The sequence below is a fragment of the Rhizobium sp. ARZ01 genome (genome assembly GCF_014851675.1).
GTDB lineage: Bacteria > Pseudomonadota > Alphaproteobacteria > Rhizobiales > Rhizobiaceae > Mycoplana.
In genome coordinates this window covers 115089-230431 of record NZ_JACVAE010000003.1, presented here as the reverse complement: position 1 = coordinate 230431, position 115343 = coordinate 115089, and the positions used below count along the sequence as shown (strand labels likewise).

Genomic DNA, 115343 nt, shown 5'->3' with positions numbered 1-115343 from the left:
AACGCCGCTTCGTAACAGCGCGCGTTGAGGCTGAAGGCCGTATCGGTTCCGCCAATCGGGAAGCGGCGTTCTTTCAGCACACGCCCCGCGTCGACGCGCTCGGTCATTTCGTGCCAGGTAACCGCGTGCTCGCCCGCCCCCTCGAGGAGTGCCCAGGCCGGCACATTCGACCCGGCACGGGTCGGCAGGGGTCCGTCATGGAAATTGATCGCCATCCGCCGGGCGCGCGCCAGCGCGGACGCGGGCAAGATGGTCAGATTTGCAATGCTGAAGAGATAGTCAGCCTTCTCGGTTTCGTCGACCGCATCGGCCGTCCGGGCCCATTTGACCCCCTCCGCCTCAGCCCAGGCGACAATCTGCGGGTCGGTCGTCAGGATGCCCGCGATCGACCCGCCGGCCTGCCGAAAAAACTCGGCGCAACGCAGGAGAAGGGTACCGTCACCACAAAATAAGGCGCTCAGATTCATCTTCGCTCAACCACGTCAATAGACTTTAGAGTTTGCCCCAACAACCTTGGCGGTTCTAGCCCGGAAGTATCTGACTACGATAAGACGGAATCCAGCGGATTTGACTGTGAAGAAATGATGAGATTGGCTGCCTTCACAGTCGTAAGTGGAGGGCAAGGCCAGTATGCTCGCCTAAGCACGTAAGCTACTTCTTCAGGCAATGGATGTGCATGATTAGCTAGATGATTGACCTTTACACCATTGCGCTTAACCACCGAGAGCTAGGGTCCCCTAGCCACTGGGATTGGCTGTCCGAAGCCGAACAGCAGCGTGCGCGGCAATTTCACATACCACAGCTCACGCAACGTTATGTTGTGTCCCATGCAGCACTGCGACTCGTCCTTGGCCGGCACACCGGACGGCATCCTTCGGAAATATATTTTCAGACAAACGCCTGGGGACGTCCTGAAATTAACGGCGGCCCCCACTTCAGCCTGACGCATTCAGATAGCATCGCAGTCATCGCCGTCAGTATTTCCGTGCCGATCGGCGTCGACGTTGAGGATATTTCAACGAAAATCGACATCGACATTCTGCGCGGAATCATGTCGACGGAGGAAATTCGTCGCCTTGACAGCAGTGATCCGCAAGGCGATGCACTCCTTCGTCTTTGGACCAGAAAGGAAGCGATACTGAAGGCGTTCGGCAGGGGCCTATCCTACGACGCGCGCCAGCTGACGGTTGGGTTCGATCCGGCAAAATTTAACTTCTGGCGGCACGTCGCCTTACGTGAGGGCAACAAAACTCTGGATTTCATTCTTACTGACGTTTGCATTTCAGAACGAGTAACCGCAGCAGTAGCCCTATCTGGCCGTTCGACGGATGCTGCCGTGACCGTCCGGAGTGTCGAGATCTAGGGTCAGGCCCTCTGGCGTCGAAGCTCAAGCAAGCCCGTCACGCGCGTTCGACCGCCCTGATCCTTTCCACGCCACCGACGATCGGCGCAAACTCCCGCCAAACGGCGTGCGCCCCCTCCTGCCATTCTTCGAAGGCTTCGGCTTTCAGCACCTGTCCGCCACCCGCCAGCGCGAGTTGCGTCGAGGCGCGCTCGTCCTCGACGATCAGTCGGTTGAAAAGGTCTGCACCCTCGGCGGCGGCTTCACCCAGAACAGCCCTCTCTTCTTCGTTCAGGCGGTTCCAGAGGCTTGCCGCAAAATACACGACCCCGGAAGCGCGGATGTGCCCCGTCTCGGTCAGGAAGGGCACGACCTCGTAGAGCTTGAAGCCCGCATAGGCCGACTTCGTCAGGTCCATCGCATCCGCCACGCCCGTCGACAGCGCATTGTAGGTCTCGGTGATCGGAATACCGACCGGTGCAGCGCCATAGGCGCTCCAGAGCGTTGTATGCAGCGGGCTCTGGATGACGCGGATCTTTCTCCCCCTCAGTTGCATCGGCCGGGTGACCGGCTCCTTGGTGAGCAGATGGCGGGCGCCGTAGTCGATGAAGCCGCCGACGACGAAATTCTCCTCCGCCAGCCGTCGCCTGATGTCCTCGCCCACCGGGCCTTCGACGACGCGCCGCACGTGGGCTGCGTCGCGATAGAGAAATGGCAGGTCGAGGATCTGGACCTCCGGGACCCAGCCCGAAAGCGCCGAAACGGTGGCAAGGCTGGCCTGGACCGATCCGAGCCGCGCCCCTTCCGCCACCTCCTTCTCGCCGCCGAGCGCCCCGTTTGTTACGACGTTGAAGCGGAAGCGGCCCGGCAACCTGGCCTCAACCCGCTCTGAGATGTGACGCCAGATTTTCGTCTCAGGCTTGTCCTCGCCCAGCAGCGAGGCGACCGTGATCGTTGTTGTACGCGCCTGGACCGGGCGCACGAGGGCGGGAACGGCGAGAGCGCCGATGGCTGCGAATTTGATGAGAGAACGACGCGTGAGGATTTTCATGGAGGTTCCGATCAGAAGAGCAGGACGAAGGAGATGAGGATGAGGAGCGAAATGAGAAGGGCCGCGAGATAGGGCACGACGGCACGAAACAGCGCCGAAGCGGGCACTCGGGTCACGCCGCCGACGACAAAAACGAGGATGCCGAGCGGCGGCGTCAGGCCGTGGATCATCAGATTGACGACGACGATGACGCCAAACTGGATCGGATCGAGCCCCGCTGAAATCGCCACGGGCAACAGGATCGGCCCCAGCAGCAGGATGGCCGCACCAATGTCCAGTACAAGCCCGGCAGCGAGCAGCACGACGTTCGACAGCAGCAGCACGGCAAACGCGCCGCCGCCGAGCGTGTTGACGACCTGGGAGACGAGGCCGGCAATGTCGTCGACGGCGAGCAGGAAGGCGAAGGGCCCGGCCGTGCCGATCAAGAGGCCGATGGCCGCCGTCTCGGTCGCCGCCTGTCGGAAGGTCGCGTAGAGCGGCACCGTTCCGCGTTTTGCGACGACGGCAAGCATCAACGTGTAGGCCGCAGCGACGGCCGCCGCCTCCGTCGTCGTCACGATGCCAAAGCGGATGCCGGCCACGACGATGACGCCGAGGCCAAGTGCGGGCATCGCCAGGATCGCCGCCTGCCGTCGTTCGCGGGCGGTGGCCGGCGCCCGCGTTGCCGCTTCTGCCGATGTCAGATGGATTGCTGCAGCCAGGCAGAGCGCCATCAGCCCGCCGGCAAAAAAGCCGCCCACCAGCAGCGGGCCGACCGACAGGTTGGTCGCCGCGGCAAGCAGCAGGAAGGCGATCGAAGGGGGGATGACGTTGTCGAGCACCGAGGTCGCGGCGATCAGCGCGCCGGCCCGTTCCGGTGCATAGCCGTTGCGCACCAGTTCGGGAAAGAACGTGGACGCACCGAAGGCGGCATTGGCGACCGAGGAGCCGGACGCGCCGGAAAAGAGCACGCTCGTCAGCAGCGTGGTCTGGGCCAGCCCGGCCCGCCGGTGCCCGACCAGGGTCTCGGCGAGGCGAACCAGCCGGCCGGCGGCGCCGGAGGCGGTGAGGAGCCCGCCGGCCAGCAGGAAGAACGGAATGGCCAGGAGCAGGAACTTCGACATGCCGGTGACGGCAGTCGAAACGATCGCTGGCTCGGGCAGGCTGCCGCCGAAGGCAATCGCGACATAGGCAGCGGCGAGAAAGGCGTGCGGCAGCGGCGCTGCCAATAGCAGGCCGAGCCCGGCGACCAGCGCAAGAAAAAGGCTCGCCGGCAAGGACGTCTCGATCGGCAGAAGCGGCACGGCCGCATAGACGGCGGTGCCGATCCCAAACGACAGCAGCACTGAAAAACCGTGCCCCTGAATGAGCCGATTCAGGAAAAGGACGATAAGCACCAGAAGGCCGCCGGCGCCAAGGAATCCGAACCGGATCCATTCCGGCAGGCCCAGCGCCGGGGAAATGCCGCCGAGCATCGTCATGATCTCGGTGCCGCCGAACAGCAGCACCAGCGCCGCGACCACGCTGAACGCATCCGCGCCGATCGCAGCCGCGCTCCGCCCGCAGCCGCGCAACGATCGCACGAAGACGTCGAGGCGCATCGCAAGCGGCCCCTTCAGGGCGAGTGGCGCACCGACGGCGATCAGGGCCACGTGCATCCATATGGCTAGCTCTTCGCCGCCGACGATGCCGAAATGGAAAAGATAGCGCAGGACCACGGCGACCAGAACGAGGGCCAGCAGCCCGGCCAGCAATGACGCAGCCAGAAAGCCGAGCCCGCCTTCGATCGCCGCAAGGATCCGTTTGGTCACGCCGGCCACCAGCGATGAAAGTGATGCACTGGCCCCCGCCCCTGCCCGATCCGTAGATTTCGCCCGGCCCACAGCGCCTCGTGCAGATAAGTTTTGGCGCGACCGACCGCCTCCTTCAGCGAGTACCCCTTAGCGAGATTGGCGGTAATCGCCGCTGCCAGCGTGCAGCCCGTGCCGTGGTCGTTCTCGGTCTCGATGCGCGGAGCGGGCAGTTCCAGAAGCTCCTCGCCGTCGAAGAACAGGTCGGTGCTGTCGGCGCTCCGGCTGTGCCCGCCCTTGACGAGAACGGCGCCGGCGCCGGCCCGCATGATCGCTTCGGCCTGTCGAACCATCGCCGGCCGATCCGTGGCGATCGGCGATCCTGTCAAGAGCGCCGCCTCGGGCAGGTTGGGCGTCACGATCCGGGCGAGGGGAACGAGTTCGCCGATCAGGGCCTCGATGGCTTCTTCTCGCAGCAGCCGGTCACCGGAGGTGGCGATCATCACCGGGTCCAGGACCGGCCGAATATCAAACTGCCTCAGCCCGTCGGCAATCACTTCGATCGTCTCGACGCGCGAGACCACGCCAATCTTCACGGCATCGACCTTCAGGTCGGTGAAGATCGCCTCCATCTGGGCGGCAATGACAGGCGCGGAGATGTCCTCGACGGCGCTCACCCCTTTCGTGTTCTGCGCCGTGATTGCGGTGATGACGCTCGCGCCGTAAACGCCGAGCGCCGAAAAGGTCTTGATGTCCGCCTGCATGCCGGCGCCGCCGCCGCTATCGGATCCGGCAATGGTTAGCGCGATCGCCGTCATGCCGCCCTCCCGTCGAGCCCCGCATCGACCGACGCCCGCAAGGCGCGGGCCGCTGCCGCGATGTCGGGAGCGCGGAAGATCGCCGAGATCACGGCAACTCCGTCTGCCCCGGCATTGATGACGGACGGAATGCGGTCGAGATCGATGCCGGCGATCGCGCCGACGAGCAATGCCGGGTTCAGGGCGCGAAGCTGCGCGCGCAAGCTGGCAAACCCCTCTATGCCCACCGGCGGATCGGGGTTCACCTTCGACAGTGTCTCGAACACCCCGCCGATGCAGGCATAGTCGACGGGCGCCCGACCGGCCCGCTCCGCGTCCGCTGCGTTCTTCACCGTCAGGCCGATGATCGCGTTCGGTCCCAGCAGCCGCCGCGCGGTCTCGGCATCCATGTCGTCGGCGCCGAGATGCACCCCGTCCGCACCGGCCGCAAGCGCCACGTCCACCCGATCGTTGACGACGAGCGGCACGCCGCTGCCGGCAAGCGCTTCGCAGATGGCCCGCGCCGTCTCGATCATCGTGCGCGTGGATGCTGTCTTGTCGCGATACTGGATCAGCGTCGCGCCATTGCTTGCCGCAAGGTTCGCAAGCTGCGGAAGCGGGCCGACAGCGGTAAGCCCCGCATCGACCAGCGCGTTCAATCGGTAGTCAATCTTGGTCATGTTCGATCCTTGCAAGAGCAACGAGTTCTTTTTCACCGAGCGCGGAGAGCGCATCGAGAAGCGCGACGCCGAACGTGCCCGGTCCGGCGGCATTATTTGCCGCGCATTCGGCGGCAACGCCGGTAACAGTGAGCGCGCAGGCAGCGGCGCTCAGCGGGGCCTCTTCCACCGCCATGAAGGCGGCGATGACACCGCCCGAGAGACAGCCGGTGCCCGTCACCTCCGCCATCCAGCGATGGCCGTTGGCGATGCGCACCGTCACGCTTCCCTGTGCCAGATAATCGACGGGGCCTGTCTGGATCCGCAGGCTTTCCGCGGTCGCGCCAATCAGCTCCATTTCCGACCGGTTGCCGCGCACGATCGTCGGCTTAAGCGCGATCAGGTCGCGGGCGAACGCCAGACGTGACGGCGAGTAGTCGCAATGAACAGGGTCGAGGATCCAGGGCTTTCTGCCGGCATTGGCGACCTCGACGGCGCGCAGGATCACCGTCCGTCGCTCGGCATCTAGCGTGCCGAGGTTGACGGTCAGCGCATCCGCCTTCGCCACGAAGTCGGCGATCTCCTCACGCGAAGAGGTCATGGAGGGAATGCCGCCGACGACGGTGATGCCGTCGGCGGTGAATTTCTGCACCACGGTGTTCATCAGGCAGTGGACGCGCGGGCGCTGTTCCCTGACGCGGGCAAGAAGCCGGGCCGCCATTTGCGGGGATGGAAGGTCGCGCATGCCGATCACCGGATCTCGATCGCGACGTCTTCGATCGCCGGCGCCTCTTCGATCAGGCCGCTCTCTTTCATGAAGGCGCCGAACCGCTCGTACCGGCCCCGGTCGAGCGCGGCCGGCCGCTTGGCAAAGCGCGGCAGCGTGTCGGTGAAGGCCTGGCGGTTCAGTTCGTCGTCGAGGTCGGGATGGGCCTTGATGAAGAGCTGCCAGGCCTCCTGCGGGTGATTGGTGAGATACACGGACGCCTGTTCGACGGCCGCGAGGAAGCGCGGCAGGCGATCGTCGGCGGCAAGGTCCTTGTGCGTCACGAAGATCAATTCGTCGTAAACCGGAACCCCATGCTCCTCCGGGAAGAAGGCGCGGCCCTCGTGGCCTTCGAGCCGCATCTGCGTCAGCTCGAAATTGCGAAAGCCGCCGAGCGTGGCATCCACCTTGCCGCCGATCAGCGACGGCGACAGCGAGAAGTTGACGTTGATGAGCGCGACGTCGTCATTGCTCAACCCATCTGAGGCAAGCATGCGCTTCAGCATCGCATCCTCGAAGCCCGAGACCGAAAACCCGACCTTCTTTCCCTTCAGGTCCTTCAGGCTCCTGATCGGGCCATCGGCGAGCACGGTGACCGTGTTGAGCGGGGTTTCCACCAGCGTGCCGAAGCGCACGAGCGGTAAACCGGCGGCATGGTCGAGATAGAGATTGGGCTGGTAATGTACGCCGATATCGGCCTGTTTCGCCGCAACGAGCCGCGGCACCGCGGATGCATCCGCCGGCGGAACAAGCTCGACGTCCAGCCCGGCCGCGGCGAAAAGACCGCGCTCCTTGGCGATCACCATCGGCGCGTGATCCGGGTTGACGAACCATTCGAGGAGAACGGTGAGCTTGTCGGCCGCCTGCGTCGGGGCGGCCGCTAGAAGCCCCGATAGGGCGACGATCGCGAAGGAAAGGGTGCGTATTTTCATCGTTGAGTTCTCCTGCGTAAGGACGGGAAGGCGGTGGGATCTGTCTCGGCGACCCAGGGGGTGAGGCCGGCGGTGAGGCGGTCGACGGCGATCCGCAAAAGGATGGTCAGCACAGCAAGCATAGCCATGGCGGCAAAGACCGAGTCGGTCTGCATACGGGCATTGGCCTGCACCATGACGAAGCCGAGCCCGGCAGAGGCGCCCACCCATTCGCCGATCACTGCGCCGAGCGGAGCGAGCGGGGCTGCGACGCGAAGGCCCGAGACGAGACCGGGCAGGGCCAGCGGCGCGCGGATGCTGACCAGTGCCTGCCAGTGAGTCGCCGCCGTCAGCGATACCGCGTCTAGGATTGCGCGATCGGTGCGCCGCAGCCCGTCGGCAAAGGCGGACGCCACCGGAAAGAAGATGATGATCGTCGTCATCGCCACCTTCGACGCCATGCCGAAGCCGAGCCAGAGCACCAGGATCGGCGCCAGCACGAAGACGGGAAGGGCCTGCAGGATCAGAACCATGGGCCAGACGAGCTGGCCGACCCGCGGCAGTGCCGCCAGGCCGAACGCCGTGGCGATGCCAAAGACGGTGCCGGACAGAAACCCGGCCAGGATTTCTCCGAGCGTCACCAGACCATGCTCGACGAAAAGGCCGGGACGCTGCGCCAATGCCGCTGCGACCGCCATAGGCGACGGAATCAGGTAGGAGGGGGGATCAAAAAGCCAGACCGCGGCCTGCCACAGAGTGACGAGTGCCGACAGCGCCAGCCCCGCATGTAGGGCCCGCATCTTGTGTCAGACGGCGCGGTCTTGCAGATCAGCTGATAACAGCCGGAGCCTGTTCGAAGTGGTGGGGTAACTAAGCATCATCGATCGATCTCCCGACGTATCATCACGGAGATCCAGGTGAAGCGGAGAATAGAAAGAGACGCCGGCTAAGGCGGTTTTTCCGTTCCTACGCCGGCATGACCCGGATCAGGTTCAAGGGTCCGGCTCACCGCCATCTCAGCATCGTAGGATGCCCCCCTCGGAATGAGGGGAAACTGACCAAGTCCGTTGCGAATGTCAACGGCCGCTGTGGATATCGCGACCGGAAGCCGTTATGCGGCCGCGCGTGTAGCCGGGTCGTGCGCCGGATAGGGCGCCGGCAGCAGGAGAACCAGTCCGACGGCAAGGAAGGCGACAAGCGCCCCCATGCCGAGTGCTGCCGAACCGGTCGCGCTGGTGATCAGGCCGACGGAAAGCGGGGCGGCAAACGAAGTTGCCCGCCCGGTCAGCGCGTAGAGACCGAAATAGCGTCCGGCCTCCTCCGGCGCCACGCTGCGCGCCAGATAGGAGCGGGCGGACGCCTGCACCGGGCCGAAGGCGATGCCGACAAGCAGCCCGTAGACGATGTAGGCCTTCTCCGCCGCCGTGCCGAACAGGCCGCCGGAATCGGCGGAAGAGAGCGGGATGAGCCCGAACAGGGTATGGCCCGGCGCCGTCGAGACGATGCCGAGGGTCGCGATGGTCAGGCATATGAGGCTTGCGACCACCACGCCCTTCGAGCCGAAGTGGCCGTCGAGCCGGCTCGCCCAGAGGCAGCCGCCGATCGCCACCACGTTGAGGATGATGCCGTAGATGCCGAGCTCCATCGTCTGCCAGGCAAACATGCCGGCCGCGAACGTGCCACCCAGCGCCAGCAACCCGTTGACGCCATCCTGATAGATCATGCGGGCAATCAGGAAGCGGACGATGCCGGGACGGCCCTTCAGCTCCGCAAACGTATGGCGCAAGTCCGCAAACCCCGCCGTCACAGCGGGGCCGATCCTCATGCCGCGCCCGCCATCGGGCGTGAACAGGAACATCGGCAGGACGAAAACGAGATACCAGACGGCCGAAAGCGGCCCGGTGATCCGCGCGTCCTCGCCTTTGGCCGCGTCCAGCCCGAACAGCGGCTCGATGCCGAGCGTGGTCCTGCCGGTGTCCGGATTGGCCGCCAGCAGCAGCACTACGCCGATCAGGACGATCATGCCGCCGAGATAGCCGAGACCCCAGGCAAGGTTCGAGATCCGCCCCGCCTCCTCGGGCTTCACCAGTCGCGGCATCATCGAATCGTTGAAGACGATGGAAAACTCGGCGGCGATGGTCGCAAGCACGATCATCGTCAGGGACACGAAAAGACCTGTTCCGGGCGCAGCATACCAGAGCGCCCAGAGAGAAACGATCTGGACAACGGCGAAGAAGCCGATCCAGGGCTTGCGCCGGCCGGTCCTGTCCGCGACCGCGCCGAGCACGGGCGACAGCACTGCGATGATGATGCCGGAGATGGTGAGCGTGTAGCTCCAGGCGGCCTGGCCGGCGACCGGATCCGCCGCCAGCCGCGAGACAAGGTAGGGGCCGAAGATGAAGGTGGTGATGACGGTGAAGAAGGGTTGGGCCGCCCAGTCGAACAGCATCCAGCCCCAGATGCCGAGCCGCCCTGTCCGGCGCCCGCCCGTATCTTGCCTTCCCGTCATTGCCCCTCCGACGCACGCTTGGAGCAGCCGATGCCGGCGATGACGCAAGTCCTGAGGTCAACAGCTCATCATCAGCCGGCTGTCGTTCTATCGGACCGTCTCAAGCGGCAAGAGATGCCGGGCGCCACAGCGCCCGGCGGGACTTTCTCACCTTGCCCGGCCGTGTGCAAGGTCGCTCAGGACGCCCGCGGCGACGGAGATCTTCGCAAGCGTCGCCTCTCCCGCCTCGGTCAACGCACCCAGGCGTCCCGTCACCATGCCCAGCCGCTCGGCGTCGGCCGAGCGCCAGGCCGAAAGCGGGTTCTTGTCGCCCTTGTGCTTGGCGAGCACCGACATGGTGAGTTCGCGCCGCGCATTGGCGATGTCCGAAAGGTTGCGGGCCAGTGCGAGCGACTCGTAAAGGTCCGTCGTCGGAACGCGCCCGGCGGCACCGAGAAGCGCCCCGACGTTGAGCGTTTCGCTGATGCCGGCATAGGTTTGCGCGGTGCGTACGAGATTGTCGGCGGTTTGCGTCGCAATCAGCATGATCTCCGGAACGAAGCTCATGGCGAGCAAATCGGCGATCTCGCCCGCAAGCTGCTCGGGCACGCCCTTGTCCTCGAAGGACAGCGCCTTGCGGCGCAGTTCCTCGCGGGCGGCCTCGGGCATCAGCCCGGCAAGATGCGGCCGTAGCTGCTTGAGGGCCTGCTTCAGCTTGTGCACGGCCGTCTCCATCGGCGCGTTGATGGCGCCGGTGGTCAAGAGAAGGGCCGTGGCATTGGAGAAGATCCGGCCGAGATCCTCGTAGACCTCGTTCTGCGCCGAACCGGCAATCGCATTGTCGAGCGCATCGGCGGCAGCGTATAGCGGAAACAGCTCGTAGCCTTCAAAGGCGAGCATGGCCGCCTTGACGACGTCGGCGCTCGAATAGCCGGTGCCGTCGGTCAACTGGCTGACGAAGGCCGGCCCGCCGCGGTTGATCACGCCGTTTGCCAGGATCGTCGCGATGATCTCGCGACGCAGCCGGTGCGAACGGATGTCCTGCCCATAGGTGCGCTGCATCTTCGCCGGGAAGTATCCGACGAGCGTCGGCTCGAAATAGGGATCGTCCGGCAGGTCGCTGTCGAGGATCTCGTCGAAGAGCACGAGCTTGGCATAGGAGAGAAGCACGCCGATCTCCGGCCGCGTCAGCGGCTTGCCGGCGCGATAGCGCTCGTCCATCACCTGGTCGCTCGGCAGCATCTCGACCTTGCGGTTCAGCTGTCCGGCCGCCTCCAGCCGCGTCATCATCCGCGACAGTCCGGTCCGGTTCGCCTGGCCCTGCCGTTCGCAGAGCGAGATCGCCAGCGACTGCAGGTAGTTGTTGCGCAGCACGAGGTGGGCGACCTCGTCGGTCATCGAGGCCAGCAGCGTGTTGCGCTTCGGCCGGGTCAGCCGCTCCTCGCGCATGGCCGAGGCGAGCGCGATCTTGATGTTCACCTCCACGTCGGAGGAGTTGACGCCGGCGGAGTTGTCGATCGCATCCGAATTGCACCGTCCACCCTTCAAGCCGAAGGCGATGCGGCCGCGCTGGGTGACGCCGAGGTTGGCGCCCTCGCCGATCACCTTGGCCTGCACCTCCTCGCCGGTGACGCGGATGGCGTCGTTGGCGCGGTCGCCCACTTCCGCATCCGTTTCGCTGGCGGCGCGGACATAGGTGCCGATGCCGCCGAACCAGAGGAGGTCGACCGGCGCCTTGAGGATCGCGGTCATGATCTCGAACGGCGTCGCCTTCTGCTTGTCGATGCCGATCGCGGCCATCGCCTCGCTCGTCAACGTCACCGACTTTTCCGTGCGCGGGATGATCATCGCACCCTTGGAAAGGGCGGCGCGGTCATAATCCTGCCAGCTCGAACGCGGCAGCGCGAACATGCGCTTGCGCTCGGCGAAGGAGAGTTCGGTATCCGGGCTCGGATCGATGAAGATGTCGCGGTGGTCGAAGGCGGCGATCAGCCGCGTCTTGCGCGACAGGAGCATGCCGTTGCCGAAGACGTCGCCCGACATGTCGCCGACGCCGACGACCGAGAACGGCGTCTTCTGGATGTCGATATCCATCTCGCGGAAATGCCGCTTCACCGTCTCCCAGGCACCGCGTGCGGTGATGCCCATCTTCTTGTGGTCGTAGCCGGCCGAACCGCCGGAGGCGAACGCGTCGTCCAGCCAGAAGCCGGCCTCCTGCGCAAGCCCATTCGCCGTGTCGGAGAAGGTCGCCGTACCCTTGTCGGCGGCGACGACGAAATAGGGATCGTCACCATCGACCCGCACGGTGTCGCGCGGCGGCACGACGTCCTGCCCCTCGATGTTGTCGGTCACCGAAAGCAGAGTGCGGATGAAGGTCTTGTAGGCTTCCTTGCCGGCGTTGAAGACGGCATCACGGCTGCCGCCGACCGGCAGCTGCTTCGGATAGAAGCCGCCCTTCGCGCCGACCGGCACGATCACGGAGTTCTTGACCTGCTGTGCCTTCACCAGCCCTAGCACCTCGGTGCGGTAGTCCTGGGCGCGGTCGGACCAGCGCAGACCACCACGGGCGACGCGGCCGTAGCGCAAATGCACGCCCTCGACCTCTGCCCCGTAGACGAAGATCTCGCGGAAGGGTTTTGGGTCCGGCAGACCTTCGAGCGCTTGCGGGTCGAGTTTGAAGGCAAGGGTGGCAAGCGGCTGGCCCTCGCCGTCGCGCTGGAAGTAGTTCGTCCGGAGCGTCGACTGGATCGCGTTGATGTAGCGGCGCAGGATCCGGTCCTCATCGAGGCTTGGCACGCCGGCCAGCGCTTCTTCGATCTTGGTGGAGAGTTCGCCCCCGCGCTTGTCGCGCTTGCGCTCGGCAATACCAGGGTCAAATCGCGTCGAAAATAGCTGGAACAGGTCGGCGGCGATGAGTGGGTACTTGTTCAGCGTATCGGCGATATAGTCCTGCGAATAGGCGATCCCGGTCTGTCGCAGGTAGCGCGCATAGGCACGCACCACCATGATCTCGCGCGCATCGAGGCCGGCCGTCATCACCAGTCGATTGAAGGTGTCGTCGTCCGTGCGGCCGTGCCAGGCCGACAGGAAGGCTTCCTTCAGAACGCCTGCCAGCTTCGGCAGGTTGATGTCCAGCCCGTCGCGATGGCGCAGTTCCATGTCGTGCAGCACGACGAGGCGCCGCGAACCGTCCTCCTGCACGACCTCGATGTCATGCGTCTGCTCGCTCACCACGTTGAAGCCGAGATTTTCCAGAAGCGGCACGCGCCGGGAGAGCGACACGGCGTCGCCCGCATGGAAGATCTTCAGCTCGAGCGTCTTCGTGTCGGTGTTGTCGGCCTTGCGGTAGAAGGCGATGTGGATCGGGTCGGCCTCGGTCGCCGCCTCGAAGATGCCAAGGTCGGCGTGGGCTTCCGCCGGGGTGAAGGCCTCCTGATAGGCCTGGGGTGCGATCAGCTTGGTCGCATCGACTCCGGCCAGCGCCTCGAAGCGGTCGCTCCAGCGGGTCGCGATGTCGCGGATCGCCAGTTCGAGCTTCTTCTGCGGGATGCGCGGCGTCTTGCCGCCGGAGCGGCCGATGATGAAGTGGACGCGCGCCAGCCCGCCCTCGGGGAAGGCCGGATAGTAGGCGGAGACGCGCCCGTCATAGACCATCTTGAGGTACGCGCCGATCTTTTCGCGCACGTCCGAATCATACTGTTCGCGCGGCACGTAGACGATGACCGAGACGAAGCGGTCGAAATGATCGATGCGCGGCAGCACGCGGATCCGCGGCCGATCGCCGAGCTCGTTGATCTGTTCGCAGAACGTCGCAAGCAGCCCTGTATCGATTTGGAAGAGGTCGTCGCGCGGATAGGCTTCCAGCGTGTTGATCAGCATCTTGCCGGAATGGCTCTGCGGATCGTAGCCGAAGTGGTCGACGATCGCCTGGACCTTGGAGCGCAGCAGCGGAATCTGCGAGGCGGCGTGGGTGTAGGCCGTGGATGTGAACAGGCCGACGATCCGGAGTTCACCGGTGACGTTGCCGTCCGCATCGAAGCGCTTCACGCCGATGTAGTCCATGTAGGCGCGGCGGTGGACGACCGAGCGCACGTTCGCCTTGGTGACGATCAGGAATTCGGGCCCCTCGAGGAAGGCGAGGATTTCGGGCGTCGTCGTCACGGCGTCCTTGCCGAGCCGCAACACCCGCACATCCGGATCGGAGAGGATGCCGAGCCCCTTGCCCGTGCCGCGCTCGACCAGGGCCTTTTCACCCTTTCCGCTATAAGTGTACTCGCGCATCCCGAGGAAGGTGAAGTTGTTGTCGCGCAGCCAGTCCAGGAAGGCAATGGCCTCATCCTTGTCGGCCTGACGGCGTGTGGACCCGTTCGCCCCCATCTCCGCGACGGCAAGCGCAAGTGTGTCCATCATCGGCTTCCAGTCGCCAACAGCCAGATGCACCTGGGAGAGCACGTGGCGGATACGCTCGATCAGACCTGCCGCCTCGGATGCGCCCAGGGCGGAGAGATGGATCTCGATGTGGCTGACGCGATGGATCGGATCACTGGCCTCGTCCGGAGAGAAGAGTTTTGGCTCCTGGTCCGGTTCGATCACCAGGATCGGGTGGACCGCGAGATGGATGTCGCGGTGCGTGCTCGTCACCTCCCCCATCACCGAGTCGTACAGGAAGGGCTGGTTACGGTCGCTCACCGACAGGATCGAGACCGGCGTTCCTTGCGAGGCGACGGCGATATTGGTGACCGTCACGCGCGGTTCGCAACCATCCCAAGCAAAGATCTCGGAATAGGCGTGAGCGGCGGTCGCTGCCAGCATCTCGGCGCTATAGATGTCGAGATCGTCGTTGCTGGCGCGTCCGAACAGGATCGCGGGATCGATGAACTTCTCTCCTCGCTTCACCGCGGCGACCGTTGCCGCTTCGATCTGTTTCTCTCGCCTGGTATTGCTGCTGCGCGTTGTCATGAAACTCCCCCAAAATGGTTGTCAGGAGCCTATCAGAAGAGAAATTCTCCCCGCGAGGTTTTTGTCGCTATTCGGCTGAATTCAATCGATTTTGTCCAATAAAACCCAAAACTGGCGGCAAATCCCGCAAAAAATCGGGAAAATCTTGAAAAATCCGGTCAAAAAGCGCGGATTTCGCGCATTTCTGCTTTGTCCGAAATCTATCCCAACCCAGTTTTCGGCCCGCCGGAGAGCGCATTTTACCGTCCGCACAACATTTTCTTGCAGACCGTCGATGCATGGTCCAATGGAAATGATCGACAAGTCAGACGCGGGGAAGCATCGAATGATCGAAGGTGAAAAGGGCGCGGTCCTTGTCATATCGAGCCATGTCGTGCGCGGAACGGTAGGAAACCGTGCCGTCGTCTTCGCGCTGGAAACGCTCGGCCATCCTGTCTGGGCCGTTCCCACCGTCATCCTTCCTTGGCATCCCGGACATGGCCGGGCGACGCGCGTTGCAATCGACGCAGCCGATTTCGATGCACTCATCGACGACCTGATACGGGCCCCATGGCGTGGTGAGATCAAGGCCGTACTGACCGGTTATATTGGCGATGCCGCGCAGGCGGCCTCGATTGCCCGCCTCGTGCGCGCCCTCAAGACCGAGAACCCGGACATCCACTATCTCTGCGATCCCGTTTGCGGCGACGAGGGCGGCCTCTATGTGCCGCTCGCCACGGCCGAGGCGATACGGGACGAACTCCTGCCGCTTGCCTCGGTCGCGACCCCGAACCGTTTCGAACTCGCATGGCTTGCCGGAGCGCCGCTTGAGACGAATGCCGCGATCATGGAGGCGGCATTGTCGCTTGGACCATCACGCATGCTCGTCACCTCGGCCGTACCGATGATGGCGGGAAGCACCGGAAATCTCTATCTGTCCGGACGCACGGCGTTGCTTGCCGAGCATCGGCAAGTGCCCAATCCGCCGAACGGTACGGGCGATCTCGTCGCCGCACTCTTCCTGTCGCGGCTGCTCGACGGCCTGCCTGAAGAGCGGGCCTTGCACCTTGCCACCGCCAGCGTTTTCGAAATAGTCGCACGCAGTTCCAAGCGCGGTGCAGACGAGCTGACCCTCGAGCAGGACGCTTCGAGCCTGTCAACGCCGATGGCCATGGTGCAGATGCGCCGCCTCGTCCATCCCGGTGCGAAACGAACACGGTGAGCGGCCGGGAGGCGAACGCCGGTCGTGTCGGCACAAGGGTGCGGACGATGAAAATGTCAGGGTTGCGCTCCCGGGCCATGCCCGATAGAGCATTTTCGCACTTTCTACTCATTCGTCATCGTACGGGAGTATCGACCAGATGCATCGCTTTCCTGACCACCTTCTGACCGGCTACCAGAACTTCATGGAAGGGCGCTTCAGCGAGCAGCAGCAGCGCTACAAGGGGCTTGCCGAGACCGGCCAGAAACCGAAGACGATGGTGATTGCCTGTTGCGATTCGCGCGCAGCCCCGGAAACCATCTTCGATTGCGGCCCCGGCGAACTCTTCGTGGTGCGCAACGTCGCCAATCTGATGCCGCCCTACGAGCCGGACGGTCACTATCATTCGACCTCGGCCGCCCTCGAATTCGCCGTTCAGTCGCTGCGCGTCTCCGACATCGTCGTCATGGGCCATGGCCGCTGCGGGGGCATCAAGGCCGCGCTCGATCTGGATGCCGAGCCGCTGTCACCGGGTGATTTCATCGGCCGCTGGATGAACCTGCTGAAGCCGTCAGCCGAACAGATCCAGAGCAATGACGTGATGACCGCGGCCGAGCGCCAGCGGGCGCTGGAACGCGTCTCGATCCGCAACTCCATCGCCAACCTCAGGACGTTCCCGTGCGTCCAGATTCTCGAACAGCGCGGCAAGCTCAACCTGCACGGCGCCTGGTTCGACATCTCCACCGGCGAACTCTGGATCATGGATGCCAAGACCGGCGACTTCGGCCGGCCCGGAATGTGAAAACGCCCCACGCGTTGCCAGGTCAGACTGCTGACAAACGTTCCTAACCGAAAACAGCCTCTCTTCCGTCGCCCCGGACTTAATCCGGGTCCAGCCGCGCCGCGCCGTGTCCACGGCGCGAAAGCGTCTTTGCGCTCAATACTTTGAGTACGCTGGATGTCGGATCAGGTCCGGCATGACGGATTTATCGAAGCTATTCGAAAAAATTGAGGAGGCAAGAAAGGCATTGGCAAGGCCCCGAGCCCGGTGCTTTGCCGTTTCTCTAGTACTGGCGATCCGTTGGCGTCATTCGCCGTCGATCTCCGCGGCGATGATGGCGATCGCCCGCTGATAGACGTTGGCTGCATTCCAGCCCTGGATTGCGGCGAAGTTTGCCTCACCCGGCTGATAGCCAGCGCCGGCGCTCCAGCCGTGACCGCGCAGGAAATTTGCGGTCGAAGCGAGCGCGTCTGCCTTTGAGCGGACGAGATCGATGTGGCCGTCGCCATCGCCGTCCACACCGTATTTCAGGACGTTGACGGGCAGGAACTGCGTCTGGCCGATCTCGCCATGGGCGGCACCCCGCGCCTGCGTGCTGAGCGTGCCGTTCTGCACGAGGTTCAGCGCCGCGTAGAGCTGATTGGTGAAATACTCGGAACGCCGGCAATCATAGGCGAGCGTGGCCACGGCCGAAAGCGTGTGCTCCTTGCCCAGGAAGCCGCCGAAGCCGGTTTCCATGCCCCAGATTGCGATCAAGGGGCCGGCCGGGACGCCGTACTGGCTCTCGATACGGGCAAACAGAGCGGCATTCTGCTTTCGCAATCCCTTGCCGCGGTTGATGATCGTCTGTCCGCCACGCTTCTGCATGAACTGGTCCAGCGACAGCTTGAAGCTCTTCTGACCACGATCGGCGCGGATGGTCGCCTTGTTGTAGCCGACTTCGGCGAAGACCCTGTCGAGCGTGCGCGGGCTGATGCCATTGCTGGCGGCTTCGCCCTTGAACTCGTCTACCCAGGCAGGAAAACCGGCTGCGTTGTTGCCGCATTGCGCGGCCGCCGCCACCGCAGGGATGGCCGCCGTCAGTGCAACCGCCGCCAACCCCTGAAACATCCTTTTCATCAAGCCCATCAAATCAACTCCAAGATCTCGAATCGCTTTGCTACCGCAACATGCCAATGCCGTCAGACGATTGCCGGGCATCAAACCCGCCCCGATGTCTCGATCAAGGCAAACGTCCCGCACCCGTCTGACGGTGGAGGCGGGACATTTATTTTCGTGTACTTCCGCTATTGCGCTCAGGCTGCCTGCTTCTTCGCCTTGATCAGTCCGCGGTTGACGAGCAACTCGGCGATCTGAATGGTGTTCAGCGCGGCGCCCTTGCGCAGGTTGTCCGAGACGACCCACAGGTTGAGACCGTTCTCGACCGTCGCGTCTTCACGGATCCGCGAGATGTAGGTCGCGTCCTCGCCAGCCGATTCGTAAGGCGTGATGTAGCCGCCGTTCTCGTGCTTGTCGATCACCTGGCAACCCGGCGCCTCGCGCAGGATCTCGCGCGCCTCCTCGGCGGTGATTTCCTTTTCGAACTCGATGTTGACCGACTCCGAATGACCGATGAACACGGGCACGCGCACGGCCGTGCAGGTGACCTTGATCTTCGGGTCGAGCATCTTCTTCGTCTCGGCCAGCACCTTCCACTCTTCCTTCGTGTAGCCGTCTTCCATGAACACGTCGATGTGCGGGATGACGTTGAAGGCGATGCGCTTGGTGAACTTCTTGCTCTCGATCGGGTCGGCGACGAAGACGGCGCGTGTCTGGTTGAACAGCTCGTCCATGCCTTCCTTGCCCGCACCTGACACCGACTGGTAGGTCGAGACGACGACGCGCTTGATCGTGGCGCGGTCGTGCAGCGGCTTCAGCGCGACGACGAGCTGCGCGGTCGAGCAGTTCGGGTTGGCGATGATGTTCTTCTTCGTGAAGCCGGCGATCGCGTCCGGGTTCACTTCCGGCACGATCAGCGGCACCTCGGCGTCGTAGCGCCAGGCCGACGAGTTGTCGATGACGACGCAGCCCTGGGCGCCGATCTTCGGCGAGTACTTCAGCGACACCGCGCCGCCGGCGGACATCAGGCAGATGTCGGTGTCGGAGAAGTCGTAGGTTTCGAGATTGTGCACCTTCAGCGTTTTGTCGCCGTAGGAGACTTCCGTGCCGACCGAGCGGCTGGAGGCGAGCGCCACGACCTCATCGGCCGGGAAGCCACGCTCCACCAGGATGTTCAGCATTTCCCGTCCGACATTGCCGGTAGCGCCGGCGACTGCAATCTTGAAACCCATGTATTTGCTCTCTTTCTCTGCCTCTCCTCGGTTCCTTGAGGGGAAACCCGACAGCCACGGCGCGGGTTTCTGGTCCCCGGCCTTGCCGGGGAGAGAGCGGCGGGCCAGAGACGTCAGACGGTTTTCGTCGTCGTTTTGGCCACAGTTTTGGAAGAAGCGGGCGAACGCCGTTCCTGCCCGGCGTTTTCCGCCAGGAGGCTGCAGTCAGCGAAAATGAAGTCGCGGCAAAGCATGGACGTTGTCCTTTTCCGGGGGCTGCTATTAAGCGATTTTCCCCCGGAGTCAAGGGACGCGGGGGCGAGAACGCTCAACTTGCTGATCACGTTCGCGTCGATCTGACGCATCGGCATTAGACTAAAGTCATAATCCCAAAGCCGAGCAGCGCCTCTGCCGCTTTTCTGCCATCTTGCAAGAATGCGCACCATGTTTGCCCAGCCGAGGAGGATCGGCGGTCAACCGAAAAGGGCGCTCTGGAAAGCCGTTTGAATTGGAGGATTTCACAATGGCCAACACCGCGACTGCTGACGGTGCGAAAGCCCGTCCGATGACGGGAGAGGAGAAGAAAGTCATCTTCGCCTCGTCGCTCGGTACCGTCTTTGAATGGTACGATTTCTATCTCTACGGTTCGCTCGCCGTCTACATCGGCGCGGCCTTCTTCAGCTCTTATCCGGAAGCCACGCGCAACATCTTCGCGCTTTTGGCCTTTGCCGCCGGCTTCCTGGTCCGTCCGTTCGGCGCGCTCGTCTTCGGCCGCCTCGGCGACCTCGTCGGCCGCAAGTACACCTTCCTAGTGACGATCCTGATCATGGGTCTGTCGACCTTCCTCGTCGGCCTCCTGCCCGGTGCCGCCTCGATCGGCATCGCCGCCCCGATCCTGCTGCTCGTCCTGCGCATGCTGCAGGGTCTGGCGCTCGGCGGTGAATATGGCGGTGCCGCCACTTACGTGGCCGAGCACGCGCCGCACGGCCGTCGCGGCTACTTCACCTCCTGGATCCAGACGACCGCGACGCTCGGCTTGTTCCTGTCGCTCGTCGTCATCCTGGGCGTCCAGTTCGCCCTCGGCAAGGAAGCCTTCGCCGCCTGGGGCTGGCGCATTCCGTTCCTGGTCTCCGTCGTTCTTCTCGGCGTGTCCGTCTGGATCCGCATGAAAATGAACGAATCGCCGGCCTTCAAGAAGATGAAGGAAGAGGGCAAGACCTCGAAGGCGCCGCTTTCGGAAGCCTTCGGCCAGTGGAAGAACGCCAAGATCGCGCTTCTCGCACTGTTCGGCGCCGTCGTCGGCCAGGCCGTCGTCTGGTACTCTGGCCAGTTCTACGCACTGTTCTTCCTGACCGGCGTGCTGAAGGTCGAAAGCCAGTCGGCCAACATCATGGTCGCCGCTTCGCTGATTCTCGGCACCGGCTTCTTCGTCTTCTTTGGCTGGCTGTCGGACAAGATCGGCCGCAAGCCGATCATCATGGCCGGCCTGCTGCTCGCCATCCTGACCTACTTCCCGCTGTTCAAGGCACTGACCTGGGCCGGCAACCCGGCGCTCGCACAGGCACAGGCAACGGTCCGCGCGACCGTCACCGCAGCCCCCGGCGACTGCAAGTTCCAGTTCAACCCGACCGGTACGGCGAAGTTCACCACCTCGTGCGACATCGCAACCGCCTTCCTCACCAAGAACTCGGTGCCCTATGACGTCGTGACGACGGCCGCGATCGGCACGCCGGCAACCGTGAAGATCGGCGAGACCGTCATCAGCAGCTTCGACGCCATCGCAGCCGGCGACCAGGCCAAGGCCATGACCGCCGCCTTCGAAAAGCAGACCAACATCGCGCTACATGATGCCGGCTATCCGCTGGTTCGCGCAGCCGCCAAGGTTCCGGATGCAAAGCTCGACGCCTTCGTCGCCGCCAACCCGGAACTCGCCCTCGATGCCGCGGCCATCCGCGCCGGCGAGAAGACGACCATGACGGGTGCGGACCTTGTCGCCGCCAAGCTGCTGACCGCAGACGAGGCAAACGGCGTCAACGACATGGCAGTCTTCACCATTGCCAATGGCGGTGCCTTCGCGATGGTCGCCGATCCGGCCGCCGTCAACTGGACCAAGATCATCGCCGTCCTGACCGTCCTCGTCATCTACGTGACGATGGTCTACGGCCCGATCGCAGCCCTGCTCGTCGAACTGTTCCCGACCCGCATCCGCTACACCGGCATGTCGCTGCCCTATCACATCGGCAACGGCTGGTTCGGCGGCCTGCTGCCGGCCACGGCCTTCGCAATGAGCGCGGCCCAGGGCGATATCTACTACGGCCTGTGGTACCCGATCGTCTTCGCGGCGATCACCCTCGTCATCGGCATCCTGTTCCTGCCGGAAACGAAGGACCGCGACATCAACGCCATGGATTGAGCTCCCCCGAACGAGTGGTTCATGGCAACCGGCGCGTGGCAACACGCGCCGGTTTTCGTTTCTGCAGGTCACACCTGGCGCGTCTCCTCGCCAAGCATCTTCGGTTGCGGCCAGCCGGCGGCATCGAGCCGGAACAGCATGTTCCAGCGCGCAAACAAGAACGCCGTCATCACGGCACACCAGAGCCCAACCAGAAGCCCGGCCGCGACATCGCTCGGATAATGTGCGCCGACGATGACGCGCGAAACGCCGATCAAAAGAGCCCCGGCGAGGAACAGCGGCCGGAATCTCGGTGCCAGCATGGCGAACGCACCGAAGAACGAACCGACGGCTGCCGAATGACCGGAAGGAAAGCTTTGAAACAGGTTGTTGCCCGTCCAGGGCGAGAGGCTATAGGCGCCGAGTTCGGCGAAGAGTTCCGGACGCGCCCGCCCGACCAGCCCCTTGAGTAAATTCACAAGCGCACTGGCGCCGGCAATCGTCACGAAGAAATAAGAAAACAGCCGCCAGGCCGTCCTTGCGCGCGCGGCCGACTCCGCACTGAGGCTTGCGCGATGCACGACCAGGGAAACAATCGCGAGACCACCGGAACCATAGATCATCCAGCGAAACCTCCCGAAGTCGGTGATCCTGCTATTGAAGTGCACGATGCTGGCCGGCAATCGCTGCGCGGCCTGCGACAGGTACGGATCGAGCGGGATCAGCGCCGTGACGAGCGTCACGGTCAGGACAATGATCCAGACACTGAATGTGGTTGGTCGCTTCATGCGTGCTCCCATTTGACTGAGCTAGACGATGTGAGCGGAGCAGCTGGAATTTCAAGTCGACACATACAAAAACGCCTCCGGAACGGTCCGGAGGCGACGGGGTTCGAAAGTCTATCGCCGGTCAGGCGGAAAGCGCCTTGAACTCGGCAAGGATCGCATCGCCCATCTCGGTCGTGCCGACCCGCGTAGCGCCCTCGGCCATGATGTCGCCGGTGCGGATGCCGCGGTCGAGAACGTTGGCGATCGCCTTTTCCAGGTCGTCCGCTTCCTTCACCATGTTGAAGGAGTAGCGCAGGCACATGGCGAACGAGGCGATCATGGCGATCGGGTTGGCGATGCCCTTGCCGGCAATGTCGGGGGCGGAGCCGTGCACAGGCTCGTAGAGCGCCTTGCGCTTGCCGGTCTTCGGATCCGGCGCACCGAGCGAGGCCGACGGCAGCATGCCGAGCGAGCCGGTCAGCATGGCGGCAACGTCAGACAGCATGTCGCCGAACAGGTTGTCGGTGACGATCACGTCGAACTGTTTTGGCGCACGAACCAGTTGCATGCCGCCGGCGTCGGCGAGCATGTGCTCGAGCTGCACGTCGGAATAGGCGCGCTTGTGCGTCTCGGTCACGACCTGGTTCCACAACACGCCGGACTTCATGACGTTGCGCTTTTCCATCGAGCAGACGCGATTGTTGCGGGTGCGGGCCAGCTCGAAGGCGACGCCGGCGATGCGCTCGATCTCGTAGGTATCGTAGACCTGCGTGTCGATGCCGCGCTTCTGGCCATTGCCGAGGTCGATGATCTCCTTCGGCTCGCCGAAATAGACGCCGCCGGTCAGCTCGCGCACGATCAGGATGTCGAGGCCCTCGACCAGCTCGGCCTTAAGCGAAGAGGCGTTGGCAAGCGCCGGGTAGCAGATCGCCGGGCGCAGGTTGGCAAACAGCTTAAGGTCCTTGCGCAGGCGCAGCAGGCCGGCTTCGGGGCGCACTTCGTAAGGAACAGCGTCCCACTTCGGGCCGCCGACGGCACCAAACAGCACCGCATCGGCGTCAAGCGCCTTCTGCATGTCGCCTTCCGAGATCGCGGCACCATGGGCGTCATAAGCCGAACCGCCGACGAGGCCTTCGTCGGTGACGAAGCCGGCACCCTTCTCGGCGTTCATGTAGGCGATGATCTTGCGGACTTCCGCCATGGCTTCCGGGCCGATGCCGTCGCCGGGCAGAAGGAGGAGGTTGCGCACAGTCATGGGATTGTCCTTGTCGAAATGCCCGAGGATAGGCGGGTTCGCGGATAGGCGGGTTCGCGGGGTTCTTAGCGCAACTTCCATGCAAGGAAAATCGCCGCGGCGAAAGATTTTTGCGCGGCGTTCCGGCGGCTCTGTCACCGCGGAAACAGGTTTACCCTCCGCATTGTGCGATCAAGGTGGTGTAGAGCCGGAAAAGAGAAACCGGCTGAACCCAGGTCGGAGGACTTGAAATGTATCAGTACATACAGGCCGTCCTCGCCGCGATCCGTTCGGCGATCGATGCGCTCATCTTCCAGCGCCGCCCACCGCCAGGCTGGGGCTGATGCCCATAATCTGCGACGGCTGTCCATTGGACCGCCGCGAGCCGAAAACCGTGTTGTGGGCGAACCCGTCGCCGACCGGCGTCGCCTAGCCCAGATCCCTTCAGAAACTCGGACGCCTCCCACGTCCGGGTTTCTCCAGCAGCGTCACCACGCCCGGCCTTCCCGTCCGACCGTTTCCGTAGCAGGATGGCGCGTTGCCGTTCCGCAGCGAAGGAGGAGAAGGTACCATGATGATCGAGCCCTGCGGCAGCCGTCCGTCGGTTACCCCCTCACCCGACTATTTCACCGGCCGAGTCCGCCTGGATCCGATCATCGAAACCCCGGCGCCCGCCCGCCTGCGCGCAGCCAGCGTCACCTTCGAACCGGGCGCAAGGACCGCCTGGCACACGCATCCGCTTGGCCAGACATTGATTGTCACTGCGGGTCGGGGGCTCGCGCAAAGCTGGGGTCACCCCCGGCGGGTGATCCGTGCCGGAGACATCGTCTGGTTCGAGCCGGGCGAAAAACACTGGCATGGCGCCGCACCCGAAGCGGCCATGACCCATATCGCGCTGCAGGAAGCATTGGACGGCAACACAGTGGACTGGCTGGAACACGTCTCAGACGAGCAATACGCCGGCAAGAAGATGATGCCCGGCGAATGACAGGTTACCCAGCCGCGAGATCCGCGCTGGCCTCGATCCGTTCCATGTCGTCGTCGGAGAGGCCGAAATGGTGGCCGATCTCGTGGATCAGCACGTGGGTGACGATGTCGCCCAGCGTTTCCTCGTTCTCGGCCCAGTAATCGAGGATCGGGCGGCGGTAGAGCATGATGCGGTTCGGCATCTCGCCCGTTTCCATCGTGAAACGCTCGGAAATGCCGCGCCCCTCGAACAGGCCGAGCAGGTCGAAGGGTGTCTCCAGCGCCATGTCCTCGAACACATCGTCGCTCGGAAAGTCGGCGATCTCGATGATCAGGTTGCCGGTCAGCGCGCGAAACTCTTCCGGCAGATGACTATAGGCTTCCATCGCCAGCGATTCGAACGTGCTGATCGAGGGGGCATGGCGGTTTTGCCATTCTTCTGTCTGGTCGATGCGGGCCATGAGCACTCCTTTTATTGTCATATAGCACTTCGTGCAGGCTTTTCGAGTGACGAATTCGTTAGTGCGCCCGCGCGGGGCATGGAGCGGACGAAGCGCCCCGGCAACGGGGATATTCAGGTCAGCACCTTGTCCGTCTTGCCTACCCGTTCGAAATGCATGAGTGGGTTATCGAATTGTTATGTTTGACTTTTCAAGAGCCCTCATAAGGCCGTGTCTTGAGGCTTTCCGGATTTTTGCCCATCGAACGTCCACATGCGCCGCTCCAATGCGAGAATGCCCATCGTCCCGTCAACGGATACACCGCGAGACGTCGCGGCGAGACGGGACCGGCGCCTGGTGCAGGGAAGGGACCGTACGTCCCTGCATCGGGGGCTTGCGAGACAGGTCCCCTCTGGTGACGGCGGGTTTTCCCGAGTTGCGCACCGGACGTGCCCGTGGGGTGGCACACATGGCCCCGCCCTTGACCGGCGGGAGCAGCAGAGGACCAAGTTCGCGGGCAAAAACCGCCGAACAGGGCACTGAGAGGTGCTACACAATTGTACTTTGATGAGGCAGCTTTCAGTGCCCCGTCTAAGTAAAGCTTGTCGCCATGGGCGGAAAACCGCCGCGTGGGCGATCGTGCATGTCCGGCTCTTTGACAAGGTTAGTGGGTATTCTCGGTTCAGCGCTGGCGCAGCGCCGTGACTTCGATCTCGATCAGCATCTCGGGCTTGATCAGATCGCAGACGATCATCGTCGCGGCGGGACGGATCTCGCCGAAGGCTTCGCCCAGGATCGGGAAGACGATGTCGGCGAAGGACGCATCGGTAACATAGTAGTGGCAGCGCACGACATCGCTGAGCGCGAACCCGCCCTCTTCCATCGCCTTGCGGATCGTCGAGAGGCAGTTGCGCGTCTGCTCCTCCACCGTCTCCGGCATCGTCATCGTGGCGTAGTCATAGCCAGTCGTGCCGGAAACGAAGCACCAGTCGCCCTGAACCACCGCCCGCGAATAGCCGGCGGTGCGTTCGAAGGGGGATCCGGAGGAGATCAGCTTACGCATATCGCGCCAGACCTCAGGCCCAGGGACGGGTGGCAGCCGTGGACTTCTCGAAACTGTCGATCGCGGCCGACTTTTCCAGGGTCAGGCCGATATCGTCGAGGCCGTTCAGCAGGCAGTGCCGGCGGAAGGCGTCGATTTCGAAGGCGATACGGCCGCCGTCCGGACCGGTGATTTCCTGCGCCTCGAGATCGACGGTCAGCACGGCGTTCGAGCCGCGGCTGGCATCGTCCATCAGCTTCTCGAGGTTCTCGGGGCTGACGACGATCGGCAGGATGCCGTTCTTGAAGCAGTTGTTATAGAAGATGTCGGCGAACGAGGTCGAGATGACGCAGCGGATGCCGAAGTCGAGCAGCGCCCAGGGGGCGTGTTCGCGCGACGAGCCGCAGCCGAAATTGTCGCCGGCAACCAGGATGGAAGCGTTCTGGTAGGCGGGCTTGTTCAGCACGAAATCCGGGTTCGGCGAGCCGTCCTCGTTGAAGCGCGCCTCCGCGAAGAGACCCGTGCCGAGACCGGTGCGCTTGATGGTCTTCAGGTAGTCCTTCGGGATGATCATGTCCGTGTCGATATTGACGACGGGCAGTGGCGCGGCGACGCCGGTCAGCTTGACGAACTTGTCCATGACGTAAACCTCGATTGCGATGCTTAATCGTTCCGGGCCTGCGTTTAGATCAGTTTCGCCGGGAAATGAAGGAGAATCTTGTGCTGCGTGCAGATCGACCGGCCACACGAATGCCTGCAGGGCGCCGATGTGAACCGCTCGGCGGCCCGTAATCCGTCAGAGGTCGATGATCGTACCGCGGCCGTCGTTCCAGACGCGCGGCTCGCGCTGCCCCGGCTTGTTTGCGCGGGCATAGACCTTGGCCCGCACGGGCGCCGGTTGCAGCCTGGCCGAGACCCAGCTGCCGAGCATCACGACCGAAGCGATACCGGCCAGCGCCAGGCCGAGCGAAGCGGCGAAGACGAAGGTCGCGGCGGCAATGACGATTGCGATGGCAGCAAGGAAAATGGAGCGGATGCTTTGCATGATTGACCCTTTCTCTGCGACGAATGTGGGCAGTGAATGTGTTCATTACAAGGCTCCATCTGGGACCACTCTGTCGCACCCGTGGCAGTAGCGCATGATGCGCGAGGACGCTTGCCCATTGTCGCAAAGCGAGGCAGAAAGCAGCCATGAACACACTGACCCATCGCCACCCCCTCCGCCTGCGCCGGTCGCTGCTGAGCGTGCCCGCCAGCAACGTTCGCGCGTTGGAGAAATCGTCGTCGCTCGCCTGCGACGGTGTCATCTTCGACCTGGAGGATTCGGTCGCGCCGGAGAAGAAAACCGAGGCGCGTGAAGCGCTCAAGCAGCACTTCGCCGGACTGGATCGCACGTCGGGTCAGGAACGCATCATCCGCATCAACGCCCTTTCCAGCAGCGATGGCCCGGACGATCTGGAAGCGGTTCTCGCCTGCGCACCGGATGCGGTGTTGCTGCCAAAGGTGTCCGAGCCGCAGGACATCCTCGCCGTATCCGACTGGCTGAGCGATCATGGGGCCGACGACGGCCCGCGCCTGTGGGCGATGATCGAGACGCCGGCCGCGATCCTGAACCTTGCGGAAATCGCCGAGATCGGGCGGACCAGCGGCGGCAGGCTCGACTGCCTGGTGCTCGGGCTTAACGACCTGCGCCTTGCCACCGGCATCGCCGATGTCCCCGGCCGGCCCTATCTCGTGCCGCTGCTGATCCAGGCGATCGTCGCCGCCCGTGCTTCCGGCCTCGACGTGATCGACAGTGTCTTCAACGGCTTCACCGACCTCGAGCCGCTTGCCGCCGAATGCGAGCAGGGTCGGCAGATGGGCTTTGACGGCAAGATGCTGATCCATCCGGCCCAGATCGAACCGGCCAACCGCGCCTATGGCGTCCCCGATGCGGCTGCCGCCGAGGCCCGCGCCGTTGCCGCAGCCTTCGCGCTGCCGGAGAACCAAGGCAAGGGTGCCATCAACCTCAACGGCCGCATGGTCGAACTTCTCCACCTCGACCAGGCGAAGCGGCTGCTCGCCAAGGCCGACCTCATCGCGAAGAAAGAACGCACCACATGAAAGTCTACCGCTTCCTCGCCGGCCCCGACGACGCCTCCTTCTGTCACAAGGTGACACTGGCGCTGAACAAGGGCTGGTCGCTGCACGGGTCGCCGACTTACGCCTACAATGCCGAGACGAAGCAGATGCAGTGCGGCCAGGCAGTCGTGAAAGAAGTCGAGGGCAAGGAGTACACGCCGGACATCAAGCTGTCCGAGCAGTGATTTCAACAGGCGGATCCGGTTCGAACCGGATCCGCGCCTCCAGCCCCGCCGGCAGCCCTTCGGGCGGGGACAGGAGCTCAAGCCGCGCATGCATCTGCGTAAGCAGCCGCTCGGCGATGGAAATGCCAAGCCCCGAGCCGGAGGCCGACGTCCGGCCGCGGCCGAAGCGCTTGCGGATCATTTCCAGCTCCCAGTCCGCGAGCACATGCCCGTCGTTGATGATCCTCACGGTGCCGTCCCGCTCAAGCCGGATGTCCACCGGCGCATCTGCGCAACCGTGGACCAGCGCATTCTCGATCAGATTGCGCAACGCAATCGCAAAGCCGTCCTCGCTGGCCGGACGCCGCAGTGATGCGCCTTCGGCCCGGTGGAATCGCAACCGGCCAGCGACCTCCGGATCACGCTGGAAATCGAGGACGACCAGTTCCAGCACGCGTGCCAGGTCGACCGGCGTCTCCACCGCGCCGACCCCCGCCTCGGCCCTTGCCAGCTGCAGCAGTTTTTCCGCCAGGTGGCTGAGATTGGTCAGCGAGGTCTCGACCTGGCGTGCGCGGGCTTTTTTCGGGCCGCTCGCAAGCTCGTCGATCAGTACCTGGGTCTGCGCCAGCGCCCCGGCGATCGGCGTCCTAAGTTCATGGGCGCTGTTGGCCGTAAATTCCCGCTCCGCATCCAGTGCGGCTTTCAGCCGGCTCAGCAGCAGGTTGACGGAGCGCACGATCGGCAACAGTTCGCGCGGCATCCCCTCGCGTGCGATCACCGTGAGGTTGCCGCTGTCCTTGCTGGCAATCGCCTGGCGCAGCGTGTCGACGGGCGCGATCGTCCGGCGCGCGATGTACCAGACAAGCGCGATGCTGGCCGGGACGAGCAACAGCACCGGCAGGAGAAGGGCCATGGCGCCTTCGATCAGCGCCTCGCGCCGGTTGGCAAGCGCGTCGGCGACCTGCAGATACAGCCCGCTGTCGCCGGCGGGTGTCGCCGTATAGAAGCGGTAGGTTGCGTCACGCCAGAAGCCGCTCTTCAGCGGCGCATCGAACGGCGTCATCGGCGCGTCATGGGAGCGCAAGAGGACATCGCCGCGCTCGTTACGCAACTGGTAGGTCAGATATTCCCTGCCGGATGCGGGTATCACGACATGGTAGTTGTCACTCGCTCCGCTTTCGTCGTTTTGCGCAATGTCGTCGACGACAAGCACCAGCAAGCGTTCCGCCGTTTCTTGAAGCGCGCTGTCGAAGATCTCGCTGAACTCGTCCTGCATGACCATGACGCCGAGCGCGGTCGCGAGAAGCCAGAAACCGGTCAGCGCTGCAGCCAGCGACAGCGTCAGCCGACGGGTGATGCTTGGCTCCCTCATGCCTGCATACCGAGCCGGTAGCCGACCCCGCGGACGGTCAGGATATAGTCGTGCCCGACCTTCTTGCGCACACGGCTGACATAGACCTCCACCGTGTTGCTTTCGATCTCCGAGCCGAAGGCGTAGAGGGCTTCCTCGATCTGCCCCTTGGAAACGATGGCGCCGGGACGGGCGAGCAACACGTCGAGCACGGCCCATTCCCGGCCAGACAGCGCGATTTCGCCGCCATTGCGGACGATGCGGCGGTCGGCCTGGCCGATCTCCAGATCGCCAAGGCGTATCATGGGAGACGCATTGCCGCCGTACCGGCGTGCCACCGCCAGCATCCTGGCGGACAGCTCACCAAGATTGAAAGGCTTCACCAGATAGTCGTCCGCACCGCTGTTGAGCCCCTCGATTCGGTCGGAGATCTGGTCATGCGCTGTCAGGATGATCACCGGCGTGCCGTTGTTCGCCTCGCGCAACCCCTTCAGGAACGCGATTCCGCTCCCATCGGGAAGGCGCAGGTCCAGCAGGACAAGGCCATAATTGACCGCCTTGATGGCGACCTTGGCGTCCTCGAGCTTCCGTGCCCAGTCCACCGCATGCCCGCCCGCGGCAACGTAGTCGCGAACGGCTTCGCCCAATATCGCATCATCTTCGATCAACAGTACACGCACGCCGCGCCCTTCCCGAAACGCACCATAGCGCGCCCTATGATCCTGGCCCAGACTATATCGGGCGCGGTCCCGTCGTCCATGTGGTCCAGTTCGCCTTCAGCTCGAGCGGGCAGGCCGACAGCTTGAAAGCACGTCGAGCGCCGGATCGTAGACAGTCGTCGCCACGGACATCAATCCCAGCACCGTGTGGAACAGATTGTCGTGCGACGCCGGCTCGTTGGCGCGCTGTTGCAGGCAGGCCTTGTCCATAGAGGTCCCGGCCCGGGCACCGAGCCAAAGAACGAATGGAACATGCGTCTGCTGCTTCGGCGCGATCAGGTAGGGTGCGCCATGCAGGTAGAGACCGCTTTCGCCAAGGGACTCGCCGTGATCCGACATATAGATCATCGACCCGTCCAGTCGGTCCTCGCGCCTTTTCAGCTCATCGATGATCGTCGACAGGACATGATCGGTGTAGGCGATGGTGTTGTCGTAGGCGTTGATGAGTTCCTCGTCGGTGCAGTTGGCAATTTCCGGCGTGCGGCAATCCGGCTTGAACCGCCGGTAGGCCTCCGGATAGCGCTCAAAGTAGGACGGGCCGTGGCTACCGAGCTGATGGATGACGAGGACAGTGTCCTTATTCACGCCGTCGAGCCAGGGCACGAGGCGATCGAGCAGGATGCCATCCTGGCATTCGCCGTCCGTGCAAAAGCGCGGATCCGGTTCGTTCGGAAAGTAGCGATAGGCCACGCGGTCGGCCACACCCTTGCTGCCGGTGTTGTTGTCCCACCACGCGGCCGCAAGCCCCGCATGGGACAGGACATCGAGAAGGTTCTCGGTCTCCAGGCCCTTGCGGTGGCTAAAGTCGTCACGGCCATAGACGGAGAACATGCAGGGCAGCGACACGGCCGTTGCCGTTCCGCAGCTTGTCGTTTGCGAAAAATAGGTGATATCGCGCGCCGTCAGTTCCGGATTGGTCGGGCGCGGATAGCCGCCGAGCGAGAAATTGTCGGCACGCGCGGTCTCGCCGGCGACGACTACCAGCACCCGCGGCTTGCGCCCCGCGTCGGAAACCACATGCGCATCGGCCCCAAGCGTCTTTACGACGATGTCCTTCTCATTGCCGTTACTTGCCGCATAGCGAATGACGTTGACGATCGGTGCGACCGGATTGAGGCTTGCGAGCCAGTCGCGATGCTCGCGGCTCGTGGTGATGAGCAGCCGCATCTGCATCGATGCTGCGACCGCGGCGATCAGCAGTAGTGGCACCACGAAGGCAGTGTTCCGGCGGGCCTTGGCAAAAAAGGGCCGATGGTCGACCCGCACCCAGAGGATCAGCATCGAGGGAAGGAGACCGAGCGCAAAGATATGCCAGGCGAAGGCCGGCGTGATCAGGTTGCTTGCCTCCGCCCGGGTCGTCTCGGCAGCGTTCCGGATCATCTCTACATCCAGGAGCACGCCGAAACGGTCCATGAACCAGGAGGCGACGGCACTGGTGAGAACCAAAAAGATGAACAGCGGCTTGGTCAGGAACCGCATGGATAAGGAGATGCAGATGACGGAAAAAAGCGCAGCCAGCCCTAGCGCCAAAGCCGCCCTGGCCCCCACCGTTCCGCTGAAATAGATCGACGTCTTTGCCCAAAAGCTCTGGTTCGCGGTTGCCAGCACAAACAGCGCGACTGCAAAGCTCAAGGAAATGGAGCCGATCGCCGGTCGCAATCTAGGCCCGCTCTGTGCCACGCTGTCCATCAAAGTTGCCATCGGGTTACCTGTCGATCCGCGCGTCATCGGCGGATAAACCTATGCTCCGGACAGTCCGCTTCCGCCGCGGCAGAAACTGCCGGGCGATGCTGACAACAGCCTGAACGCGAACTGCCCCGAGCCGCCATGCTGCGGCGCGAAAGCGGTTCATGACCGTTTCGTGTGCATGTCCCGCGCTTGACTCGTTTTTGTGCGAATCCTATTGCTTTTTGAACCATTTGGTCGATCGAAAGGGAACGAAACATGACGAACAGCCTCCTGATTAAACGTCGTACCATGCTTGCCGGTGGTCTCGTTCTCGGTGCCAGCGCGTTCCTGCCGCAGGCGCGCGCGCAGGCGCCACTGAAGGTTGCAGGCATCCATGCATCGCCGGTTGAAAACGCCTGGAATTCGCGCCTGCACGAGGCGCTGCAGGCGGCGGCGAAGGACGGCGTGATCGAGTACACGTTCTCGGAAGGCGTTTCCGGCACCGACTATCCGCGCGCCATGCGCGAATATGCCGAGCAGGGCAACAAGCTGATCGTCGGCGAATCCTATGCGGTGGAGCGCGAGGCACGGCAGGTGGCGGCGGACTACCCGGACACCGCCTTCCTGATGGGCTCGAGCGGCGAGGCCGCGGGCGACAATTTCGGCGTCTTCGGCACCTGGAACCACGACGGCGCCTATCTTGCCGGCATGCTGGCCGGCAAGATGACGAAATCCGGCGTTGTCGGCTCGGTCGGCGCGATCCCGATCCCGGAAGTCAACATGCTGATCAACGCGTTTGCGGCCGGCGTGAAGGAAGTGAACCCTGACGCCAAGCACCTGGTCTCCTTTATCGGTACCTTCTTCGACCCGCCGAAGGCGCGCGAGGCGGGTCTTGCCCAGATTGACGCCGGCGCCGACATCCTGTTCGGCGAGCGCATCGGCACCGCCGACGCCGCCAAGGAGCGCGGCATCAAGGCGGTCGGTTCGCTGCTCGACTATACGCCGCGTTATCCGGATACCGTCTTTGCCAACGCGATGTGGTATTTCCGACCGATCCTCGACGCGGCCGTGGCCGATGTGAATGCCGGCAAGCCGGCTGGCAAGAGCTACACGGCCTTCGGCCTGATGAAGAACGGCGGCAGCGACATCGTCTACGTCAAGGGCGTGGCGCCTGCTGACGCGGAAGCGGCGATGGAGGCCAAGCGTGCCGAAATCAAGGCCGGCAAGTTCGAAGTGCCGATCATGATGGACGAGCCGAAGTAAGCCGGCAAGCAGTGGTCGTGTCAACGCCGGAGACCACAAGTGTAGAAAAAGGGGACGCGTCGGCGCTGGCCGATGCGATCCGCTCCGGTGTTGTTTCGGCCAGCGAAGCAATGGAGGCGGCGCTTTCAGCCGCTTCCGCCAACACGGCATTCGGCGCGATCTGCCACCTGGATGCGGCGCGCGGCCGGGAAGCGGCTGCGACGCTGGATGCGGAGAGAGCGACCAATCCGGCCCAGTTTGCAACCAGGACCTTCGGTGGTGTGCCGACATTGGCAAAGGATCTCGGCGGGCCCTTTGCCGGCTTTCCCGTCCGGGCCGGATCGCGCGTGCTGGAGGGAATGCTGGATCCTGCTCTGGATTCGAACCTCGCCGTCCGGTTTCGCCAGGCGGGCTTCACCCTCTTCGGCCTGACGACCAGCCCGGAATTCGGGCTTTCCCTCTCCAGCGAGCCAGCTCGCGGGCCCATCTGCCGCAATCCACTCGATCCGTCCCGTACCGCCGGCGGCTCGTCGGGCGGCGCGGCGGCGGCCGTCGCAGCCGGCATCGTCGCGATCGCCCATGCCACCGACGCCGGCGGCTCGACCCGCGTGCCCGCCGCCTGTTGCGGCCTCGTCGGCCTGAAGCCCACGCGAGGCGCCATCCCCGGCGGCCCGCATTTCGGCAACCATCTCGGCGGAATCGCCAGCGAACTCGCCGTCTGTCGCTCGGTGCGTGACACCCAACGGATCTTTCAATCTGTTTGCGGCAAGGCGCGAGGTCCCTTTGCCGACCCGGCGCCGCACGGCTCTACGGAAGCCAATCTGCGGATTGGTGTCCTGACCGATACCGGCCGTGACTATCCCACGGACCCGGCGCGAAGCGTTGCGGTATTGGACGCAGCCAAAACGTTGGAGAAGGCCGGGTACCGGATCCTTCCGCTGCGCTGGTCTGCCTTCGAGGACCTCGTCGCCATCTCCGGTACCGTCTTTGCCGATATCGTTGCGGTCAATCTCGCCCGGCTGGCGAATGCGTTGGCGCTCGATCTCGACCTTGCTGAACCGCTGACGCGCGCCTTTGCCGAGCGCGGACGAAAAATATCCGGTAACGCCCTCTGGACATCGCTGGACGCTGCGGTGCATGTGAGCCATCGAACCTGGGCCCTGTTCGAAAGCCTGGACTGCTTGCTGATGCCGATGCTCTCTTCCGCTCCCCTGCCGGTGGGGTCCTTCCCCTCCGACCATGCCGATACCGATCTGCATCTGCAGCGGATGACGGCGTTTGCGCCGCTGGCGAGCCTTGCCAATATTTCGGGCTTTCCAGCGCTGACGCTGCCCTTCGGCAAGGATGCGGAGGGACTGCCGCTGCCGGTGCAATTGATGGGGCCGATGGGGTCCGAGAAAATGCTGCTTTCACTCGCCGCCCAACTCGAGCGCGAGGAGCGCTGGCGGCATCGTTTTCCCGTGGCGGGATTGGCAGCATGACAATGGAAACCGTCCTCGAACTTTCCCACATCAGCAAGCGCTTCGGCCCGATCGTCGCAAACGACGACATCTCGATCAGCCTGCGCAAGGGCGAGCTTTTGGCGCTGCTCGGCGAGAACGGCGCCGGCAAGACGACGCTGATGAGCATTCTCTTTGGCCATTACACGCCGGACGAGGGCACCGTGCGCGTCGACGGGGACGAGCTTCCGCACGGGCGGCCGCGGGCAGCAATCAAGGCCGGAGTCGGCATGGTGCACCAGCATTTTTCGCTGGCGCCGAACTTGACCGTTCTGGAAAACGTGATGACCGGCACGGAATCGCTCTGGTCGCTGCGCTCGAACAAGGGCGCAGCACGGCGCAAGCTGCTTGCGATTGCCGAACGCTTCGGCCTCGGCGTCGATCCGGACGCGCGGCTCGGCGATCTGTCCGTCGGCGAGCAGCAGCGGGTGGAGATCCTCAAGGCCCTCTACAACGACGCCCGCATCCTGATCCTCGACGAGCCGACGGCCGTTCTGACGAACATCGAGGCGGAGCGGCTGTTTTCCACGCTGAAGGAGATGGCACGGCAGGGCCTGTCGCTGATCTTCATCTCGCACAAGCTCGACGAGGTGATGGCCGCCGCCGACCGTATCGTCGTCCTGCGCGGCGGCAAAGTGGCGGCCGAGTGTATGGTCAGTGAAACCAACAAGTCCGAACTGGCCGAGCTGATGGTCGGATATCGCGTAACACGGCCGACGCGCGAGCCTGCAGAACCGGGCGAGACCGTGTTCCAGGCCTCACGTGTGACGGTGACCAGCGGTGGCATCGACCGGCTGAAGGAAATCGATTTCTTCCTGCGCGAAGGTGAGACGCTCGGCATCATCGGTGTTTCCGGAAATGGGCAAGCGACCCTTTCACAACTGATGAGCGGGCTGGCTGCGCCAAACGGCGGGGAGATGCGGCTGTTCGGTGAAACAGTGCAGGCGCTGGAGGTGCACGACCTGGTCGAAGCCGGCATCGGCCGCATTCCCGAGGATCGCCACAAGCAGGGCACGATCGGCGAGATGGCGATCTGGGAAAATGCCGTACTGGAGCGGATCCACACGGCGCATTTTTCCAGGCGCGGCCTCGTCAACCGGGCGGCAGGCCAGGCGCTTGCCGCCACGATCATCGAGGATTTCGACGTGCGCGGCGGCACGCCGACCAGCCGTGCGCGCCTGCTGTCCGGCGGCAACATGCAGAAGCTGATCCTCGGGCGCAACCTCTACAGGCGGCCACGCATCCTGATTGCCGCGCAGCCGACCCGGGGCCTCGACGAGGGTGCCGTCGCGGCCGTCCACGCCCGTATCCTGGAAGCGCGCCGGAAGGGAACGGCGGTGCTTTTGATTTCCGAGGACCTGGATGAAGTGATCGGACTTGCCGACCGGATCCAGGCAATCGTCAAGGGACGGCTTTCCGCGCCGATCGCCGCCGAGGACGTCGACCCGCGCCGGCTCGGCCTGATGATGTCCGGCGACTGGACGTCGAGCGAAGGACCTCATCATGCGTCTTGAACGCCGCGAACACCGCCCGCTGTTGCTGGTCGTCCTGTCGCCGATCCTCGCGGTCGTGGCGGCGCTGGCGCTCGCGGGCATCCTGATCGCGCTGGCCGGCGCACCGGTGCTGGAGGCCTATGGCCGCATCCTGACCGGCGCTTTCGGCACGCGGCTTTCGGCGACCGAGACCCTGACGCGGGCGACGCCGCTGATGTTGACCGGGCTTGCGGCGGCTGTCGCCTTCCGCGCAAGGTTGTGGAACATTGGCGCTGAAGGGCAATTCTATCTCGGCGCAATCATGGTGGCGGCGCTCGGGTCGAGTGCACTTTCGGGGTTGCCTGGACCGGTATTGATCCCGCTTCTTTTTGCAGCGGGCGCGCTGGCCGGGATCCTGCTGATGCTCGTGCCGCTGTGGCTGCGCCTGCGCTTTTCCGTCGACGAGGTGGTGACGAGCTTGTTGCTGAACTTCGTCGCGGTCCTCTTCGTTTCGATGATGATCGAGGGACCGCTGAAAGATCCCCTCGCCTTCGGCTGGCCGCAGTCCATGCCCGTCGCCGACCACGCGCTGTTGCCCAAGCTGATCGAGCGGTCGCGCCTTCATATCGGCCTGCTGGTGGCCGTTGTTACCGCACTGGTGGTCTACTTCCTGCAATCGCGCACCGTCTTTGGCCTGCAGTCTCGTGCGGCAGGCCTCAATCCGGAAGGTGCAGCCTTTGCCGGCGTGCCGCTCGGCAAGACGCTGATTAAGGTCGCGTGCCTTTCGGGCGGGCTCGCCGGGCTTGCCGGCGCAATCGAGGTGATGGGGGTCAAGGGTTACGTGACCACCGATCTTTCGCCGGGTTACGGCTATGCCGGCATCATCGTCGCCATGCTCGCCAACCTCAACCCGCTTGGCGTGATTGCCGCCGCGCTTTTCACCGCCACCATGTTCGTCGGCGCCGACGGCATGAGCCGGGCGCTGAGCATCCCGACCTACCTCGCCGACGTCACCGTCGCGCTGTCGCTCCTGACCATGCTCATCGCCATCTTCTTCACCCAGTACAGGATCCGCCGATGAGCACGCTGTTCGACATCATCGCCTCGGCCGGCCTGTGGGCGGCGGTCTTGCGGATCGCGACACCGCTGATCTTCGGCACGCTGGGTGCCCTGCTGTCGGAACGGTCCGGCGTGCTGAACCTCGGCATCGAGGGGATCATGACCTTCGGGGCGATGATCGGCTGGCTCGCCGTCTTCAACGGCGCCGACCTCTGGACAGGGCTGCTGGTCGCTGCGCTTTCTGGCGCGCTGTTCGGCCTGCTGCATGCGTCGATGACCGTCACCCTTGGCCTGTCGCAACATGTGACGGGGCTCGGCATCACGCTGTTTGCCTCCTCGTTCAGCTACTACATCTTCCGCCTGACGGTGCCGCTTGCGTCGACGCCGCCGACGGTCACGCCGTTCCAGCCGATCGCGATCCCCGGTCTTTCGGACCTGCCCTTCGTCGGTCCGGCGCTTTTCACCCAGACCGCGCCAACCTATCTTGCGATCGTGATCGCGCTGCTGCTCGGTTACATCATCTACCGTACGCCGCTCGGCCTGGCGCTGCGCATGAGCGGGGAAAACCCACATGCGGCCGAGGCGCAGGGTGTCGACCCGATCAAGGTGCGCTATGGGGCGATCATGGCGGGCAGCGCGCTGATGGCGGTCGGTGGGGCGTTCCTGACGCTTTCGGCCTTCAACAGCTTCTTCCCCACCATGGTGCAGGGGCGCGGCTGGATCTGCATCGCACTCGTCGTCTTCGCCTCCTGGCGGCCGGCACGGGCACTGTTCGGCGCTCTGCTCTTCGCCTTTTTTGATGCCTTCCAGCTGCGGCTACAGGCGGTCCTCGGCGACGTGCCCTATCAGATCTTCCTGATGATGCCCTATATTCTCTCGATCGTCGCCCTAGCCGTCATGGCGCGTCGCGCCCGCGTGCCGCAGGCGCTGATGCAGCCCTACCGGCGCGGCGAACGCTAGTTCCCGTCCCCATCTTCCTACAGGTGCCCCATGTTCGACGTCCTCATTAAGAATGCCAATCTCCCCGACGGCCGCGAGGGCATCGATATTGGCGTCAAAGGCGGGAAGATCGTCGAGGTCGGGCCGAGGATCCAGGCTGAGGCCGGAGAGACGATCGACGCCAGCAATCGCCTCGTGACGCCGCCCTTCGTCGATCCGCATTTCCACATGGACGCGACGCTGTCGCTCGGCCTGCCGCGCATGAACGTGTCCGGCACGCTCCTGGAAGGTATCGCGCTCTGGGGCGAACTGCGCCCGACGCTGACGCGCGAGGCGCTGGTCGAGCGCGCGCTGCGTTACTGTGATCTGGCTGTCAGCCAGGGTCTGCTCGCCATCCGCAGCCATGTCGACACGAGCGATCCGGCGCTGGTCACGGCCGAGGCTTTGATCGAAGTGCGCGAAAAGGTCGCCCCCTATATCGACCTGCAGCTCGTCGCCTTCCCGCAGGACGGCTACTACCGCGCCGAGGGTGGCGTCGAATCGCTGAACCGCGCTCTCGACATGGGCCTCGACATCGTCGGCGGCATCCCGCATTTCGAGCGCACCATGGCCGATGGTGCCGCCTCCGTATCCGCGCTCTGCAAGATCGCGGCCGATCGTGGCCTACCGGTCGACATGCATTGCGACGAGACCGACGATCCGATGTCGCGCCACATCGAGACGCTCGCGGCCGAAACCGTGCGCTACGGGCTGCAGGGCCGCGTTGCCGGCTCGCACCTGACCTCGATGCACTCGATGGACAACTACTACGTCTCCAAGCTCATCCCGCTGATGGCGGAAGCGAAGATCAACGTCATTCCGAACCCGCTGATCAACATCATGCTGCAGGGCCGGCATGACACCTATCCGAAGCGTCGCGGCATGACGCGGGTGCGCGAGCTGATGGAGGCCGGCCTCAACGTCTCCTTCGGCCACGACTGCGTGATGGATCCCTGGTACTCGATGGGTTCGGGCGACATGCTCGAGGTTGGCCACATGGCGATCCATGTCGCGCAGATGGCCGGCATCGAGGACAAGCGGAAGATTTTTGACGCGCTGACGGTCAATTCGGCCAAGACGATGGGGCTGGAAGGCTACGGACTCGAAAAGGGCTGCAACGCCGACCTCGTGATCCTGCAGGCCCGCGATCCGCAGGAAGCGTTGCGGCTGAAGGCCAACCGCCTCGTCGTCATGCGGCGTGGCAAGGTCATCGCGCGCTCGGCACCCCGTTTCAGCGAGCTGAAACTCGACGGGCGGCCGACCGCGGTCGATGCTGCCGAATACGCCCCGCTGCGGCCCAGCGACGTCTGAGGCTTGGTTAGGGCAGGCGACTGCTCCTAGACGATTCCAATCAAGATACGAAAATGGCGGCGCCCCATGTCGGAGCCGCCATTCAGGTTGGTGACAAACCGTCAATCTTCATAAACAGCCTTTCCGTCACCCCGGACTTGATCCGGCGTCTAGCCGCGCTGCGTCGGCGGCGCGAAAGAGGTTTTTGCGCGCAAGGACTTGCGCGCACTGGATGCCGGGTCAAGCCCGGCAAGACGGAGTCCTTGATGTCGCTCGAAGAAATAAAGAGATGTTGAAAGGTGTTGTCAGCAGACTGAAAATGGCGGCCTCATATCGGAGCCGCCATTTTTCGTTTTCGTTCTCCTGTCGCGCTGGCCCCGGAGCAGGTCCGGGGCTGCGAGCACATGGTCAGCCGATTGCCATCAGGCTGGCGTTGCCGCCGGCGGCGGTGGTGTTGATCGAGGTGGAGACCTCTTCCAAGAGCCAATTGAGGCAGTAGGCGTCCGCATTGCGGGCGGTAATCGCCTCCGTCGACGACGCCTGGACCAGCACGAGCGGGCCGGGCAGGGTTGCGATCTTCTCGTTGACGGCGCGGATGCGCTCGGCATCGCCTTCCACCAGCGCCCCGGCGAAGGGACTGCTCTTGGCCCAGTCGTTCGACCAGGCGAGACGGGCAGCGACGCTCGCGGGAAGATCCTTTAAGGCGCCCTGCAGGCCGCAAGCCGCGTCGATCACCGGGCGGTTGCCGGTCGCAAGGGCCGCAACGATCTGGCTGTAGAGGCCAGCTTCCGTCTGCGGAACCAGCAGCACCTGACCGCGCGGGTGCAGCGCGTAGAGATTGCGCTCACCAACCGGACCCGGAAGCTCTATGTCGAGGCCGAGCGCCGACGCGCTGCCGGTATCGCGGGCGGCCTGCGCCTGCGCGTTCATGCCACGCTGGCCAAGCCACTTGGCGAAGTCGCTCAGTGCCGGATCGGTGTGGACCGAGCTGTGCTGTGGCGGGATTGGCGCGGTCTTGACCAGGCGGCCGAGATAGAGCGGGCCGCCGGCCTTCGGGCCGGTGCCGGAGAGGCCGCGACCGCCGAAGGGCTGGACGCCGACAACAGCGCCGATGACGTTGCGGTTGACATAGATGTTGCCCGCCTTCACCCGGCTCGTGACATGGGCGATCGTCTCGTCCAGACGCGTGTGCAGGCCGAAGGTCAGCCCGTAGCCGGTGGCATTGATATCGTCGATCAACCGGTCGAGGTCGTCGCGCTTGTAGCGGATGACGTGCAGGACCGGACCGAAGACCTCGCGCTTCAGCTCGGAAATGCCGCCGAGTTCGATGATTGTCGGCGGGACAAAGGTGCCCTTCGCCGTCTCCGCATCGAGGCTGATCTGCTCGACCTTGCGTCCCTTGCCGCGCATGCCATCGATGTGCCCTTCGATGATGCCCTTGGCCTCGGCGGTAATGACCGGGCCGATGTCGACGGAAAGCTTGTCGGTGCGGCCGATGTTCAGCTCGTGCAGCGCTCCCTTGAGCATGGTGAGCGTGCGGTCGGCGACGTCCTCCTGCAGGCAGAGCACGCGCAGCGCCGAGCAGCGCTGGCCGGCGCTGTCGAAGGCCGACGCGATTACATCGAAGACGACCTGTTCGGCAAGCGCGGACGAATCGACGATCATGGCGTTCTGGCCGCCGGTTTCGGCGATCAGCGGGATCGGCCGGCCATCGGCCGAGAGGCGGCCAGCGAGCTGCGCCTGGATCAGGCGGGCGACTTCGGTCGAGCCGGTGAACATGACGCCGGCGGTCTCGGGGGCGCCGACGAGGGCGGCGCCGACGCGGCCGTCGCCCGGCAGAAGCTGCAGCGCATCGGCTGGAACGCCCGCTCCATGCAGCAGGCGAACGCCCTCGGCTGCGATCAGCGGGGTTTCCTCGGCGGGCTTTGCCAGCACCGGGTTGCCGGTGACCAGCGCTGCCGCGACCTGGCCGATGAAGATCGCCAGCGGGAAGTTCCAGGGGCTGATGCAGACGACCGGGCCGAGCGGCGCATGGGCCGGGCCGAGGGTGCGGCGCGTCTGTTCGGCGTAGTAGCGCAGGAAGTCGATCGCCTCGCGCACTTCGGCAATCGCGTTCGGCAGCGATTTGCCGGCCTCGCGGACGATCAGGCCAAGCAGCGTCGGCATGCGCGCCTGCATCGCGTCGGCGGCACGCTCCAGGCAGGCGGCGCGTTCGGCAGGCGACACGGCTACCCAGCGCGGTGCAGCGGCAGCCGCCAGCGCCACGGCCTTGCGTGCCGTTTCATCGGAGGCCTCGGTGACCTGACCGACAACATCGCCCAGGTCGCCGGGATTAAGGACCGGGCGGGTCTCGCCGCCCGCGGCTCCGGAGGCAAGCTGCGGCTCGGCTTTCCAGGCGATTGCGGCGCTTGCCTCGAGCGCTTCGCTGAGCGAGGCGAGCGTGGTCTCGTTCGAGAGGTCGAGGCCGGCGGAATTCAGCCGTGCGCCATAGAGATTTGCCGGGAGTGCGATCTGATCGTGGCGCGCACCAACGACAGCCATCGAGCGGACGACCTCTGCCGGATCGGCGATCAGGTCGTCGATCGAGACGGCCGGGTCGGCAATGCGGTTGACGAAGGAGGAGTTCGCGCCGTTCTCCAGCAGGCGGCGGACGAGATAGGCAAGCAGCGTCTCGTGGGTGCCGACCGGAGCGTAGATGCGGCAGGGCCGGTTCAGATTGCCGCTGCCGACAACCTCGTCATAGAGCGGCTCGCCCATGCCGTGCAGGCACTGGAACTCGTACTTGCCGACGGAGAAATCCGGGCCGGCGAGCTGGTAGATCGTCGCCAGCGTCTGGGCATTGTGGGTGGCAAACTGCGGGAAGACCGCATCGGTGGCCGCGAGCAGCTTCTTGGCGCAGGCGATATAGGAGACGTCGGTGTGGATCTTGCGGGTATAGACGGGGAATTCCGAGAGGCCATCGACCTGCGCACGCTTGATCTCGGCATCCCAGTAGGCACCCTTGACGAGCCGCACCATGATGCGGCGGCCGGAACGGCGGGCAAGATCGATGATGTAGTCGAGCACGAACGGGCAGCGCTTGCCATAGGCCTGCACGACGAAGCCGACGCCATCCCAGCCGGCAAGGTCCGGATCGGTGCAGAGGTTTTCGAGCAGGTCGAGCGACAGCTCCAGCCGGTCGGCTTCCTCCGCGTCGATGTTGAGACCGATGTTGTAGGTCTTCGACAGCAGCGCCAGCGCCTTCACCTTGGGCAGGAGCTCTTCCATGACGCGATCGGCCTGCGCGCGCGAATAGCGCGGATGCAGGGCCGACAGCTTGATCGAGATGCCCGGCCCCTCATAGATGCCGCGGCCGGCAGACGCCCTGCCGATGGCATTGATGGCGTTTTCGTAGTCGCGATAGTAGCGCTCGGCATCGGCGGCCGTCGTCGCAGCCTCCCCAAGCATGTCGTAGGAATAGCGGAAACCCTTCTGCTCCAGCGTGCGGGCCCGGTTGAGCGCCTCGTCGATCGTCTCGCCGGTAACGAACTGCTCGCCCATCATGCGCATGGCCATGTCGACGCCGCGGCGGATGACGGGCTCGCCGCAGCGGGCAATGAGGCGGGTCAGGGCGGCCGACAGGCTGCGGTCGTTGACGGTGCCAGTCAGCTTGCCGGTGACGACAAGACCCCAGGTTGCGGCATTGACGAAGAGCGAGCGGCCGCCGCCGATATGGGACTTCCAGTCGCCATCGGCGATCTTGTCGCGAATCAGTGCATCACGCGTGGCGGTATCGGGGATACGCAGCAGCGCCTCGGCGAGGCACATCAGCGCCACGCCTTCCTGGCTGGAGAGCGAGTATTCCTGCACCAGTCCCTCGACACCGGTGCCCTTGTGCTTGGCGCGAAGGGCCGTGATCAGCTTGCGCGCGGTGGCCGAGACGGCGCCCCGCTGTTCGGACGAAAGCGTCGCTGCCTCAAGCAACGGGGCAAGGCATTCGGCCTCGGGGCGGCGATAGGCGGCTGTGATCGCCTGGCGCAGCGGATCCTGCGGGCGAACCGGCGGGGCGAAATCCGCAAAAGGACGACGTTCACCGGCGGGGCCGGCGTTTTCCGGGAAGGAAGGGGTCTGGGTCATGGTGGCGCGCTCGTGGGTAAGGGGCGTTACAGCCGGTCGTCCGGTCTGGCCGCGCCGCCTCGCCGATTGTCCTTCAGGCGTGCCATTTCGCAGCAACCGGATGGTAGCACCGAAGCAAAAATCATGTTGACTTGATTTTTGCGGAATTTAGGCCGATCGATCTGATTATCGACCACCTGGGAGGCATAACGAATGGCAAAGACGCAAAACATCGAAGATTTGGATCAGTTCGACATTCGCATCCTCGACGTTCTCAGCCAAGACGGCCGGATCTCGGTGACAGAGTTGTCCAAGCGGGTCGGCTTGTCAAAGACTCCCTGCCAGGCACGCCTGAAGCGGCTGATCGACGAGGGCTTCATCCTCGGCTTCCATGCGGAGATCAATCTGCGCAAGCTCGGGCTGGACCACATCGCGTTTGCCGAGGTGAAACTCTCCGACACCCGCGAGAAGGCGCTGGAGGCATTCAACAACGCCGTCCGCCGCATCCAGGAGGTCGAGGAGTGCCACATGATCGCAGGCTCCTTCGACTATCTGCTCAAGGTGCGCACCTCCGACATCCACAAGTACCGCGAGGTCCTGGGCGAAAAGATTTCAAGCCTGCCGAATGTCTCCAATACGTCCACATTCGTGGTGATGCAGGCCGTGAAGGACACCACCGCCGCGAATGTTTCTGCAGCCCTTTTGTAGATTGCACCTGCTCATGTTGGCACAAGAGGGCCGACTCGGAAACCCGCCGTTAACCATGCGCCCCGTATGCAGGATGCAACGCACACGAGGGGACAGCATACATGAGCGCAACATCCGCAAACATCGGCCCGACATCGCACGGGGCACCGATCCCGTTTCCGATGGCCCGGAGGACGGGCATCGTGCGGCGTTGCGCGGCCGAACTCGAGGCGCTGCACGGCGAACCGGCCCAGCGCTACTGGCGCTCCGAATGCCGCAAGCTTGCCGACGAACTCCTGGCACTCGGCTGCAACGAGGCGGAGATACGCCTGCAGGTGCTGGATTTTCAGGACGAGGTCCAGGCGGAACTCCGCCGCCGGCACCTGGCGGATTCTACACGCGACGAGGCTGTGCGGAGCTAACGCATGCACAGTAGTCGCGTCACGCTCCGTGCGAATTCGCGCAGGGAGCGACGCATTCCACCGCGGTCTTCCCCGCGAACGGAAACGATTCGGGACATAATCTGATAGATCGCGACACGCCTTAGCGGCTTGCATAAGCAGACGCGGTAAAATACATATTTTTTATACGTTTTTAGCACTTGGCGCCTAAAATGCGTCGGAATCATCCGTGATGGGTGGCTGACGATCATCCCCCGAACACACGGGTGACTCCTGGAAACGGGCGCGCTGGCTGCGCGACCCGCCGAATGTCGATTTGCAGGTGGAAAGCAGGCGGGCATGCTGACGAAAAAGGGAAAGTACGGGCTGAAGGCCCTGGTCGATCTGGCACGGCTTGCCCCCGGTGAAACCGCTTTCGTCAGCGAAATCGCGCTGCGCAACAACATTCCGAAGAAGTTTCTCGACACGATCCTGCTCGAACTGCGCAATGCCGGCATCCTGCGCTCGAAGAAGGGGCCGGGCGGTGGCTATGCGCTGTCGCAGCCGGCGTCGGCGATCCGGATCGGCCATGCCATCCGCGTTCTCGACGGGCCGTTGGCCCCGATTCGCTGCGCAAGCCGAACCGCCTATGAGGCCTGCGACGATTGTGCGGACCCCGAAACCTGCCAGGTCCGCCGCTCGATGACGGACGTGCGCGACGCGATCGCCGCCATTCTCGACACGATGACGCTGGAGCAGTTCGTCGCGGCTCCCGGGGTGGCCGGTATTGTCGAAGACGACGTGCCGGAGAAGAAGGCCGTCGGCCAGTCCTGACTGTCGCGGCCGCGGGTACAGCACTAAATCTATAGACTATTGACTTGCGCCACGATTTTGCCATGATCGTAACTGGCCGTTAACGATCGGGCACGAGGTGGACGCATGTTCTATATGGGTGGAATGACGCTCGGCTATTTTTCGCCGCATCCGGCCGAAACCGGGGAATGCGAACCCGAGGCGAGCGTTGATGCTTCGGCAGAGGCCAAGCATCACAAAAGCCTGCTGGAGCTGCTGAAACCAGTGGTTCCCCAAGCCCGGCGGCGATACCACACGGCCTGGCCGATCCACGTCTTCTATTGATTGCCGCCGACGACGGTATTTGAGGGATCCGCCGCCGCATCGCAGCTAAAGCCCGAGATAGGCTTCCTGGACCTTCGGATCGATTAGCAGCGCGCTTGCCGCGCCGGAGTGTACGACCTCGCCGGTTTCCAGGACATAGCCGCGGTCGGCGATCGCAAGCGCGGCGGACGCATTCTGCTCCACAAGCAGAATCGCCATGCCGCGCGCCTTCAGATTGGTGACGGCGGCAAGGATCTGGTCGATCAAAAGCGGTGAGAGGCCGAGCGAGGGCTCGTCGAGCAGCAAGAGTTTCGGTTCTGCCATCAGTGCTCGTCCGATCGCCAGCATCTGCTGCTGGCCGCCCGACAGCCCCGAAGCGGGCAGTGCGCGCTTTTCGGCCAGGATCGGGAACATGGCATAGATGTCGGCAAGGCTCTCCTCGGTGCGGTCGCGGCCGCGGCGGTAGGCACCGAGCCGCAGATTATCCTCGACGCTGAGCGGGCCGAAGATCTGACGCCCTTCCGGCGACTGCACCAGGCCACGGGCCACGCGCTCGTGCGGCGGGAGCTTCTGGATCTCCTTGCCTTCCAGGACGATACGGCCCGAAAGGATCGGCTGCACGCCCGAGAGCGCGCGCAGGAGTGTCGTCTTGCCGGCGCCGTTCGAGCCGACGATCGCCACGACCTCACCGTCACCGATTTCCAGCGACACGTCGTGCAGGACGCGGATGCGACCGTAGGCAGAATTCAGTCCCTCAACCTTGAGCACGATCCGCCTCCCTTGCGCCATGTTCCCCGAGATAGGCGGCGATGACCGCCGGATCGCTTCTGACCGCCTCGGGCGTGCCTTCGGCAAGCCGCTTCCCCTCGGCGAGGACGAGAATCCGGTGAGAAATGCGCATGACGAGCTTCATGTCGTGCTCGATCAGGACGACGGCGATGCCACCCGCTGCAATCTCGCTGATCAGTTTATCGATCGCTTCGCTTTCGACGGCGTTGCAGCCGGCGGCCGGCTCGTCGAGCAGCAGCACCTTCGGCTCGGAGGCGAGCGCGCGGGCGATCTCTAGGCGCTTCAGTGCGCCGTAGGGCAGGGAGCCGGCCGACATGTCCGCATAGCGGGCGAGACCGACGCGGTCCAGCAGCGCCATTGCAGCGTCCCGCGTGGCGCGGTTCTGGCGGGTCACGCCCGGCAGGCCGAGCAGATCAGCGAGGAACGAGGTCTTTTCCGTCAGGTGGAACCCGACCATGACGTTTTCCAGCGCCGTCATGCGGAAGAAGATCTGCAGGTTCTGGAAGGTGCGCACCATACCGCGCTTGACGAGCAGATGCGGTGCCGTGCCGCTGACCTTTTCGCCATCAAGGGTCACGGCGCCGCGGTCGGTCTGGTAGACGCCGGTGACGATGTTGAACAGCGTCGTCTTGCCCGCGCCGTTCGGGCCGATGATCGAGAAGACCTCGCTCGGCTTGACCGCGAAGGAGACGTTGTCGACCGCGACGAGGCCGCCAAAGGAGATTCCGGTGTTTTCGACCTGGAGAATGCTCATGCCGCGCGCTCCGTCCAAATCTTGCGCAGGGCCGGCACGATGCCGGCCGGCAGGAAGATCATGAAGACCATGATCAGGAGGCCGAGCACCATCTGCTCATAGTCGTGCAGGGCCGTGAGCGCCTGCGGCAGCACCACCAGGAAGGCCGCGCCGACCACCGCGCCGAAAACGGAGCCAAGCCCGCCGATGATGACCATGGCGACAAGCTCGATCGAGTTCATGAAGCCGGCAATATCAGGCGTCACCAGGCCGTTCATCAGGCCGATCAGTCCGCCGGCGACGGCGCCATAGATCGCGGCAAGCACGAAGGCGTTGAGCTTCTTCGAGGCGACGTCGATGCCGGTGGCGGAGGCGGCGACCTCGCTGTCATGGAGCGCCCGTAGCGCCCGGCCGGTCGGGCTGGCGCCGATGTTGAGGGCGATTGCGGCGCCGATGAGCATGACGCCGGCCGTGACCCAATACCAGGTGGACGCCCCTGAAAGCTTGAGACCGAACAGCGTCGCGCGCGCGACCTTCATGCCATCAGGCCCGCCAGTGATGTCGCTTTCGCCGGTAATGACGAGCGAAACGATCATGCCGAAGCCGAGCGTTGCGATCGCCAGATAGTAGCCCTTCAGCTTCAGGATCGGCCTGCCGACGATCCAGGCGATCAGGCCGGCGAGAACCGCGCCAAGCGCGACCGAGACGAGCGAATGCAGGCCGAGATATTCGGGTCCGAGCGCCACCGAATACGCGCCGATGCCGAGAAAGCCGGCGTGGCCGAGACTGACCTGTCCGGCGTAGCCCATCAGGATGGTCAGACCCATTGCCGCGAGCGAAAAGGTCCAGACGAGGGCTGCAACGCGCAGATAGAAGCCGGACGGGGCGACGAGCGGGACGATCGCGACGATGACCGCAAGCACGACAAGCGGCAGGAAACGGCTTTTGAGAAGCGACTTCGACATCAAACGCGCTCCACGCTCTTCGAGCCGAACAGGCCACGCGGCATGACGAACAGCACCAGCAGGATGGCAAGGAATGCGACCGCATCCTTGTAGGCCGAGCTGATGTAGCCGGCACCGAACGCCTCCAGAATGCCGATCAGCAACCCGCCGACCAGCGCACCCTGCGGCGAGCCCATGCCGCCGACCATGGCCGCGGCAAAGCCCTTGAGCGCGAAGATCAGGCCGATGTCATAGCGGGTCAGCGTGATCGGTGCGACGAGGATGCCGGCAAGCGCGCCCATCGCCGCAGACAAGCCGAAGGCGAGGCCCAGCATAACGCGGACGTTGATGCCGACGAGACGGGCGGCGAGCCGGTTGGCGGCGGTGGCGATCAGCGCCTTGCCGGTCAACGTTCGCGTCAGAAATAGATAGAGCGCGACGAAAAGAATGATCGCGCCGGCGAGCACCCAGAGGCTCTGGGGCAGGATGGCAGCGCCGGCGATGTTGATCGGATCGGCGCCGGAAAAGGCCGGCAGCGTATGGAACTGCTTGTCGAAGACAATCTGTGCTGCGCCCCTGATGAAGATCGAGGCACCGATCGTGATCATGATGAGGGTGACGGGCGAAGCGCCGCGCGCCGGCTCGATTGCGAGCCGGTGCAGGAGCAAACCGACAATGACGGCGCCGAGCACGGCGATCAGGGCCGCGATCGGCAGCGACAGGCCGGCGGCCATGAGGAACACCGTCCCCATGCCGCCGATCATGACGAAGTCGCCTTGAGCGAAGTTGATTACATCGGAAGCATTGTAGATCAGGGTGAAGCCGAGGGCGACGAGCGCATAGACTGCGCCCACGGTCAGGCCCGAAATCAACAATTGCAAGAACTCGCTCATCACGCGGACCCGTTCGTCGAAAGATGGAATGCGGTAGGGAGGGGACGCGAATTACTTCGCAGCCGCCTCCGGCACCCAGTCGCCGTTCTCGATGCGCAGCAGGTGGAAGGATTCGGTGCCGAGTCCCAAATGGTCTTCGGCCGACATCGTATAGATGCCGGTCACGCCGACATAACCGTTCGTCGCCTCGATCGCGTCGCGGATCGCCGCCGGATCGTCCGAGCCTGCCTTCTCGATTGCGGCTGCAAGCAGCGAAAGACCATCATAGGCATAGCCGCCAAAGGTGGACACCGGCTGGCCGGTGGCGGTCTCGTAGGCCTGCTTGTAGGCGGAAACGACCGGCTTCTGCTTGTCGTCGTCGGCAAGCTTGTCGGCGATCAGGAGCGCAGGCGCCGGCAAGCGCACGCCTTCTGCCGCCTTGCCGGCCAGCTCGATGAAGCTCTTCGAAGCGACGCCGTGCGACTGGTAGAGCGGTACGGTGAGGCCGAGCTGGGCGTAGTTGCGCGTGACGATCGCCGGGCCCTGGCCGAAGCCCGGGTTGACGACAGCCTGGACGCCCTCGGTATTCTTGATCTTGTTCAGCTGCGGCGTCATGTCGGCGTCTGTCGGGCCATAGCTCTCGTCGACCAGCACCTCGATGCCGTAGTCGCCAATCACGTTCATGCACTGGTTGCGCATCGATTTGCCGAAGCCGTCGGTGCCGGAAATCATGCCGATCTTCGTCAGGCCACGCGCCTTCATGTCCTCGAAGATCTTCATGCAGGCGGTCTTGTCGGTGTGCGGCGTCTTGAAGACGAAGGGATTGACCGGGTCGATGATCTCGATGGCGCCGGCGAGCGAGATGAACGGAATTTCCGCATCCTCGAAGACCGGGATCATCGCCATCGTGGCACCGGTCGAGGTGCCGCCGACCATGGCAACGACGCCGTCGTCCTCGACGAGACGGGTGGCGAAGGTGCGTGCCTTGTTGGCGTCGCCACCGTCGTCATAGAGGATCAATTCGATCGGCCGGCCCAGAATGCCGCCCTTGGCATTGATCTGCTCTGCAACGAGCTTCAGCGTCTTGGCTTCGGGATCACCGAGGAAGGCGGTGGAACCGGTGGCGGACACGACGGAGCCGATCTTGATCGGGTCGGCGGCAGCGGCCGGCGCGGCGCCCGCAGCAAGAAGGGCAGCGGCCGCGACAGTGCCGAGAATCGCGCGACGGGTCGACGTGAAAGTCATGATCGGAACTCCTCCCAAAGTATCCATGTGGCGGGCGCCAAAGGGCGCGACAGGGCCTGTTTGCAATTTGCGACAGGTACGATATAATTAACCGACCGATTGGTCAATCTATAAAATTCCGCCCGGATTTCCGGGAGGTCCGCCGATCGCGGCGCGGGGCCGACTTTACGCCGCCGGGAGCGATTGATAGACCGATCGGATAATCATTCGCCGCGCCGGCGAGTCGGTTCCGGCGTAGGCAAGCGATTGGACTTGTGCACATGGCCCGTACCCGCGCCCAGGACTACGACACCAAGCGACTGGCGATCTTGCAGCGCTCCGCGGAGCTGTTCGCCCGCTTTGGCTTTCCCGGCACCTCGATCAACATGATCGCGGAAGCCTGTGGCGTATCAAAGGCGCTGCTCTACCACTACTACCCGGACAAGGAGGCGCTGCTCTTCGACATCCTGAACGATCATCTGCAGGAGCTGGTCGAGGTGATGGGACAGGCGTCTGCCTCGACCGAGGATCCGAAGCTGCGGGTTCGGGCGATTGCGATGGCCCTGCTTGACGCCTATCGCGACGCGGATGCGGAGCATCAGGTGCAGATTGCCAACCTGAAGCTGCTTTCGGACGAACGGCGTGAGCTGCTGCTGGCGATGGAGCGCCAACTCGTCGTATGCCTGTCCGACGCACTGGCCGATGCCCTGCCGGAGATCGGCCGGGGACCGCTTCTCAAGCCGCTGACGATGTCGATGTTCGGCATGCTGAATTGGCATTACCTGTGGTTCCGCGAGGGCAAGGGCCTGACGCGCGAGGAATACGCCGACATGGTGACGGCGCTGATCCTGACCGGCGCGCCGCAGGTCGCCCAGCCCGAAATGGGCAACGACAAGGTCAGCCGGATCGGTCGATGACGACGCAAAGCCAGAAGCAGCCGCCCGATACCGCCGCCCTGCGCCAAGCACTGTCGCAGGTGCTAGAGCGGCTGCAGTCGCAGCCCTCCCGAACCTGGTCGATCATCATCACTTTCTATGGCGACGCGCTTCTGCCGCGCGGCGATTCGGTCTGGCTCGGCACGCTGAATGCGTTCTTCAGGGGGCTCGACATCAGCGACGGCGTGGTGCGGACCGCCATGTCGCGACTTGCGGCGGACGGCTGGCTGGAACGCAGCAAGGTCGGCCGCAACAGCTTCTACCGGCTCGGCGAGAAGGGGCGCCAGACCTTCCAGGAGGCGGCCAATCGCATCTACAATCCGAAGGTCGCCGACTGGGATGGCCATTTCACCGTGCTGATGCCGGCACCCGGCCCCGATCGCGACGTTCTGCGCAAGGCGCTGGAAGAGGCGGGTTACGGCACCCCGATACCGGGCACCTGGATCGCTCCCTCCGGCTGGGCCGTTCCCGACATCGCAAGCGAAGAACCGTGCCTTCAAGCACAAGGGTCGGCGGCGGACATGCGCGCGCTTGCCGATCGAGCCTGGCCGCTCGCCGTGCTCGCCGACCATTACCGTCATTTCATCGCCGACTTCAGCCCGCTGCTGGCCGCGCTTGAGCATGGCCTGCACCCCTCCGACCTCGGTGCGATCACGGCGCGCGTGCTGATGATCTACGAATATCGCCGCATCGTGCTGCGCGATCCGGGCCTGCCGGCGGCGATCCTACCGGAGGATTGGCCGGGAACGGCCGCCCGGCAGCTTTGCGCTGCGCTCTATCGCCACCTTGCCGTCGCATCGGAGCGCTGGCTTGACCAGAACGGCATGGATGAGGGCGGGCCGCTGAAGCCCGCGCGCCTCTCGATGACCGACCGGTTCGTATAAAACCTAATACTTTCAATGCCCGATGGCGACGTGTCTTTGTTGCAGCGCAAAGTGTTACAAAAAATCGTTGTCGAATTGATTTCTGTTACATATATTGCCCCCATTCGATGGAGGAAGCCATGTACACGCAAGCTCTCAACGCCAATCCGGATGCCGGCGAGCGCCAGGTCGAGGATGCGGCGCTGCTCGAAAAATTCCAGGCGCGCATCGACGCCGAAGATCGCATCGAGCCGAACGACTGGATGCCGGCAGCCTATCGCAAGACGCTGACGCGCCAGATTTCCCAGCACGCCCATTCCGAAATCGTCGGCATGCTGCCGGAAGGCAACTGGATCACCCGCGCTCCGTCACTGCGTCGCAAGGCGGCCCTGCTTGCCAAGGTGCAGGACGAATGCGGTCATGGCCTCTATCTCTACACCGCCGCCGAAACGCTTGGCGTCTCGCGCGAGGAGCTGGTCGACCAGCTTCTGACAGGCAAGGCGAAGTATTCCTCGATCTTCAACTATCCGACGCTGACCTGGGCCGATATGGGCGCCATCGGCTGGCTCGTCGACGGTGCGGCGATCATGAACCAGATCCCGCTCTGTCGCTGTTCCTACGGCCCCTATTCGCGGGCGATGATCCGGGTGTGCAAGGAAGAATCCTTCCACCAGCGCCAGGGCTACGAGATCATGGTGACGCTGTCGAAGGGCAATCAGGCACAGAAGGAAATGGCACAGGACGCGCTGAACCGCTGGTGGTGGCCGTGTCTGATGATGTTCGGCCCGCCGGACGCGGCAAGCCAGCATTCCGACCAGTCCACCCGCTGGAAGATCAAGCGCTTCTCCAATGACGAGCTGCGCCAGAAATTCGTCGACGCCACCGTGCCGCAGGCCCAGTATCTCGGACTGACGCTTCCCGATCCGGACCTCAAGTTCAACGAGGAAACCGGCCACTGGGAATATGGCACGATCGACTGGGACGAGTTCAAGCAGGTGATTTCCGGCAACGGCCCCTGCAACCGCGAGCGTCTTGCCGCCCGCAACAAGGCGCACGCGGAAGGCGCCTGGGTGCGCGAAGCCGCCCTCGCCTACGCCGAAAAACGCCAAGCCCGCAAGGCGGCTTAAGGAGTACCGACATGAAGGACATTTTTCCGCTCTGGGAAGTTTTCATCCGCTCGCGCAACGGCCTGGCCCACAAGCATGTGGGCTCGCTGCACGCCACCGACGCCACGCTTGCCCTGCAGGCGGCCCGTGACATCTACACCCGCCGCGGTGAGGGACTGTCGATCTGGGTCGTGCCGTCGAACGCGATCACGGCCTCCGACCCGGCCGACAAGGACATGATGTTCGAGCCGACCGCCTCGAAGATCTACCGCCACCCGACGTTCTACGACGTGCCGGAAGAAGTGGGCCATATGTAAGCTTCAGCTTACGGCTGGCTTCATCTGCATGACGATCCGGTGGCGCGCTACCGGAAGGTAAGTGCTCATCGTTCGCTCCGGTGAACGAACCTGGAGGAAACCCATGGCGAAGACCATTCGCGTCAACGAAACGCCGCTCGTTCTCTATACCCTGCGTCGCGCCGACGACGCGCTGATTCTCGGCCACCGTCTTTCCGAATGGTGCGGACACGCGCCGATGATGGAAGAGGACATGGCGCTTGCCAACATGGCACTGGACCTGATCGGCCAGGCGCGCTCGCTCTACACCTATGCCGGCGAGGCGGAAGGCGAGGGGCGGACCGAGGACGACTTCGCCTATTGGCGGGACGACCGCGGCTACCGCAATGCGCTTCTGGTCGAGCAGCAGAACGGCGATTTCGCCCGCACGATCATGCGCCAGTTCCTCTATGCCAGCTTCGCCGATCTCTATTGGCGCGCGATGATGAAGTCCAAGGACGAGACGCTCGCCGCAGTTGCCGCCAAGAGCGAAAAGGAAATGGCCTATCACGTGCGCCACACCGCCGAGTGGGTGATCCGGCTTGGCGATGGCACGACGGAAAGCCATGCCCGCATCGCCGCTGCACTCGACGAACTCTGGGCCTATACCGGCGAGCTGTTCGAGATGGACGCCTCCGAAAAGGGCCTGGTGGACGCCGGCATCGCCGTCGACCTTGCCAGCCTGCGCGACCAATGGCGCGCGAACGTGAAGGCCGTGCTTGAAGAGGCGACGCTGACCACGCCTGAGGACGGCTGGATGCAGAAGGGCGGGCGCACCGGCATCCACAGCGAACACCTGGGCCACCTGCTCTCCGACCTGCAGCACGTCCAGCATACGATCCCTGGAGCGGTCTGGTGATGACCGGGCGGGAAAGCCAGCCGATGCCGGCGCCTTTTCCGCCGGCGGACACTGCCGCGCTGCTGGCGCAGGCGCGCGCGGTTGCCGCGACCGTGTCGGACCCGGAGATACCGGTCCTGTCCATCGATGATCTCGGCGTCCTGCGCTCCCTGAAGATTTCCGAGGACGGTGCGCTCGAAATCGTCATAACCCCGACCTATTCCGGCTGTCCGGCGATGAACATGATTGCGCTGGAACTGGAACTGGCGCTGGAGAAGGCCGGCTTCGACCGGGTCAAAGTGACGACGGTTCTCTCGCCCGCCTGGACGACCGACTGGATGACCGAGGACGGCAAGCGCAAGCTGAAGGAATACGGCATCGCCCCGCCGTCGGAAAAGCGCGCCGGCCGCGGTGCCCTGTTCGGCGCCGACGAGGTGGAATGTCCTCGCTGCGGCTCGGTCCGCACCGCCCGGCTTGCCGAGTTCGGCTCGACCTCCTGCAAGGCTCTGTGGCAGTGTCAGGACTGCCGCGAGCCCTTCGATTATTTCAAATGTCATTGACGAGGTGATCCGGATGTCCGTTTCCCAGCAAGCCACGACCGTCGCCCAGACCCATGCGCCGACCTCGGCGCCGCAGCACGCCCCGCGCTTCCACAAGCTGCGCGTTGCCGACGTGACGCGCGAGACCGATCACGCCGTCTCCGTCGCCTTCGACGTGCCGGAAGAGCTGTCGCGCGACTACCATTTCGAGCCGGGCCAGTACCTGACCCTGCGCGCCGTAATCGACGGCGAGGACCTGCGCCGCTCCTACTCGATCTGTTCGGGGCCGAAGGACGGCGACCTGCGGGTCGCGATCAAGCGGCTCGACGACGGCACCTTCTCCAACTGGGTGAACGACGGGCTGAAGGCCGGCGACGAGATGGAGGTGATGACGCCGACCGGACGCTTCGGCCTTGCCAGTGCGCCGGGCGACGGCCGCATCCACGTGGGCTTTGCCGCCGGCTCCGGCATCACGCCGATCCTGTCGATCATGCGCGGCGTGCTGGAAATGGAGCCCGACAGCCACTTCTTCCTCTTCTACGGCAACCGCTCGACCGGCGACATGCTGTTCCGCAATGCGCTGGAGGAACTCAAGGACCGCTACCTCGGCCGTCTCGCCGTTTTCCACGTGCTGAGCAAGGAGGAACAGGATATTTCCGTGCTGAACGGCCGTCTTGACGGCGAGAAGGCACGGGTGCTGCTATCCTCTATGGTGCCGGCGAAGATGGTCGACCACGTCTTCATCTGCGGGCCGACCGGGATGATCGATGATCTGGAGACGACACTGAAGGATCTCGGCATCGGTGAGGATCGCATCCACACCGAACGCTTCGTCTCGGTCTTCAACGGCCGTCCGCGTGCGCCGGTGAAAGTTGCCCCGGATGCGCCGCCGGCGCACACGGCACTCCTGACCGTCGACGGCAAGCGCCGCGAGGTGCCGGTCGCCGAGGGCGAGTCGATCCTCGATGCGGCCCTGCGCGCCGGCATGGACCTGCCGTTTGCCTGCAAGGGCGGCATGTGCTCGACCTGCCGGGCCAAGGTGGTCGAGGGCTCGGCGCCGATGGAGGTCAACTACTCGCTAGAACCGTGGGAAGTGGAGGCTGGCTTCGTGCTGACCTGCCAAGCGCACCCCAAGAGCGCCCGCGTGGTCGTCGACTTCGACCAGATGTGATGGCTTGCAGTGCGGCGATGCTCGCCGCCGCGCTGTCTTCGACCCGCAGGTTGAACCGGATCTGTCGGGCCCACAGGCTATGAGCAGATACAAAAAAGGCCGGCGCTCGAAGCGACCGGCCTTTCATCCCCCAGCCCCCAAGCAAGCAAAGCGTAGGGCATCGACGCATGAGACGCCTTTCGCGCGCGAAGGGGTTCCTTGCGATGCGCACCGGTGAATGTCCGGCTTGTGCTTCTTGGCGCCGCACGTCCCCAAAAGTGCGTCACGCAGGCAAAATTGCACGCAATGCGTCGGCTGTCTTTGTGCTTTTGCAAGCGAGGTTGTGAAAACTTGCCGCACTCGCGCGGTAAGGAAGCCCGAACGGTGTGGTGGACTCTTCCCGCCGACAGTTTGGTCGCCCTCGCCGAGCGTTCCCCTCCTTCCGTCACCCCGGACCTGATCCGGGGTCCAGCCGCGCCGCGTCTGCGGCGCGAAAGAGTCTTCTGCGCTCAAGGACTTGAGCGCACTGGATGCCGGATCAAGTCCGGCATGACGGGCCAATTTGGTCGCCGCGCGAAAACAAAAAAGATCGGAACAGGACTTTGGCAATAAACGAAGGCCCGGACGATGAATTCGGGCTTCGATCAGGTCGTGTGCTTTAGTCCTTTGGCCGCTTGTCGATGACGCGCTTGGCCTTGCCTTCCGAGCGCACCACCGAGTTCGGGGCCTGGATGGCGATGGCGGTCGAGATGCCGATCGTGTCCTTGATGTGCTTGGCCAGGCGCTGCGCATGGGCCTGCAGCCCTTCCCCGTCCCAATGTTCCTGGCGCGCCTCAGTGAACACCGTCATCTTGTCCATGCGGCCTTCGCGGGAAAGCTCGATAACGAAATGACCGGCGCACCAGTCGGTGGCGAGCAGCGCTTCCTCGATCTGGCTCGGGAAGACGTTGACGCCGCGCAGGATGATCATGTCGTCGGAGCGGCCGGTGACCTTCTCCATGCGGCGCATGCCGGGACGCGCCGTGCCCGGCAACAGGCGTGTCAGGTCGCGCGTGCGGTAGCGGATGATCGGGAAGGCTTCCTTGGTCAGCGAGGTGAAGACCAGCTCGCCATATTCGCCGTCCTCGACCGGCATGCCGGTCTCCGGATTGATGATTTCCGGCAGGAAGTGGTCTTCCCAGATGTGCAGGCCGTCCTTGGTGTCGACGCATTCCTGCGCGACGCCTGGGCCGATCACTTCGGACAGGCCATAGATGTCGGTCGCCTGCATGTCGAAAGCGTGCTCGATCTCCTGACGCATGGCGTTGGTCCAGGGCTCGGCGCCGAAGATGCCATATTTCAGCGTGGTCGAGCGCGGATCGATGCCGGCCCTGGTGAAGCCGTCGAGCAGCGCCAGCATGTAGCTCGGCGTCACCATGATGATATCCGGCTGGAAGTCGCTGATGAGTTGAACCTGCCGCTCGGTCATGCCGCCCGACATGGGAACGACCGTGCAGCCGAGGCGCTCGGCGCCGTAATGGGCGCCAAGGCCACCGGTGAACAGGCCGTAGCCATAGGCGACGTGCACCATCATGCCCGGCTTGCCGCCGGCCGCACGGATCGAGCGGGCCATGACGTCGGCCCACATGTCGATGTCGTTCTTGGTGTAGCCGACGACGATCGGCTTGCCGGTCGTACCCGACGAGCCGTGGACACGGGCAAGCTTTTCCTTCGGCACGGCAAACATGCCGTAGGGATAGGTGTCGCGCAGGTCCTGCTTCACCGTGAAGGGGAACTTGGCGAGGTCAGAGAGATCGCGAAAATCGGAGGGATGAACGCCGGCCGCATCGAACTTCTGCCGGTAGAATGGCACGTTTTCGTAAGCATGCCGCAGCGACCAGGCGAGGCGCTCGCGCTGCAGCGACTGGATGCGGTCGCGCGAGGCGCGCTCGTGCTCATCGAGGCCGCCGAGAAAATCCGGGCTGGACTGGATGTTGGGGAACCTCATGTTCATACTCTCCTCCGTCTCGGGGCCTGTCCTCCAGACAGGATCATGCAGGCTTGTTGGTTTGCGGTCCATCAATTCCAATGAAGGAACTGCCGAGGCTTCTCGAATGGCCGCGGAACTCGGCAATGGTCACGCCGTCCACGCTGACCTTCACGTCGTAGATGCCAGAGCGGCCGGCGCGCGAGACTTCACGCGCCTCGGCCGTCAGCAGGTCGCCAAGCCGGCCGGGCCGGATGTAGCTGATGCTGCAATGGGCGGCGACCGTCGTCTCACCATAGGAATTGCAGGCGAAGGCAAAGGCGCTGTCGGCAAGGGCGAAGATGAAGCCGCCATGGGCGGTGCCGTGACCGTTGGTCATCGCTTCGCTGACCTTCATGGTAAGTGTTGCCTTACCGGGCCCGACCGAGACGACCTCCATGCCAAGCCCCTGGCTGGCGCGGTCGCTCTCCCACATGGTCCGGGCCGAAAGGCTTGCAAGTTCGGCGCCGCTCATTTCGCTTTTCCCGTGAAGACGGCCGGGCGCTTCTCCATGAAGGCCTTGACGCCTTCCGCATAGTCCGGCGTGCGGCCGGCCAGGCGCTGCAGGTCACGCTCGAGGTCGAGCTGCGTGTCGAGGTCATTGGCGCTGGAGGCCTGCATTGCTTCCTTGATGAGGGCGATGCCCTGGGTCGGCTGCGTGGCGAAATGGGCGGCCAGCGCCTCGGCTTCCACCATCAGCTTGTCGTCGTCGACGACCTTCCAGATCAGGCCCCATTCTTCCGCCTTCTCGGCAGAGAGCGGCTCGGCGGTGAATGCGAGCGCCTTGGCGCGGGCCTCGCCGATCAGGCGCGGCAGGAAGAAGGTGCCGCCGGAATCCGGCACGAGGCCGATCTTGGCGAAGGACTGGATGAAGCGGGCCGAGCGGGCGGCAATCACGATATCGCAGGCAAAGGCAATGTTGGCACCCGCACCGGCGGCGACGCCGTTGACGGCGCAGATGACCGGCTTGCGCAAGCTCCGCAGGCGGCGCACCAGCGGATTGTAGAAGGTCTCGATCGTATAGCCGAGATCCGGCGGGCCATCCTTGCCGACGCGATCGGATAGGTCCTGCCCGGCGCAGAAGCCGCGACCCTCGCCCGTCAGAAGCACGGCGCGACAGCTTTCGTCGGCAGCCTCCTCAAGCGCAGCGGCAATTGCGCGATGCATCTCTTCATTGAAGGAGTTGAGCCGGTCGGGCCGGTTCAGCGTGATCGCGGTCCAGCCCTCGCGCCGGTCCACCTTGATCGTAGACGTCACTTTCTGCCTCCCTTCGGCGGGTCAATAAGTTTCACTTGAATTGACCGATCGTTCGGTTAATAATTAGCCGAAATCGACCCCTTGTCAACTCTCAAGCACAATCGGGCCGAAGGTGGAGGAATTCATGACCGGACTGTTCGAGAAGCATCGCAATCTGCTTGCCGATGCGGTGAAGGCCATTGAGGAACGCGGTTTCTGGAGCGCGTTTTCGGAAGTTCCACGCAGCTACGGCGAGACACTGCCCGCCGAGGGCAAGGCCGCTTTCGAGGCGCTGATCGAAAAGCCCTTCGCGCTTGACCAGGAAGCGGACGATGGTCGCGTTGGCGGCGAGGTGTCACCCTTCGGCCGGGCACTCGGCATCACCTATCCTCGCACCGGCATCGACCGCTTGATCGCAAGGGCATCTGCCTCGGCAGCCGACTGGGCACGGGCGAGCGTAGAGGTTCGTTGTGGCGTCGCGCTGGAAATCATCACGCGGCTCAACAAGGTCTCCTTCCTGATGGCGCACGCGGTCGAGCAGACGACCGGCCAGGCCTTCGCCATGGCTTTTCAGGCCGGCGGTCCGCATGCGCAGGATCGCGCCTTGGAAGCGGTGGCCTACGCCTATCGCGAAATGACAAGCATCCCGCAGGGTGACGTCGCCTGGGACAAACCGGCCGGCCGCAACGTCATCCGGCTCACGAAGGAATTCCATATCGTGCCGCGCGGCGTCGGCCTTGTGATCGCCTGCGCCACCTTCCCGACCTGGAACAGCTATCCGGCGCTCTTTGCCGATGTCGTCACCGGCAATCCGGTCATCGTCAAGCCGCATCCGGCCGTCATCCTGCCGCTGGCGATCACCGTGAAGATCGCCCGCGAGGTGCTGATGGAGGCCGGCTTCGATGCCGACGTGGTCCAACTGGCCGTCGATATGCCGGAGGCGCCGGTCGCACCTACGTTGGCCGTCCATCCGGCAGTCGCGCTCGTCGACTTCACAGGGTCCTCCGAATTCGGCGGCTGGCTTCGCGAGCATGTTCGCGGCAAGCCGGTTTTCACCGAGGAAACCGGCATCAATACCATCGTTATCGACAGCGCCGACGATTTTGCGGCCATGTGCCAGAACATCGCTTTCTCGCTGTCGCTCTACAGCGGCCAGATGTGCACGACGCCGCAGGATATTTTTGTTCCTCAGGGCGGCATCGAGACGAACGACGGCCACAAGAGCTTTGATGAGGTCGCGGCCGGCATTGCTGCCGCCGTCGATGGGTTGCTTGCGGACCCGCAGCGCGCGGCGGCGGTCTGTGGTGCGATCCAGAACCCGGCGACGCTCGACCGTGTCGGCAAAGCCACCGGTCTCGGCCGCGTCGTGCGCGCCAGCGCTCCCGTTGGCGGGCTTGAGAATGGGCGGACGGCGACCCCGCTGATCCTTGCGGTCGAGGCCAGCGAAGCGGCTTACCTGAAGGAACAGTTCGGCCCGATCAGCTTCGTGGTATCCTGCGAAGATGCCACGGACGCGATCGATCGCGCCACGCACGCGGCCAGAGCGAAGGGCGGCATCACCGCCGCGCTCTACAGCCGCGACGCCGACCTGATCGACAAGGCGGTCGGGCTCTATGCGCAGGCCGGCGTTCCGCTCTCGGTCAACCTGACGGGCGGTATCTATGTGAATCAGAGTGCCGCCTTCAGCGATTTCCATGTCACCGGCGCCAACCCCGCCGGCAATGCCTGCCTGACCGACACGGCCTATGTCGCCCAGCGCTTCCGCGTTGTCTGTGTCCGCCGTCCGGCAGCGGCCTGAACCGCATCTTTAAGGAGGATTTCATGTCGGAAGCCTATATCTGCGATTTCACCCGCACGCCGATCGGCCGCTATGGCGGCGCGCTGAAGGACGTCCGCGCGGACGACCTCGCCGCCCATCCGCTGCGCGTGCTGAAAGAGCGCAATCCGGGGATCGACTGGGAAGCGGTGGACGACGTGATCCTCGGCTGCGCCAACCAGGCGGGCGAGGATAATCGCGACGTGGCGCGCATGGCGGTGCTGCTCGCCGGTCTGCCGGTGAGCGTGCCGGGCACGACGATCAACCGCCTCTGCGGCTCCGGCTTTGATGCCGTCGGCATGGCGGCGCGTGCGGTCAAGACCGGCGACGCCGACCTTGTGATCGCCGGCGGCGTCGAGAGCATGACGCGCGCGCCCTTCGTCATGGGCAAGGCGACCGACGCGTTCTCAAGGCAGGCGGAAATGTTCGACACCACCATCGGCTGGCGCTTCGTCAATCCGGTGCTGAAGGCGCAATACGGCGTCGATTCCATGCCGGAAACGGCCGAAAACGTCGCCGCCGACTTCGACATTTCGCGCGAGGACCAGGACCTCTTTGCCTATCGCTCGCAGCAGCGCACCAAGGCGGCGCAGGATGCCGGCTTCTTCGCCCGCGAGATTTCGCCGATCGACATCGTCGGCAAGAAGGGTGCGGTGACGACGGTTAGCGTCGACGAACATCCGCGCGCCGAAACGACACTGGAACAGCTCGCCAAGCTGAAGGCGCCGTTCCGGAAAGAGGGCGGCTCGGTGACGGCCGGCAACGCGTCGGGCGTCAATGACGGAGCCGGCGCGCTGATCATCGCCTCGGAAGCTGCCGTGAAGCGCTACGGCCTGACCCCGCGCGCCCGCATCGTTTCGGTCGTCTGCGCCGGCGTCGCCCCGCGCATCATGGGCATCGGCCCGGCGCCGGCGACGAAGAAGTTGCTCGAAAGGACCAGGTTTTCGCTCTCCGACATCGATCTGATCGAGCTGAACGAGGCCTTCGCCTCGCAGGGGCTCGCCGTCCTGCGCCAGCTCGGCCTGCCCGACGATGCCGAGCACGTCAACCCGCATGGCGGCGCGATCTCGCTCGGCCATCCGCTCGGCATGTCGGGCGCGCGCCTTGCCATGACCGCCGTGAGCGCCCTGGAAGTGCGCGGCGGCAGGCGGGCGATCGCAACCATGTGCATCGGCGTCGGCCAGGGGATCGCCGGATTGATCGAAAGGGTGTGACCATGACCAGCCCTGCCCATCCCGTTTCCATCACCCGCCATGGCGGCGTCGCCGTCATCACCATCGACTACGCGCCGGTCAACGCGCTCTCAAAGGCCGTGCGCGAGGGCCTGCTCTTTGCCGCCTCGGAGGTCGCCTCGGACGACAGCGTCACCGCCGCCGTCATCAGCGGCGGCCCGGGCCGCTTCATTGCCGGCGCCGATCTGAAGGAAATGGCGCTGCCGCCGGACGAGCCGTTCCTGCCCGACGTGGTGGCGGCGATCGACGCGCTGGAAAAGCCGGTCGTGGCGGCGATCGACGGGGCGGCACTCGGTGGCGGCCTCGAGATCGCGCTTGCCTGCGACTACCGCATCGCCAGCCCGAAGGCGATGGTCGGCCTGACCGAGACGCGGCTTGGCATCATCCCCGGCGCCGGCGGTACCCAGCGCCTGCCGCGCCTGACCGGCATGGCGGCGGCCATCACCCTGATCGCCGAAGGCAAGATCCTGAAGGCGGCGGAAGCGCAGAAGCAGGGGATCGTCGATCGCGTCGTCGAGGGCGACCTGCTGGCTGCGGCGATCGCTGCGGCGGAGACGATGGAGAAGCGCCGCGTGCGCGAACTGCCCGTTCCCGAGGGTAACGAAGCCGAAGAGGATGCGGCCGCAACGGCTGCAATCGCGCGCGCCAAGGGCGTGCCGGCGATAACGGAAGTGATCCCGATCATCCGCACGGCGCGCAACCCGGCCTTTTCCGACGGGCTCGCCACCGAGCGCGCCGCCTTCCTGCAACTGCGCGAAAGTGCGGAAGCCAAATCGCTGCGGCATCTCTTTCTCTCCGAGCGCGAGGTCTGGAAGGTGCCAGGGCTGCAGGGTGCGAGCACTCGCCCGGTCGCCAAGGTCGCCGTCATCGGCGCCGGCACGATGGGCGCCGGCATCGCCGTGGCGCTGGCCGATGCCGGACTGACCGTCACCGTCCTCGAACGCGACGAGGCTGCGGCCTCGGCCGGCCGAGAACGCGTGAAGGGGCTTTACGAACGGCAGGTCAAGAGCGGCCGCATCAGCACTCAAGTGATGGCCGAGCGGCTTTGCCGGCTGGCCATCGGCGCCGACTGGAGCGTTCTCGGCGAACAGGATCTCGCCATCGAGGCGGCTTTCGAGGACATGGCCGTGAAGGCCGACATCTTCAAGCGGCTGGACGAACTCTGCCGTCCGGGCGCGATCCTGGCCTCCAACACCTCCTATCTCGACCTCGACGCGATCGCCGCGGTGACGAAGCGGCCGGAAGACGCGGTTGGCCTGCACTTCTTCTCGCCGGCCAACATCATGAAACTGCTGGAAGTCGTGCGCGGCGAAAAGACCAGCGCCGAGGCGCTTTCCACCGCGCTGGCGCTGGCGAAGAAGATCGGCAAGATCCCGGTCGTCGCCGGCAATTGCGACGGTTTCATCGGCAATCGCATCTATGCCGTCTATCGGCGCCACGCCGAGTATCTGATCGAGGACGGCGCGTCGCCGGAACAGGTGGACGCGGCGCTGGAGGCCTATGGCTTTGCCATGGGCATTTTCTCCGTCTCCGACATGTCCGGCCTCGACATCGCCTATGCGATGCGCAAGCGCCGCGCCGACAGCCGCGATCCCGGCGAGCGTTACGTGGCGATTGCCGACACGCTGGTGGAAGCCGGTCGCCTCGGCCGCAAGACGGGCGCCGGCTGGTATGCCTATGACACCGCTGGCAAGAAATCGGTCGACCCGGTGACGGCGCAGACGATCGAAGCCGCCCGCGCGGCGAAGGGCATTTCGCCCCGCGCCTTCACGCCGGAAGAGATCCAGCGCCGCCTCGTCGCCGTCATGGCCAACGAGGGCGCGAAGGTGCTTTCCGAGGGGATCGCGCTGCGCGCCTCCGACATCGATCTCGCCTTCGTCAACGGCTACGGCTTTCCGCGTCTCAAGGGCGGCCCCATGTGGGCGGCCGACCAGATCGGCCTGTCGCGCGTCCTCGAAGAGGTCGAGGCGGCGCACAAGACCGGCGGCGCTGGCTCCGAACCTGCTCCCCTTCTCATCGAACTTGCCCGCTCGGGCAAAACCTTTGCCGCGTGGCGCCGCTGAACGCAGCGCAAACAGGAGACCATGACATGTCGATCATCCTGAAAAGCTATGTCGAAGACCGCTGGTTCACGCCGGAAAGCGGCTTTGTCGACATTCCGAGCGCGATCGATGGTCGCGTCGTCGCCCGCGCCTCGACGAAGGACCTCGATTTTGCCGCAGCTCTTGGCCATGCGCGCGAGATCGGCGGGCCGGCACTGCGCGCGCTCACCTTCCACGAGCGCGCCGGCATGCTGAAGACCATTGCGGTCTACCTCAACGAGCGCAAGGAAGAGCTCTATCAGATCGCCTTCGACACCGGCGCCACCCGCCGCGACAACTGGATCGACATCGACGGCGGCATCGGCACGCTGTTCGCCTATGCCTCGCGCGGCAAGAAGGAACTGCCGAGCGAGCGCTTCGTCATCGAGGGCGAGACCGAGGGGCTGTCGAAGGGCGGCACTTTCGTCGCCCGGCATATCCTGACGCCACTGACCGGCGTCGCCGTCCATATCAACGCCTTCAACTTCCCCTGCTGGGGCATGCTGGAGAAGCTGGCGCCGACGATCCTCGCGGGTGTTCCCGTCATCACCAAGCCGGCGACGGCGACCGCTTACGTGGCCGAGGCCTGCGTGCGGATGATCGTCGAAAGCGGCATCCTGCCGAAGGGCGCGCTGCAGTTCATCGCCGGCTCCACCGGCGACCTGCTCGACCACCTGACCGGCCAGGACGTCGTCTCTTTCACCGGCTCGGCCGATACTTCGGAGAAGCTGCGCAACCACCCAGCCATCTCTCGCAATGCGGTGCGCTTCATTGCCGAACGCGATTCGTTGAACGCAGCCGTGCTGGGACCGGACGCGGTGCCGGGCACGCCGGAGTTCGACATCTTCGTCAAGGAAGTGGCGCGCGAGATGACGGTGAAGGCCGGGCAGAAGTGCACGGCGATCCGCCGCGTGGTCGTGCCGCGGGCGCAGGAAGCTGCCGTGACCGAGGCGCTGAAGGCAGCGCTCGGCAAGGCCGTTCCCGGTGATCCGCGCCTGGACGAGACGCGCATGGGGGCGCTGGCTTCACGTTCACAGCGTGCCTCGGTGGTTGAAGCGATCGAGGAACTGCGTGCCGAGGCGGAGATCGCCTTCGGCCATGTCGACATCGCGGGCGGTGAGGGCGCATTCTTCGCGCCGGTGCTGCTGCGCTGCGACCGGCCGCTGAAGGCGGCGAAGGTGCATTCGGTGGAAGCCTTCGGCCCGGTCTCGACTTTGATGCCTTACGACACGCTGGATGAGGCGGTAGAACTGGTAAAAAAGGGTGAGGGGAGCCTGGTTGCCTCCGTCTACACCTATGATGCCGATGTCGCCGACGCGCTGATCTTCGGTATCGCTCCCTATCACGGGCGCGTGCTCGTGCTCGACCGCGACTGCGCCAAGGAATCGACCGGCCACGGCTCTCCGCTTCCGGGCCTCGTCCATGGCGGCCCGGGCCGCGCGGGCGGCGGCGAGGAGATGGGTGGCCTTCGCGGCGTGTTCCACTACATGCAGCGCACCGCGCTGCAGGGTTCGCCCGAGCGCATCGCCGCGATCACCCGGCGCTGGGCAAAGGGTGCGGCCGCCCCCGTCACACCGGAGCATCCTTTCAAGCGCAACTATGAGGGCCTGAAAATCGGCGAGACGGTGGAGACTCCTTCGCGCACGATCAGCCTCGAGGATATCGAGCACTTCGCCCATTTCACCGGCGACGAGTTCTACGCGCACATGGACGAGGAGGCCGCGAGCGCCAACCCGTTCTTCCCCGGCCGGGTGGCGCACGGCTACCTGATCCTGTCGTTCGCCGCCGGCCTCTTCGTCGATCCGGCGCCAGGTCCGCTGCTTGCCAACTACGGCCTCGACAACCTGCGCTTCCTCAAGCCGGTCTCGCCCGGGGATTCGATCCGCGTGCGGCTGACGGTAAAGGACAAGAAGGCGGCGCGCAGCCCGGAATATGGTGAGGTGCGCTGGGACGTCGAAGTGTTCAATCAGGACGACGAGACGGTCGCCCGCTACGACCTTCTGACCATGAGCGCGCGCACCGCCGCATAACGGTGCCGATGTCCAGCGCCGCACCTGCGTGCGGCGCGCGGAAAACGAAGCGCTTGCGTTCGAGGAGGGACGCAGGCCATGCTTCGGTCACTGCCTGGCGATACCTTCCGGGCGTCGCCCATGACATGCCGGAATTCGTGTCACGATCGTCCTGGAGGGATGACGATGGAGCATGCGGAGGCAAGAGGACGCATAGACCGGCGGGTTCTCGCCGGCGTCGGCGCGCAACTGCGTCACAGGGGCGTCGATCCAGTACCGATCGGCCGGCGCGTTGGTTGCCCGGTCATCGAAAGCGATTTTTCCGATCCCACGGTCAGCCTAGGCCAGTTTGTCGGCTTTCTAGAGGAGGCCGGACGTGTCATGCGCGACGCCGCCGGCATCTGGCAATGTGGCCGGGCTTTCGTACCGTCGGGACTGCCGGAGCTCTTCCCGCACTTCGAGCGCGGCACCCGGCTCGGCACGGTACTTTCGGCCCTCGTCGCGACGATGAACAAGGTCCAGTCCGGCAGCATAATCCGCCTTTCCATCAAGGATTCGCTCGCCCTCATCGAATACCGCATCCTCGATCCGGCGATCTGGCCGCGCGCCTTTGACGTCGAGTTCACCTTTGGCTTCTTCGATGGCGTCATCCGTCGCTACTTCAAGCCGGATTTCCGCCCCGAGAGCCTCGTCTTCGAGCATGAGCCGGGCGGCCGGCGCATCGCGTTCGACAGTGCCTTCGGCCTTGCCTGCGTCTATGGCTATTCCAGCAATCTCTTTGCATTTCCGGCCGCGATGCTCTCCCTGCCGGTGCTGGCGGAGTGGCCGGCGGGTGCCAAGAACGATCCCCCGGCACGATCCGAGTTCGGCGAGGGATTGGCCGACAGGCTGAGACGGGCAGTGCTATCCTGCTTCGGCGAGGGCGAGATGGATCAGGAAACAATTGCGGAGATGGTCGGGCTTTCGGCCCGCACCTTGCGCCGACGGTTGCTGGAGGAAGGACTGACATTTCGCGACGAGATCGAGCGGCTGCGGATGGAATACGCTCGCGAGATGATCCTGCAGACGAACCTGCCCTTCATGGAGCTTGCCAGTCGGCTCGGCTACCGCCAGCAATCGGATTTTACCCGCGCCTTTCGCCGGGCCGAAGGCATACCACCGAGCGGCCTCAGGCGGTTGCGATCGGACGGCTGACGGCGAGTAGTCTCTTTGAGGTTGCTCCAGTCCCCGTCATCCCGGCCGTGAGCCGGGATCGAGCAGCGCCGTGTCTGCGGCGCGAAAGAGCCTTCGCGCTCAAGGACTTGAGCGCGCTGGATGCCGGGTCAAGCCCGGCATGACGCTGTTGCTGGTAGCTTTTGGGCCGGTGTGACGCACCGGCCCCAACGTTTATCGCCTAAGACGGATTGCGGATCGTGATCGACGGATTGTGGTCGAAGAAGTTGAACGGCATCAGCGTGATGCCCTTCCACATGGTCGACATCACCGGCCAGTCCTCCATGTGCGGCACATGGTGGAAACCCATCGTGTACCAGGTGACGATGTCGGTGTCGTGGATGCTGCGATCTTTCTTCACCCATTCCGGCAGGCTGTCCTTGCCGTCACCCTGGAAGGCGTATTCGCCGCCGGCATAGCGCTCCTTCGGGTCGTAGGCCGTGTTCCAGAAGGTGTACTCGATATAGGCGTTACGGCGGGCCGGCGGGTCGTTGATCACATCCAGCGGCGAATAGGCGACGCTGTTTTCCGGCAGGATCATGTAACCGGGATGATGGCCGAGCTTGGTTTCCTTGCCCATGTTCATGACGTGATACATGGCCGGTGTCGCCGGGTTGACCTTGTAGCGCCCCTGCAACTCCGTCATCGGCATCTCGTCCTTCGTCTCCCAGAAGGTGCGGCGCGGCGTGCCTTCAGGCGCGGTCGCGGGCACGAGACCGGTGCGGGCAAACATGTTGTTCTGCCCGTCGATGTCGAAGTCGAAGCGGAAGTTGAAGAAGTGGTCGTGGTTCGGCGCCACGAGGTTCGGCGCGATCAGCGTGCCGTACTTCGTGTCTTCCGCCGCCGTTGCGTCCTTCATCGAGGTGGATGCCACGCCCTTGACTGCATCAAGGCCGGTCGCGCCGACCATGACGCGGATCATGCCGTTCTGCTGGAAGACATAGTCGATCAAATAGTCGTAGTTGCCGACCTCGGAGGCCGAGCGGACGACAAGCTCGGTCGCCGGACGACCTTCCGCCGGCACTGGCTTGTCGGGTGTCTGCGCGAAGATCTCGTAGTGGCGCCAGGCCGGATCGCCGATGTTGCGCTCGAAGACGCAAAGAGCGTTCGGGATCTCGACCGGTGAACCATCATCGGCATGCACGACCGCCGGCAGGAATTTCGCATAGGCCGGGCAATCAACGCCGGCGGTCAGCGGGCTCAGGAAGATGCCGAAGCCGTATTCTCCGCTGTCCATGTAGGTGCGCCAGTACCAGCCCTCGCTCGGATCCATGTAGGGCACGAAGACCTCCGAAAGATTGGCCTGATAGAGCACCGAGCGGGGGCCCTTGCCGTCATTGGCAGAGATCTCCGAGAGCACGACGCCCGGCCGCTTGTCGACACGCCAGCGGAAGCTCCACATGTCCCAATTGATCAGGCTGCCATCGACGGAAAAGTTCGCACCATCGGGCTGGTTGAGGATTGCTGCCTTGATCGGCCCATCAAGCTTCATGTCCTTGCGGGCGCCAATGTCGTCCTGGAGGTACCCCCAGCCGTCTTCCGGCACCGGCACGACGCCGGTATCAACGACCTCGACAACCTTCTGGCTTGTCAGATCGACAGTGGCAAACAGCCCCTCGATCGGCTTTGCATAGAAGTTGCTCTGGGTCGGATTGACATAGCACGGCACCTTCATCAGGCGCTTGCCGGCCTCGTCGGGCGTGCCGAAGGCACCAGCCGTTAGCGGCAGGCAGAACACCTGGTCCGGCTTCAGGTCGCGCTTGGCCAGCGCCGCGACGAAGTCAGGATTCTGCAGGGCGAGGTTCATCGCGCCTAGAAATTCCTCCAGCAACAGCATCGGCTGGCCGGTCACCGGTTCCCACGACAGCACCTTCTTGGCCGTGATGTCGACCTCGCCCTTGAACACGCCCTTGCCGGTTTTGACGTTGACGACGGCGCGGCGGTCTTCCGGATCGCCTTCCTTCCATTTCAGCACGACGTCCTTGGCCGGCTCCTGCAGCTCGATCAGCGGATAGCGACTGTCGGCATCAGTCTTGCCGTCATCCTTCAAGATCTGGACGACCGCGGAGATTTCCGCGGTGGAGAGCCCGTCGAGCGGGTGCGACAGGGCCGCACTGCTGCCTGCGGCAGTGATGGCGGCAGCGGCCAGGAGCCGGCCGACCGTGCGCTTCAAGAGATCTGGCATGGTGATTTCCCTCTGGACTTGTTGAAATGGCGCCCAGGGACACCAGCCCGGTCGCGCGGTAAGTCTAGCGAGGCGAATTTCTTGCGGTTTGGCATTTTCGGCCAAGTTGAGCCATGCCCGATCAAATCAGGCGGCAGACCGGGCTCAGCCCAAGATGGCGCCGAGGCCCGCGTCATTCAGGCCAGTTTTCCAGAACCTCGACGAAGCGGGTCAGCCAAAGGTTCGTCTGGTGGCCGTCAACGGCGCGATGGTCGATCGTCAGGGAGACATAGGCCATGGGCCGGATCTGGATCGCATCGACGCCGCCGATCTCGCGCACGACTACGCGCTTCTCCAGCTTGCCGACCCCAAGGATCGCCGTCTGCGGCTGATTGATGATGATCGGCGAGGCAAACAACGAACCGGAGACGCCGTGGTTGGAGATGGTGAACGTGCCGCCGCGCATGTCCTCGGGCTTGAGCGAGCCGCTGCGGGCGCGGGCGGTCAGGTCCTGCAAGGCGGTTGCGGTTCCGGCCAGCGACACGTCCTGCACCCGACGGATTACCGGTACCACCAGCCCCTTGTCGCCCAGGGCCGTGCCGACGCCGATGTTGACGTCGTCGAAAATCTCCAGGCGATCATCATGCCAGCGGCTGTTGATCTCCGGCACCGCCCGCATGGCAGCAGCGGCGGCGACGACGATGTAGGCGGTATAGGAGAGGTTGATGCCGCGCGCGGCAAGTGCCGCCTTGTTGGCCTCGCGATGCTTCATGATGGCGGAGAAATCCGCTTCGAACACCGCCGTGACATGTGGGGCGACCGTGACCGAGTTGAGCGTGTTGCTTGCGATCGCAAGCCGCATGGTCGAATGCGGCACCGTTCGGCTGCCGGCGAGCTCTTCGCGGCCGGTGGGAGCCGGTGCCGGTTGCGGCGCCGCACGGGGAGCCGCAAGCGTTTCAGTAACACCAGGCGCATCGGCCCGTGACGCAAAGGCCGCCTCGATGTCGATGCGTGTCACACGTCCGTTCTTGCCGGTGCCTGCGACCGTGGCCGGGTCGATGCCGTATTGCAGGGCCGCGTGGCGTACCGCCGGCGAGTAGCGCATCACATCGGGCACAGCCTTCGCTGTTTCATGTGAAATGGGGGAAGCCGCAGCAGCTGGTATGCTCCGGCACGCGTCGCCGGCGCGGATGCGCCCCAGCACCGCGCCGGGCCCCGCATCGTCGCCGCTTTGCAGCAGGATCTCCGCCAGGATGCCGGCTACCGGAGAAGGAACCTCCTGCGTGACCTTGTCGGTTTCCAGCTCCACCAGCGGGTCGTCGATGGCGACCGCCTCGCCCGGCTGCTTCAGCCAGGCGCGCACGACCGCCTTTGTTCCTTCCTGCTCGAGGGGAGCCTGGACGTCCATCAGCGCGGCCATGCTCAAAACTCCACCAGGGACTGGATCTTTGCGCGGACGCGTTCGACGGAGGGCACGGCCCAGTCGAGCAGCACTGGATTGTGCGGGCTCGGGATGTCGGGCATCGTCAAGCGGGAGACGGGCGCGTCGAGGTCCATGAAGGCCTCGTCGGCGACGACGGCGGAAATTTCTGCACCAAAACCGGCCGTGCCGAGATCCTCGTGCACGATCAGGCAGCGCCGGGTGCGACGAACGGACGAAAGCACAGCGTCGCGGTCCCAGGGCAGTAGCGTGCGCAGGTCGATCACGTCGGCCGAGATGCCTTCCGCGGCTTCCTCGCAGCGCGGCACCATCGCCCCCCAGGTGACAATCGTGATCGCATCGCCGTGGCGGGTGTGGCGGGCCTTGCCGAAGGGCAGGGCGAAGTCGTCACCCGGATAGGGCCGACGCGCCCAGGCATGGTCGAGCATGGCGCGATGCTCGAAGAAGATCACCGGGTCATTGCCGCGCAGCGCCGTCCGCAACAATCCGACCGCATCCTCGGCATTGGAGGGCACGGCGACCTGCCAGCCCGGCTGGTGCACAAAGGCGACCTCGTTTGTCTGGCTGTGCCAGGGATCGCCGCATTTGAAGAAGCCACCGGGCATGCGCAGCACGATCGGGGCGGCGAAGCGATTGTTGGTGCGCCAGCGGATCGTGCCGCAATCGTTGATCTGCTCGGTAGCCGGCTCAGCATATTTGCGGAACTGGATTTCCGGCACCGGCATGAGGCCGGCAAGCGCCATGCCGACGGCGCGCCCGACAATGCCCTCTTCCGACAGCGAAGTGTCGAACACCCGCTCGCGTCCGAACTTTTCCTGCAGACCAAGCGTGACCGCATGCACGCCACCCTTGGGACCGATGTCCTCACCGAACAGGACGACGCGCTCATTGACCGTCAACTCGTGATCGAGCGTACGGCGGATCGCCGTCACCATGTTGATGCGCTGGCTGTCGCCAGCAGGCTGGTCGGTCGTTGCCGGTGCAACATAGCCGACGCTGTGCTGCCCGCCCATTTGCTGCATCTCGCCGTCGAAGAAGACGTGGCGGGTGAGCGTTCGCGGATCGGCAACCGGCCGCGCCTCGGCAGCCTCGCGCGCCACCTCAGCGGCGGAAGCGGCCTCGGCAGCGGAAGCCTGCCATTCCGCCTCGCTCATCACCGCCGGAACGAGATAGTCCTTTAGACGCGGCAGTGGATCACGCGCCCATTCGGCACGCACCACGTTCTCACTCTTGTAGGCCTGCGTGTCCTGGAAACTATGCCCTTCCAGGCGCGGCACAGTAAGCCGCAGAAGCGCCGGCGTGCGGCTTTCGCGCACGAACTCGACTGCCTCCGCCGTCAGCCGCACGGCTTCCGCCGGATCGCAGCCGTCGCCGTCGAAGATCACAAGATTCTGCCAGCCGGCAAGATTGGCGGCAATGTTGCCGCCCGGGGTCTGCAGGGTGGAGGGCACGGAGATGCCGAAACCGTTGTCCTCGATGTAGAACAGCATCGGCAGAGCTTGCGTGGTGGCGATAGTGAGTGCCGACCAGAAGCCGTTCGAAGCGACCGAGCCGTCGCCACCGAGCACGACGCCAATCGCCCGGTCGTAATCCGGCCTCTTCAACACTGTGCGGTAATATTCGAGCGCCTGTGCCCAGCCGGCCGTCGGCGTGTACTGCGTCCCCACACCGCCGCACATGGGCAGTGCCGAGGCACCGTTGCGGTTCGGATAGTTGAACACCACACCGATATCGCGACCATCCGAGTAGCCGCCGGCCCGGCCCATGGCCGAGCCCAGCGCCTCGGCCGGATCGACGCCGAGCGCCAGGAGCAGCGGGCGGGAGCGATAATAGCCGCAAGCGCCGTCATGCTGCTCCGTCAGCCGGCAACCGAGCATGATCTGCGCCATGTCGTGGCCGCGGGCGGAGAACTGGTAGAGCACCTTTTTCTCCGGAACCAGCCGCGTCTCTTCCATCTCGTCGAGTGCGCGGGAAAGCTGAACGAGGTGGGCGATACGCTTCCAGTCGATCGTCTCGTCCGGTGCATTGCGAACGAACCGTTTCAGCGCTGCCTGTGCCATTTCGCGTCCTCCTCGCAAAGCAATCACATGAGAAATGATAATACGATTTGACCGTGATTTTGTTTCAGAATTCCGCCTGCATGTCATATTGTTGAAACGACTGTTTCATTAAGTGGAGGAAAGTGAATGACTGATATCGAGCTTGACGCCGTCGACCGGCAGATCCTTCGCGTGCTGCAGCGCCAGGCCGACATCAGCCACGCAGCGCTCTCCGAAAAGGTGGGCGCCTCGAGTGCCTCCTGCTGGCGCAGGATCAAGGCGCTGGAGGCGGCGGGCGTGCTCGGAGAAACGGTGCGCCTGGTCGAGCCGGAAGCGATCGGCCGGGGATTGAACGTCTTCTGCCAGGTGCGCATGAAAAGCCACGATCCCGCCGCTCGGCGCGATTTCGAGCGTTTCGTCGAGAGCCACGACGAGGTACTCGAATGCTATTCGATGTCGGGCGAGTGGGACTATCTGCTGCGCGTGGTGGCGGCGGACGTGCGTGACTATGAGCGATTACTGATGCACGGCATTCTCACCCATGAGGCTGTGGCGAACTCGTCGTCGCATTTTGCCCTCAAGAGCGTGAAGTACACGACAGCGCTGCCGGTTTGAGTTCGAGGCATGGGGTTCCCTTGGCGTTTCCGAAAGGAACCTCTTTTCAATGGCTTGATTTTAAGCGCGCTTCGCCTCTCCGCAGACGCGCGACTTTGTGATCGACCCAGACGCAAATTGCCGTTGACTCTTATCCGGCGCTCTGGAATCTATTGGAACATAACGAGAACAAAGAAGGAATGAACGTCATGGCAACGCCTGCCCTGGCGCAGAAGCAGCTTTTTGCCCTGCGTGAGGCTATCGCCCGCATCGAAAACGCCGACGGCCCTGGCCTTGCCCGGCGCAAGCGCCGCTGGCAATGGGATACACAGGAATCGCCGGACGGCGCGCCGCCTGCACCCGCATCCGGAGAAACGCCCGGTCTCGAAGCCGTTTTCGATGGCGGCCTTCCAGCTTGCGGTCTCATTGAAATCCGAAACGCGCAGACCCGCGATACGGGAGCTGCAACCGGTTTCTCCTTGGCCCTTGCCGCGTTCCAGCAGGACCGGGCCGAAAGAGGCGAGGGCGCGACGCTCTGGATCGGCCAGGCAATGGCGCTTTCCGAAGCCGGCACGCCCTACGCACCCGGTCTCAGGAAGCACGGCCTCGATCCGGCGCGCTTTTTTCTCGCCCGGCCGCGCACGGTACCGGATGCGCTGTGGATGGCGGAGACAGCGCTCGGCGTGCCGGCCTTTTCCACTGTCGTCCTGGAAATTCGTGGCAACCCGACCTGCTTCGGCCTGACCGAAAGCCGCCGGCTGCAAATGCGGGCGCGGGCGAACGGCATCCTGCTTCTGCTACTGCGCCAGGCTGGCGAGGAGGAGGCGAGCAGCGCGCTCTGTCGCTTGCGCATCGACCCGGCCCCCGCCAACGAACGCCCGCTGCCGGACGGAACCACGCTTGCCGGCAGCATCGGCAAGCCCGTCTTCCTCGTCACGCCGGAGAAAAGCAAGACCGCCGACCCCGTCGGCATCCTGTTGGAGTGGAACCCCGATGACCGCCGTTTCAACCACCTCGAACCCCGCGCTATCGCTCCTCAGGAAGAGCGGCGACCAGCGAATTCTCTGCCTCTGGTTTCCCTACCTGCCCGCCGATCGGGTGGCGCGGCAGCGCTGGGGGAGATCGTGGCTTTCAAAGGGGCGTCCTGAGCATCCGCCCGTCGTCTTCGCCGGCCGCAGCGACAATGCCATGCGGCTCTCCTTCCTGGATCGCGAGGCCGAGCGGGTCGGCCTGCGCAAGGGGCAGGGTGTCACCGAGGCACGCGCCATTTGCCCGACGCTGGACATCCTTCCCACCGACCCGGCAGCCGACCGGGCCTTGCTCGAGGCACTCGCCGACTGGTGCGACCGCTATACGCCACTGGTGGCGCTCGACGCCGCCGACGGGCTTTATCTCGACATTACGGGCTGCTGCCATCTTCATGGCGGCGAGCGGGCACTGCTCGACAACGTTCTGTCGAACCTCTTTGCGCTCGGCATCGAGGCGCGCGGCGCGATCTCCGCCGCCGCCGGCCTGTCCTGGGCGGTCGCACATTTCGGCGATGGCGGCGTGATCGATATCGATGCGGCGCAGGATGTGCTCGCTCGCCTGCCGACTGCGGCCTTGCGCCTGCCGGCAGATGTGATCGGGCCACTTGACCGGGTCGGGCTGAAGAGCATCGGTGATCTTCTGCCCCTGCCGCGCGCGCCGCTCGCCCGCCGCTTCGGCCCCCTGCCGCTTCTCAGGCTCGACCAGGCACTGGGACTGGAGGACGAGCCGATTTCGCCGCGCTTGGCCGTACCGATGCTATCGGCGGAGCGCAGGCTCTTCGATCCCGTCCAGTCCGAAGAAGACATCCTCGCGCTTGCCGCCCATCTCGCCGGCAACTTGAAAGAGGGGCTGGAGCGGCGCGGCGAGGGCGGGCGCCTGTTTGCGCTCCTGCTTTTCCGGGTTGACGGCCGCGTGTTCCGCATCCAGGCAGCAACCTCGGCGCCCCTCAGGGACCCCGAGCGGATCGCTCTTCTCTTTCGCGAACGGCTGTCGGCCGTGCATGACGACCTCGATGCCGGATATGGTTTCGAGATCGTCCGGCTTTGCGTGCTGACCGGCGAACCGTTCGAGACCGCGCAGGAGGATTTTTCCGCCGCCGCCGGCGAAAACCGGTCGCTTTCGGCCTTTGCCGACCGGATCGTGGCCCGTTTCGGTCCGGAAAGCCTGCTTGCCGCCACCCTGCCCGAAAGCCACGTGCCCGAGCGGGCAGCGGTCCTGTCGCCGGTCACCGATATTTTGGACAGCAAGCAGGCCGCCGGGCTTGGAAGGCAGGCAACGGCCGCCATCGCTCAGGGCGACCGCCCCCTCCGCCTGCTCGCCCCGCCCGAACCGGTCGAGGCCATGGCCGGTATCCCTGAAGATGCGCCGCGGACCTTTCGCTGGCGGCGCGGGTCCCACCGCATCACCCGCGCGGAAGGGCCCGAACGCATCGCCGGCGAATGGTGGATCGACGGCAAGGACCACCCAGCCCGGGATTATTTTCGCGTCGAGGACGATTCTGGCCGCCGTTACTGGCTTTTCCGCGAGGGCCTCTACGGGGACGATACACCTCTTCCCCGCTGGTTCATCCACGGAGTCTTCGCATGAGCGACGCTCCCACCTTCTACGAGTTCGGCGCGCGCACCAATTTCTCCTTCCTCGAAGGGGCTGCCTCCGCCGAAGGCATGGTGGAGACCGCCAAGCGGATCGGCCTTGGCGGCCTTGGCATCGCCGACCGCAACACCGTCGCCGGCGTCGTGCGTGCCTACAGCAAGGCGAAGTTCGAAAAGTATCCGTCATTTCGGCCGGGCGCCCGCCTTGTCTTTTCCGACGGCACGCCGGACATCCTCGCCTATCCGCAGAACCGAACCGGCTGGGCCAATCTCTGCCGCCTGCTGAGCAGCGGGAACCTGCGCACGAAGAAGGGAGAATGCACGCTTGCGCTCGCCGACCTCACGGAGTGGCAGGCGGAACTGCAGCTCATCGTCATGCCGCCGGCCGGCCGGCCCGAACCGGAGCGGCTTCGCACCCTGCTTGAGTCTTTGCGGGAAAGCGCCGGCGACCGGCTCTACCTGGCGCTGGTGCCGCGCTATGACGGCCTCGACCGGCACGACCTTGCCACACTCGCCCTTCTGGCTCGGCAAACCCGGGTCCGGCCAATTGCCTCCAACGACGCACTTTTCGACGTCGCCGGCAGCCGCCCGCTCGCTGACGTCGTCACCGCCATCCGCCGCAAGGCGACAATCGCCGGTCTGGGCTTCCATCAGCAGGCCAATGCGGAGCGCTATCTCAAGGGCCCTGCCCAGATGGCGCGGCTTCTGCGTGATCATCCCGAGGCGATTGCCAACACCGAACGCTTCTTCCGCGGGCTGAGGTTCGATCTGGCAGAATTGGGTTACCAATACCCGGACGAATCCGACCCAGGCTCGACGCCGGCGGAGACGCTTCTGCGGCTCGTGCGCGAGGGCGCGTCCAGTCGATACCCGCGCGGCGTGCCGGCCAAGGTTGAGGAGCGGCTTACCTATGAACTCGACCTCATTAGAAGGAAACGATACGAGCCCTACTTCCTGACCGTCCACAAGCTGGTGTGCTTTGCCCGCAGCAAAGGCATCCTCTGCCAGGGCCGCGGTTCGGCCGCCAATTCCTCGGTCTGCTACTGCTTGGGGATCACGGAGGTCGACCCTGACAAATTCGTCCTGCTCTTCGACCGCTTCATCTCCGAGGACCGTGACGAGCCGCCGGATATCGACGTCGACTTCGAGCACGAGCGTCGCCAGGAGGTGATAGAGTACATCTATAAGACGTACGGCAAGGAACATGCAGGGCTGGCTGCCGCCGTCATCAGCTATCGGGGTCGCTCGGCCGGTCGCGAGGTCGCCAAGGCCTTCGGCCTGTCTGACGACGTCCAGTCGGCCCTTTCCGGCTCGATCTGGGGATGGGGCCGGTCGTCCTTTTCCGAGGAGCAGATCAAGGCCGCCGGCCTTGACATAAGGGATCCAACGACGGCCAAGGTGCTGTCTTATGCGGGGCAACTGATGGATTTCCCCCGGCATCTTTCACAGCATGTCGGCGGCTTTCTCATCACCAGCGACCGGCTCGACGAAATCGTGCCGATCATGCCGACGGCGATGCCCGACCGCTTCATGGTCGAATGGGACAAGGACGACCTCGACACACTGAAGCTTCTGAAGGTCGACGTGCTCGCGCTCGGCATGCTCACCTGCATCGCCAAGGCATTCAAGTTTCTGGAAGCGCATTACAACGAGCCGAAGACGCTGGCGGAAATCTATCCGGACCAGAAAGACGAGGTCTATAACATGATCTGCCGTGCCGACACGCTCGGCGTCTTCCAGATCGAGAGCCGTGCGCAGATGAGCATGCTGCCGCGCCTCAGGCCCAAAGAATTCTACGACCTCGTCATCGAGGTGGCGATCGTCCGCCCCGGACCGATCCAGGGCAACATGGTCCATCCCTATCTCAGGCGGCGCGAAAAGAAAGAGCAGGTGATCTACCCGAAGGAGGAAATCCGGTTCGTGCTGGAGCGGACTCTGGGGGTGCCGCTTTTCCAGGAGCAGGCCATGCAGATCGCCATCACTGCCGCCGGCTTTTCGCCGGCTCAGGCCGACAAGCTCCGCCGCGCCATGGCGACCTTCCGCCGGACCGGCCAGGTCAGCAGCTTCCGGCAGCAAATGATCGACGGCATGATGCGCAAGGGATACACGCATGACTTCGCCGAGCGTTGCTTCAGCCAGATCGAGGGTTTTGGCGAGTACGGCTTTCCCGAAAGCCACGCCGCCTCCTTCGCCCTTCTCGTCTACGCCTCGTCCTGGCTGAAGGCCTATTATCCGGACGTCTTCTGTGCCGCGATCCTTAATTCCCAACCGATGGGATTCTACGCGCCGGCACAACTCGTCCGCGATGCGCGCGAGCACGGTGTTTGCGTCTTCCCCGTCGATGTCAACCATTCCAGCTGGGATTGCAGCCTCGAAGGCGAGAACGCCTTCGATCCATCGGCGATCGCCCCGCGACATAGAGAAATGCAAAACGTCATCCGATCGCAGAAGGCGGTTCGGCTCGGCTTTCGCCTGGTCAAGGGGTTGGGCGAGAAGGACATCGAGGCGCTCGTTGCCAACAGGGGAGCGGGCTATCGCTCCGTACGCGACCTATGGCTTCGCTCCAGCCTGCCGCGCGGCATCCTGGAGCGGCTTGCCGACGCCGACGCCTTCCGCTCGATGAACCTCGACCGGCGCGCCGCCCTCTGGGCGGTCAAGGCGCTCGACGACAGGAGCAGTTCGAATACGTTGCCGTTGTTCGATCGCGCCGGAACGGACGAGTTGCGGTCCGAACCGCAAGTGGCGCTTCCAGCGATGTCGGCGGGCGAACAGGTCATCAACGACTATCGCTATTTGACCCTTTCGCTCAAGGCGCATCCGGTGTCCTTCATGCGTACCGATTTTTCCCGGCAAGGCATCCTCCGCTGTGAGCAACTGGAGACGGCGCCCAAGGATAGCCGCATAACGGTGGCCGGGCTCGTGCTGGTGCGGCAGCAGCCCGGTTCGGCCAAGGGGGTCGTCTTCATGACGATCGAGGACGAGACCGGGATTGCCAACATCATCATCTGGAAGAAGACCATGGAGAAATACCGCCGCGTGGTGATGGGCGCACGTCTCGTCCGGGTGCGGGGGCGGCTGCAACGCGAAAGCGGCGTCATTCACGTGGTGGCCGACCACCTGGAGGACATCACAGAGGCACTTGGTCTATTGAAGAGAGAATTGCACAGCTTCGGGGCGATCAGCCGGGCCGACGAGGTCATTCACCCGGTGGATGAGGAAGGACGCGCGAAGCGGGCACTACGGCAAATGCGCGTGGCGGGAAAAGATTTGACCCGGGAGATGGAGGCAAAGTCCCTGCTGCGGCAGGCGGCGGATGTCATGCCAAAGGGTCGCAACTTTCATTGACGCACGCACAAGGCGAACACGGTAGCCGACGGTTACGAATCCGAGGTAATCGCCCGCAACTGCAACAAAAAGTGATCGCGTGGTGAACACCTATTGGCCCGACACAAACGCCATGCGCAGCATCCCAACATTTTGAAAACACGACAGATTTCTTCAGGTTTAGAACGTCTATAAACTGATGCGGCAACCATGCTGACCTGTTATATCTTGACAGCAAATATCCCCTTTTGCTTAATCGCGCCAATTCAGGGCATTGCACATGGCAGGCAGGACAGATGCTGGTTTGCAGCTGCAACTTCATTAGCGAAAAAGAGATCGTCGACGTCATCAACGAGCTCCTCGACCAGGACTGCTGGCAACTGATCGTGCCCGCAAAGGTCTATCACGCGATGGAAAAACGCGGTCGCTGCTTTGGCTGCTTCCCCAATGTCGTCGACATCATCGTCCGCACCACCGAACAGTATCACGCCGGGCGCCCCTCGACGGATGCCGAGATATTTGATTTCATGATCCGCCTCAAACAGTTCCATGAAGACAACAGGAGAGCGGACATTGAAAGGCGACAAAAAGGTAATCGAGCAGCTTAACGAAGCGCTCTTTCTCGAACTCGGCGCCGTCAATCAGTACTGGCTCCACTATCGTCTCCTCGAAGACTGGGGATACACGCTTCTGGCAAAGAAGGAGCGTGAAGAATCGATCGAGGAGATGCACCACGCCGACAAGCTGGTCGCGCGCATCATCTTTCTTGAGGGCCATCCCAACCTGCAGACGCTTGCCCCCTTGCGCATCGGCCAGAACGTCAAGGAAGTCCTGGAGGCGGACCTTGCCGGCGAGTATGACGCCCGCACGGCCTACAAGAAGTCCCGCGACATCTGTCACGACGCCGGCGACTACGTCAGCATGAAGCTCTTCGAAGAACTTCTCAGCGACGAGGAAGACCACATCGACTTCCTTGAGACGCAACTCGGCCTGCTCGAGCAGCTCGGCGCCGAAAAATACGGCCAGCTCAACGCCGCGCCGGCCAACGAAGCGGAATAGCCAAAGCCACTGTTGTGCACGCACGTCTCCGGACCGCCGGGGACTTGCATTGGCGGTGGTGAGGGCCGGGTATGCGCGGCCCCCCGAGGGCCACCGTACATACCTACTGGTTCGGCCACGGCAGCACCAGCTACTCTCCGTAGGTCAATGCCCGCCGGGACGGCGCGCCGCTGAAACGCAGCACGTCCTGGCGCGACCCCGGTTCCATCTGAAATGACCATTGATCGCGCCCTGCCATCTGCGATGGCCACAGGGTCACGATCGTCGCACCTCCCTTGATGCCGTCATGGCACACGCGTCCTTGCGCTTGCGGTGGCTCCTCCTGGGTTCGCCGCTCCGTGCTCAGCCTCACCTGTCCGTGGCACCGCTCCAAGCCCGACGAGCGCTCTCAATTGGCGGTTGCCGGCCACTATTCCGGCCAGATCCACTTCGCCGGGACCTCGGTTCTGCGTTTGTCTGTTCCCGCCGGAACAGGGAACCTCATTTTTTTCAACAATATGGCGACGCAGGGTGGCGCATTCCGCGCCGACCGCAGGACCGGGCCTTCGCCCGGAGCATGGGTGGAGATGGGTTCAGGCGCAGGAAATGAACGCAACCAAGCGCAGTGATCAGCGGCACGCCCAGGCGCTGCTGCAACTCCACATCACCCTGGCCCGCGGCAGCTGCGGCGTCAGGGAAAGCAATTTCGATAGAACGATCATTAGGAGAAACACATGGCAAACATACCGGGCTCCGAAGGGGCCGACAATCTGAAGGGCAGCGACCTTGAAGGTGACTTCATCATGCTGGAGGGCGGCGAAGACGTCGCCGACGGCGGCATGGGATCGGACCAGATCTTCGGCGGCGAAGGCAAAGACCTGCTTAACGGTTCATTCCAGGGCGACTTCCTCATGGGTGAGGAGGGCGACGATACGCTGAACGGCGACAGCGGCAGCGACAGAATTCTGGCCGGCGACGGCGCCGACAAGCTCAACGGCGGATCCGGCAAGGACGATTTGGACGTGGGCACGGCGTACGAACTGGCGGGCGACATCGTCGATGGCGGCTCCGGCATCGACACCCTGTACGTCGATTACACCGATTTCGATCGGGCGCTCAACTTCAAGGTCGGCGACTGGATCAACGCGCAGACGCTTCCCGGCCTGGTGCTTCCGGCATTCGCCAGCAGTACGGCAACCGTGCGCATGGTCGAGAGCTTCCAGATTACCGGCACCGAGTTCGCCGACAGCATCACCGGCGGCAACTACCGTGACACATTCATGGGCGGCGCCGGCAAAGACATTCTCAAGGGCGGCCGCGGCATGGACACGCTGATGGGCGGGGAGGATGACGACACGCTCTTTGGCGGTTACGGCATCGACATGTTGAGTGGGGATGAGGGCATAGACACGCTCTATGGCGAGCAGGGCTTCGACTACCTCACGGGCGGCGCAGGCGACGACAGGCTCTACGGCGGCGATGATGGTGACATGCTGGAAGGCGAAGAGGGCAACGATCTCCTCAACGGCGACAATGGCAACGACAACCTCGACGGCGGCGAAGGCAACGACACGCTCAATGGCGGCGATGGCCACGACAACCTGACCGGCGGGCTGGGCGATGACACGATCACCGGCGGCACCGGCAACGACACCTATGTCTTTGCCTTCGGCGACGGCAAGGACAAGATCACCGACACAAGCGGCAGCGATCGCCTGGTGATCGAGAAGTTCACCGGCAATTTCACCGCCAAGCTGCCGACGCAGGTCAACATGCTGGCCGGCGGAACGACCTTCTCCGGCATCGAGCACTACAGCATCTACGCGACCGGATCCGGTGCGAACGCTATCACGACCGGTAGCGGCCACGACATCGTCGAGTCGGGTGCCGGCAACGACACGATCAATGGCGGCACCGGCAATGACGAACTGAACGCCGGCACCGGCAAGGATACGGTCCAAGCCGGCGACGGCAACGACTACGTCTACCTGGGTGATGGCGGGGCAGACAAAGCCGACGGCGGCGCGCAGACCGACCGCGTCTCCGTCGATCGCCGCTCGCTGACGCCAAACCAAACGTTCTCGGTCAGCGGAACCACGGCCTCGCTCACCGATGGCACCTCGATGAAGAACTTCGAATACTACAAGGTCGAGTTCGGATCCGGCAACGATGTGGTGAAGTCCGTGGGCGGCGCCAAGGGCGTCACCTTCTTCGGACATGCCGGCAATGACACACTGCTCGGCACTGCCTATGGCGACCAGCTCGACGGCGGCGAAGGCAGTGACAAGATCACGGCCGGTGGCGGCAGCGACACCATCCGTGACGCAGGCGGTACGAACACGATCGATGCGGGAACCGGAAACGACAGTGTCTGGGTCCGTGACGGAGCGAAGTCGACCGCCAACTACACGGTAAAGCTTGGCGACGGAAACGATTCGTTCAAGCGGGAAGCCTCGACCGGCAAGCTCACGCTCGACGGCGGCGCAGGCACCGACTTTGCCTCGATCGACTTCGCCAAGTACACCAGCGGCATCACCTTCAAGGTCGCCCCATCGGTCACCGTTTCAAACGCGCCGGTGAAGGTCACGAGCATCGAGCGGGTGTCGCTCGGCGGCGGCAGCAGCAAGGACGCGTTCACGGGCGGCGGACTTTCCGACACCCTGTACGGCCGAAACGGTGACGATACGCTGTCGGGCCTCGCCGGAAACGACTACCTCTCCGGCGATGCCGGTAACGACAAGCTGTCCGGCGGTGATGGCAACGATACACTCTATGGCGACGGTGCCGGCAAGACTGGCGGCAAGGACACGATCTCTGCCGGAAACGGCAACGACCACGTCTATGCCGGGGCTGGCGACTACGCAGATGGCGGTGTCGGCACCGACACCCTGCATCTGCTGATGACCGAGCAAACGAAGGACATCGCCTTCACCTTCTCGACCGGCACCGTAAAGGCCGACGCCACGACGACCTTCAAGGGGTTCGAGGCCCTCGACTACGACGGCGGCAAGGCCAAGGACACGGTCACCGGCGGCGCGTTGGCCGACTGGCTGAAGGGCTACGCCGGCGACGACACTCTTCGCGGCGGCGCGGGCGCCGACCGCCTCGAGGACGGCGTCGGCAGCGACAAGCTGTACGGTGACGGCGACAACGATAGGCTGACCCGCACCGACTTCACCGGCAAGGACGCGTTCGACGGCGGAACCGGCATCGATACGCTGGCGTTCAAGGAAGGCACGACCTCGATCGTTCTCGACCTCCAGAACCAGGCCACCAACAAGGGCTCCGCTCTCGGCCTTACGGTCAAGAACTTCGAGATCGTCCAGGGCAGTGCCTCCGACGATGCGCTCCTTGGCGACGCGACCGCCAACACCTTCTACGGCAACGGCTCGGATGACGTGCTCAACGGCCGCGGCGGTCATGACAAGCTGATCGGTGGTGCCGGCGACGACTGGCTGACCGGCGGCACCGGCAATGACCAGTTCATCTTCGACCGCGCCGGTCGCGATGGGGAAGGTGATGTCATCACCGACTTCACCCGCGGGCAGGACAAGCTTGTCATCAGCAAGAGTGCCTATGGCATTGCTGCGGCTGACAAGGCCGTGACGCTGGTGTTCGGCGCAGACCCCGTAGCCACCAGTTCCAAGGGCACCTTCCTGTTCGAAACGGACAACGGTCGCCTCTGGTTCGACGCCGACGGCAAGGGCGCGAATGCGGATCTGGAACTTGTCGCAACGCTGCAGGGCGTGAAGTCGCTCTCGGCCGGCGATTTCATCTTCGCCTGATCCGCGGACACCCGATGCAACCGAGCCACCCCCGTCCCGGGGTGGCTCATTTCATTTTTCTGCCCTGCGCGATGGCCAGCGAGGGATCACTGCTCGCAGAGAGGGGTAAACAGCGGACGAGAACCGCGGTAAAATCCACACGCAACAATCTGACAATGCCCGGCCCACACCATGGGTATGCTCCGGTAACATACGTCCACGCCGAAAAAAAAGGACGTACAGTCCTGCAGTCATCGTCGTAATCCGTCGATACTCCAATTTGCAACCGGTGCAGGATCGGAGACGTTATGGCCGTTACGCATGATCAGGCATTTGCAACCGAACAGCCCTCCGGCAAACTGACACTCCTGCCGCTAACGGCCCTTGTCGTGGGCTCGATGATTGGCGGCGGCGTGTTCAACCTGCCGTCCGACATGTCACGTGCCGCCTCTCCGGGAGCCATTCTCATCGGTTGGATCATCACCGGTATCGGCATGCTCACGCTGGCGCTCGTCTACCAGTCGCTGGCAAACCGAAAACCCGATTTGAATGCCGGTCCCTATGCCTATGCGAAGGCAGGATTCGGCCCGTTCATCGGCTTCAACAGCGCCTGGGGTTATTGGCTGAGTGCCTTTCTCGGCAACGTTGCTTACGCGGTGGCGATCTTCTCCGCATTGTCGTTCTTCGTGCCGGCGTTCGGTGACGGCAACAACCTAATCTCCATCGCCGGTGCCTCCATCTGCCTTTGGCTCATCCATGCGCTTGTGCTGAACGGTATCAAAGAGGCGGCCTTCGTGAACATCGTCACGACGATCGCCAAGCTCGTTCCGCTGATGCTGTTCATCCTGATTGCGATCATCGCCTTCAACTGGGACAGGTTCACCTTCGACTGGGGACGTGGCGCGGGACCGGAAGGAACCGGGCTCGGCAGCATCCTCGACCAGGTCAAGAGCACGATGCTGGTGACGCTCTGGGTGTTCATCGGCATCGAAGGTGCCAGCGTCTATTCTGCCCGAGCCGCGCACCGCTCCGATGTCGGCCGTGCCACCGTCATCGGCTTCCTCTGCGCACTCGGCATCTACGTCCTCGTGTCGCTGCTGTCGACGGGCATCCTCAGCCAACCCGAACTAGCAGGTCTGAAAGTGCCCTCGATGGCCGGTGTCCTCGAGCCGCTTGTCGGGCGGTGGGGTGCATCGCTCGTCAACCTCGGGCTGATGATTTCCGTCGGCGGTGCCTTCCTATCCTGGACTCTGCTTTGCGCCGAGATCCCTTACACTTGCGGACGCGACGGGACCTTTCCCAAGTGGTTTGCCACAGAGAATGCAAACGGGTCGCCGGTCAACGCGCTCTGGGCGACAAACATTCTGATCCAGATGTTCCTGATCCTTACCTTCTTCTCCAAGAGCGCCTACCAGTTCTTCTACTTCATCGCCTCCGTTGCGATCCTCCCGCCCTACGTTTTTTCCGGAGCCTATGCGCTGAAACTCGCGCTGAGCGGTGAGACCTACGATGCGGATGACAGGGCTCGCAGGCGCGACATGCTGGTCGGGCTCATCGCCACGCTCTACGGCCTATGGCTCGTTTACGCTGCGGGCCTGAACTACCTGCTCATGTGCGCGGTGCTCTTTGCGCCCGGCATTCTCGTCTACGCCCGTGCACGCAAGGAGCATGGCGAGCCGGCCTTTGTCGGCAAGGAACTTTTCATTGCGATCGGGATTGGCGTGCTGGCCTTGCTGGCGATCTATCTGATGTGGACCGGAGCGATCAGCCCCCTCTAGCCGCGATCCCTTCGCTCATTCGGAACCAATCCCGCGGTGGAGGAGCCAAGATGCGCAATTTCGGTGTCCATTCGGAAGTCGGCAAGCTCAGGACGGTGATGGTTTGCAGACCATCCCTTGCCCACCAGAGGCTGACGCCCGGAAACTGCCACGACCTGCTTTTCGACGATGTGATCTGGGTCCATGAAGCCCAGAAGGATCACTACGACTTCGTGCTCAAGATGCAGGAGCGCGGCGTTGAGGTCCTCGAACTGCACGACCTGCTGGGCGAAGCCTTGGCGGACAAGGAGGCGCGCGATTTCGTCCTGGATCGCCGGATCGTTCCGAATGTGCTCGGCACGCAGGTCGCCGAAGCGATGCGCCCGTGGCTGGACGAAATGCCGTCAAAGGAACTCGCCACGTTTTTGATCGGCGGAATTGCGGTGTCCGACCTGCCCGATATTCGCGGCAAGGATTTGATGCTGGAGGCGCTGGGTGCGCCCGAGTTCGTGATCCCGCCCATTCCGAACACGCTGTTCCAGCGTGATCCCTCTTGCTGGATTTATGGCGGCGTGACCTGCAATCCGATGTACTGGCCCGCACGCCGCGCCGAGACCCTCATTCAGCGAACGGTGTACAAGTTCCATCCCTCCTTCAAGGGGGGCAACTTCCAGATTTGGTGGGGCGACTCCGACGAACCGTTCGCCAACGCGACGATGGAGGGCGGCGACGTCATGCCAGTCGGAAACGGCGTCGTCCTCATCGGCATGGGCGAACGCACGACCTACCAGGCCGTCGGCCAGGTCGCACAGGCCCTTTTCAAGGCGAAGGCTGCAACACGTGTTATTGGCTGCCTGATGCCCAAGAGCCGCGCGGCGATGCACCTCGACACGGTGTTCAGCTTCTGTGACCGAGATCTCGTGACCCTGTTTGCCGACGTCGTCGACCAGATCCGCTGCTACAGCGTCTACCCGAAGGGAGACGACGGCACGTTCGAGGTCCGTCCGGACACGAAGCCCATGCTGGAGGTCGTCGCCGAAGCCATGGGACTGAAGAAATTGCGGACAGTCGCCACCGGCGGCAACGCCTACGAAGCCGAGCGCGAGCAATGGGACGATGGCAACAACGTCGTGGCGATCGAGCCGGGCGTCGTCGTCGCCTACGACCGCAACACGCATACGAACACGCTTTTGCGCAAGGCCGGGATCGAAGTGATCACGATCCGTGGTTCCGAACTCGGCCGCGGTCGCGGCGGCGGACACTGCATGACCTGCCCGATCTGGCGCGAGCCGGCCTGAACAGTGCGGTTCGAAGGATCATCACATTCAACAGTCTTGGAGAAGCATCATGAGCCTCAATCTTCGCAATCGCTCCCTTCTCACCGTACAGGACTACACGCCGCGCGAGTTCCGCTTCCTTCTCGATCTCGCCCGCGATCTGAAGAGAGCCAAATATGCACGCACGGAACAGAAGCACCTTGAAGGCAAAGAGATCTGCCTGATCTTCGAGAAGACCTCCACCCGCACACGCTGCGCCTTCGAGGTCGCCTGCTCGGACCAGGGCGCGAACGTCACCTATCTGGACCCGTCCGGCTCGCAGATCGGCCACAAGGAGTCCTTCAAGGACACCGCGCGCGTACTCGGGCGCATGTATGACGCGATCGAGTACCGCGGCTCGGCGCAGAAGGGTGTCGAGACGCTGGCCCAGTATGCCGGCGTTCCGGTCTACAATGGTTTGACCGACGAGTATCACCCGACGCAGATGCTCGCCGATGTGATGACGATGCGCGAATACAGCGACAAGCCGATTGCCGATATCAAATATGCCTATGTCGGCGACACCCGGTCCAACATGGGACATTCGCTGCTGATCGTCGGCTGCCTGATGGGCATGGATGTGCGCATATGCGGTCCCAAATCGCTCTGGCCGGCGGATGAATATCGCAAGATCGCAGAAGGCCTCGCCGAAAAATCGGGCGCCCGGCTGACGATCACCGATGACCCGAAGGCGGCCGTGAAGGGTGTGGACTTCATCCACACCGACGTCTGGGTTTCCATGGGTGAGCCCAAGGACGTTTGGAAGGAGCGCATCAAGCTGCTCACGCCATACCAGGTCAACAAGGAACTGATGAAGGCCAGCGGCAACGCCCAGGTCAAGTTCATGCACTGCCTGCCAGCCTTCCACGACACCGAGACCGTCGTCGGCAAGCAGATCGCTGAAGACTACGGCATGTCGAACGGGCTCGAGGTTACGAACGACGTATTCGAGTCCGAGGCAAATGTCGCCTTCGAGCAGGCTGAAAACCGCTTGCACACGATCAAGGCCATTCTGGTAGCAACGCTGGGAGATTGACCATGCGTATCGTGATTGCATTGGGCGGCAACGCGCTCCTGAAGCGTGGCGAGCCGATGACGGCGGAGGTGCAGCGGAGAAACATCCGTGTGGCAGCCGGGGCAATTGCCCCGATTACCAAAGAGCATGAAGTGGTGATCACCCACGGCAACGGGCCCCAGGTCGGATTGCTCGCGCTCCAGGGGGCCGCCTACAAGCCCGAGGAGGCCTATCCCTTGGACGTGCTCGGCGCAGAGACCGAGGGAATGATCGGCTACATGCTCGAGCAAGAGCTTGGCAATATCCTGCCCTTCGAGGTGCCGTTCGCCACGCTTCTGACCATGGTCGAGGTCGACGGCGATGATCCCGGCTTCAAGAACCCGACCAAATTCGTCGGTCCGGTTTATGAGAAAGCGGACGCCGAGCGGCTTGCGAGTGAAAAGAACTGGACGATCAAGCAGGACGGAGAGAAATGGCGGCGGGTCGTGCCCTCACCGATCCCAAAGCGGATCTTCGAGATCCGTCCGGTGAAATGGCTGCTGGAGAAGGGCACCATCGTCATCTGCGCCGGCGGCGGCGGCATTCCCACGATGTATGAGCCGGGCAAGCAGCGCTCGCTTAAGGGCGTCGAGGCGGTGATCGACAAGGACCTTTGCTCCGAGCTTCTGGCGCGCGAATTGGAAGCCGACCTGCTCATCATGGCAACCGATGCAGAGGCCGTCTGCACCGATTGGGGCACGCCGACCCAGAAGGCGATCCACCGAGCAAGTCCGGCAGCCCTTGAGAAATACAAGTTCCCGGCGGGCTCGATGGGGCCGAAGGTTGATGCCGCCTGCCATTTCGCCAGAGAAACCGGAAAAGCAGCCGCGATCGGCGCACTTGCGGACATTGCCGACATCGTGCGCGGAGATCGAGGAACGATCGTCAACGCAAGTTATACGGACGTGACGTGGCATTGAAGGATCCCGAGCGTCACAGGGGGTCATCGTGACCGATAGCAGTTCCGACGGCACCAAAGGGCAGCCACCGTCATTGTTGGATGCGTTGGTCCCCTGCATCGCGCTGATCGCTCTTCTGGCTTTGTCCTATCTTTTGTTCGGCGATGCGGCCTCCCTAGGGCCCAATCAGGTCGCGCTTGCCTTCTGCGCTTTGATTGCTGCCGGCGTCGCCTACAAGAACGGAATGCCCTGGTCGGGGATCCGTGAGGCCGTGGTTGAAGGGATAGCGACCGGTTTGCCCGCAATCATGATCTTACTTGCGGTCGGCGCCTTGATCGGTGCCTGGGCCTTGAGCGGCACGATCATGTCCATGGTCTACTATGGGCTGAAACTGCTCAGCCCGAATTACTTCTATGCCACCAGCGCATTGGTCTGCGCGGTCGTCGCCTTCGGAATCGGCAGTTCCTGGACCGTTGCCGGAACGATCGGCATCGGCCTGATGGGCGTGGCGGCCAATATGGGCCTGTCGCCGGCGATTACGGCGGGCGCGATCATTTCGGGGGCCTATTTCGGTGACAAGGCGTCCCCCCTATCCGATACGGTCAACCTGGCGGCGGCAACAGCCGGCTCGGAAATTTATGCCCACATCCGGGCGTCGCTATGGACGTCCTTGCCCACTCTCGCCATCGCTCTCTTGCTCTTCGCGGTGCTCGGCGAGCCGGGCGATTTCGATGCCACCGCGCTTCTTGGGCAGATGGAAGCCAAGGTCAACGTGTCGCTCTGGTCCTTCCTTCCCCTGGTGCTCGTGTTCGGGCTTTCGATTGCCCGGGTCGCGCCCTTCGTTGCGATCTTCTCCGGTGCGCTTGCCGGGGCCTTGATGGCCGTCATCCAAGATCCGGCCAGGGTGATCGCCTTTGCCAACATTCCGGATTTCCCGGCTGGGCTGGCCCTGCTGAAAGGAACCTGGGCCGCCTTGGCCAACGGCTATATGGTCGCGACGGGCGACAAAGCGATCGACGTGATCCTGAGCCGGGGCGGCATGGCAAGCATGATGAACACGGTTTGGCTCATCATCACGGCCTTGGCCTTCGGCGCGGTGGTGGAACATGCGGGGCTGCTCAACAGGCTGATCGATCCGCTTGTACAGCGGACGAAGTCCAGGTCCGGACTGGTCACGACCGTGGCAGGCACCGCCCTCCTCTCCAATGTCGTCACATCCGACCAGTACATTTCGATCGCCCTGCCGGGCCGCATCTTCAGAGCATCGTTCGCAGATCGGGGAATGGCTCCGGTGATGCTTTCGCGGGTCATTGGCGATACGGCAACCGTGACTTCCCCGCTGGTCCCGTGGAACAGTTGCGGCGCCTACATGGCTTCGGCGCTCGGCGTCGGCACCATCGCCTACGCCGGATACAGCTTCTTCAACATTCTCAATCCGCTTGTGACCATTCTCTTCACGCTTCTCGGCTGGCGGATTGCCACCCTACCGAAGGACGCTGGCTCCACCGGAGATGATGCGCAGAAGTCACGACTACGCGTCGTGAAGTGAGCGGCCTGATGTTCTTTACCGACAGGTAACGTCCTCAGAAGTTTCGCTGGAACCGAATGACCCCGCCCCAGTCCTCCGCATCCGGACCACCCTTCTCGTCCATCTTGTTGCGGAAATCGAGTTCCGGGATGATTTCGAACCCCGGCACGATGGCATAGGCGACGTTGAGGGCGCCTTCGATATCGCCGCCTTCGTCAAAGTTCATCGAGGCGTTGATTGTCGCCTTCTCGGTCAATACATAGGAGGCGCCGATCCACGCGGCCCAAGCGCCGTCCCACTGGGCGTAGTTGTTCACGCGGTCGCCATCGGTGTTCCAGCCGCCCATGGCAAAGACCGACAGGTTGCCGATCGTGCCGTCCAGCCGCAGCTTGATCGCGCCTTCCTCCATCGATGAGTCGTAGGCGCCGACCAGGCGCGCCTTGAACGGATCGGTGACGTAGCCCACGGCGGCGATGATGTCCGGAACGTAGTCGTCGTCGGGCTCGTCGGCATCGTCGACGCTGCTGCTGCTCGGATCGCTATCGTCCTCAAGCGAGATCGCGGCAAGGAAGCCGTTGCCCGGGTCGTAGGTATAGCGAATCTGCGTCTGGTGGAAATCGCCATAGTTGACGTCGTAGAAGTCGTTCACTGTGTTGCCGGCGTCACCGGTGAACGCGGTGTAGAGGGTGTCCACGAAGCCCACGAGGAACCCCGCCAGTTCGATGGTGCCGATTTCGAGATCCGTCACAATATCGTTGTTGTCATTTCGTTCGAACTCGGTCTCCGCATAGGTCTTCAAGGCACCATATTCGGTATCCGTTGCCGTGCTGATGCGGAAATTGAAGCGCGAGCGCGTGAACCAGGAATCGCCGCCACCGCCGGGAAAGGTGTCCTGCCCGTTCGGGTCACCGCCGGCAATATCGACGCGCAGATAGCCGCCGAACTTCAGACAGGTCTCTGTGCCAGGGATGTAGAAATAAGCCTCACCATAGGTGTCGCAGACCCGGACGTACTCCATCGGCTCCGGTTCCGCCGCGACGATCGCGTCGGCAGCAAGGCCGGCGTGGGGGAAGAGAAGCATCGAACCGGTGGCAATCAAAACGGCTTTGCTGTTCATGTTTCCGCCTTCTCTATCCAAGCAATCCCGAGAATCGACCCTGCGCGAATCAGATGCGCACATTTCAATAGATTATCCGACACGGAAGTACCGGCAAGACCCTGTGACTCACCCTCATTCAGCCTGCCTTCGAAGGAGCAGGGCCGTGAATATTTCGCCGGCTTGAATTCGAACGAAAATCCACCGTACCCCTCGCCGGGCGGGCCGGGCCGATAGAGATTACATGATGTTACGGGCATCCGCCTCTCATGCGCGCTAGGATCGATCCGATGAAGGCTGCGGATCCGTCCGAAGATTTCCGGAGGTGAGGGCAGTCGCGGCGGTGCGGAGGTTTGTACGTGTTTCTGGACTACTTTGCGCTCGGTGTTCTTCTCTTCATGGTGCTCACGCTCTTCTACGGCGTCATCGCCATTCATGACATTCCCCATTTGATTGCAAAGAAGCGCAACCATCCCCATCAGGATGCGATCCACGTCGCAGGCTGGGTCAGCCTGTTTACGCTGCATGCCATCTGGCCCTTCCTCTTCATCTGGGCGACGCTCTATCGCGAAGACCGCGGCTGGGGCATCCGGGCCGACGGCAAGCTCCAGTCGGAGAAGGAGGCGAATGCGGAAGTCGCGATCCTTCAGGCCCGGGTACAGGAGCTTGAGGAGCAACTGAAACAGCAGACGAGGGAGCCTGCCTGATGGATCTGCTTCTCATTCTCACCTATGCCGCCATCTGCCTCGCGGTCTTCAAGATCTTCCGCATTCCGGTGAACCAGTGGACCGTGTCCACGGCTGTCCTCGGCGGCATCTTCCTGATTTCTTCGCTCATCTTGTTGATGAGCTATAACCATCCATACTCCAGCGACGGGCGCATCTATTTCACCTCGGCCCCCGTGATTCCTTCCGTGGGCGGCATCGTCGTGGATGTGCCGGTGACCGCGAATACGCCGCTGAAGAAGGGTGATGTGCTGTTCCGGATAGATCCGCGTCCTTACCAGTTTACGGTCGACCAGAAGAAGGCAGCGCTGGCCGAAGCCGAGCAGATGGTCCAGCAGTTGAAGGCCGCCATGGATGCGGCCAACTCCGTCGTTGAAGGCGCGGTTGCCGATCGGGATCGGGCACAGGAGAGCTTCGAAAGCTATCAGGAAATCTTCGAAAGCTCGATGCAGCGGTCCGGAACGTCCGCGGTTTCGGAGCTCGAGGTCGAGAACCGCCGCGGCCTCTATCTCGCACAGGTCGCCGCGGTCGGCACAGCCCAAGCGCAGGCGCAGCAGGCACGCCTGGCCTATGAATCCCAAATCAATGGCGTGAACCCCGCTGTCGCACGCCTGACGGCCGAATTGCGCAATGCCGAGTTCGATCTGGACCAGACGACCATACGCGCACCCGGCGACGGCTATGTCAGCCAGGTCTTCCTTCGTCCGGGAATGATGGCCAATCCCTTGCCCTTTAGGCCCGTCATGGTCTTCATCAATAGCGAAGACCGCATGCTCGCCGCCGCCTTCATCCAGAATTCGCTGCAGCGCGTGCGCGTCGGCGATGACGCGGAGGTTTCCTTCAAGGCCATACCCGGGAAGATCTTCAAGGCCAAGGTTGCCGGCGTCATCGACGTGATGGCTCAAGGACAGTTGCAGCCGACCGGCGCCCTGATCGATCCACAGGCACCCGAGCGCCTGCAGCCAGGACAGACGCTCGCCCGGATCGACATTCTCGACGATACGAGCGCCTACCAGTTGCCCGGCGGCGTCGTCGCGGACGTTGCCGTTTACACGCACCACTGGCACCACGTCGCGATCCTTCGCAAGGTCCTGCTGCGCATGAGCGCCTGGATGAACTACGTCTTCCTGGAGCACTGAGATGGATCGTCCGAGGCTGCCGGCCAGGTGGAGCGTTGCGGCGGTCTCCCTGGAAGATGACTGGCAACCCGACATCCGCCGCCGCCCCAACGGGATTGCCACATGAGCCAGGCCCTGCCGCTATTCAGGGGACTATCGGGCTATCGCATCGGCTGGCTGCGCAATGACATATCGGCGGGACTGTCGATAGCGGCAGTCGGGCTTCCCAGCGCCATAGCCTACCCCGTGATCGCCGGCCTTCCGCCGCAAACCGGAATCTATGCCAGCATCGTCGCGCCGATTGCCTATGCAATCTTCGGCGTGTCCCGTCGGCTGGTCGTGGGGCCCGATGCGGGCACGATGACCGTGCTTGCGGCGGCAATGGCATCAATCGCCGCAACACTTCCTGCGGCAAGCCCGATCGACCGCGTGGCCCTCGCCTCGATCCTTGCCCTCGGGGTTGGCATCGCCTGCCTCGGTGCGAGCATCTTGCGGCTTGGTGTTCTTGCGACCTTTTTGTCACGGCCGATCCTGGTCGGTTTCTTCGCCGGCATTTCGCTTTCGATCCTGATCGGTCAGCTCGGGCGCATGACGGGCATGAAGATCGAATCGGATGGCTTGGTCGCGCCGCTGGTGGAACTCGCCGGCAAGCGCGACATGATTCATTGGCCGACAGTCGCATTGGCAGCCGGCATGCTTCTCGTATTGCAGGCGGCGAGGGCATTGAGATCCCCCGTGCCCGGGCCGGTGGTCGTCGTGGTGCTTGCCGTTGTCCTTTCGGCATTATTTGATTTCCGGTCACACGGCATTGCCGTCGTTGGTGACATACCCAGCGGTCTTCCTTCGTTTTCGCTGCCCTTGATTGCAGGCTTGCCGGTGGACAGCCTGGTCCTCGGTTCTGCCGCGATTTTCCTGGTAAGCTTCGGTTCCGGCGTCGTCGCAGCGCGCAGTTTCGGCGCACGCACGGGTGAACCTGTCGACGCCAACCGGGAGCTGATCGGGCTTGGCAGCGCTCAGGTCGCGGCAGGAATGTTCGGATCGTTTCCGATCAGTTTTTCCGATTCCAGAACGGCCATCAACCTGTCAGTCGGAGGACACTCGCAACTCGCCGGTCTCGTCTCCGCGATCGCGCTGGTCGCCACGCTGCTCTTTCTTAACGATGCGCTTCGCATCCTGCCGGTCGCAGCCCTCGCCGCCATTCTCGTGTCTGCGGCACTCAGCCTGATCGATGTCCATGAGCTGCGCCAGATCTGGCGGATCAGCCGGATGGAATTCGCCTTTGCACTGATCACCATGTGGGGCGCCATCAGCTTGGGCGTGCTCAATGGCGTGGTTATCGCGATCGCGGCAACGCTCGTGTACCTGCTGCGGAACATGATGTTTCCCCGCGACGCTTTTCTTGGACGCATCAGCGGACGCGACGGCTTCTACAAGCTTCACCGCTTCCCGGAAGCGCAGGGCGTCCCCGGTTTCGTCATATGGATACTTGAGGGCAATTTGCTGTTCTTCAACACCGACTACGTCCGGGGACGGCTGAACGAAATTGCCGTGGCGCTGCCGCCGGAAACACGATGGTTCGTGCTCGATGCCGGGGCCATCGCCCAGATGGACAGCACCGCCGTCGCCATGCTGGAGGACGTTCGCGCCGACCTTGGCGCGCGCGGCGTCGCCCTCTGCCTAGCCGAGCTGCATGCCGAGGCGAAGGCCCTCCTCATGCGCGGGGGGCTGATCGATCGCGTTGGCCCATCGAATGTGTTTGAGGATCTGGACGACGCGCTCCAGGCGTTTCGCGCCGCCGAATTCAAAACCGCAGCCAATGCGTCAAAGTAGGCAACCGGGAGAGATGTGATGAACAAGAAGCACGATGTGAAGGAGAATGCTTCCAAGGAGAGCGGGAAGGTTCGCGACTACGACAGGCAGATGGAGAAGCTGCAGGTCGAGATCGCCTATCTTCAGGCCTGGGTGAAGAAGTCCGGCGCGCGAATCGTGATCATCTTCGAGGGACGCGACGCTGCGGGGAAAGGGGGACTTATCAAGCGTATCACCGAGCGCGTAAGCCCGCGCGTGTTCCGTGTTGCGGCGCTGCCGGCGCCAAGCGACCGCGAAAAAACGCAGATGTATATGCAGCGCTACATCGCGCACCTGCCGGCGGGCGGCGAGATCGTGATCTTCGACCGCAGCTGGTACAATCGGGCCGGCGTCGACCGCGTCATGGGCTTTTGCAGCGACAAGAAGGCCCGGCGTTTCCTGGAACTTGCGCCACGGTTCGAGGCTGCCATCGTTGAAAGCGGAACCATCTTACTGAAATATTTCCTGACCGTAAGCGAGGACGAACAGGAGCGCCGCATTCGTCGTCGCATCGACGATCCCGTGCGCCAGTGGAAGCTCAGCCCGATGGATGTCGAATCCTATCGCAAGTGGTGGGACTACACGCGCGCCTATGACGAGATGCTGCGGATGACCGACACAGACTTTGCTCCATGGTGGATCGTCCCGTCGGACGACAAGGAACGCGCGCGGATCAACTGCATTTCTCACATCCTGAAGTCGATTCCCTATGAGAAGGTCAAGTTCGACGCGCCGGACCTCGGCAAGCGCCAGAAGCGTCCTGATGACTATGAGGAAGACAAGACGCCTCGGAAATTCGTGCCGGACGTTGCCTGACGCTGCGCTCTACTCCGTTCGATCGGACCACGGCAGGGGTGGCTTGCCGCTTTCCGGCGTATATGGACCACGGAGCCACGCGACCAGAAGATCGTAGAACACACTCAAAACGATCGGGCCGAGGAACAGGCCGACGAGTCCATAGGAGAGTGTACCGCCGATCACGCCCATGAGGATAACTAGCATCGGCGTCGAAAGCCCGCGCGACACGAGTATGGGCTTTAGGACATTGTCGATGACCGCAACCGGAACCAGGAATGCCGTCAAAGACAGTGCATAGGTGAAATCCTTCGTCATCCACGCCCAGATGATGAGGGGAAACAACACCGGTGCCGGACCTATCTGGACGATGCAGAGGATCAGGATTGCGAAGGTGAGCCCGCCGGAAGCCGGGATATCGAAGAAATACAGGACGAGCCCCGAGAGAAGAGCCTGGAAGATAGCGACGCCGATGACGCCTCTCGCAACATTGTGGATCGTTGCGGCCGCCAACCGAACGAAGCCAATGCCCCGTTCACCAGCGATGCGATCGGCAAAACGGTTGATACCGGTGGCCATTTGCGGACCGTGACCAAAGAAGAACCCTGCAATGATCACCGACGCCATGAAACTCAGCAACCCGAACCCGACACGTGCGGCCTTACCGAGAACGTCGCCGCCCAATTGCAGCAGCGACGGCTCAAAACGTTCCAGCGCGCCTGTCAAATTCTCGGATGCAAGGCGCCAGGCCTCATAGACGCGCTCACCGACGACCGGCCATTCCCTGATGCCTTCCGATGGCGTCGGAATCTGCAACGACCCGCTTTCCAGCTTGATCATCAACCAGTGCGTTGCTTCCACGAAATTGAGCGCTATGGCGGCCAGCGGGCCAATGATGATGCCAAGGCTCAGGAGCGTGAGCAGTATCGCTGCCAGCCGCTTGCTGCCGCCAAGCGCGACCCTGAGCGCCTGATAGCAGGGATAGAGCGCCACGGTGAGGATGCCCGCCCAGATCACGATTACGAGAAACGGGGCGACGAGGGTGAAGGACCAGTAGGCAAAGAGGGCCACCACCCCCAGCCGCACGAAATCGGTAACCCGCCTTTCGATCGTGGGCTGGTCGGATGCGACGGGTTGCGAGCCGGGAGACGATCTGTCGTCCATGTGCTTCCCTCTCGACGAGAGATCTGGCTTCGCCAAACCCTGGAAACATGCCGCGTCAGGCGACCGGTGGCTCCCAGTTGAGGTAGAAACCGATATCGCCGGGAACACCGCCCGGGAAGTTGATCACCATTGCCTTCAGCCGGTAGCCCTGAGGCTGCGCCACTTCCTTGAAGCGGTCAAACAACTCCTTTGCCTTGCCCTGAAGGGTTTGCGGCCAGTCCGGATCGGCGTTGTTGATTGCCCGTCCGCTATCCGTGCAGAAATCGGAAGGAAACGTGTAGACCAGGGCCTCCATTTTCCCTTCCTTGACCGCGCGGGCCACAACATTGCGGATCATCGCCCGCTCCTGTTCGCCGACATGTTTGTGGAAAAATTCGTCGGTGAACTTCGCCAGCTCTTCGTTCTTGCGATCCCGCAGTTTGTCTTCTTTCTCCATCTCTGCGAGTTGTGTTTCGAGAATTTGCTTGCGCAGCGCTTCGGCGCTGAGAACAGCGTCATTCGGATTCGACTTGTCGTTACCGGTCATGTCGCACCTCCAACGGTCCGAGGGATTTTGGATCGTCCCTTCAGCGGGTTGAAGTAATATACGAGAGATACGTCAGTATGCTACGCGCGCCTGGTCCGCGAAGTCGTTCGCGCTTTGCCGCATACCCTATCCGGATCCGATGTCAGGGCGCGAGATGGGCGAAGGTCGCAACGACCTCCTCATAGACCTTGCGCTTGAACGGAACGATCAACTCGGGCAATGCCTGCATCGGCTTCCATTCCCAGGCGTCGAACTCCGGCTCATGGCCGCCGGGCGGCGGGTTGATCGCAATCTCGCTTTCCTCGCCTTCAAAGCGGAAGGCGTACCAGCGCTGCGTCTGGCCGCGGTATTTTCCCTTCAGGCCGATGCCGATCAAATGTGGCGGGAGGTCATAATTGATCCAGCGACCAGCATCGGCAATGAGCCGGGCCGAACGGATGCCAGTCTCCTCGTAGAGCTCGCGCGACGCGGCCGCCAGTGGATCCTCGCCACGGTCGATGCCGCCTTGCGGCATCTGCCAAAGCTGCGGCGAGCCGTCATACTCAGAATTTCCGATCGCAATGCGCCGCCCCGCCCAGACGAGGCCATCCCGGTTCAGCACCATGATGCCGACGCATGGTCGGTAGGGCAGATCCTCGGGCCGCAGGGGTTTCTTCGCTTCTTTGCTCATCGGTATTCCTATTGCTTCGGGCCTATTGCTTCGGGCCCTGGTCGGCAAGGGCGGCTACGCCGACGATCTCGATGCCGCGCTGCGCAGCTTCCTGGCTCCAGTCCGCGATCGACTGCACGCTTTCGTCAAAGGCAGAGGCAACACCGATCGCAGTGCCATTGCGGCGGGCGACGCGTTCGAGCTCATCCAGCTTGCGCAGGATCGCATCGCGCGAAAGCGTCGAGTCGAGCTGCAGATCGGCGAAGACGTGCGGCATCTCCAGCGCGCCTGCGATGGTTCCCGACACCGACTGCGCCGACGAACCGTCGTCGAGGAAGAGGAGACCGCGATCGGCAATATCGCGCATGACGGGCTCCAGCGCATCCGCGCTCGACAGGAACCGGCCGCCCATGAAATTCATGATGCCCGTGTAGTTGGTAATCTGCCCCATCGCGTGATGCAGATCGTCCAGGTTCTTCTTCGCACTGGCATCGGTCCGCAGCGTACGGGGACCGGGATCGTTTTCCGGGTCATCAAAGGGCTCAAGCGGCACCTGCAGCAGGATCTCGTGGCCGTCGCGGCGAGCCTCCTGCATCCAGCGCGGCAGGCTATTGCCGCTCGACGCAAACGCAAGCGTCACCTCGCCGGGCAAATCGCGGATTGCCCGCTGCGTGCCGGTCTGGCTCAGACCGAGACCACCCACCACGATCGCAATCCGGGTACCGCGCGCACCTGACCACGGCCGTGCATACTGTTCGACCGGGCGGAGACCATCCGGGCCGACGACGGGCAGTTTGCCGTAAGCAGTGTCTTCGACCAGATCTTCGTTCGGAATGGCCGCGAAGCGGGGATCCTGGCCCACCCGGCTGCCATCGAATATCAGCGGCCCGCCATCGCCCCGATCCTTGGGCGTGAACTTTCGCACGACGCTGCCGTCGGCCGTCCGGGTCTCCTCGATGTTTGCACCAGACTGTCCCCTTTGGCGGCGCACACCGCTCGATGCTTCCGACCCTTCCGCATTTGCGGACGTCCCATCGGCCCCGGCCTCTCCAGTCGGCTGCGCTACAACGATCGGCGGGGGTCCCTTAAGGAGACCACTGGGTGCCAATGCTGTCCACAGCGACAGCCCAAGGACACCGACGACGGCAAGAGTGGCGGCAACGCGGGTGGCGGAAAAGCGAGGCGGACCTGCGCGGCCGGACGCAGCCTTCCGATTCTGGCCGAGCGGTGCGTTGAGATCCGTTCCCAAGAGACAGGTCCGTCCTGAGCGTGAAAGGAGCGTACCCGGATCACGCGTGTCGCGGTGATCCGGGCCGTCACATTAGTTTTTCAGCTCGGCCTTTTCCGGACTGGCAGGGAAGGAAGGGTCGGTCTTTTCGCCGCGCAACAGCTGAAGCGCATACTGCAGCTGGAGGTCGTCCTTGGCTTCCGGCGGCACATAGGCAGAGGAGCCCGAACCTTCTTCGCTCTCGCTCTGGCCCTTAATATGGCCGCGCAGGTTGGACTCGCCTGCGGCTTCGACCTTGCCTTGAAGCTCCGGCGGCAGCGGCTGGTCGACCTTGATGTCCGGCGAGATGCCGGTTCCCTGGATCGACTTGCCGGACGGCGTGTAATAGAGCGCCGTCGTCAGGCGGAGCGCGCCGGCTTCGCCGAGCGGGATGATCGTCTGGACGGAACCCTTGCCGAACGAGCGGGTGCCGACCACGGTGGCGCGGCGAAGATCCTGCAAAGCACCGGCCACGATTTCCGAAGCGGAAGCCGAGCCACCGTTGATCAGGACGATGACGGGCTTGCCATCGGTCAGGTCGCCCGGCGAAGCGTTGAAGCGGCGGGTCTCGTCCTCATTCCGACCGCGAGTGGAAACCACTTCGCCGCGCTCCAGGAAGGCGTCGGAGACGTTGATCGCCTGATCGAGCAGGCCGCCCGGATTGAGGCGCAGGTCGAGGACAAAGCCCTTCAGCTTGTCGGCCGGCACGTCCGCCTTGATCTTCTCGATGCCCTTTTCGAGATCGTCGAAGGTTTTCTCGGTGAACGAAATGACGCGCAGATAGCCGACATCGCCCTCGGCGCGATACTTCACGGCCTTCACCGCGATGATGTCGCGCATGATCGTCAGTTCGATCGGCTTGTCGGCTCCCTTGCGCAGGATCGTCAGCTTGATCGGCGTGTTGACCTTGCCGCGCATCTTGTCGACGGCTTCCTCGAGCTTCAGGCCACGAACGTCCTGGCCGTCGATCTTCGAGATCAGGTCGCCCGCGAGAACGCCCGCGCGTGACGCCGGCGTGTCATCGATCGGGGCGATGACCTTGACGAGTTCCTCGTCCATCGTCACTTCGATGCCGAGACCGCCGAACTCGCCGCGCGTCTGCGTGCGCATCTCTTCGGCATCCTTGGAATTCATGTAGGAGGAGTGCGGATCGAGCGAGGACAGCATGCCGTTGATGGCGTTCTCGATCAGTTGGTCTTCCTTCGGCGGCGTCACGTACTGCGCACGCACGCGCTCGAACACGTCGCCGAAGATGGACAGCTCGCGATAGGTCGACGCGCCCGCCGCCTCGGCCGGCATCGTCACCGAATAGATTGCGCTCATGGCCGTCGCACCCATCAGTGCTCCGACGAGAACAAGGGAAGCCCTACGAATCATTGCTTGCCTTTCCAGAGACAGTAGCGGACCACCAGGGTCGGGAATCAACCGGTTTGCCGTTTTTTCGAAATTCAATGTAAAGCGTCGGCTTGTCCGTTTCCAGCGCCAATGCATTTACACTTGCCACTCTTTTCTCACCCATCACGGCGAGCGGCTCGCCCGCCACGACGAACTGACCTTCCCTGACGTTCACCCGATCCATCCCTGAGAGAACCAGGTGATAGTCGTCGCCGGCATTAAGGATGATCATGCGCCCGTAGCTTCTGAACGTCCCCGCAAAGACAACCCAGCCGTCGGCTGGTGCGGTCACGAGTGCGCCCGGGTTCGTCGCAAGTATCAGCCCCTGAGACGAGTGGCCGGTACCATCCGCCTCGCCGAACTGCCGCAACGGATCCCCCGCGACCGGGTATTCGAGGCGTTTCGTCAGTTCCGAAAACGCATATGCCGGAGCAATGCGGTTTTTGTCAGGCGAGCCGGAGAGGGCGGCCTCTCGCGCACGCTGGCGTTCCGCCTCGCTTTGCTTCGCGCGCTCGGCTTCCTGCACGCGCGCCAGAGCTGCCGCCTCGCGCACGGAACTGATCTCGCGCTCCATGCTGCCGATAAGGCTTTCGAGACTGGTCGATCGGCCGGCAAGTTCCTCCGCCCGCCGCTGCTCGGCTTCGAGCGTGCGAGTGTTTTCCGCCGCCAGCGCCTCGTTCTCTCTGATCAGCAATTCAGAGCGCCTTTCCTCTTCCAGTCGGCTTGCCATGGCGCTGGCGAGGTCGGTCTTCTCCTTGTCGATGTCCATCCGGATCGCCGCCAATTGCTGCAGATCGGCAACCAACCGCTCCGTCTCCGCCCGAATGCCGGGCACAACCGCACCCAGCACGATCGCGCTTCGGACCGACGCGAGCGCGTCATCCGGGGTGACGAGGATTGCCGGCGGTGGATTGCGGCCCATGCGCTGGAGTGCCGCAAGCACCTCGGCCAGAAGGCCCCGGCGCTCGTGCAGTGAACTGCGGGCAGCATCCTCATCGGCTCGCATGGCGGCAAGCCGCTTCTCGCCCGCAAGAATCTTCGCTTCCATGTCCTTGCGGGCCTTCGCCGACTGGACGATGGCCTCGCGCAGCGACGCGCGATCCTTCTCCAGCTTGCCGATGCCGGCCTCCAGCTCGCGGGTCTTTTCCTCTGAAAGAGTAATGGTCTTCGAGAGCGCTTCGAGTTCGCGCCGCGTGCTGTCGCGTCGAAGTGCGATCGCGGCGGCAGGATCCGCCTCGACGGTCACCTGCCTGCCGACCTTTCCAGTCGCAGCAGGAGGCGTGGAAGGCTCGGCCAAGAGCGGCACGGGCGGCAGGACCAGCCAAAAGCCGAGCGCGATTGCAACGGCCGAGCGCGACCATTCCGGACGCCGAGCCGCGATGCGCTTGCCGTTTTTAGATATTGCGGACGTGGTCATGATCCCGCGCGTTGTCGTTCCAATGTCGGTCTAAGCCGATTTGCGGATTTCGCCAAGGAACAACACTCAAATTGCGGCTGATGTCTGATCAGATCGAGCGAATGCTACGACCCTCAAGCGCGGTGATAGGGGTGACCGGACAGGATGGTCGTGGCGCGATAGAGCTGTTCGGCAATCAGGATGCGGACGAGCTGGTGCGGCCAGGTCATCTTGCCAAGGCACAGCGTTGCGTCTGCGCGCGCGTGTAGGGCAGGATCGAGGCCATCGGCGCCGCCGATCGCGACCATCAGATCCCGTTTGCCGGAATCACGCCACCGGCCGATCAAACCGGCGAAGTCTTCTGAACCCAGCGCCTTTCCGCGCTCGTCGAGCAAGATCAACACCGCATCGGCCGGGAGCGCCTTTTCGAGCAGCGCCGCCTCCTCGCGCTTGCGCGTTTCCGGGTTCGATGCCCGGCTCTCGGCAACCTCGACAAGCTTGCCGAACTCCAGACCGATCGGCGGGCCGGACTTGGCAAAGCGGTCGAAATAGCGCGCGGCGAGATCTCTCTCAGGACCGGCTTTTAGCCGTCCGACCGCAAAAAGTCCGATCCGCATCTATCCGGTTCCTCCGTCGCACGCAGCGGCAACGCTTACCCAAGCGGGTGCAGGTTCAAACATGGCCGCATGCGACGCCCGAATCCCGGACCGTGCGACGATCTAGTGCAACGTACCGTCTTCCAGGTCCGGAGCTGCCCACATCCTCTCGATGTTGTAGAACTCGCGGATTTCGGGTCGGAACACGTGGACGATGATGTCGCCCGTATCAATCAGCACCCAGTCACCGGTCTCCAGTCCCTCCACGCGGGCGGAACCAAAGCCTTCGTCCTTGAGGTCGGTGAGCAGATGATCGCAAATCGCTCCGACATGACGGTTCGACCGTCCGGACACGACCACCATGTAGTCGCCCAGCGCGGATTTCCCGACAATGTCGATCGTGACGATATCTTCAGCCTTCGAGTCCTCGAGGCTTGCGAGGACCACTTGAAGAGCGCGGTCGGCGGCATCGTCGCCGCGTCCTGCGCTTTTGGGAAGAGCGCTGCTGGCGCTTCCCTTCGCGTGCACTGTTGTCAGAGTGTTTCCTTTCCTTTGAACAGGCCTAGCACGGTTGTGATTCGTGCCACATGCGACGAACCACCACTAGATTTAGGCACCAAAGCCTGTCGGTTTCAAGACATCACTTCTCTTTAGCTCTTTTCTCCAGTTCCGCGCGATGTCTGAGGGCGCTGGAACTGAGCGGCGAACGGGGGCCGTGGATGAATGTCCAAGCCGGTGACTTGCGGAAAGCCAGCGCTCCGGCATCCTCCTCGTCGATGCGAGCGTGGTCGAAGGTTCGCGCCATTTTCGACGACAGATAGGCGAGCGTCGATCCCGGCCGATCGATGACCGCGATGGGGAAGGTACGGGCAATCGTCTGCCAGCTCTGCCAGCGATGGAAGCCCTGCAGATTGTCCGCACCCATGATCCAGACGAAGTGCACGCCGGGGTTGCGCGCCTTGACGATCTCAAGCGTTCTCGCCGTATAGCTCTGGCCGATCGTCTTCTCGAAGGCCGTCACCTTGATCCGCGGGTCAGGCGTGATCGCTTCGGACTGCCGCAAGCGCTGTTCGAGGGGCGCCAGATGACGATGATCCTTCAACGGATTGCCCGGCGTTACCATCCACCAGAGCTGGTCGAGACGCAGGCGACGCAGCGAGATGTCGGCCACGAGCACATGGCCCTCGTGCGGCGGGTTGAAGGAGCCGCCGAAAAGACCGACGACCATCCCCCGCTCGACATGCGGCATCCGCAGGTATCGCGCTTCGATCGTCTCGGGCTGCACCTAGGGCCGCACCTGTCCGGTGCCGCGCACCCGGTATTTGAACGAAGTCAGTTGCTCGACGCCGACGGGCCCGCGCGCATGCATCTTGCCGGTCGCAATGCCGATCTCCCCACCCATGCCGAATTCGCCGCCATCGGCAAACTGCGTCGAGGCATTGTGGAGGAGGATGGCGGAATCGATCTCGGCGAAAAAGCGGGCCGCCACGGACTGATCCTGCGCGATCACCGCCTCCGTATGCGCCGAGGACCACCGGTTGATGTGTGCAATGGCGCCTTCGACACCGTCGACCAGCGCCACCGAGATGATGGCGTCCAGATATTCGGTCGACCAGTCCTTCTCGGCCGCAGCTTCGAGACCGGGAACGAGCGCACGGATTTCGTTCGTCGCGCGAACCTCGCAGCCGGCATCCTTGAGCGCGGCAAGCAGAGGCGCCAGGTGCGTTCCGGCCGCGGCCCGATCGATCAGCAGCGTCTCGGCCGCACCGCAGATGCCGGTGCGGCGCATCTTGGAATTGACGACGACGCTGCGCGCCATGTCGAGATCGGCGGAACGGTCGACATAGACGTGGCAGAGGCCGTCGAGATGGGCGAAGACGGGGACGCGCGCCTCGTTCTGCACACGGGCAACGAGGCTTTTGCCTCCACGCGGGACGATGACGTCGATCGAGCCGTCCAGCCCGGAGAGCATCGCGCCGACAGCCGCGCGGTCTGCGACCGGCACCATCTGGATCGCGTGCTCCGGCAGTCCGGCTTCCTTCAGGCCGCGCACCAGGCAGGCATGGATCGCCCGCGAGGAATTGAGGCTGTCGGAGCCACCGCGCAGGATGACCGCATTGCCGGCCTTCAGGCAGAGGGCGCCGGCATCGGCCGTCACGTTCGGGCGGCTCTCGTAGATCACGCCGATCACCCCGAGCGGGGTGCGCACACGCTCGATGTGCAGGCCGTTCGGCCGGTCCCACTCGGCAATCACGTCGCCGACCGGATCTTTGAAGGCGGCGATGTCGCGGATGCCGGCGGCAATCGCGTCGATCCGCTCCGGCGTCAGCGTCAGACGGTCGATGAAGGAGCCGGCGAGCCCGCTTTCGCGCGCATGCGCAAGATCGATTGCATTGGCGGCAAGGATCTGATCGCGATCAGCGAGGATCGCCTTTGCCATCGCCTCAAGCGCGGCATTCTTCGCCGCCGTCGATGCGACGGCGAGCGGCCGGCTGGCGGCGCGCGCATTGCGACCGATCCCGGTCATCAACTCGGTCACGTCGGCCGTCGTCTGCGCCTGTTCAAGCATGGGCGGCATCCTTTTCCTCTTCGGCAGGGGCGCTATCGGTTCTTCCCGCACCCGTCATGACGAGGTCGTCGCGATGCACCATCGCCGCCCGTCCCGCATAGCCAAGGATCCCGGCAATCTCGCCTGATTTCTTGCCCGCGATCTGGCGCGCCTCGTCGGCATCGTAGCTTGCCAGCCCCCGGGCAATCTCGCGTCCGGCAGTGCCGACGATTGCAATCGTATCGCCGCGGGAGAACGCACCCGAGACGGCGCGCACACCGGCGGGAAGCAGGCTCTTACCCGAGCGCAGCGCGGTCTCGGCACCGGCATCGATCGCAAGCGTGCCGGCCGGCTGCAACTGCCCGGCAATCCAGGTCTTGCGCGCGGTCACCGGCGAGCCGGAGGGCGCAAACCATGAGGAGCGCGCGCCGGCGTCGATCGCCCACAGCGGATGGTCGGTCTTGCCCGACGCGATGATCATCGCGCAGCCGGCGCCGGTGGCGATTTTGCCGGCATCGATCTTGGTGCGCATGCCGCCACGCGACAACTCCGATGCGGCCCCACCGGCCATGGCCTCGATTTCGGGCGTGATTTCCGCAATCGTTTCAAGGAAGCGTGCGGCGGGATCCAGATGCGGCGGGGCGGTATAGAGCCCGTCGATATCCGATAGCAGCACGAGAAGATCGGCGCCGGCCATCGTTGCAACACGAGCCGCGAGCCGATCGTTGTCGCCGTAGCGGATTTCGGTCGTTGCGACCGTGTCATTTTCGTTGATGATCGGCACCGAGCCGAGCTTCAGGAGCTGGTTCAGCGTGGCGCGCGCATTCAGGTAGCGGCGGCGCTCTTCGGTGTCACCGAGCGTGAGCAGGACCTGACCGGCGACAATGCCGTCCGTCGAAAGGCTTTCCGACCAGGCGCGGGCGAGCGCGATCTGACCGACGGCCGCCGCCGCCTGGCTCTCCTCCAGCTTCAGCGCGCCCTTAGGCAGGTTGAGAACGGTTCGCCCGAGAGCGATCGCGCCCGAGGAGACGACAAGCACCTCTGTACCACTCTTGCGGAGCGCGGCGATATCGGCGCAGATCGCATCGAGCCAGCCCTTCTTCAGCCCACTGGCGCGATCGACGAGCAGGGCGGAACCGATCTTGATGACGATGCGCCGATGCTTCGAAAGCGACTTGTGGGTCCCGGACATCTCAAGCCTCGTCCTGTTCTTCCGTGCCAAAGCGAACGATCTCGTCGCGAAGTGCGCGCAGGGCCTGCAGCATGCCGACGTTGGTGATCGCCGATAGAAGCAACGGCTTTTGCCCGCACGCCTTTTCCAGTTCCTTCGCCTTCTTCTTCAGTTCTTCCTCGTCGAGCACGTCGATCTGCGACAGCGCCACGATCTCCGGCTTGTCGGTCAGCCCACCGCCATAGGCCTCCAGCTCATGCTTGACGGTCTTGTAGGCCTTGCCAACCTCTTCTTCCTGCGCCGAGACGAGGTGCAGCAACACACGCGTCCGCTCCACGTGGCCAAGGAAGCGATCGCCAAGGCCAGTGCCCTCGTGCGCGCCCTCGATCAGGCCGGGGATGTCGGCAAGGATGAACTCCCGTCCGTCGACCGTGGCAACACCGAGGTTCGGATGCAGCGTCGTGAAGGGATAGTTCGCTATCTTCGGCCGCGCCCGCGTGCAGGTCGCGAGGAACGTGGACTTGCCGGCATTCGGCAGACCGACGAGCCCTGCATCGGCGATCAGCTTCAACCGCAGCCAGATCGTCTTCTCATCGCCCTCGAGACCGGGATTGGCCCAGTTCGGCGCCTGGTTCGTCGACGATTTGAAGTGGGCGTTGCCGAAGCCGCCGTTGCCGCCGGCCGCAAGCCGAAAGCGCTGTCCTTCTTCGGTCAGATCAATGATCAACGTCTCGTTGTCTTCCTCGAAAATCTGCGTTCCGACCGGCACTTTCAGCGTCACCGAGGCGCCGTTCGCACCGGTGCGATTGCGCCCCATGCCATGAATGCCGGTCGCGCCCTTGAAGTGCTGCTGATAGCGGAAATCGATCAGCGTATTCAGGCCGTTGACCGCCTCGACCCAGACATCGCCGCCGCGGCCGCCGTCGCCGCCGTCTGGGCCGCCGAATTCGATGAATTTCTCGCGGCGGAACGAGACAGCCCCTGCACCGCCGTCGCCGGAGCGGATATAGACTTTTGCTTCGTCGAGAAACTTCATCGGTTCGCCGTTCTTGGTTTTCTACTGCCTGATCGTCAATTTGCCGCCATCGATATAGCCGGTTCCAGCGGAGGTCAAAGACTATCGTGAAATTCGTCACCTACAACATCCAGTATGGTATCGGCCTCGATGGCCGACTGGACCTGGCCCGCATCGCTTCCGAAATCGAGAGCGCCGATGTGATCGCGCTCCAGGAAGTGACCCGTGGTTTCCACCGCAACGGCAACATCGACATGGTCGCCGAACTTCAGGCGCGTCTGCCGGCGCACTTCTGCGTGTACTGGCCCGCATGCGACGTCGATGCCGGCTCGGCGATCGAGGACGGCCGCGCCGTCAGTCGCCGTTTCCAGTTCGGCAATATGGTGTTGTCGCGCGATCCGATCCTCGCCTCACGCCTCATCTCGCTGCCGCGCAGCCGCACGATCGACAGGCTGAACCTGCAGCGCGGCGCGACGGAAGCCGTCATCGATGCGCCCGGCGGCCCGCTTCGCGTCTATTCCGTCCATCTGGATCACATCTACCGCGGCGAGCGGATCGAGCAGATCCGCTATCTGAAGGAACGCATCCAGGCCTACGCGCTCGACGGCGGGGCGATTTCCGGCGCCGGCGAATTCGGCCTGCGCGAACCGCCTTTTCCGGACGACTACGTGCTGATGGGCGACTTCAACATGGTTCCCGAATCGCCGGAGTACTGTGCCGTGGCCGGCGAGATCGACGGCTATTACGGCCGCCAGATCCGCGCCACAAATCCGCTCGACGTTCTGGCGGGCCTCGGCAAGCGCAGCCCGGAGAGCTACAGCTGGATCGATCCCAAGGACCACAGTCACCGGATGTTCCTCGACTATTGCTTCGTCAGTCATGGCCTCGTCGGGCGCCTCAAGGAGGCCTGGGTGGACGAGACGGCAACCGGCTCCGACCATCTGCCGGTCTGGTTCGAGCTCATGTGAGAGATCGCCGATGGCAGGGCCCCCGCCATCGGCCGACACGGCTACCGGCGCAGCGGAGCCGGGTGAAAATCGCCGGCAAGGAGCCGCGTCTCGACATGCGGAACCATCGCGTTGCGCGCGACCGAATAGACCTCGCTCAACCCCGTGACACGAAATCCGATCTTTTCCTGCACCTTCAGGGAGGCCCGGTTGTCGGTGAAGACGCCGGAATGGATCTCCACCCCGGGCATCCGCATGAGAAAGCGCGCGACGGCACCGTGAACCGCCTCACTCATGTAGCCCCGCCCCCAGAAGAAGCGGTTCAGCCAGTAGCCGAGATGCCACTGGCCCGCGCGCCATTCGAAGGAAACGACGCCGATGTGCACGTCGTCTCCGGTCGTGACGGCGAAAGCCCAATTCGGAAGAAGTCCGCTCGTGACGCTTGACAGCCACTCCACGGCATCCTGCCGGTCGAACGGCGCGGGCACCGGCGCCAGCATGCGCGAGACGCGGAAGTCGCCGAGTGACTGAGCGATCGCGTCCACGTCGGAGATCCGATGCGGACGCAGGGTCAGCCGCTCGGTCGCAATGACCGGGCAGGGGCCGGGATCGTGATGAACGGCCAATTGCCGTTCCTGACGCAGGGCGCTCATCCGATGTTTCCCCAGCTCTTCAGTGAGACCCAGGTCTTGCGGTCGAGCCGGTACCACTCGACCGGAACCATGCCGCCGACGGCAAGGCTCTGGATCATGCCGGTGGCCTGGAACTGGAAGCCGCACTTCTGGATGACCCTCCGCGAGGCGATGTTCATGACGCGGCAACGCGCATCGATCTGCTCGACCTCGCGGGTGCGGAAGACCATGTCCGTCAGGCTCTGCGCCGCTTCGGTTGCGTAGCCCTGGTTCCAGTATGGTTCACCCAGCCAGTAGCCGAGCTCCACCGTCCTGCCGTCCTCCTGCGGCTCGATCCCGCAGCAGCCAAGGAACGCGCCATTGTCCGCCTTGGTAATCGCGTAGACGCACTTGCCAATCGCGCCGGCTTTTGTGCGTCGCACGAAGTCGGCCGCGTCCGCGATCGTGTAAGGATGCGGCATGCGGGCGACCATGTTGGCGATGTTGGCGTTGTTGGCAAGATGGGCAAGGGCGTCGATGTCGTCTTCATGCGGGGCGCGCAGGACCAGCCTGTGCGACAGCAATATGGGACAATCGGTCCTCGACCGTTCTGGCCTTGGCCGTTCTTCGGGAGACCTTGATTGGTCTTCCCGCAACATTTCGCTGATCATGGTTCAATCCTCCAGATGAACAAAGGGGAGATGGATTGCCCCATCTCCCCTTTTGTTTCTGCAGGTTTGACACCTGTAGCATCAGCCAGGTCGATGAGACGCCGGCTGTTTTAGAGCGCTACCGGCTTATTCCGCTGCTTCGGCTTTCGGCATTACAGACACGTACACGCGGCCATTGGCCTTCGTACGGAAGTTCACGTTGCCTGCCGTAAGCGCAAAAATCGTGTGGTCCTTGCCGAGGCCGACATTGGCGCCCGGATGCCACTTCGTACCGCGCTGACGCACGATGATGTTGCCTGCGAGGACGACTTCGCCGCCGAACTTCTTCACGCCGAGGCGCTTGGACTCGGAATCGCGACCGTTACGCGAGGAACCGCCAGCTTTTTTGTGTGCCATTGGAGTTCTCCTTTACCTGTCCTGGTCTTAGTTCGCTGCTGCTTCGGCAGCGGCTTCAGTCTTCTTGGAAGACTTCTTTGCCTTGCCGCCGGCTGCCGCGATCTCAACGATCCGGACAGTCGTCTGGTGCTGGCGATGGCCGCGCGAACGCTTGGAGTTCTGGCGGCGACGCTTCTTGAAGGCGATGACCTTCTTGGCGCGGCCCTGTTCGACGACTTCGGCGGTAACGACCGCGCCTTCGACGAAGGGAGCACCGATCGACGCGTCGGCACCTTCGCCGACCATCAGCACTTCGGTGAATTCAATCTTGTCGCCAGCGACGCCCGTGAGCTTTTCAACCGTCACGACATCGTTGGCTGCCACGCGGTACTGCTTACCGCCGGTCTTGATGACTGCGAACATTTCTTGTCCTTTCATGTTCGTTCCGGCTCTTCGCCCCAGGGGCGCGGCCGTCTTTTTATCAGTCGGGTTTGACGAACAGTTTGTTGTCCGCCGGTGAAGGAAGGCTCTTTGAGGTGCCCGTAAGCGGCATACATAAAGCCGACCCACGCAGAAACGGCATTTGCCCTTTGCCACGCACGTGCGGCAATAGGCGAGCTTCCGGAAGCTGTCAAGAATGTTTCGGCCGAACGGATGGAATTAGTTCATTTTGCCCTTCGCTGCCTCTTGCAAGGCCGAAGGACACCCGCTATGTAGCCCACCGCGCCACTGGGCGCCAACCGTATGCGGAGAGGTGGCAGAGCGGTTGAATGCACCGCACTCGAAATGCGGCATACCTGCAAGGGTATCGGGGGTTCGAATCCCCCCCTCTCCGCCAGTCTTTTCATCACTTTCAATGACGTATTATCCGCCAGGAGGCGGCTAACATTGGCTATGGCAGTGCATTGAAGCGTGCCTGCATTGGCGAACCACGACCACGGCATAAGCGCGACGGTCTTCCTTTGGGTCGAGCCAATATCCTTCCATCAGATACTCTGGTGTTTTCAGCACCGCGCCCATGCTACGAGGCGCCTACAACACAACAACAACAACAACAACAACAACAACAACAACAACGAGATACGCCGATGCTTCCCTGGATTCAACTTGATCGCTCGACCATTCCCGGCGATGGGGGTGAGTTGCGCCTGAAGCAGCGCGGTAGCGAATTTTCCATCATGCTCGGCTCAACGGAGCTGATGAACAGCAGGCTGAGCGGTTCTGAAGAGGCACTGGCGACGCTGTGCTGTGAGCGGATTGCAGGGCGTAAATACGCCAGCATCCTGATCGGCGGCCTCGGCATGGGCTTTACACTGCGGGCCGCCCTGGGCGGACTGCCAGACGATGCCCGTGTCACGGTCGCGGAGCTCGTCCCGGCCGTGGTTGATTGGGCGCGCGGACCGATGTCAGATCTCCACGAGGGCACGCTCGACGATCCACGTGTCGATATCAAGATAGGTGATGTCGGCGCGCTGATCCGGTCGCAGAAAACGGCTTACGATGCCATTTTGCTCGATGTCGACAATGGTCCCGATGGGCTGACGCGCGCCTCCAACGACAGCCTCTATGACCACAGCGGTCTTCGTGCCGCCAAAGTTGCCCTGCGCGCGAACGGCGTGCTTGCGGTCTGGTCATCCGCGCCGGATAGTGCTTTTACACGTCGATTGCGGGAGGTGGGCTTTGCCACCGACGAGGTGAATGTGCGTGCCAATGGGAAACGCGGTGGCGCCCGCCATGTCTTGTGGATGGCAACCAAACGGTAGCATTTGGTTGTACGCGATCCGCCACCTGCGACGGAGCGCTGGGCAAAGCCCAAAATGTCGGCTCACACAGACAGGCTGAGCGTTTTCTCCTGTTCGATATAGTCACGCTGCTTGTCGGTGATGTAGTCGCGAACAATTGGGGCGGCGTCACGAGAGCGCGACAGCTGCATATGGAAAACGAGCTGGCTGCCGGTGCGGAACATCATCTCCGCGCTGATCAGGTAGAATTCCCACATGCGGGCAAAGCGCTCGTCGTAAAGCGCGATCACCTTGTCGCGGTTCGCCTCGAAGCGGTTGGTCCAGTGGGCTAGCGTCGTGGCGTAGTGAACACGCAGGAATTCCAGATCCGTCACCCAGAGGCTGTTTCGCTCGACAACCTCGAACACTTCGGAAAGGGCTGGCGAGTAGGCTCCGGGAAAAATATACTTCCGCAGCCACGGGCTTGCCATGCCCGGCGGGCTCATATGTCCGATCGAATGCAACAGCGCCAGGCCGTCATCCGGCATCAACGCATTCAGCTTCTTGAAGAATTCATCATAGTGATGAACGCCGACATGCTCGAACATGCCGACGGACACAATACGGCCGAAGGATCCCTCGACGTCCCGATAGTCCTTCAGCTCGAAACGGACGCGCTCGGCAAGCCCGGCTTTCTCGGCCCGCTGCGAGGCGAGCGCCTGCTGTTCTTTGGACAGCGTCACGCCGAGAACTTCCACATTCTCCAATGCCGCAAGATAAAGCGCGAGGTCGCCCCAGCCGCAGCCGATATCGAGCACCTTCATTCCAGGTTTTAGTCCGAGCTTGCTAGCAAGAAGCCGCAGCTTGTTGCGTTGTGCCTGCTCGAGGGTTTCGCCTTGCTCCCTGAAATAGGCGCAGGAATACAGCATGTTCTCGTCGAGAAACAGCTTATAGAATTCGTTGCCGAGGTCGTAGTGGTGGGCGACGTTCTGCTGCGCCTGTCCCTTGCGATTTGACTGCTGACGTTTGCGGAAGCGCATCTTAATAGCGCGCAGGACCTTCTGAATCGGATAGGAGCCGAGCGAAAGCCGATTGACCGAGAAGAGCGTTAGGAAATCCCGTAGAGTCGAGCCCTCCTCGAACCGCATCGTTCCATCCATGTAGGCTTCGCCGGCCGCAAGCTCAGCATTGAAAACCAATGTCCGGTAGAGTTTTCGATCAGTCAGCCTCATCGTCACCCGTGGACCGGGCGTGCCCTTGAAAACATGACGTTTTCCTTCTGCGTCGATGACGGTCAGACAACCCTTGCGTATGAAGGACTTCATCATGTGCGAAAGTGGAAACATGAGTGCCTCGAGTTGCTTTGTGGTAGAAATCCGGTGGCCCAACTCTCATCTGATCTGCGGAAGTTTGCAATCGGCCAGCTTCGCCCAAAATCAACTCTATCGGAACGCCCAGTCCCTGGCCCCGAATAGGCCAAGACTGGCCTGGGATTACGTCACTCCTGCTCAGGTGGCGCGGACTGCAGATTTGCAAGCAGCGAGGGCACGGCATTTTCGCCGTTCAACCGGCCTCATTCAGTAACGGATCCAGGATCGGCTTGTTTGCCGGTAGGCCAGCAACTGCCCGGAACGGCCTTCACCAAGACCAATGCCGCTCGTGGGGCCTTCGCCGCCCGCGCCGCGTCCCAGCATCGCGCCTCTCATCTCGATAATCCAGTGGACGTGCATTCTCCCCTGGAAATCATCGCGCGATAAAGTAAGCAGAGATCAATGCGGCGATCGATCTCCAGCTTGAGGAAGATGCGTCGCAGATGCGCCGAGACCGTCCAGTGACTGATGCCGAGGGCAAGGCCGATCTCCTTGTTCGCCATACCGTTCGCAACAAGGCGAGCGATCTCTTGTTCACGAGGGGACAGAAACGAAAGGCGGTCGCAGAAGCGAGAAGCAAGGTCCGGTGACAGATATGGGTTCCCTCGCGCCATCGGCGTGGCGGATGCAAACGATGTTCCCTGCTCAGGTACTGATGCCGATGATATCCGTGCCATACAGCCCTCCCAAATGCTTAAAGTGGCGCTAAAGTTCTTGCTGGACTTCTCCCGCCCCCTGCCTCTCAGGTGTAGTTGATATCACCGCGGCCGGACCTGCCGCGGCCGCGCGCTGGTTCGAACGTGACCACGTTCCCGGCACTCATCTGAGGTTTTTGCCGAAGTCCAACTGATTCCGCGCTCGTCAGCCAATCATCGCAAGCGTCGACGATCGCCTCGAGCAGAGACTCGAAGTCGATGCGCACTGTCGTCAGCAGATAATCTTCCGACAGCCAGCGCAGAATCTCGCGGCCGGTGACAGCCATGCGGCTACGCTGCGAGGTCACCGGAATTTCGCGCAGGTATCGCTTTGAAATCTCTTCGAGCACATCCCAGGCATTGTCGGCCCCGAAGAGATTGATGACATCATCGGAGCCGAGAATGTCGAACGCCTCCTGTAGGAGAACCATGACCTCGCTGCGCAGCACCGCGACATGGCCATAGGACACCTGCTTAAGGTTGTGCCTGAGA

The 115343-nt window shown here is 63.5% G+C and carries 99 protein-coding genes, 1 tRNA gene, 1 pseudogene and 1 riboswitch (2 of these 102 cut by a window edge); of the genes and pseudogenes, 47 read left to right on the top strand and 54 right to left on the bottom strand.

Annotation, left to right across the window (positions count from 1 at the left end; genetic code table 11):
* Nucleotides 1-467, bottom strand: the start of a protein-coding gene (locus IB238_RS18480; RefSeq protein ID WP_192250313.1) for a MupA/Atu3671 family FMN-dependent luciferase-like monooxygenase. 3982 nt of this gene lie to the left of the window's left edge; the window shows 467 of its 4449 coding nt (coding positions 1-467); the start codon lies at nt 465-467; its stop codon lies off the left edge, out of view.
* 221 nt (nt 468-688) lie between these two features.
* On the opposite strand from IB238_RS18480, the gene IB238_RS18475 reads away from it, so the two are divergent.
* Nucleotides 689-1363 carry a 4'-phosphopantetheinyl transferase superfamily protein gene (locus IB238_RS18475; protein WP_192250310.1) on the top strand — a complete coding sequence of 225 codons (675 nt, stop codon included), beginning with the start codon at nt 689-691 and terminating at the stop codon, nt 1361-1363.
* 37 nt (nt 1364-1400) lie between these two features.
* On the opposite strand, the gene IB238_RS18470 is transcribed toward IB238_RS18475, so the two are convergent.
* The 9 genes from IB238_RS18470 to IB238_RS18430 form a co-directional block, all read right to left on the bottom strand.
* On the bottom strand, nt 1401-2393 hold the full coding sequence (locus IB238_RS18470; protein WP_192250307.1) for a TRAP transporter substrate-binding protein: 993 nt from the start codon (nt 2391-2393) through the stop codon (nt 1401-1403).
* 11 nt (nt 2394-2404) lie between these two features.
* Nucleotides 2405-4192: a TRAP transporter large permease subunit gene (locus tag IB238_RS18465; RefSeq protein WP_348648268.1), complete on the bottom strand. Its 1788-nt coding sequence runs from the start codon at nt 4190-4192 to the stop codon at nt 2405-2407.
* Nucleotides 4180-4980, bottom strand: a complete 801-nt coding sequence (gene thiD / locus IB238_RS18460) for a bifunctional hydroxymethylpyrimidine kinase/phosphomethylpyrimidine kinase (RefSeq protein WP_192250304.1) — start codon at nt 4978-4980, stop codon at nt 4180-4182. The genes IB238_RS18465 and thiD overlap by 13 nt, the downstream gene beginning before the upstream one ends.
* Nucleotides 4977-5639, bottom strand: a complete 663-nt coding sequence (gene thiE, locus IB238_RS18455; RefSeq protein ID WP_192250301.1) for a thiamine phosphate synthase — start codon at nt 5637-5639, stop codon at nt 4977-4979. Before thiE ends, thiD begins: the two co-directional genes overlap by 4 nt.
* Entirely contained in the window at nt 5626-6363 is a 738-nt protein-coding gene (locus IB238_RS18450) for a hydroxyethylthiazole kinase (protein ID WP_192250298.1), read from the bottom strand. The genes thiE and IB238_RS18450 overlap by 14 nt, the downstream gene beginning before the upstream one ends.
* A gap of 5 nt (nt 6364-6368) precedes the next feature.
* On the bottom strand, nt 6369-7316 hold the full coding sequence (locus IB238_RS18445; RefSeq protein WP_192250295.1) for an ABC transporter substrate-binding protein: 948 nt from the start codon (nt 7314-7316) through the stop codon (nt 6369-6371).
* Complete coding sequence (locus IB238_RS18440; protein ID WP_192250292.1) at nt 7313-8095, bottom strand: ABC transporter permease; 783 nt, start codon at nt 8093-8095, stop codon at nt 7313-7315. Before IB238_RS18440 ends, IB238_RS18445 begins: the two co-directional genes overlap by 4 nt.
* Nucleotides 8096-8241: 146 nt before the next feature.
* Nucleotides 8242-8344, bottom strand: a riboswitch (TPP riboswitch).
* 62 nt (nt 8345-8406) lie between these two features.
* The gene (locus IB238_RS18435) at nt 8407-9804 is read right to left on the bottom strand and encodes an MFS transporter (protein ID WP_192250288.1); all 1398 of its coding nucleotides are present in this window, start codon (nt 9802-9804) and stop codon (nt 8407-8409) included.
* Between the two features lie 147 nt (nt 9805-9951).
* Complete coding sequence (locus IB238_RS18430) at nt 9952-14742, bottom strand: NAD-glutamate dehydrogenase (protein WP_192250285.1); 4791 nt, start codon at nt 14740-14742, stop codon at nt 9952-9954.
* A gap of 325 nt (nt 14743-15067) precedes the next feature.
* Between IB238_RS18430 and pdxY the strand changes: the two genes are divergently transcribed.
* Nucleotides 15068-15943 carry a pyridoxal kinase PdxY gene (gene pdxY / locus IB238_RS18425; protein ID WP_192250282.1) on the top strand — a complete coding sequence of 292 codons (876 nt, stop codon included), beginning with the start codon at nt 15068-15070 and terminating at the stop codon, nt 15941-15943.
* Between the two features lie 139 nt (nt 15944-16082).
* Nucleotides 16083-16724, top strand: coding sequence for a carbonic anhydrase (locus IB238_RS18420; protein ID WP_192250279.1), 642 nt, complete (start codon nt 16083-16085; stop codon nt 16722-16724).
* Between the two features lie 285 nt (nt 16725-17009).
* Here the strand turns inward: IB238_RS18420 and IB238_RS18415 are convergent, their stop codons facing one another.
* Complete coding sequence (locus tag IB238_RS18415) at nt 17010-17822, bottom strand: lytic murein transglycosylase (RefSeq protein ID WP_246723721.1); 813 nt, start codon at nt 17820-17822, stop codon at nt 17010-17012.
* A 176-nt stretch (nt 17823-17998) separates the two neighbouring features.
* Nucleotides 17999-19033 (bottom strand): aspartate-semialdehyde dehydrogenase, encoded by a 1035-nt coding sequence (locus IB238_RS18410; RefSeq protein WP_192250273.1) that lies wholly within the window; start codon nt 19031-19033, stop codon nt 17999-18001.
* A gap of 502 nt (nt 19034-19535) precedes the next feature.
* Between IB238_RS18410 and IB238_RS18405 the strand changes: the two genes are divergently transcribed.
* Nucleotides 19536-21425 carry an MFS transporter gene (locus tag IB238_RS18405; RefSeq protein ID WP_192250271.1) on the top strand — a complete coding sequence of 630 codons (1890 nt, stop codon included), beginning with the start codon at nt 19536-19538 and terminating at the stop codon, nt 21423-21425.
* Between the two features lie 68 nt (nt 21426-21493).
* Here IB238_RS18405 and IB238_RS18400 read toward each other — a convergent pair whose 3' ends face one another.
* The gene (locus tag IB238_RS18400; RefSeq protein WP_192250268.1) at nt 21494-22192 is read right to left on the bottom strand and encodes a phosphatase PAP2 family protein; all 699 of its coding nucleotides are present in this window, start codon (nt 22190-22192) and stop codon (nt 21494-21496) included.
* A 121-nt stretch (nt 22193-22313) separates the two neighbouring features.
* Nucleotides 22314-23426 (bottom strand): 3-isopropylmalate dehydrogenase, encoded by a 1113-nt coding sequence (gene leuB, locus IB238_RS18395; protein WP_192250265.1) that lies wholly within the window; start codon nt 23424-23426, stop codon nt 22314-22316.
* Nucleotides 23427-23976: 550 nt separating this feature from the next.
* On the opposite strand from leuB, the gene IB238_RS18390 reads away from it, so the two are divergent.
* Nucleotides 23977-24393, top strand: a complete 417-nt coding sequence (locus tag IB238_RS18390; RefSeq protein WP_192250262.1) for a cupin domain-containing protein — start codon at nt 23977-23979, stop codon at nt 24391-24393.
* Between the two features lie 4 nt (nt 24394-24397).
* On the opposite strand, the gene IB238_RS18385 is transcribed toward IB238_RS18390, so the two are convergent.
* The 4 genes from IB238_RS18385 to IB238_RS18370 all read right to left on the bottom strand — a co-directional run bounded on the left by IB238_RS18385 (nt 24398) and on the right by IB238_RS18370 (nt 26898).
* Nucleotides 24398-24832: a metallopeptidase family protein gene (locus IB238_RS18385; RefSeq protein ID WP_192250259.1), complete on the bottom strand. Its 435-nt coding sequence runs from the start codon at nt 24830-24832 to the stop codon at nt 24398-24400.
* Nucleotides 24833-25493: 661 nt separating this feature from the next.
* Nucleotides 25494-25874: a RidA family protein gene (locus IB238_RS18380; protein WP_192250256.1), complete on the bottom strand. Its 381-nt coding sequence runs from the start codon at nt 25872-25874 to the stop codon at nt 25494-25496.
* A gap of 13 nt (nt 25875-25887) precedes the next feature.
* Complete coding sequence (gene leuD, locus IB238_RS18375; RefSeq protein WP_192250253.1) at nt 25888-26493, bottom strand: 3-isopropylmalate dehydratase small subunit; 606 nt, start codon at nt 26491-26493, stop codon at nt 25888-25890.
* 156 nt (nt 26494-26649) lie between these two features.
* A complete protein-coding gene (locus tag IB238_RS18370; RefSeq protein WP_192250251.1) occupies nt 26650-26898 on the bottom strand; it encodes a hypothetical protein in 249 nt (82 codons plus the stop codon).
* Nucleotides 26899-27044: 146 nt separating this feature from the next.
* Between IB238_RS18370 and IB238_RS18365 the strand changes: the two genes are divergently transcribed.
* Both IB238_RS18365 and IB238_RS18360 read left to right on the top strand, forming a co-directional pair.
* A complete protein-coding gene (locus tag IB238_RS18365; RefSeq protein WP_192250248.1) occupies nt 27045-27956 on the top strand; it encodes a CoA ester lyase in 912 nt (303 codons plus the stop codon).
* A complete protein-coding gene (locus IB238_RS18360) occupies nt 27953-28159 on the top strand; it encodes a DUF1737 domain-containing protein (RefSeq protein WP_192250245.1) in 207 nt (68 codons plus the stop codon). Before IB238_RS18365 ends, IB238_RS18360 begins: the two co-directional genes overlap by 4 nt.
* Here the strand turns inward: IB238_RS18360 and IB238_RS18355 are convergent.
* The 3 genes from IB238_RS18355 to IB238_RS18345 form a co-directional block, all read right to left on the bottom strand.
* Entirely contained in the window at nt 28140-29510 is a 1371-nt protein-coding gene (locus tag IB238_RS18355) for a HAMP domain-containing sensor histidine kinase (RefSeq protein WP_192250242.1), read from the bottom strand. The two genes, IB238_RS18360 and IB238_RS18355, sit on opposite strands and share 20 nt — an antisense overlap.
* Entirely contained in the window at nt 29507-30169 is a 663-nt protein-coding gene (locus IB238_RS18350) for a response regulator transcription factor (protein WP_192250239.1), read from the bottom strand. Before IB238_RS18350 ends, IB238_RS18355 begins: the two co-directional genes overlap by 4 nt.
* Before the next feature lie 96 nt (nt 30170-30265).
* Complete coding sequence (locus tag IB238_RS18345; protein WP_246723720.1) at nt 30266-31909, bottom strand: phosphoethanolamine--lipid A transferase; 1644 nt, start codon at nt 31907-31909, stop codon at nt 30266-30268.
* A 243-nt stretch (nt 31910-32152) separates the two neighbouring features.
* Here IB238_RS18345 and IB238_RS18340 point away from each other — a divergent pair, with 243 nt between their 5' ends.
* Genes IB238_RS18340 through IB238_RS18315 form a run of 6 tightly spaced genes read left to right on the top strand, consistent with a single transcriptional unit; the run spans nt 32153 to nt 39437 of the window.
* Nucleotides 32153-33139 carry a BMP family protein gene (locus tag IB238_RS18340; protein WP_192250236.1) on the top strand — a complete coding sequence of 329 codons (987 nt, stop codon included), beginning with the start codon at nt 32153-32155 and terminating at the stop codon, nt 33137-33139.
* 17 nt (nt 33140-33156) lie between these two features.
* The gene (locus IB238_RS18335; protein WP_348648267.1) at nt 33157-34599 is read left to right on the top strand and encodes an amidase; all 1443 of its coding nucleotides are present in this window, start codon (nt 33157-33159) and stop codon (nt 34597-34599) included.
* The gene (locus IB238_RS18330; RefSeq protein WP_192250234.1) at nt 34596-36131 is read left to right on the top strand and encodes an ABC transporter ATP-binding protein; all 1536 of its coding nucleotides are present in this window, start codon (nt 34596-34598) and stop codon (nt 36129-36131) included. Before IB238_RS18335 ends, IB238_RS18330 begins: the two co-directional genes overlap by 4 nt.
* Nucleotides 36121-37170, top strand: coding sequence for an ABC transporter permease (locus tag IB238_RS18325; RefSeq protein ID WP_192250231.1), 1050 nt, complete (start codon nt 36121-36123; stop codon nt 37168-37170). The genes IB238_RS18330 and IB238_RS18325 overlap by 11 nt, the downstream gene beginning before the upstream one ends.
* Nucleotides 37167-38108: an ABC transporter permease gene (locus IB238_RS18320; RefSeq protein WP_192250228.1), complete on the top strand. Its 942-nt coding sequence runs from the start codon at nt 37167-37169 to the stop codon at nt 38106-38108. The genes IB238_RS18325 and IB238_RS18320 overlap by 4 nt, the downstream gene beginning before the upstream one ends.
* Nucleotides 38109-38138: 30 nt before the next feature.
* Complete coding sequence (locus IB238_RS18315; protein ID WP_192250225.1) at nt 38139-39437, top strand: amidohydrolase family protein; 1299 nt, start codon at nt 38139-38141, stop codon at nt 39435-39437.
* Between the two features lie 387 nt (nt 39438-39824).
* On the opposite strand, the gene putA is transcribed toward IB238_RS18315, so the two are convergent.
* A complete protein-coding gene (gene putA, locus IB238_RS18310; RefSeq protein ID WP_192250222.1) occupies nt 39825-43532 on the bottom strand; it encodes a trifunctional transcriptional regulator/proline dehydrogenase/L-glutamate gamma-semialdehyde dehydrogenase in 3708 nt (1235 codons plus the stop codon).
* Between the two features lie 192 nt (nt 43533-43724).
* Here putA and IB238_RS18305 point away from each other — a divergent pair, with 192 nt between their 5' ends.
* The 4 genes from IB238_RS18305 (at nt 43725) to IB238_RS18290 (ending at nt 45715) form a co-directional block, all read left to right on the top strand.
* Nucleotides 43725-44219: an Lrp/AsnC ligand binding domain-containing protein gene (locus IB238_RS18305; protein WP_192250219.1), complete on the top strand. Its 495-nt coding sequence runs from the start codon at nt 43725-43727 to the stop codon at nt 44217-44219.
* A gap of 101 nt (nt 44220-44320) precedes the next feature.
* Nucleotides 44321-44620: a DUF6074 family protein gene (locus tag IB238_RS18300; RefSeq protein WP_192250216.1), complete on the top strand. Its 300-nt coding sequence runs from the start codon at nt 44321-44323 to the stop codon at nt 44618-44620.
* A gap of 318 nt (nt 44621-44938) precedes the next feature.
* On the top strand, nt 44939-45412 hold the full coding sequence (locus tag IB238_RS18295; RefSeq protein WP_192250213.1) for an Rrf2 family transcriptional regulator: 474 nt from the start codon (nt 44939-44941) through the stop codon (nt 45410-45412).
* Between the two features lie 105 nt (nt 45413-45517).
* Complete coding sequence (locus tag IB238_RS18290; RefSeq protein ID WP_192250210.1) at nt 45518-45715, top strand: hypothetical protein; 198 nt, start codon at nt 45518-45520, stop codon at nt 45713-45715.
* Between the two features lie 45 nt (nt 45716-45760).
* On the opposite strand, the gene IB238_RS18285 is transcribed toward IB238_RS18290, so the two are convergent.
* The 5 genes from IB238_RS18285 to IB238_RS18265 are packed head-to-tail and all read right to left on the bottom strand — an operon-like array spanning nt 45761 to nt 50277.
* The gene (locus IB238_RS18285) at nt 45761-46462 is read right to left on the bottom strand and encodes an ABC transporter ATP-binding protein (RefSeq protein WP_192250207.1); all 702 of its coding nucleotides are present in this window, start codon (nt 46460-46462) and stop codon (nt 45761-45763) included.
* Nucleotides 46449-47237, bottom strand: a complete 789-nt coding sequence (locus IB238_RS18280) for an ABC transporter ATP-binding protein (protein ID WP_192250204.1) — start codon at nt 47235-47237, stop codon at nt 46449-46451. Before IB238_RS18280 ends, IB238_RS18285 begins: the two co-directional genes overlap by 14 nt.
* The gene (locus tag IB238_RS18275; protein WP_192250201.1) at nt 47234-48181 is read right to left on the bottom strand and encodes a branched-chain amino acid ABC transporter permease; all 948 of its coding nucleotides are present in this window, start codon (nt 48179-48181) and stop codon (nt 47234-47236) included. The genes IB238_RS18280 and IB238_RS18275 overlap by 4 nt, the downstream gene beginning before the upstream one ends.
* On the bottom strand, nt 48181-49053 hold the full coding sequence (locus IB238_RS18270) for a branched-chain amino acid ABC transporter permease (protein WP_192250198.1): 873 nt from the start codon (nt 49051-49053) through the stop codon (nt 48181-48183). Before IB238_RS18270 ends, IB238_RS18275 begins: the two co-directional genes overlap by 1 nt.
* Nucleotides 49054-49104: 51 nt before the next feature.
* Nucleotides 49105-50277, bottom strand: a complete 1173-nt coding sequence (locus IB238_RS18265; RefSeq protein ID WP_192250195.1) for an ABC transporter substrate-binding protein — start codon at nt 50275-50277, stop codon at nt 49105-49107.
* A gap of 260 nt (nt 50278-50537) precedes the next feature.
* Here IB238_RS18265 and IB238_RS18260 point away from each other — a divergent pair, with 260 nt between their 5' ends.
* The 7 genes from IB238_RS18260 to paaE all read left to right on the top strand — a co-directional run bounded on the left by IB238_RS18260 (nt 50538) and on the right by paaE (nt 56043).
* Nucleotides 50538-51173 (top strand): TetR/AcrR family transcriptional regulator, encoded by a 636-nt coding sequence (locus tag IB238_RS18260; RefSeq protein WP_192250192.1) that lies wholly within the window; start codon nt 50538-50540, stop codon nt 51171-51173.
* A gap of 38 nt (nt 51174-51211) precedes the next feature.
* Nucleotides 51212-52075, top strand: coding sequence for a phenylacetic acid degradation operon negative regulatory protein PaaX (gene paaX / locus IB238_RS18255; protein ID WP_192251302.1), 864 nt, complete (start codon nt 51212-51214; stop codon nt 52073-52075).
* Between the two features lie 119 nt (nt 52076-52194).
* Entirely contained in the window at nt 52195-53181 is a 987-nt protein-coding gene (paaA, locus tag IB238_RS18250; protein ID WP_192250189.1) for a 1,2-phenylacetyl-CoA epoxidase subunit PaaA, read from the top strand.
* Nucleotides 53182-53192: 11 nt separating this feature from the next.
* Nucleotides 53193-53477, top strand: a complete 285-nt coding sequence (paaB, locus tag IB238_RS18245) for a 1,2-phenylacetyl-CoA epoxidase subunit PaaB (RefSeq protein WP_192250186.1) — start codon at nt 53193-53195, stop codon at nt 53475-53477.
* A 103-nt stretch (nt 53478-53580) separates the two neighbouring features.
* Nucleotides 53581-54354, top strand: a complete 774-nt coding sequence (gene paaC, locus IB238_RS18240) for a 1,2-phenylacetyl-CoA epoxidase subunit PaaC (RefSeq protein ID WP_192250184.1) — start codon at nt 53581-53583, stop codon at nt 54352-54354.
* Nucleotides 54355-54377: 23 nt separating this feature from the next.
* Nucleotides 54378-54893, top strand: a complete 516-nt coding sequence (gene paaD / locus IB238_RS18235) for a 1,2-phenylacetyl-CoA epoxidase subunit PaaD (protein WP_192251299.1) — start codon at nt 54378-54380, stop codon at nt 54891-54893.
* 13 nt (nt 54894-54906) lie between these two features.
* Entirely contained in the window at nt 54907-56043 is a 1137-nt protein-coding gene (gene paaE / locus IB238_RS18230; protein ID WP_192250181.1) for a 1,2-phenylacetyl-CoA epoxidase subunit PaaE, read from the top strand.
* 637 nt (nt 56044-56680) lie between these two features.
* Here the strand turns inward: paaE and paaK are convergent.
* The 3 genes from paaK to paaG are packed head-to-tail and all read right to left on the bottom strand — an operon-like array spanning nt 56681 to nt 59284.
* Nucleotides 56681-58009, bottom strand: coding sequence for a phenylacetate--CoA ligase PaaK (paaK, locus tag IB238_RS18225; protein WP_192251296.1), 1329 nt, complete (start codon nt 58007-58009; stop codon nt 56681-56683).
* A gap of 43 nt (nt 58010-58052) precedes the next feature.
* Nucleotides 58053-58502, bottom strand: a complete 450-nt coding sequence (paaI, locus tag IB238_RS18220) for a hydroxyphenylacetyl-CoA thioesterase PaaI (protein ID WP_192250178.1) — start codon at nt 58500-58502, stop codon at nt 58053-58055.
* The gene (paaG, locus tag IB238_RS18215; protein ID WP_192250174.1) at nt 58499-59284 is read right to left on the bottom strand and encodes a 2-(1,2-epoxy-1,2-dihydrophenyl)acetyl-CoA isomerase PaaG; all 786 of its coding nucleotides are present in this window, start codon (nt 59282-59284) and stop codon (nt 58499-58501) included. The genes paaI and paaG overlap by 4 nt, the downstream gene beginning before the upstream one ends.
* 124 nt (nt 59285-59408) lie before the next feature.
* Between paaG and paaN the strand changes: the two genes are divergently transcribed.
* The 5 genes from paaN to IB238_RS18190 all read left to right on the top strand — a co-directional run bounded on the left by paaN (nt 59409) and on the right by IB238_RS18190 (nt 67595).
* Nucleotides 59409-61061 carry a phenylacetic acid degradation protein PaaN gene (gene paaN, locus IB238_RS18210; RefSeq protein WP_192250171.1) on the top strand — a complete coding sequence of 551 codons (1653 nt, stop codon included), beginning with the start codon at nt 59409-59411 and terminating at the stop codon, nt 61059-61061.
* Nucleotides 61062-61084: 23 nt separating this feature from the next.
* The gene (pcaF, locus tag IB238_RS18205; protein ID WP_192250169.1) at nt 61085-62293 is read left to right on the top strand and encodes a 3-oxoadipyl-CoA thiolase; all 1209 of its coding nucleotides are present in this window, start codon (nt 61085-61087) and stop codon (nt 62291-62293) included.
* 2 nt (nt 62294-62295) lie between these two features.
* Nucleotides 62296-64374 carry an FAD-dependent oxidoreductase gene (locus IB238_RS18200; protein WP_192250166.1) on the top strand — a complete coding sequence of 693 codons (2079 nt, stop codon included), beginning with the start codon at nt 62296-62298 and terminating at the stop codon, nt 64372-64374.
* A 26-nt stretch (nt 64375-64400) separates the two neighbouring features.
* Nucleotides 64401-66422, top strand: a complete 2022-nt coding sequence (gene paaZ, locus IB238_RS18195) for a phenylacetic acid degradation bifunctional protein PaaZ (protein WP_192250163.1) — start codon at nt 64401-64403, stop codon at nt 66420-66422.
* Between the two features lie 165 nt (nt 66423-66587).
* Nucleotides 66588-67595, top strand: coding sequence for an AraC family transcriptional regulator (locus IB238_RS18190; RefSeq protein ID WP_192250159.1), 1008 nt, complete (start codon nt 66588-66590; stop codon nt 67593-67595).
* 199 nt (nt 67596-67794) lie between these two features.
* On the opposite strand, the gene IB238_RS18185 is transcribed toward IB238_RS18190, so the two are convergent.
* The 3 genes from IB238_RS18185 to IB238_RS18175 form a co-directional block, all read right to left on the bottom strand.
* A complete protein-coding gene (locus IB238_RS18185; RefSeq protein WP_192250156.1) occupies nt 67795-69798 on the bottom strand; it encodes a tyramine oxidase in 2004 nt (667 codons plus the stop codon).
* 172 nt (nt 69799-69970) lie between these two features.
* Nucleotides 69971-71197, bottom strand: a complete 1227-nt coding sequence (locus tag IB238_RS18180; RefSeq protein ID WP_192250153.1) for a 2-oxo acid dehydrogenase subunit E2 — start codon at nt 71195-71197, stop codon at nt 69971-69973.
* A 2-nt stretch (nt 71198-71199) separates the two neighbouring features.
* A complete protein-coding gene (locus IB238_RS18175) occupies nt 71200-73278 on the bottom strand; it encodes a transketolase C-terminal domain-containing protein (protein WP_192250150.1) in 2079 nt (692 codons plus the stop codon).
* Between the two features lie 126 nt (nt 73279-73404).
* Here IB238_RS18175 and IB238_RS18170 point away from each other — a divergent pair, with 126 nt between their 5' ends.
* The 11 genes from IB238_RS18170 (at nt 73405) to IB238_RS18120 (ending at nt 91173) form a co-directional block, all read left to right on the top strand.
* Nucleotides 73405-73872, top strand: a complete 468-nt coding sequence (locus tag IB238_RS18170) for an Lrp/AsnC family transcriptional regulator (RefSeq protein ID WP_192250147.1) — start codon at nt 73405-73407, stop codon at nt 73870-73872.
* A 972-nt stretch (nt 73873-74844) separates the two neighbouring features.
* Nucleotides 74845-76467, top strand: coding sequence for a DNA polymerase Y family protein (locus IB238_RS18165; protein ID WP_192250144.1), 1623 nt, complete (start codon nt 74845-74847; stop codon nt 76465-76467).
* Entirely contained in the window at nt 76464-79817 is a 3354-nt protein-coding gene (locus IB238_RS18160) for an error-prone DNA polymerase (RefSeq protein WP_192250141.1), read from the top strand. The genes IB238_RS18165 and IB238_RS18160 overlap by 4 nt, the downstream gene beginning before the upstream one ends.
* A 275-nt stretch (nt 79818-80092) precedes the next feature.
* Complete coding sequence (locus IB238_RS18155; protein ID WP_192251294.1) at nt 80093-80404, top strand: (2Fe-2S)-binding protein; 312 nt, start codon at nt 80093-80095, stop codon at nt 80402-80404.
* On the top strand, nt 80370-80855 hold the full coding sequence (gene bfr / locus IB238_RS18150; RefSeq protein WP_192250138.1) for a bacterioferritin: 486 nt from the start codon (nt 80370-80372) through the stop codon (nt 80853-80855). The genes IB238_RS18155 and bfr overlap by 35 nt, the downstream gene beginning before the upstream one ends.
* 713 nt (nt 80856-81568) lie before the next feature.
* Nucleotides 81569-84619, top strand: a complete 3051-nt coding sequence (locus IB238_RS18145; RefSeq protein ID WP_192250135.1) for a calcium-binding protein — start codon at nt 81569-81571, stop codon at nt 84617-84619.
* A 287-nt stretch (nt 84620-84906) separates the two neighbouring features.
* Nucleotides 84907-86376 carry an arginine-ornithine antiporter gene (gene arcD, locus IB238_RS18140; protein WP_192250132.1) on the top strand — a complete coding sequence of 490 codons (1470 nt, stop codon included), beginning with the start codon at nt 84907-84909 and terminating at the stop codon, nt 86374-86376.
* A 50-nt stretch (nt 86377-86426) separates the two neighbouring features.
* Nucleotides 86427-87653: an arginine deiminase gene (gene arcA, locus IB238_RS18135; protein ID WP_192250129.1), complete on the top strand. Its 1227-nt coding sequence runs from the start codon at nt 86427-86429 to the stop codon at nt 87651-87653.
* Nucleotides 87654-87702: 49 nt separating this feature from the next.
* Complete coding sequence (locus IB238_RS18130; RefSeq protein WP_192250126.1) at nt 87703-88707, top strand: ornithine carbamoyltransferase; 1005 nt, start codon at nt 87703-87705, stop codon at nt 88705-88707.
* A 2-nt stretch (nt 88708-88709) separates the two neighbouring features.
* Entirely contained in the window at nt 88710-89645 is a 936-nt protein-coding gene (gene arcC, locus IB238_RS18125) for a carbamate kinase (RefSeq protein ID WP_192250123.1), read from the top strand.
* A gap of 28 nt (nt 89646-89673) precedes the next feature.
* Nucleotides 89674-91173 (top strand): Na+/H+ antiporter NhaC family protein, encoded by a 1500-nt coding sequence (locus tag IB238_RS18120; RefSeq protein WP_210333627.1) that lies wholly within the window; start codon nt 89674-89676, stop codon nt 91171-91173.
* 34 nt (nt 91174-91207) lie between these two features.
* On the opposite strand, the gene IB238_RS18115 is transcribed toward IB238_RS18120, so the two are convergent.
* Nucleotides 91208-92269 carry a porin gene (locus tag IB238_RS18115; protein WP_192250120.1) on the bottom strand — a complete coding sequence of 354 codons (1062 nt, stop codon included), beginning with the start codon at nt 92267-92269 and terminating at the stop codon, nt 91208-91210.
* Nucleotides 92270-92607: 338 nt separating this feature from the next.
* On the opposite strand from IB238_RS18115, the gene IB238_RS18110 reads away from it, so the two are divergent.
* The 4 genes from IB238_RS18110 (at nt 92608) to ppk2 (ending at nt 96755) form a co-directional block, all read left to right on the top strand.
* Nucleotides 92608-92955: a DUF3302 domain-containing protein gene (locus IB238_RS18110; protein WP_192250117.1), complete on the top strand. Its 348-nt coding sequence runs from the start codon at nt 92608-92610 to the stop codon at nt 92953-92955.
* The gene (locus IB238_RS18105) at nt 92955-94112 is read left to right on the top strand and encodes an HlyD family secretion protein (RefSeq protein ID WP_192250114.1); all 1158 of its coding nucleotides are present in this window, start codon (nt 92955-92957) and stop codon (nt 94110-94112) included. Before IB238_RS18110 ends, IB238_RS18105 begins: the two co-directional genes overlap by 1 nt.
* Before the next feature lie 102 nt (nt 94113-94214).
* Complete coding sequence (locus tag IB238_RS18100; protein ID WP_192250111.1) at nt 94215-95921, top strand: SulP family inorganic anion transporter; 1707 nt, start codon at nt 94215-94217, stop codon at nt 95919-95921.
* Between the two features lie 18 nt (nt 95922-95939).
* Nucleotides 95940-96755: a polyphosphate kinase 2 gene (gene ppk2, locus IB238_RS18095; protein WP_192250108.1), complete on the top strand. Its 816-nt coding sequence runs from the start codon at nt 95940-95942 to the stop codon at nt 96753-96755.
* A 9-nt stretch (nt 96756-96764) separates the two neighbouring features.
* On the opposite strand, the gene IB238_RS18090 is transcribed toward ppk2, so the two are convergent.
* From IB238_RS18090 to obgE, 12 genes are all read right to left on the bottom strand, one after another.
* The gene (locus IB238_RS18090; RefSeq protein ID WP_192250105.1) at nt 96765-97898 is read right to left on the bottom strand and encodes an AI-2E family transporter; all 1134 of its coding nucleotides are present in this window, start codon (nt 97896-97898) and stop codon (nt 96765-96767) included.
* Nucleotides 97899-97953: 55 nt separating this feature from the next.
* Nucleotides 97954-98424, bottom strand: coding sequence for a hypothetical protein (locus IB238_RS18085; RefSeq protein ID WP_192250102.1), 471 nt, complete (start codon nt 98422-98424; stop codon nt 97954-97956).
* A gap of 142 nt (nt 98425-98566) precedes the next feature.
* Nucleotides 98567-99094, bottom strand: a complete 528-nt coding sequence (locus IB238_RS18080; RefSeq protein WP_192250100.1) for an RNA pyrophosphohydrolase — start codon at nt 99092-99094, stop codon at nt 98567-98569.
* A gap of 22 nt (nt 99095-99116) precedes the next feature.
* A complete protein-coding gene (locus IB238_RS18075; RefSeq protein WP_192250098.1) occupies nt 99117-100322 on the bottom strand; it encodes a divergent polysaccharide deacetylase family protein in 1206 nt (401 codons plus the stop codon).
* A 72-nt stretch (nt 100323-100394) separates the two neighbouring features.
* Nucleotides 100395-101717 (bottom strand): S41 family peptidase, encoded by a 1323-nt coding sequence (locus IB238_RS18070; RefSeq protein WP_192250095.1) that lies wholly within the window; start codon nt 101715-101717, stop codon nt 100395-100397.
* Nucleotides 101707-103152: a murein hydrolase activator EnvC gene (locus tag IB238_RS18065; RefSeq protein ID WP_192250092.1), complete on the bottom strand. Its 1446-nt coding sequence runs from the start codon at nt 103150-103152 to the stop codon at nt 101707-101709. The genes IB238_RS18070 and IB238_RS18065 overlap by 11 nt, the downstream gene beginning before the upstream one ends.
* 113 nt (nt 103153-103265) lie before the next feature.
* Nucleotides 103266-103748 carry a 23S rRNA (pseudouridine(1915)-N(3))-methyltransferase RlmH gene (gene rlmH, locus IB238_RS18060; protein ID WP_192250089.1) on the bottom strand — a complete coding sequence of 161 codons (483 nt, stop codon included), beginning with the start codon at nt 103746-103748 and terminating at the stop codon, nt 103266-103268.
* A gap of 102 nt (nt 103749-103850) precedes the next feature.
* Nucleotides 103851-104264 (bottom strand): ribosome silencing factor, encoded by a 414-nt coding sequence (rsfS, locus tag IB238_RS18055; protein ID WP_192251289.1) that lies wholly within the window; start codon nt 104262-104264, stop codon nt 103851-103853.
* A 103-nt stretch (nt 104265-104367) separates the two neighbouring features.
* Complete coding sequence (locus IB238_RS18050; RefSeq protein ID WP_192251278.1) at nt 104368-104997, bottom strand: nicotinate-nucleotide adenylyltransferase; 630 nt, start codon at nt 104995-104997, stop codon at nt 104368-104370.
* Nucleotides 104998-105012: 15 nt separating this feature from the next.
* Entirely contained in the window at nt 105013-106296 is a 1284-nt protein-coding gene (locus tag IB238_RS18045; RefSeq protein WP_192250086.1) for a glutamate-5-semialdehyde dehydrogenase, read from the bottom strand.
* Nucleotides 106289-107467, bottom strand: a complete 1179-nt coding sequence (proB, locus tag IB238_RS18040) for a glutamate 5-kinase (RefSeq protein ID WP_192250083.1) — start codon at nt 107465-107467, stop codon at nt 106289-106291. The genes IB238_RS18045 and proB overlap by 8 nt, the downstream gene beginning before the upstream one ends.
* A 1-nt stretch (nt 107468) precedes the next feature.
* Nucleotides 107469-108482 carry a GTPase ObgE gene (obgE, locus tag IB238_RS18035; protein WP_192250080.1) on the bottom strand — a complete coding sequence of 338 codons (1014 nt, stop codon included), beginning with the start codon at nt 108480-108482 and terminating at the stop codon, nt 107469-107471.
* A gap of 86 nt (nt 108483-108568) precedes the next feature.
* On the opposite strand from obgE, the gene IB238_RS18030 reads away from it, so the two are divergent.
* The gene (locus IB238_RS18030; RefSeq protein ID WP_192250077.1) at nt 108569-109429 is read left to right on the top strand and encodes an endonuclease/exonuclease/phosphatase family protein; all 861 of its coding nucleotides are present in this window, start codon (nt 108569-108571) and stop codon (nt 109427-109429) included.
* Between the two features lie 41 nt (nt 109430-109470).
* Here IB238_RS18030 and IB238_RS18025 read toward each other — a convergent pair whose 3' ends face one another.
* From IB238_RS18025 to rplU, 4 genes are all read right to left on the bottom strand, one after another.
* Nucleotides 109471-110061 carry a GNAT family N-acetyltransferase gene (locus IB238_RS18025; RefSeq protein ID WP_192250074.1) on the bottom strand — a complete coding sequence of 197 codons (591 nt, stop codon included), beginning with the start codon at nt 110059-110061 and terminating at the stop codon, nt 109471-109473.
* Nucleotides 110058-110690, bottom strand: coding sequence for a GNAT family protein (locus IB238_RS18020; protein WP_192250071.1), 633 nt, complete (start codon nt 110688-110690; stop codon nt 110058-110060). Before IB238_RS18020 ends, IB238_RS18025 begins: the two co-directional genes overlap by 4 nt.
* Nucleotides 110691-110816: 126 nt before the next feature.
* Nucleotides 110817-111086, bottom strand: a complete 270-nt coding sequence (gene rpmA / locus IB238_RS18015; RefSeq protein ID WP_192250068.1) for a 50S ribosomal protein L27 — start codon at nt 111084-111086, stop codon at nt 110817-110819.
* A 27-nt stretch (nt 111087-111113) separates the two neighbouring features.
* Nucleotides 111114-111488: a 50S ribosomal protein L21 gene (gene rplU, locus IB238_RS18010; RefSeq protein WP_192251276.1), complete on the bottom strand. Its 375-nt coding sequence runs from the start codon at nt 111486-111488 to the stop codon at nt 111114-111116.
* Nucleotides 111489-111813: 325 nt separating this feature from the next.
* Here rplU and IB238_RS18005 point away from each other — a divergent pair.
* Nucleotides 111814-111903 (top strand) — tRNA-Ser (locus tag IB238_RS18005).
* 250 nt (nt 111904-112153) lie between these two features.
* Complete coding sequence (locus tag IB238_RS18000; protein ID WP_192251274.1) at nt 112154-112828, top strand: hypothetical protein; 675 nt, start codon at nt 112154-112156, stop codon at nt 112826-112828.
* A gap of 62 nt (nt 112829-112890) precedes the next feature.
* On the opposite strand, the gene IB238_RS17995 is transcribed toward IB238_RS18000, so the two are convergent.
* The 4 genes and pseudogenes from IB238_RS17995 to IB238_RS17985 all read right to left on the bottom strand — a co-directional run.
* Complete coding sequence (locus IB238_RS17995; RefSeq protein WP_192250065.1) at nt 112891-114132, bottom strand: cyclopropane-fatty-acyl-phospholipid synthase family protein; 1242 nt, start codon at nt 114130-114132, stop codon at nt 112891-112893.
* Between the two features lie 152 nt (nt 114133-114284).
* A pseudogene (locus IB238_RS24635) lies at nt 114285-114486 on the bottom strand (flotillin family protein); the annotation flags it as partial.
* Between the two features lie 2 nt (nt 114487-114488).
* Nucleotides 114489-114833 carry a LuxR C-terminal-related transcriptional regulator gene (locus tag IB238_RS17990; RefSeq protein WP_192250062.1) on the bottom strand — a complete coding sequence of 115 codons (345 nt, stop codon included), beginning with the start codon at nt 114831-114833 and terminating at the stop codon, nt 114489-114491.
* Nucleotides 114834-114898: 65 nt separating this feature from the next.
* A protein-coding gene (locus IB238_RS17985) for a hypothetical protein (RefSeq protein WP_192250059.1) crosses the window boundary here: on the bottom strand, nt 114899-115343 show its 3' end. The gene runs 707 nt beyond the window's last position; only the last 445 of its 1152 coding nucleotides appear in the window; its start codon lies off the right edge, out of view; the stop codon is at nt 114899-114901.

What these genes read in the sequence shown, in the direction of transcription:
- IB238_RS18475 (WP_192250310.1), top strand. Translation starts at nt 689, where the DNA reads ATGATTGACCTTTACACCATTGCGCTTAACCACCGAGAGCTAGGGTCC.
- IB238_RS18470 (WP_192250307.1), bottom strand. Translation starts at nt 2,393, where the DNA reads ATGAAAATCCTCACGCGTCGTTCTCTCATCAAATTCGCAGCCATCGGC.
- thiD (WP_192250304.1), bottom strand. Translation starts at nt 4,980, where the DNA reads ATGACGGCGATCGCGCTAACCATTGCCGGATCCGATAGCGGCGGCGGC.
- thiE (WP_192250301.1), bottom strand. Translation starts at nt 5,639, where the DNA reads ATGACCAAGATTGACTACCGATTGAACGCGCTGGTCGATGCGGGGCTT.
- IB238_RS18450 (WP_192250298.1), bottom strand. Translation starts at nt 6,363, where the DNA reads ATGCGCGACCTTCCATCCCCGCAAATGGCGGCCCGGCTTCTTGCCCGC.
- IB238_RS18445 (WP_192250295.1), bottom strand. Translation starts at nt 7,316, where the DNA reads ATGAAAATACGCACCCTTTCCTTCGCGATCGTCGCCCTATCGGGGCTT.
- IB238_RS18440 (WP_192250292.1), bottom strand. Translation starts at nt 8,095, where the DNA reads ATGCGGGCCCTACATGCGGGGCTGGCGCTGTCGGCACTCGTCACTCTG.
- IB238_RS18435 (WP_192250288.1), bottom strand. Translation starts at nt 9,804, where the DNA reads ATGACGGGAAGGCAAGATACGGGCGGGCGCCGGACAGGGCGGCTCGGC.
- IB238_RS18430 (WP_192250285.1), bottom strand. Translation starts at nt 14,742, where the DNA reads ATGACAACGCGCAGCAGCAATACCAGGCGAGAGAAACAGATCGAAGCG.
- pdxY (WP_192250282.1), top strand. Translation starts at nt 15,068, where the DNA reads ATGATCGAAGGTGAAAAGGGCGCGGTCCTTGTCATATCGAGCCATGTC.
- IB238_RS18420 (WP_192250279.1), top strand. Translation starts at nt 16,083, where the DNA reads ATGCATCGCTTTCCTGACCACCTTCTGACCGGCTACCAGAACTTCATG.
- IB238_RS18415 (WP_246723721.1), bottom strand. Translation starts at nt 17,822, where the DNA reads ATGAAAAGGATGTTTCAGGGGTTGGCGGCGGTTGCACTGACGGCGGCC.
- IB238_RS18410 (WP_192250273.1), bottom strand. Translation starts at nt 19,033, where the DNA reads ATGGGTTTCAAGATTGCAGTCGCCGGCGCTACCGGCAATGTCGGACGG.
- IB238_RS18405 (WP_192250271.1), top strand. Translation starts at nt 19,536, where the DNA reads ATGGCCAACACCGCGACTGCTGACGGTGCGAAAGCCCGTCCGATGACG.
- IB238_RS18400 (WP_192250268.1), bottom strand. Translation starts at nt 22,192, where the DNA reads ATGAAGCGACCAACCACATTCAGTGTCTGGATCATTGTCCTGACCGTG.
- leuB (WP_192250265.1), bottom strand. Translation starts at nt 23,426, where the DNA reads ATGACTGTGCGCAACCTCCTCCTTCTGCCCGGCGACGGCATCGGCCCG.
- IB238_RS18390 (WP_192250262.1), top strand. Translation starts at nt 23,977, where the DNA reads ATGATGATCGAGCCCTGCGGCAGCCGTCCGTCGGTTACCCCCTCACCC.
- IB238_RS18385 (WP_192250259.1), bottom strand. Translation starts at nt 24,832, where the DNA reads ATGGCCCGCATCGACCAGACAGAAGAATGGCAAAACCGCCATGCCCCC.
- IB238_RS18380 (WP_192250256.1), bottom strand. Translation starts at nt 25,874, where the DNA reads ATGCGTAAGCTGATCTCCTCCGGATCCCCCTTCGAACGCACCGCCGGC.
- leuD (WP_192250253.1), bottom strand. Translation starts at nt 26,493, where the DNA reads ATGGACAAGTTCGTCAAGCTGACCGGCGTCGCCGCGCCACTGCCCGTC.
- IB238_RS18370 (WP_192250251.1), bottom strand. Translation starts at nt 26,898, where the DNA reads ATGCAAAGCATCCGCTCCATTTTCCTTGCTGCCATCGCAATCGTCATT.
- IB238_RS18365 (WP_192250248.1), top strand. Translation starts at nt 27,045, where the DNA reads ATGAACACACTGACCCATCGCCACCCCCTCCGCCTGCGCCGGTCGCTG.
- IB238_RS18360 (WP_192250245.1), top strand. Translation starts at nt 27,953, where the DNA reads ATGAAAGTCTACCGCTTCCTCGCCGGCCCCGACGACGCCTCCTTCTGT.
- IB238_RS18355 (WP_192250242.1), bottom strand. Translation starts at nt 29,510, where the DNA reads ATGAGGGAGCCAAGCATCACCCGTCGGCTGACGCTGTCGCTGGCTGCA.
- IB238_RS18345 (WP_246723720.1), bottom strand. Translation starts at nt 31,909, where the DNA reads ATGGCAACTTTGATGGACAGCGTGGCACAGAGCGGGCCTAGATTGCGA.
- IB238_RS18340 (WP_192250236.1), top strand. Translation starts at nt 32,153, where the DNA reads ATGACGAACAGCCTCCTGATTAAACGTCGTACCATGCTTGCCGGTGGT.
- IB238_RS18330 (WP_192250234.1), top strand. Translation starts at nt 34,596, where the DNA reads ATGACAATGGAAACCGTCCTCGAACTTTCCCACATCAGCAAGCGCTTC.
- IB238_RS18325 (WP_192250231.1), top strand. Translation starts at nt 36,121, where the DNA reads ATGCGTCTTGAACGCCGCGAACACCGCCCGCTGTTGCTGGTCGTCCTG.
- IB238_RS18320 (WP_192250228.1), top strand. Translation starts at nt 37,167, where the DNA reads ATGAGCACGCTGTTCGACATCATCGCCTCGGCCGGCCTGTGGGCGGCG.
- IB238_RS18315 (WP_192250225.1), top strand. Translation starts at nt 38,139, where the DNA reads ATGTTCGACGTCCTCATTAAGAATGCCAATCTCCCCGACGGCCGCGAG.
- putA (WP_192250222.1), bottom strand. Translation starts at nt 43,532, where the DNA reads ATGACCCAGACCCCTTCCTTCCCGGAAAACGCCGGCCCCGCCGGTGAA.
- IB238_RS18305 (WP_192250219.1), top strand. Translation starts at nt 43,725, where the DNA reads ATGGCAAAGACGCAAAACATCGAAGATTTGGATCAGTTCGACATTCGC.
- IB238_RS18300 (WP_192250216.1), top strand. Translation starts at nt 44,321, where the DNA reads ATGAGCGCAACATCCGCAAACATCGGCCCGACATCGCACGGGGCACCG.
- IB238_RS18295 (WP_192250213.1), top strand. Translation starts at nt 44,939, where the DNA reads ATGCTGACGAAAAAGGGAAAGTACGGGCTGAAGGCCCTGGTCGATCTG.
- IB238_RS18290 (WP_192250210.1), top strand. Translation starts at nt 45,518, where the DNA reads ATGTTCTATATGGGTGGAATGACGCTCGGCTATTTTTCGCCGCATCCG.
- IB238_RS18280 (WP_192250204.1), bottom strand. Translation starts at nt 47,237, where the DNA reads ATGAGCATTCTCCAGGTCGAAAACACCGGAATCTCCTTTGGCGGCCTC.
- IB238_RS18275 (WP_192250201.1), bottom strand. Translation starts at nt 48,181, where the DNA reads ATGTCGAAGTCGCTTCTCAAAAGCCGTTTCCTGCCGCTTGTCGTGCTT.
- IB238_RS18270 (WP_192250198.1), bottom strand. Translation starts at nt 49,053, where the DNA reads ATGAGCGAGTTCTTGCAATTGTTGATTTCGGGCCTGACCGTGGGCGCA.
- IB238_RS18265 (WP_192250195.1), bottom strand. Translation starts at nt 50,277, where the DNA reads ATGACTTTCACGTCGACCCGTCGCGCGATTCTCGGCACTGTCGCGGCC.
- IB238_RS18260 (WP_192250192.1), top strand. Translation starts at nt 50,538, where the DNA reads ATGGCCCGTACCCGCGCCCAGGACTACGACACCAAGCGACTGGCGATC.
- paaA (WP_192250189.1), top strand. Translation starts at nt 52,195, where the DNA reads ATGTACACGCAAGCTCTCAACGCCAATCCGGATGCCGGCGAGCGCCAG.
- paaB (WP_192250186.1), top strand. Translation starts at nt 53,193, where the DNA reads ATGAAGGACATTTTTCCGCTCTGGGAAGTTTTCATCCGCTCGCGCAAC.
- paaC (WP_192250184.1), top strand. Translation starts at nt 53,581, where the DNA reads ATGGCGAAGACCATTCGCGTCAACGAAACGCCGCTCGTTCTCTATACC.
- paaD (WP_192251299.1), top strand. Translation starts at nt 54,378, where the DNA reads ATGCCGGCGCCTTTTCCGCCGGCGGACACTGCCGCGCTGCTGGCGCAG.
- paaE (WP_192250181.1), top strand. Translation starts at nt 54,907, where the DNA reads ATGTCCGTTTCCCAGCAAGCCACGACCGTCGCCCAGACCCATGCGCCG.
- paaK (WP_192251296.1), bottom strand. Translation starts at nt 58,009, where the DNA reads ATGAGGTTCCCCAACATCCAGTCCAGCCCGGATTTTCTCGGCGGCCTC.
- paaI (WP_192250178.1), bottom strand. Translation starts at nt 58,502, where the DNA reads ATGAGCGGCGCCGAACTTGCAAGCCTTTCGGCCCGGACCATGTGGGAG.
- paaN (WP_192250171.1), top strand. Translation starts at nt 59,409, where the DNA reads ATGACCGGACTGTTCGAGAAGCATCGCAATCTGCTTGCCGATGCGGTG.
- pcaF (WP_192250169.1), top strand. Translation starts at nt 61,085, where the DNA reads ATGTCGGAAGCCTATATCTGCGATTTCACCCGCACGCCGATCGGCCGC.
- IB238_RS18200 (WP_192250166.1), top strand. Translation starts at nt 62,296, where the DNA reads ATGACCAGCCCTGCCCATCCCGTTTCCATCACCCGCCATGGCGGCGTC.
- paaZ (WP_192250163.1), top strand. Translation starts at nt 64,401, where the DNA reads ATGTCGATCATCCTGAAAAGCTATGTCGAAGACCGCTGGTTCACGCCG.
- IB238_RS18190 (WP_192250159.1), top strand. Translation starts at nt 66,588, where the DNA reads ATGGAGCATGCGGAGGCAAGAGGACGCATAGACCGGCGGGTTCTCGCC.
- IB238_RS18185 (WP_192250156.1), bottom strand. Translation starts at nt 69,798, where the DNA reads ATGCCAGATCTCTTGAAGCGCACGGTCGGCCGGCTCCTGGCCGCTGCC.
- IB238_RS18180 (WP_192250153.1), bottom strand. Translation starts at nt 71,197, where the DNA reads ATGGCCGCGCTGATGGACGTCCAGGCTCCCCTCGAGCAGGAAGGAACA.
- IB238_RS18175 (WP_192250150.1), bottom strand. Translation starts at nt 73,278, where the DNA reads ATGGCACAGGCAGCGCTGAAACGGTTCGTTCGCAATGCACCGGACGAG.
- IB238_RS18170 (WP_192250147.1), top strand. Translation starts at nt 73,405, where the DNA reads ATGACTGATATCGAGCTTGACGCCGTCGACCGGCAGATCCTTCGCGTG.
- IB238_RS18165 (WP_192250144.1), top strand. Translation starts at nt 74,845, where the DNA reads ATGACCGCCGTTTCAACCACCTCGAACCCCGCGCTATCGCTCCTCAGG.
- IB238_RS18160 (WP_192250141.1), top strand. Translation starts at nt 76,464, where the DNA reads ATGAGCGACGCTCCCACCTTCTACGAGTTCGGCGCGCGCACCAATTTC.
- IB238_RS18155 (WP_192251294.1), top strand. Translation starts at nt 80,093, where the DNA reads ATGCTGGTTTGCAGCTGCAACTTCATTAGCGAAAAAGAGATCGTCGAC.
- IB238_RS18145 (WP_192250135.1), top strand. Translation starts at nt 81,569, where the DNA reads ATGGCAAACATACCGGGCTCCGAAGGGGCCGACAATCTGAAGGGCAGC.
- arcD (WP_192250132.1), top strand. Translation starts at nt 84,907, where the DNA reads ATGGCCGTTACGCATGATCAGGCATTTGCAACCGAACAGCCCTCCGGC.
- arcA (WP_192250129.1), top strand. Translation starts at nt 86,427, where the DNA reads ATGCGCAATTTCGGTGTCCATTCGGAAGTCGGCAAGCTCAGGACGGTG.
- IB238_RS18130 (WP_192250126.1), top strand. Translation starts at nt 87,703, where the DNA reads ATGAGCCTCAATCTTCGCAATCGCTCCCTTCTCACCGTACAGGACTAC.
- arcC (WP_192250123.1), top strand. Translation starts at nt 88,710, where the DNA reads ATGCGTATCGTGATTGCATTGGGCGGCAACGCGCTCCTGAAGCGTGGC.
- IB238_RS18115 (WP_192250120.1), bottom strand. Translation starts at nt 92,269, where the DNA reads ATGAACAGCAAAGCCGTTTTGATTGCCACCGGTTCGATGCTTCTCTTC.
- IB238_RS18105 (WP_192250114.1), top strand. Translation starts at nt 92,955, where the DNA reads ATGGATCTGCTTCTCATTCTCACCTATGCCGCCATCTGCCTCGCGGTC.
- IB238_RS18100 (WP_192250111.1), top strand. Translation starts at nt 94,215, where the DNA reads ATGAGCCAGGCCCTGCCGCTATTCAGGGGACTATCGGGCTATCGCATC.
- ppk2 (WP_192250108.1), top strand. Translation starts at nt 95,940, where the DNA reads ATGAACAAGAAGCACGATGTGAAGGAGAATGCTTCCAAGGAGAGCGGG.
- IB238_RS18090 (WP_192250105.1), bottom strand. Translation starts at nt 97,898, where the DNA reads ATGGACGACAGATCGTCTCCCGGCTCGCAACCCGTCGCATCCGACCAG.
- IB238_RS18085 (WP_192250102.1), bottom strand. Translation starts at nt 98,424, where the DNA reads ATGACCGGTAACGACAAGTCGAATCCGAATGACGCTGTTCTCAGCGCC.
- IB238_RS18080 (WP_192250100.1), bottom strand. Translation starts at nt 99,094, where the DNA reads ATGAGCAAAGAAGCGAAGAAACCCCTGCGGCCCGAGGATCTGCCCTAC.
- IB238_RS18070 (WP_192250095.1), bottom strand. Translation starts at nt 101,717, where the DNA reads ATGATTCGTAGGGCTTCCCTTGTTCTCGTCGGAGCACTGATGGGTGCG.
- IB238_RS18065 (WP_192250092.1), bottom strand. Translation starts at nt 103,152, where the DNA reads ATGACCACGTCCGCAATATCTAAAAACGGCAAGCGCATCGCGGCTCGG.
- rlmH (WP_192250089.1), bottom strand. Translation starts at nt 103,748, where the DNA reads ATGCGGATCGGACTTTTTGCGGTCGGACGGCTAAAAGCCGGTCCTGAG.
- IB238_RS18045 (WP_192250086.1), bottom strand. Translation starts at nt 106,296, where the DNA reads ATGCTTGAACAGGCGCAGACGACGGCCGACGTGACCGAGTTGATGACC.
- proB (WP_192250083.1), bottom strand. Translation starts at nt 107,467, where the DNA reads ATGTCCGGGACCCACAAGTCGCTTTCGAAGCATCGGCGCATCGTCATC.
- obgE (WP_192250080.1), bottom strand. Translation starts at nt 108,482, where the DNA reads ATGAAGTTTCTCGACGAAGCAAAAGTCTATATCCGCTCCGGCGACGGC.
- IB238_RS18025 (WP_192250074.1), bottom strand. Translation starts at nt 110,061, where the DNA reads ATGAGCGCCCTGCGTCAGGAACGGCAATTGGCCGTTCATCACGATCCC.
- IB238_RS18020 (WP_192250071.1), bottom strand. Translation starts at nt 110,690, where the DNA reads ATGATCAGCGAAATGTTGCGGGAAGACCAATCAAGGTCTCCCGAAGAA.
- rpmA (WP_192250068.1), bottom strand. Translation starts at nt 111,086, where the DNA reads ATGGCACACAAAAAAGCTGGCGGTTCCTCGCGTAACGGTCGCGATTCC.
- rplU (WP_192251276.1), bottom strand. Translation starts at nt 111,488, where the DNA reads ATGTTCGCAGTCATCAAGACCGGCGGTAAGCAGTACCGCGTGGCAGCC.
- IB238_RS18000 (WP_192251274.1), top strand. Translation starts at nt 112,154, where the DNA reads ATGCTTCCCTGGATTCAACTTGATCGCTCGACCATTCCCGGCGATGGG.
- IB238_RS17995 (WP_192250065.1), bottom strand. Translation starts at nt 114,132, where the DNA reads ATGTTTCCACTTTCGCACATGATGAAGTCCTTCATACGCAAGGGTTGT.
- IB238_RS17990 (WP_192250062.1), bottom strand. Translation starts at nt 114,833, where the DNA reads ATGGCACGGATATCATCGGCATCAGTACCTGAGCAGGGAACATCGTTT.